An 83,246-nucleotide genomic window follows, 5' to 3' on the forward strand; every position below is an offset into this window, starting at 1 on the left:
TTTAACTGTGTTAGGAACGCGCTGGCATCGTTATAGCCGATCTTTTCCTGACGCTGATAAAACGCGTCGGTGCGATAGCGCAGCACCGCGTTCCAGACAAACCGCACGCACCCAAACGTCCGCGCCAGCAAGGCTGCTTGCTCAGGCGTGGGATAGAAGCGGTATTGGTAGGCGCGTTCGGCTTTCATTCTTTACACTTTAGACGAAATATTGTAAGGATGCAAAACACAAGGCGTCCTGGCGGACGCCGCGCTATCCATCCTCGCACTAAAAGTACGAGGTTTTCCGCGCTAACTGATAACCTCGTCACGCTACTCGCCATGGATGTGACCCATGCGTTGGCAGCACTCACCGCCCCTCATCACGAGGTAACGGTCCATATTCATATGGAGCCATCGGACGCGGTGATTCGCGGCGTGATGGATGGTCATCTACACGTAGGCGTCGTGCCCGCCGTGAACCTGCCCACCAGCCTGGAAACACGCTTGCTCTACGAGGAGCCCTCTTACCTATACTGCTCCGCTGGCCACCCGCTGTTCAGCGTACCCGACGACGCCGAGAGCGCCGCCCAGCTTGCTCGATACCCGGCCATTCGACCCCGCTACCCGCTTCCAGAGAGCGCACGTCAGGCCCACGAAGCGCTCAACCTGCAAGCCTCCGCTTCCGACCGGGAGGGCGCGGCGTTCCTGATCCTCTCCGGCCGATTCATCGGCTTTCTACCCGAACATGTCGCCGAGCAATGGGTGGCAGCTGGCAAGCTGCGCGCGCTTCACACCGCTACTCAGCACTACCGCATCCCGTTTGTACTGATTACCCGCCATGACCGCCGCCCCAATCGCGTGGTGGATGCGTTTTTGGGGTTTATCAGTGGGACGTAGGCTAACCACGCGCTGGCAAGTTAGATTAGCGATTCCACTTATCCAAGGAGCACATCATGAGCATCGAGACCGTTCGCCAATTTTTTGCCGAGCACGCGCCAGAGCTGGCCATTGAAGAGCTAGACACCAGCACCGCCACCGTACAGCTCGCCGCCGAGGCTCACGGTGTCGCCCCTGGGCAGATTGCTAAAACATTGGCGTTTAAAGTGGGTGAGAAACCGCTGCTGATTGTGGCCAGTGGCGATGCACGGATCGATAACCGCAAAATTCGCGATACCTTCGGTGGCAAAGCCAAAATGCTCGATGCTGACACCGTGATGGAACTGACCAGCCATCCGGTGGGCGGAGTATGCCCGTTTGGGCTGACGACGGATCTCCCCGTCTATTGCGACGAATCCCTACACGCGTTCGATGAAGTACTACCCGCTGCGGGCTCACCGAACAGCGCGGTGCGTTTAAGTCCCAATCATTTGGCCGAGCTGGCCGGTGCTCAGTGGGTGGATGTGTGTAAGTTGCCGGAAAGCACCCACTAAGGCAGGGCGGCAGGGCGAACATGGGTCATGCGCTATCTCCCTAGTGGGTGCATTAACTCACCGTGGCAATGGAGTGAAGAGGCACTCAGCGGATACGCCGCGTATTTCCTGACGGCTTTCTTATAGTAGTGTATCGTCTTTTGAACGTTTATTAATCAATCCAACAGCAAGGGGACGACGCGTTCCCACTGGGGTTACCGTGGTCCAATCACTCTCTACTCAAACTGAATCCCGAGCACCGATTTACAAAGCTTGGAGTGTCCATGTCTTCACCGCCAGCGGCGTGCTGCTTGGCACGATGGCGCTGCTGGCGCTGGTTGATAACAACCCGGTGGCCTGCCTGCTTTGGCTGGGGGCGGCGATGATGATCGATGGTATTGATGGCACTCTGGCGCGCAAATATGAGGTGAAGTCCGTACTCCCCCACTTCGATGGTTCCACGCTGGATATGGTGATTGATTACCTCACCTGGGCCTTTATCCCCGCGCTGTTCATTTACTACTTCATTGAATTGCCGCCCTATTTAGGGCTGATCTCGGTCTTTATCATTTTGCTATCGTCGATGTTCTGCTTCTGCAACGTCGATATGAAAAGCCAAGATAATTACTTCGTAGGCTTTCCAGCCGCCTGGAACATTGCCGCCGCCTATTTTTACATTCTTGATTTACCGCCACTGCTGACGTTTGGCGCAATACTCGTCCTGGCGATGCTGACCGTGACGAAAATGAAGTTTCTGCATCCGTTTCGCGTGCGCCTATTTATGCCGCTCAATATCGCTGTGACGCTGCTTTGGTGTGGCTGCGCGACCGCGTTAATCCTTTCAGCCCCTGATCAAGCTACCTGGGCACTATGGGGCTTAGGATTGACCTCTGCTTACTTCGCCGGCATGTGCCTTTGGCGCACGGCCCAGGAGTGGTTCGACGGGCAGGAGGCGCGCTAATGGCCAACGCCTTTATCGCTCCCGACGGCCACCCACGCTGCCAGTGGTGTGGCGGAGCAGCGGAGTTTCTGCCCTATCACGATCACGAGTGGGGCTTTCCCGTTGACGATGACCAGCGGCTGTTTGAAAAGCTCTGCTTGGAGAGTTTTCAATCAGGCTTGAGCTGGCGAACGATTTTGAACAAGCGTGAGAATTTCCGCGCGGCTTTCCACCACTTCGATTTCAATAAAGTCGCCGGTTTTGACGAAGAGGACGTGCAGCGCTTGCTGCAAGATGCGGGCATTATTCGTCACCGCGGTAAGATCGAAGCCACCATCAATAACGCGCGTTGTGCGCAGGAAATGGTGGTTCAAGAAGGCTCGCTAGCGGCGTTTTTCTGGCGCTATGAACCGGATAGCGCTTCTCTGCCTGCCCCACAAACGCAAACCACATCGCCGGAATCTATCGCGTTAGCAAAAGATCTTAAAAAGCGCGGCTGGAAGTTTTTCGGCCCCACCACCGCGTTTGCGTTTATGCAGGCCATGGGGCTGATCAATGATCACTCGTTAAATTGCATTACTCGCGAACGCGTTGAACAGGCGCGCGCAGCGTTTCAGCGGCCTTCTTGAATGAACACCTCGTTGCTCTTACTTCATCGCCAGTGAGGACTCGCGTACCTCGCTGAGCATCTCACTCGCTAACTCGCCCACCGTGCGCACCGCTTTTTCCATCGCAGGCGTTAGGTGTTTGGTCCCGCAAACAGCTGCTCCGCCGCCTGAAGGATCTTTTTGACGTTCGTTTGCCGAATTTCGTCCTGTGTTCTCGCCACGCTGGTATCCCTTTGCAACCCTGACCGCTCATAATACGCACCAAAAAATACACCACCGCCCAACAATGATGCAGGCGGTGGTGCAGTGAAGATGGCGCAGTTAGCGCATCGCGTCAACGCTGGTTAGTAGGAAACGAGAACTCCGCCCGTGTGGCTTCGCTGACGGAAGGCCAGCGCTGGGAAACCGCTTTGCGGCGAGTGTAGAAGCGCACCGAGTCTGGGCCATAGGCGTGAAGGTCACCAAACAGCGAGCGCTTCCAGCCACCAAAGCTGTGATACGCCACCGGCACGGGCAGCGGTACGTTCACCCCCACCATGCCCACTTCGATACCGTCGGTGAAGCGGCGAGCGGCTTCGCCATCGCGGGTAAACAGGCAGGTGCCGTTGCCGTATTCGTGGTCGTTAATCAGCTGCATGGCATCGTCCAGGCTGCCAACCCGCACCACGCAGAGCACCGGCCCGAAGATCTCTTCCTGATAAAGGTATTACCGCAGGCAATCGCCATGGGGTACATCCACAGCGGCACCATGGCGGGGAAGTTAAACGGCGTAATGCTCGCCACCACGCCCAACGGCTGGAAGTTGGACCAGGCATCGATTCCCGGCCCCACATTGTGGGAGTACTCGCCTTTCAGCAGCTCCGGCACGCCGCAGGCGTACTCGACGTTCTCGATGCCACGTTTCAGCTCGCCCATGGCGTCTTCCACCGTCTTGCCATGCTCTTCGCTGACCAGCTGCACCAGGCGGTCGGCGTGCTCTTCCAGCAGCTGCTTGAAGCGGTACATCACCTGGGCACGCTTGGCGGGCGGCGTATCACGCCAGGCAGGAAACGCCGCCTGAGCCGCAGCAATGGCTCGCTCCACATCTGCTGCGCTGGCATCCACCACCTGGCGAACCACCTTGCCCGTGGAGGGGTTGGTCACGTCCAGCGTACGCTGGCTTTCCACCAGCTCACCATTAATCAGGTGGGAAACAACACTCATCATGAAACTCCGAAACAGGGTGGGCCAGGGTTATGCCAGGGAATCCAGGGTACTGGCGACGGCATCGAACAAACGCTCAAGCTCGGCTTCCGTGGTGCCAAAGGGAGGGCCGAACTGCAGGGTGTCACCGCCGTAGCGCACGTAAAAACCGGCTTCCCACAACGCCATATGGGCATCGCGGGGGCGAATCGTCGGGTCGCCGTTACGCGGCGCAAGCTGCAGGGCACCGGCCAGGCCGTAGTTGCGAATATCGACGATATGGTGACGGCCTTTCAGGGCGTGCAGCTTCTGCTCGAACACTGGGGCAATCGCACTGACCTGCGCGGGGAAGTCCTCACGCTCGAACAGTTCCAGCGCCGCCAGGCCAGCGGCACAGGCCACGGGGTGAGCGCTGTAGGTGTAACCATGGGAAAACTCGATGGCATGCTGCGGGCCACCGGCGTGCATGAAGGTGTCGAAAATCTCCGGGGAGGCAATCACGGCCCCCATGGGCACCGCCCCATTGGTGATCTGTTTAGCCACGTTCATGATATCCGGCGTGACGCCAAACGCTTCGGCCCCGGTGGTCGCCCCACTGCGGCCAAAGGCGGTAATGACTTCATCAAAAATCAGCAGAATATCGTGGGCGGTGCAGATCTCCCGCAGCCGATCCAAATAGCCTTTTGGCGGCACAATCACCCCCGCCGAGCCCGACATGGGCTCCACGATTACGGCGGCAATGGTCGACGCATCGTGCAGGGCAATTTGATCCAGCAACGCATCGGCCAGCTCAGCGCCGGTTTCCGCTTGGCCACGAGTATAGGCATGGCCCGCTTGCAGCGTATGGGCAGGTGCGTCACGTCCATCAACTGGCCGTAGTGCTTGCGGTTACCGCCAATGCCCCCCAGGCTGGTGCCGCCGATATTCACCCCGTGGTAGCCCTTGGCGCGGCCAATCATGCGGGTTTTTTCCGGCTTGCCCTTCAACCGCCAATACGCCTTGGCCATCTTGACCGAGGTATCGGCGGCTTCTGAGCCGGAATTGGTGAAAAACACATGATCCAGCCCAGCAGGCGTTAAGCTGGCGACCTTTTCCGCTAATTTGAACGCCAGCGGATGGCCTATCTGAAAGCCGGGGGCAAAATCCAGCGTGCCTAACTGCGCCGCTACTGCTTTTTGAATCTCTTCCCGGTTATGGCCCGCCCCGCAGGTCCATAGGCCAGAGAGCGAATCAAACAGCTTGCGCCCCTGGTCATCAATGTAATAACGCCCTTCCGCCCCGGCAATCATGCGCGGGTTGGCGCGGAAATCGCGGTTCGCGCTGAACGGCATCCAGAAGTGCTGGTTGAGGGCGGTGCCCTGCTCATCGGCTGGGTACGCACGGGAAGTAGTGCGGTCTTTTAATCCGCTTTTTAATTCAAACATAGTGGCCAAGCTCCATCGCTAGAAGGCATGGGTTCAGCATGGGCCAGCCACCACGTTTGTAAAATCCAGTATTTCTTGAGTTCACGTTAAACGTTATTAACGTGAACCAACGTCTGCTACCGCACCGGCAACGGTGCGGTGCTCATAAATGACTTACAACACCACCTCAAACCCTTCAAACTTAGGCGGGCCAAGGTAGATGCCTTCCGGCGCTTTGGCGTTGGCGTGGGCTTTGCGGAAGGCCTCCGACTTCGTCCAGGCGCGGAAGGCCTCTTCGGATTCCCACACGCTGTGGGAGATAAACACGGTGTGGTCTTCCTGGCTTTCGCCCTGCAGCATTTGGAACTGCTTGAAGCCCGGCACTTCGTCCAAGTGGGAATCGCGGTTGCGCCATACCTCTAGAAAATCCTCTTCGCGGCCTGGGGCAATCCGAAAACGGTTCATGGCGATATACATAGTGGTTCTCCTGTGAGCGAGTGTGACTCAGTTAGTTACGCAAACAATCGCTTGATGGTAACGTCATCACTGCATCACGAATAGATAAGTGACGAACAGGCGTTACGGCTAATGGCTCAGGCACCCCTTCAGGTCGTTTGGTTCAAACGCGATTTACGTATTCACGATCACGCACCGCTGGCCAACGCCGCAGCGGCGGGCCCGGTGCTGCCGCTATTTGCCATCGAGCCTGGGCAGTGGCAAGCACCCGACAGCGCCCTACGCCACTGGCAGTTTGCCGCCGATTCACTGGTTGACCTTGCCCAAGCGCTCAACACCCTGGGCCGTAAGCGCTCCACCAACCTTGCAGTTACCCACAAAAAACCCACCCATCGCCAACAGCTTACGCTACCTGACGATGGGCGGGCTTAGTGCCGCTTAGAAGATTACTAGCTCAGCGCTTCCAACGACTCCTCAATAATACTCAACCCTTCCTCCAGCACCGCAGAAGAAACCGTCAGCGGCACCAGAATGCGGATGCTGTTGCCGTAGAAGCCACAGGAGAGCAGGATCAGGCCTTTCTCACGGGCTTTGGCGCAGAGCGCGCCAGTGAGTTGCGGGTCGGGCTTGCCGTCGCTGTTGAGCAGTTCGAACGCGGCCATGGCGCCGAGCTGACGGCCGTGGGCGACGGCGGGGAAGCGCTCTTCCCAGACGGCGAAACGTTCGGCCAGCATTTTGCCCATCTGCTCGCTGCGGGCCAGGATGTTCTCTTCTTCGATGGCGTCGATCACCGCCAGGGCTGCCGCGCAAGAAAGCGGGTTGCCGCTGTAGGTGCCGCCTAGAGAGTTGGGGCCGGAGGCGTCCATCACCTTGGCGGTGCCGACCACGGCAGAAAGCGGCATGCCGTTGGCAAGGCTCTTGGCGGTGGTGAGAATGTCCGCTTCGATGCCACTGTGTTCCAGCGCAAACAGCTTGCCGGTACGGGCAAAGCCGGACTGCACTTCGTCGGCGATCAGCAGAATGCCGTGCTCGTCGCACAGGGCGCGCAGCGCTTTCAGGTAATCCGGCGAGGCGATGTAAAAGCCGCCTTCGCCCTGTACCGGCTCGATCACGATGGCCGCCGTGCGGTGCGGGGCAATATCGGTTTTGAACAGCGTGCGAATGGCGTTCAGCGAGGCTTCTTCGCTGATGCCGTGCAGCGGGTTGGGGAACGGGGCGCGGAAGACGTCGCCCGGCATGGGGCCGAAGTCGTTCTTGTAGGGCAGTACCTTGCCGGTCATCGCCAGGGTCATCATGGTGCGGCCGTGGAAGGCACCGTCAAACGTGATGATGCCGGTGCGGCCAGTGGCGGCGCGGGCAATCTTCACGGCGTTTTCCAGCGCTTCGGCACCGGTATTCACCAGCATGGCCTTACGCTCGGGGCCGCGCACAGGGGTGAGTTCGCAGAGCTTTTGGCACAGCTGCACGTAGGGCGCGTAGGAGATGACCGCCGCGCTGGTGTGCATGACTTTCTTGAGCTGCGCTTCGACCGCCGCGACGATTTTCGGGTGGCGGTGGCCCAGGTTGAGCACGCCAATGCCGCCCGCGAAGTCAATCCAGCGTTTGCCGTCGGCGTCCCACAGTTCGGCGTTTTCAGCGCGCTCGGCAAACTGGGTGGTCGGCGTGGCGGCACCATTGGCCACGAAGCGGTTTTTCAGGTCGTTCAGTTCTTGGTTAGTCATCATCGTTCTCTTTATAAACCGCCAACGCAGACGTATTTCAGTTCAGTAAATTCATCCAATCCGTGGTGGGAACCTTCGCGGCCCAGCCCGGACTCTTTCACGCCGCCAAACGGCGCAAGCTCGGTGGAGATCAAGCCTTCGTTGACGCCCACCATGCCGTACTCCAACTGCTCCATGGTGCGCCAGATGCGGCGGTAATCCGTGGCGTAGAAGTAGGCGGCCAGGCCAAACGGAGTGTCGTTGGCCATGGCGATGGCTTCTTCATCGCGCTGGAAGCGGAACACCGGGGCCACCGGGCCAAACGTCTCTTCATCGGCCACGGCCATTTGAGTGGTCACATCCGCCAGCACCGTGGGAGTAAAGAAGCGATCACCCGCCGCGTGGGGCTGGCCGCCGCACAGTAGGCGCGCGCCTTTGTTCACCGCGTCGTCGACGTGGCGCTGCACTTTATCCACGGCGGCTTGGTTGATCAGCGGGCCGATGATGCTGCCTTCTGCCAGGCCGTCACCCACGTTGAGCGCGTTCACACGCTCGGTGAGCTTGGCGACGAAGGCATCGTAAATACCGTCCTGTACCAGGAAGCGGTTGGTGCACACGCAGGTTTGCCCGGCGTTGCGGAACTTGGAGGCGATGGCTCCGTTCACGGCGGCGTCCACATCGGCGTCGTCAAACACGATGAACGGCGCGTTGCCGCCCAGCTCCATGGCGGTTTTCTTCACCGTGCTGGCACACTGAGCCAGCAGGTGTTTGCCCACCGGGGTAGAACCGGTAAACGACACCTTGCGCACCCGAGCGTCGGTGGTAAGCACCTCGCCCACGGCGGCGGGTTTGGAAGCGGTAACCACGTTGATGGTGCCTGCGGGCAGGCCCGCTTCCAGCGCTAAATAAGCGGCGGCCAGCGCGGTCAGCGGCGTGGCTTCTGCTGGCTTGATGACCACGGTGCAGCCAGCGGCCAGGGCCGGGGCGCACTTGCGGGTAATCATCGCCAGCGGGAAGTTCCACGGGGTAATCGCCGCGACCACGCCCACCGGCTCGCGCAGTACCAGCAGGCGCTTATCCGCGCCGTGGCTAGGTAGAGTTTCCCCGGCCATACGCTTGGCTTCTTCAGCGAAGAACTCGATGAACGAGGCGCCGTAGGTCACTTCGCCTTTGGCTTCCGCCAGCGGCTTGCCCTGCTCTAGGGTCATCAGACGGGCTAGGTCGTCGGCGTGCTCATTGATCAGCTCAAACCAGCGGCGCAGTAGCGCGGAGCGCTGTTTCACCGGGGTGGCGCGCCACTCGGCACCGGCTTCGTAAGCGGCGGCCACGGCGTCGCGGGTGTCGTCGGCGCTTAAATCCGCCACGTGGGCGATGGTTTCGCCGGTGGCGGGGTTATCGACGGCAAAGGTCTGCTGGCCTTTGCGCCACTGCCCACCCACCAGGGCCGGTACGGCATCGTGCAACCACTGTTCGATAAAGCTCATAGCGTGCTCCTTTAAAGTGTTGGAACGGCTTACAGGTCAGCCATCATGTGTTGGTCGCTGTAGGCCCGGCCGTAGGTGCGCAGGGCATGGATGTAAAGCCCCACCCCCAGCAGCGACCAGCCCGCGAAGATCGACCACTCTGCGCCGCTCAGTGCCGCCGGGCTACCGGGCAGGTAGAGGCACGCCATGCCGAAAGAGAGGACGACCGCCAGGGTGCCGCACAGCTTGCCGTGGCGAATGCGGAACGGGCGCGGCATATCCGGCTCACGAACCCGCAGCACTACAAAGGAGACGGCCACGAACAGGTAGGCAATCACGATGCCCAGGCCACCGGCGTTGACGATCCACACCAGCGCGGGGCGGCCGAAGAACGGGGCGATACAGGAGAGGAAGCCCATCAGGAAGATGGCGTTAGTGGGCGTTTTATAGCTCGGGTGCAGCTTGGCAAACGGTGCAGGCAGCATGCCCGCACGAGCCAGGGCGTAAATGGCCCGTGAACCGCCGATGTAGAAGGCGTTCCAGCTGGTGATGATGCCCGCAATACCGGCCAGTATCATTAAGTTGCTGGCCCAGGGGGCGTTGAACAGGCTGCCCATGGCATCCGGCACGCTCAGGGAACTCGCGGCCAGCTCGGTGCTGTTCAGGGCAAGGCTGGTGGCCAGAATAATTAGCGCGTACCACACCACCGCCAGGATCACCGACATCATCAGCACTTTGCCGATGGCTTTATAGGGCAGGTTAATCTCTTCGGCGGCTTGGGGAATGACGTCAAAGCCCACGAACAGGAACGGCACCATGACCAGCACCGCGACAATGCCCGCCACCACGCCGGTATCGGCCTGGGTGAACAGCGGCATCATGTTGATGGTTTCGCCTTCAAACAGCGCGCCCGTGACAAACAGCACGCCAACCAGCAAAATCATGGCGGTCACGACTTTTTGGATCAGCGCGGCGGTAGTCACACCGAAGTAGTTGATAATCATCATGGCGAGCGAGCCGCCAACACCGACAGCAACCCACGTCGCTTTGACTTCCCAGCCCGCGATGGTCCATAAGTGGCCAACCGCATAGTTTGGCGCTAGGTGCTCAATCACGGTGGGCAGCGCCACGGCTTCAAAGGCCACCACGCTTAAATAGCCTAAAATAATCGCCCAGGTGCATAAGAAAGAGGGCAAGTGACCTAAAGCGCGGTAGCTGTAAACATGCTCGCCGCCTACTTTGGGCATGGCGGAAGCCAGCTCAGCGTAGGTCAGGCCCACCATGATGATCGCTAAACCGCCGATAATAAACGCTAAAATAGCGCCTACGCTGCCAGCGGATTGAATCGCGGTGCCGGTTAATACAATCCAGCCCCAGCCAATCATCGCGCCGAAGGCGAGGGCTAATACGTCGCCGCGGGCCAGTACCCGGACGAGCTTATCCTGTTCAGAAGAGGGAGTGGTCATCGCACAGTGTCCTGCAGGTTATTGGATGTTGTCATAGGCGCTCTGAGGCGCAGTATCCTGATTCCGGTGACGGAATAGTTACACGCTAGCAGGCGGCGGTCAGAACGCGAATGCACCACTTTGGCGTTCGACTAGACCACTTTTTCAACGCACCAAATAAGTGCATAGCTGACATAATGCTTTCGTCTAAACGCCTGATGGCAGCGGGCTTCACGCGGAAAAGGGGGCGTTGATATGGATCGCCAGCAGGTCTTGCACCAATTTATGCAACTTTATGCACTCCAACCGGAGCGGCTGAGTAAGCAGGTGCGCATTGAGCAGGCGCTGCGCCAAGCCATTACGCAGCAGTGGCCCAGCGGGCTGCGTTTGCCTTCTCATCGGGTGTTGGCGGATGCCATTCAGGTGGCGCGCCAAACCCTGGCCCTGGCGATTGGCACGCTGTTGGAAGAGCAGCTGCTGACAACCGCCCACGGCCAAGGCACCTGGACCTGCAAGCCGGCAACGCCACCGCCCGATGCCCCCGCCAATGTGCAGTTATCTCAGCGCGCCCAGCGGGTGCTGCAAGGCCCTGGGGCCAGCATGATTCAGAGCGGGGCTTTCGTGCCCGGCATTCCGGATATCGCCCAATTCCCCATGCGCAAATGGCGGCAGCTCTACGCCAGCGTGACGGTGCCGCAAAATGCGCTGCTGCTCTCCTACTCCACCGGCGGCTACGGCCCGCTGAAACGGGCGATTCGTGATTTTCTGGCCCGCTGGCGGGATATTCATTGCGATACCGAGCAGATCATCATTACTGATGGCACCCACAACGGCATCGAGCTGTGCGCCGTTGCCCTGGCGGATGTGGGCGATACGGTGGCCATGGAGTCGCCCTGCTATTGGGGTGCGCGCAACGTGTTTACCGCCGCCGGGCTGAACATCGAAATGCTGCCGTGGCGGCCTGAAGCGGGTCATGCCTTACCGGCTACTCCCGGCCCCGTGGCGCTGGCTTACCTCACCGGCTCGCACCACTATCCGCTCAGCGTGCCGACCAGCGCCGAGCATAAACAGCGGCTGTGTGAGGCGTTATCGCCCACCTACGTGGTGGAAGATGACTATGAATTTAACCGCGACGACCACCCCAACCTGCTGTTTGATGCCCACTCTGAGCGCCATTTGCTGGTAGGCTCTTTCTCTAAGATGATGTTTCCCGGCCTGCGGCTGGGCTACTTGGTGGTGCCGCGGCATTTGGCAGGTCCCATGAACCGTCTGCGCAGCGAGCTGTTTCGCGAGGGCCGTATGCTGGACCAAGCCGTACTGGCCCAGTTTATTTTTGATGGTGATTTGGATGCCTGGTGTCGGCGCATTCAGCGGGACTATTTAGGCCGCCAACAGGTGCTGCACGACCAGCTGCGCTCGCTGCCCCAGGTGCGCTCGGTGTCGGCTCCCAGCAGTGCCATCAGCCTGTGCGTGGAGTTCGAGCCGGGCATTAACGATGTGGCCATCGCGCAATCGTTGCTGAAAGAGCACTTGATCGTGCGGCCGTTAAGCCCGGTGTGTGCTTCCTCGGACCCCCGCGTTGGTTTGGTGATGGGGGTGGGCATGCTCTCTGGTGAAACGTTGGTGCGCGAGGCACAGCGCCTGCGCCGCTGCCTGGAGCCGCTGCTGCGCTAAGCGGCCCAGGTACTTTATCCGTCAGTACACTAAACAACACGAAACTAACATGACTTATCCACAAGGACCGTCCTATGCATCGCCCTGTTGATAGCGTTTGGGTCTCTACTTTCTCTGCTGCTTCTACCGCTTCGCTCCGCGGATGGCTGACCGTCGCTGCCCTACTGCTGCTCTCTGGGTGCGCGACCTTTGCGCCCAGCCCGCCGGAGGATCAGACCAATATCTGCGAGATTTTCCGCGAACAGCCTAGCTGGTACGACTACGCGCAAGAGTCTGAAGAGAAGTGGGGAACGCCCATCGCGACCCAAATGGCGTTTATTCAGCGGGAGTCCTCGTTTCGCAGCCACGTGCGCCCAGACCGCAAATACTACCTTGGCTTTATTCCCGGCCCGCGCCCCTCTTCCGCCAAAGGCTACGCCCAAGCCCAAGACCCGGTGTGGGGTGAGTACGAAGACCAAGCGGGCAGCCTATTTGCCCGGCGCACGCATATGAAACACGCCACCGATTTCATTGGCTGGTACAACGCCCGCACTCGCGCGCAAACGGGCATTTCGCTCAACAATCCTGAGCACCTCTATTACGCCTACCACGAGGGTGCAGGCGGCTATCAGCGAGGCACTTATCGCAGTAAACCCCAGGTGCTCAACGCAGGCCGCCAAGTGGCGAGCCTCTCCAGCCGCTACCAGGCCCAGCTCAACAGTTGCCAGGCAGAGTTCCAGTGCCGCAAGTTCTATCAGGTGTGGCCATTCTGTCGTAGCTGAGGGCGTCTTTCATGACACTGTTAATGGGATTCGCCTTTGTCGGCGTGGTGTTTTTCACTTCCATGCTCTCCGGCGTATTTGGTATGGCGGGCGGGCTGGTGTTGCTGTGGTTCCTGCTGGTGATATTCCCCGCCAGTACTGCCATGGCCGTGCATGGCGTTATCCAGTTAACGTCCAATGCCTCTCGGGCGTGGCTTTCGCGGCGCTTTATTGTTTGGCGCATTGTGGCGCTCATGGCGCTGGGCGTGCTCAGCGCGGCTGGGCTTCTGCTGCTGTTTAACTACACGCCCAATGCGGCCACTGTTTCTTTATTGATCGGGCTGCTGCCTATTTTGGTATGGACGCCCAAGCACTGGTTCCAGCTAGACGCTCATCGCGCCAGCCACGCGTTTTGCTGCGGCATCGCCTCTGGCGGCCTCACGATTGCCGCCGGGGTCTCCGGCCCGCTGATCGATATCTTCTTTGTGCGCTCGCAGATGGACCGCCGCCAAGTCGTCGCTACCAAGGCCATGATTCAAGTGGTCGCCCACTCCATCAAAATCCTCTTCTACTTAGGTGCCGCCCTTGCGCTCAGCGTGGGTGAGTGGAGCATCGTGCTACTGGCCGCCCCGTTTGCCATGCTGGGCACCCAAACCGGCACACGGATTCTGCACCGCCTGACCGACGCCAACTTCCGCACCTGGACCCGCTGGATCGTCACCGGCATTGGGGTGTTCTACTTCCTGCAGGGGGTGTACCTGCTCAGCCGCTAAGCGTTGGCGGTACCACCACTCCTCATTCGTTCATAGCCTGTAATTGACACCGCGATTGAGTAAGGCTATCTTCTCCAAAAGATGCAAATGAGAAACACTCTCTTTTTAGCCAGCACATTGGTAGATAAAGAGCCGTTGAGGTAAAGGGACGTCACATGACCAGTGAACAGCGCCAGCTTCGTCAAACCCTGCTGTTTTTACGCACATCGTTTGAAGCCGTTCAGCACTCGATTGCCGGACGGCTAGAAGATCCGCTGCCCTGCTGGCTAGACACCAGCATGCTCTCAATGCTCTCCCGAGAGCTGACCCGCTGCTGCCAGCAGGCCAAGCCGCTGTTCGCGCCTGCGGTCGTGGAGCAGCTATTCATCGCCTCCCAACAGTGCGACCTGCTGCTCAAACAGTGTCCCGGCGTACTCAGCAGCGCCGTCTGCCACCGCCAACTCAGCGCGATCATGCTGCCGCTCACCAGCGCCATTAGCCAAATCGATACGCCGGTTAAGCGTCGCTGGCCTTGGGCGAAATGGAAGTAACTCACCTCTGACCAGTTACCTTCTATTCGTTCACAGTTTCGAAGCTTGCCAACGCTGAGCGCAGGTTTTCCATAATCTCCTCTGCTAATACCTCAGGCTCTGGCAAATTTTCCAGATCCGTCATTGAGGCATCGCGAAGCCAGAAGATATCAAGGCTCGCTTTATCTCTCGCCAATAACTCTTCTCGATCAAAAGCGCGCCACCGTCCAGCTGACGTTTCTTCGCTCCAGGTGGGCGTTCGTTCATGGCGATTGCTGGTGTGGTAACAGGCAATAAAATCTTCTAAATGAGTGTAGGTAAGAGGCTTCTGCTTCAGCGTGTGATGCACATTGGTTCGGTAATCGTAATACCAGACCTTGGAAGTTTGCGGGTCAGGGCTAGCAGGACGGTTATCGAAGAAAAGAACGTTCGCCTTAACCCCCTGCGCGTAGAAAATACCGGTCGGTAACCGCAAAATGGTGTGCAGATCTGTGGTTTGAAGTAGCTTGCGGCGAATCGTTTCGCCTGCACCGCCTTCAAACAGCACGTTATCAGGCACCACAACGGCTGCTCTACCCGTCGTTTTTAGCATCGTACGAATGTGCTGAACAAAATTAAGCTGCTTGTTCGAGGTGGACGCCCAGAAATCCTGACGATTGTAGTTGAGCTCCTCAGATGTCTGCTCGCCTTCGGCATTGGTGAAACTCATTGAGCTTTTCTTGCCGAATGGTGGGTTCGCCAATACGTAATCAAAGGTTTCATCAGATGGTGATACTAGTGCATCGGCGGGAGATACCAGCGATTCGCCGGTAATTTCACCGATCCCATGCAAGAACATGTTCATCAGGCAGAGCCTACGAGTGCCCGCAACAATTTCGTTACCAAAAAAGGTCGAGTGTTTGAGAAAGCTCTTCTGATCCTTGTCCAGGGCATAATTTTCAGAGTTAGTCAGGAAGTCATGAGCTGCCAGAAAAAAGCCACCGGTGCCACATGCGGGATCGGCGATTGTTTTGCCAGGCTCAGGGCGAACGCATTCCACTATCGCGCGAATCAAAGCACGAGGAGTGAAATATTGGCCCGCTCCAGACTTGGTATCTTCGGCATTGCGTTCCAGCAGGCCTTCATAGATATCGCCCTTCACATCAGCGCCTAACATCACCCACTTCGTGCCGTCTACCATATCGATCAGACGGTACAGCTTGGCTGGGTCAGTGATCTTATTTTGCGCCTTGGTAAATATCTGACCCAGCATGCCTTTCTGTTCGCCCAACTTGCGCAGCAGAGTGACGTAATGCACTTCTAGTTCCGCGCCGCGCAAGCGTGTCAGGCTCGCCCAGTCGTATCCTTCGGGAATGCCCACATGGCGATTGTAAGGCGGCTTGGCGTATTCATCCGCCATCTTGAGGAAGATGAGATAAGTCAGCTGTTCCAAATAATCGCCATAGCCCACACCGTCGTCGCGCAGCGTGGTGCAAAAACTCCAGACCTTGGAAATAATGGGGGCAGTGTTCATTAGTGCGTATCCTTGGGTGCAAGCACTTGCTTGCCTAGATCGGTTAATCGATATTTTTGTGTGGGGCTACGTGGCGAGTCAGGTTGTGTCATTTCAATCAATCCCGAATCAAGCAGTGGATTCAGCGCAGCCGCGTGGGGTTTTGAACGGTTGATATGCCCCATGGTGTGCATCAAATACATGGTAGGGTCACACAATATAAGAGCATATCTACTTGATCCTTACTTAGCCCCTGCTTAGTCCCTGCTTGTTCAGTAGCTTCAACACCGCTTATTCAATAACAACTGTCATACCAATTTGGCTTGCCACCGGAGTGTACAAGTCGATATCAACCCCAGGGGCACTTATCGAAACAATAAGCGAATATCGCACTCGTTGGTCGTATCGTTCGAGTACAGGCCTTGTTTTCCACCACCCCAATGAAGGATAAACCGCAATAGCACCTCGGCTGGCCAAATCGGCCGCACTGCCTTTCCAGATATCAGAATGCATTGAGCCTTTATGCCGATTCTTTTTACCGATTACCCAAGAAGGATCGTTATCGCTTTTTGTAATGCGCGCCTCATCGTCTCTAGCCGCTGCGTTGATGCGCGCCCTGAAATCATCTTCACTCTCCAGGGGGCGTTTTACATCAAAACGAAGGCCGTGAGATTCATATCGATAACGCGAGGTAACACCGCGCGCAGAGGGGTTAGGCTCAATGAAATATGAAAGCGTCACTCTCATTTCAACTAGCGTTTCGCCCAGTGCTTCAAGCTCATCCAATGGCCAGGGAAGACGATGAAGGTTCATGTCCCTTAGCTTTGGTTCTTTTCCATCTTCGCGCTTGAATGGGCGAAGCGATTCTTCACAAATCATTGTTAGTGAGTTGTTTGCGCTCCAAAGCGCTCGTTCCACATTCGGTTCGCCGAAACCACAGTGTCTTACCAACTGGGTCATTTGTGCCTTGGAAGGAACGCCCCGAGCGGGTAAGAACATGCGTTTCATTGCGTCGGTCCATTGTGCTGAATGCACAATGAGGCCACGCACGGTTTCCGGCCAAAGCTCAGGATAACGGGCCATTAACTGGGCCGCCATCCTTGCACAAAGTGCAGAGGCAGCACTGGTCGCATTCGCTGAAGTGAATAAGCGCTCATTCGGATGAGCATGAGTGGTCAGCAAGCTTAAGCTTGTCATCCATGCGGCACCTAAGCCATCTTTTGCAGCATTTCCTCCTTCGAACACCACATCTGGCTTTAGGGGCCAATGTGGCTGCCAAGTTTGAGAAGTGGTGCTGAAAGGGCTTAATCCCCCCTCTTCGGCAATGGGCGTGTAATGTTCAGTATCCGGCTCTGTAATTCTGACCAATTGGGTCATAGCACCCACTGTCAAAACATTCCACGCTTGCGCAGGATCATGTATCGCATCAGAAGAATTGCTATCTGGGTATTCCATCCAGGCATTCGGGTCTTTAATGTTTCCGGCCGAAACGACAAACAATCTAGGCGTTTCGCCCTGTTCGTCAACATCATAAGCAAGTCTATCTAGCGCAGCTGACCATGCAGACGGGCGACCTCGGTCGCGATTATCTTTAGCCGTAATGGCCATACTAAAAACGCGCTTCCGGTGTGGTGCTGTCACAGCGGGGCGACCCACTGCTTCCGCCGTCAGGTAACCGTGGTGTTGGGCATCGCCGCCGTTATAACCATCGTGCGGAATCAATTTCACCGATTCGAGACGATGGGAAATCGAGACCGGATGTTGAGCAGATAAGACATCGGCTAAATTACCTAAAACGGCAATACCCGCCATACCTGTGCCATGCCCATCAGCATCATCAATGCCCCAGACTGGCTCCACACTATGTTGATCAGCATCAGAAACAAAGTACCGGAGCAACGGATGACCATTATTAACGCCGGTATCTAACAGGCATACATAAGGCACATCTCTATGTTCAGCTGGCACTGTAAGCCTAGCAACTAGATCATCAGCCCACTCTGGTTGCTCACCAGGAGGAATAGAATCAAAGAATTCTGCCGTTTCTTTGGCACGCCGCAATTCAGCGATGCTGTTCAACGTCAGCATCGATCGTTTCATCTGTCCTACTGAGCCATACATAAGTAACACTGACCGTTCGGGGAAATATAACTCCCCCGGTGCCAAGCGGAAGTTCAGGCCAACGGCCGTCTGCCTGAATTGATTGATAACCGCCTGCCTATCATCACCCCTTGTTGGCAGCCAAACTTCCCACCAAAGCTCCTCAGCATCGGCTTTTGGCATGGCATCCGGGGTATCTGTCCATAAGGCATGCAGGGTTGCAGCACGAATTTCGGAAATTGCATTAATCAACTTACTATGCGCTGGGCCACTCTTATTATCTTTGCTTTGATCAAGATAAGCGCTGATACGCTTTTCAAAAAAATCGAGTTTTCCATCGGGCACAAATACAGTGGCAAACGTCTTGCTGCCATCTTGTCTGACGTTGCGAAGCTCAATGCCCGAAGACTCGCGCGCAAGGGATTCAAAGGCCAGCTCAACATCGGGAAAGCTTTCAAATTCAATTTGAAGACCCACCCCCTCATCAATACCGGCTTGATGCTGCTGCTCTACGGCGCCTTCCAAGACCGGTGTTAATTGCTGAAGCTTGTGTAACAGCGCACTGCCATGCGTTTGTCGATCTCTGGGTGGAGTGTCGCTACCACCGCCACCTGAAGGGGGCGATACAAAGCGTTCTGTTTGACCATTATTCTGAAAAATGAAGTGTGGGCGGTTCTTCCTCTCGTTATCCGGCATGCGATGTCCTTAACTTCAGCTTATTTTATTCAACCGATTGGAAAGTTGCCGACGCTCTTCCAACGCATGGGATATATCTTTTTCATGAATTTTTTCAGCACGTTCAATCAAGGCCGTTTTCAAGACTTCATCCGCCGCTCGGGCCAATTCGGCATAACTAAGGCCCAGCGCTTTCGATGCCAAGCGCTTCCATGAAGTATTTTTTACCGCCAAACGGTGTAAGCGCGATTTTAATATGCTGGCGATGTGCACTTCGTCGGGAAGCTCGTAATGCAGCAGATCATCAAACCGACGAAACAGCGCGTTATCTAAAATATCTGGATGGTTAGTGGCACCAATGATGAGGCTGTGCGAGTCATCTTGTTCGATCATTTGCAAAAAGCTATTCAATATCCGCCGAACTTCACCAACATCATTTGCTAAGCCTCGCTGGGAACCAATAGCATCAAACTCATCAAAAAAATACACGCCTCGGGTCTGATGGGTCGATTCAAAGATTTGTCTCAGCTTGGCTGCTGTTTCACCCATGAACTTGGTGATCAGGCCATCAAGCCTAACTTGAAAAAGAGGAAGGCCAAGCTCACCCGCCAGAACCGAAGCAGTCATCGTTTTGCCGGTTCCAGGCGGCCCAACCAGCAGTATTTTTCGTCTTGGCTGCAAACCATGCGAGAGGATTTCGGCCGCATGCTTCTGCTCGCGAATAATGCGATGTAACTGCTGTTCCAAGTCCTCATCTAACACCATATCGACTAGGCGCGATTTGGGATAGCTCACGCTGAGCAGGTTAGCTAATTCTCCCCGTGGCTTGCTGATGGGAACGGTTTTGCCTTCAGAGGCTATATGTCGACGAGATTTGGCCTGGTCGACAAGGGAGCGAATTTCTTCAGCCAGTTTCCCATGGCCCAGCTTTGCTTCGTGCGCTGCCACCTGCATTGCCACAGAATAAAAGCGCGAGTCATTGCCCTCCAGATGCGACTGAAGTAACGCTTTTAATTGATTTGCACTGGCCATGAGATTGCCCTCCTTGATACAGCATGAGTGTACCTTGAAAGCACTAGGTTCTCGACGACTTCGATCATGCAGATGCCTTTTGGGCAGCGTTACGTCTACGCTTCGAGCTTGGCTTACGTGCACCCTGGTCTGCAGCTTTCTCCGCCTTAATACGTGCCAGCAACTCGCTAGCCGGCTCATCCTTGGGGTCTTGTGGCACTAACTGGCCAGAAAACGCTTTTTTCAGAATAGATTGGCGCAGAACGCTAGAACGGATGAGCGCTGCGTCTATATCGGCTTCCAGAGCATCGGCCGCATCAAGCTTTTCGTCCAGGAGGCAGATGATTTCGGCTTGTTCGGCATGATTGAGCGGGAAAGAAATGCCCACCGACTTGATCTTTCCATGATTTAAAGAGATGCCACTATCTGAAATCCCCGATTTCAGCGCGTCGATCTCGCGCAAAGTGTCTGGGGAGTTGAGCGCATATTCAAGCAAATGCGGAGCAATTACTGTTTCATCGCAGCGAAACCTATACACGGTATCGCATAGCATTATGCGATACCGTGTTTTTCTGACGAGGCAGACGACACCCGTACGAACCCTTGGTCCTTTTCTGGTCATCAGAAAATCGCCAACTTGAATCTCAATTTCCGGCCTTGGTTTGAAGTGATCAGGAAGGCGTTTAAGCTCAGTGTCACTGTATTTAAGATGTTGAACTGCGGTGGTCTTCACAACTGACCAGTCGTCTTCCCCAACCGCTTGATTGCCATCACATTTTGGGCTCCAGCCCTGCTGAACCCCTCCGATCAAACTACCTAAAGGTATCACCACCCAAGCTTTTTCATCAATTTGAATAGTCTTGGTGTCGATTTCCTGTAACCGCTTCGGCTTCGCAGGCTTCTTGCCGAATTCGCAACCAGCGCGCCAGTCGGCGAGAGCCTCTTGCCAGTCGTCCAACGCAGCTTTATAACGAGTTTCACGCTCAGCCTGAATGCGGGCAAGCAACGTTTCAGTATCTTCCAGCTTGTCGGCATTTTTTTCACGCCAGTCAGCGGTGAGGCGGCCTTCAAAGGCGGATTTCAGCAATGACTGACGATAGAGGCCGAGGGTGTTTTTTGCTGCTTGCAGACTCTCGACGCCCTTGTCGATCTCGTCAAAAAGCGTTTCGATTTTTTCTACGATGCGTTGTTGCTCGTGGACTGGAGGGACTACGACTGGGAGTTGCCCGAAGCGCGAGTGTGTCAAATTCAAGCCGCTATCATTAATTCCCGTCTTCATCGCATCAATGCGGAGCTGAGTATCGTGCCGCCGAATGAAGTAAGACAGATACCTTGCGTCTAAAATCTCTGGGTGAGGTCGGAAACGATACATCTTCCCTGACATCATGAGCCGAGGCCTAGTGTTTTCGACAAGGCAGGCCACGCCGCATCGATTACGCGGCCCCGCGCACGTCATAAGTATATCCCCGGGCTTTATCTCGATCTGAGGGCGCGGATCCAGCTTCTTGGGTAGCGCCTTATTTTCATCGGCCCGAAACTCCCCGTGCTGAATAGCGGTGGTTTTGACAACACCCCATTCGCTGTCATCTGCAGGGCGGCTCTCGCACTGTGGACTCCAACCTTGTTGGAATGGATTTCCATTATCTTGTGGCACTACTAGCTCAGCGATTGCTGCGGTAATCCAGGTGGCTGGTAAACCTCTCATGCCGAGAGCGCCTTATTAATTTCAGTCATCATATCGTCCATATTATCGCCAAAGAGGGCGTACATTTGCCCCAGGCCACCCCGGCTGTCAAACGGGGCCATATCGAGATCGTCGCGTTCGATGGTAAATGAGGTGGCGAGGTGGTCGCGGATCATACGTAGCCACTCCATCTGTTCTTCAGTGAATTTTTCGCCGTGACCTGCATGGCGGTTCAACACCCAGTTCTGGAAGTTGCGCCGCACCCGCTCAGTGTGTGGCGTCAGCGTCGCGTCCAGCCCCGTTACTCGGCGAATGAGTGCCACGAGCGCGGTAAGATCGCTGGCAGGGTTGCTGCCTTTATACTCATCCAAGTGTGCATAGGCCTGCCACACGGTCAGTGGTGCCAGTCGCGGGCGATCATTGGTAAGCTTCTGCAGCACGTCCTTGATCATCGCGTAGGTGACTTCTGAGCGGCGAGCGGGGGTGTTGAAATAGATGGTCAGCGCCTCTATCTGGTCGCGGTTTTCATCAAGATACGCCTCGAACTCCCGGGTAATCTGTTGTGCGTTTTCCGCCACACTGCCAGCCCATTCGGTGCGCAGTAGTGTATCAAGATTTTCGTGGTCGATGGTCTGTTCGTTATCGCGACGGACGGTATCCATCAAGTTAATCAGCGGGCCAGTGAATATGTTGGCCGCCTGTTTGATGCGCACTTCCCGAGCTGTTTGCATGGCAGCATCATCAGGCTCTGGGTGGCCAGCGGCTTTGGCATCAGCCTCTACTTTGTCGGGGTCGATGGCATTGAATAAGTCACTCACAATGGCGGCAAGCGAAGTGCCTGCTTCCGCAGTAATTTTCTGATGGTCGTCAGCGCTTAACTTGTGATCGAGCCGTGCCAGTCGAGCTGCTAGCGAACTCACCGTCTCTTCGGAACGGTCGCCCATCATCAGCCCCATGGCGAGATCTTTAAACGGGATAGAGGGCTTGGAATCTAAAGGCTGACTGGCGGTTTTAAGTGATTTGGTCACACCTACCGCATCCACAATCACATAGTGGGTTTTGGCTTGAGCGGAAGGCGACACCTTTTGAAGATCATCGGCTTTCATCACACGGGTGCCACGCCCTTTCATCTGCTCGAAGTAGTTTTTCGATTTTACGTCGCGCATGAACATCAAGCATTCAAGTGGCTTCACATCGGTGCCGGTGGCGATCATATCTACGGTCACCGCGATGCGCGGGTAGTAGTCATTACGGAAGGCCGAGAGCGAAGATTTCGGATTCTTTGCGCCGTTGGTGATCTTGCGACAGAAGTCGTTGCCTTCGTTAAACTCCTGGCGGACGGTTTGGATGATATCGTCGGCATGGCTATCCGTTTTGGCAAAGATCAGCGTTTTAGGCAGTTCCTTGCGGCCAGGGAATATCTCGGGCCACTTATCGTGGAAAGCACGAATTACGGTGCGGATCTGATCAGGGTTAACGACAGAACGGTCGAGCTGGGTCGCTGCGTAGGCTAGCTCGTCGTCCTGGGTTTCCCAGCGTTTAGCGCGGGTATCGCGTTGGCGTTTTTCGATCAATTGTTCCGGCTTGAGCGTTTCACCCTTCTGAGTGATTTCCGTCTCGATCAGATAGACGTCGTTGCCCACGTTAACCTTGTCAGCAACGGCATTTTCATGGGTGTATTCGCTAACTACATTTTTCTGAAAGAAGCCGTAAGTGCGGTTATCCGGCGTCGCGGTGAGGCCAATCAGGTAGGAATCAAAATACTCAATCACCTGACGCCATAAGTTGTAGATAGAGCGGTGGCATTCGTCGATGACGACAACATCGAAGTATTCCGGTGGCAGCTTAGGGTTGTAAACAACCGGCACCGGCTCCTTGGGTCGCCATGTGTGTTCAGCGGGATGCTCTTCTTCCGCCCCTTCGCTTAATTCTTCACCCTTGAGTGTGGCGTACATGCGCTGGATCGTCGAGATTACAACCTGGTTATCGCTTGCGATAGAAGGCGAGTTGAGCCGTTGAACGTTATAAAGCTCAGTGAATTTGCGGTTGTCATCGTTGGGGATGAACGCCATAAATTCTTGCTCGGCCTGTTCGCCCAGGTTCTTGGTATCAACCAGAAATAGAATGCGGCGCGCTCCCGCATGTTTTAGCAGTCGGTACGCCTGAGTGATGGCGGTGAATGTTTTGCCTGACCCTGTCGCCATCTGTACAAGTGCACGGGGTTTGTCTGCCTTGAGTGAAGCTTCTAGGTTGGTAATGGCCGTAATCTGACAGTCGCGCAAACCTTCATGATTGAGCGAAGGAAGCGAGGCAAGGCCAGAGCGAAAAGAGTGTGGAGCTTGTAACCATACGCTCAGCGTTTCTGGCCGATGAAAGCTAAACACTTCTCGTGAACGAGGTACCGGGTCTTGAGTACTGGTAAAGCGTGTCACCTGCCCCGTGCACTCGTAGATAAAAGGAAGTGACTCATTGAGCGTCACCCATTTTAACTTGGCATTGGCATAACCTGCCGACTGCTCTTCCACCGAGGTTAGCCACGCACCCCAGCTATCGGGCTTGGCTTCGATAATGCCAACCGCTTGCCGATCAACAAACAGTACATAGTCGGCTGGGCCAATCGACGTCTGATACTCGCGTACGGCGATGCCCAAACCCGCATTAAAATCGAGTGTATCCTTATCTTGAACGTGCCAACCGCATGCCCGCAAGCGCTTATCTATCTTGTCCCGAGCCGCTTGCTCGGGCGTTTGGTTGCCGTCATAGCGCACGCGTTAGCCCCTATCATGTTTAAGTTAACCTCATGATGTAGAACGGTGCTGGCAAATGCAATTCTGCGATGAAAGACCTCACCAGAGTCACTCTCCACCGCCTTGCCCCCTCCTCAACCCCGCCTCATTTACTCGGCGGGGTTTTGTTTTGCTCGTCCGTCCCCATTAACTAGGGCATAGCATCGTTGTTGGCGCTCACTAGTAAACTGGTCTATTCTGTTTGCCACGATGATACCCACTGCTGCAAAGGAGTTTTTCCCTATGGCGTACGAGACGCTGTTTACCCCCACCACGCTAGGTAGTTTGACCATTCCTAACCGCGTCATCATGGCGCCGCTGACCCGTTCGCGCACGCCGGATAGCGTGCCGGGTAAAATGCAGGAAGCCTATTACGGCCAGCGTGCCGGTGCGGGCCTGATCATTAGCGAAGCCACCAACATTTCTCCCACTGCCCGTGGTTATGTGTACACGCCCGGCATTTGGACCGACGAGCAGGAAGCAGGCTGGAAAGGCGTCGTGAATGCGGTTCACGCCAAGGGTGGCCGTATTGCGCTGCAGCTGTGGCATGTGGGCCGCGTTTCCCATGAGATGGTGCAGCCGAACGGCCAGCAGCCGGTAGCTCCCAGCGCGCTGAAAGGTGAAGGCGCTCAGTGCTTTGTTGAATTCGAAGACGGCACCGCTGGTCAGCACCCCACCAGCACGCCGCGTGCGCTGGAAACCAACGAGATTCCTGGCATCGTGGATGATTACCGCCAAGCGGCCATCCGTGCCAAGCGCGCCGGGTTCGATATGGTCGAAGTCCACGCTGCCAACGCTTACCTGTTGAACCAGTTCCTGGCCACCGGCACCAATAAGCGCACCGACCAGTACGGCGGTTCGCTGGAAAACCGTGCCCGATTCCCGCTGGAAGTGGTCGATGCGGTCGTGGAAGTGTTTGGTGCTGAGCGTGTCGGCATCCGTATGACGCCGTTCATCGAGCTGTTCGGCTTGACCGACGACGAACCGGAAGCGATGGCGTTCTACATGGCCGAAGAGCTTTCCAAGCGCGGCCTGGCCTACCTGCACCTGAACGAGCCCAACTGGGCAGGTGGCGATATCACTTTTCCCGATGGTTTCCGCGAGCAGATGCGCGAGCGCTTCAGCGGCAGCCTGATCTACTGCGGCAACTACGACGCCGAGCGTGCCGAAGCGCGCATCAAGGAAAACACCGCCGATGCCGTGGCCTTTGGCCGCCCCTACATCGCCAACCCCGATTTGCCGGAACGCTTCCGTGTGAACGCCCCGCTCACCGAGCCGAACCATGAAACGTTCTATGGCGGCGATGAGAAGGGCTACACCGATTATCCTTTCCTGAATAACGGTTACGACCGTATCGGCTAAACGTTTCAGGCCAACGCGTGCTCAGGGTTTCCCCACTTGGGGGAACCCTGAAGCATGAAAAGCATCACTCAGGTGGTGCTTTTTTATGCCTTGAGCGCGTGAAACACTGTTAATCTGTTGATTCTATCGTTTTAACGCGATATCCCTACTGCTGGATAGGTCGCTCATGTTCGGCTCTTTGCTGGCGCTGCTCGTCTCGCTACTGCTGGTGGGAGCCGCCGCCATGACAGGGCACGCTTTCGCCCCCGACGGCTGGCGGGTCTACATGACCGAAGATGCGCCTCTGCGCGGTGCCAGCCTGGCCGTCTATGGCGCTCAATGCTTCCATCTGGCGGTTGAATAGCGCCTAGGCGTTAACGGACAACAGGGATTCACTCCATGGATATGACTTCTCTTCCCGTACTGCTGGCTTTCGCCTCCTTGTTACTGGGCGTGGTGGCCGCGTTGATCTTCATCTACGTCGTCATGCCCAAGCGGCGGCGTGCCAGGGAAAAAGCCGTAGAGCCCAACCCCGCCGTGGCCAAGGACACCACGCCCCCGCCCGCTGAAGAGCCTCCGCCGCCGCCGTCAACCAAACGAACCGGCAAGGTAAAACAGCATTCGCTATTCGTCATCTTCAATCAGCCGGATGCCTCGACCGATGCCCGACTGACCGAGTGGCTGAGGGAAAAAGGCGCCCATTACGATGCCATCAAGAAAGTCTTTCTGATCGACGGCCAGCAGCCCTCCAACCCCGTCACCGTGGCCAATGCTTTTCCGCCGGGGGAAATGCCCGACCTGCTGAGGGGCGAAACCCACGAGCCGATCCGTGGAGTGAGCCTGCTGGTGAAGCCGCCGCTGCATAAACGCCGCAATCAGCAGATGCACGTGTATGTAGAGTTCGCCAAGGAGATGAACGAGACCTTCAGCGGCGACATGCTGGACGCTGACCGAGAACCGGCCAGCGAATCCACTTACGCGCAGATCATCGGCTGACTCAGATCACGCCCTGGCTGCGCAGGTAGTCGTCGTAGCTGCCGCTGAAGTCGACGATGCCCTCCGGCTGCATGTCGATGATGCGCGTGGCCAGGCTGGAGACGAACTCGCGGTCGTGGCTGACGAACAGCAGCGTGCCGGGGTAGTTCTCCAGCGCCAGGTTGAGCGCTTCGATGGACTCCATGTCCAGGTGGTTGGTGGGCTCGTCCATCAGCAGCACGTTGGGATTGGTGAGCGTTAACTTACCGAACAGCATCCGCCCTTGCTCGCCGCCGGAAATCACCTTCACCGATTTGCCGATATCGTCGCTGGAAAACAGCATGCGGCCCAGCGCGCCGCGCACCACCTGTTCGCCGCCTTTGGTCCACTGGCCCATCCACTCAAACAGCGTGGCGTCATTGGCGAAGTCATCGGCGTGGTCCTGGGCGAAGATGCCCAGCTCAGCGGCATCAGTCCACTTCACTTCACCGGCGTCTGGGCGTAGATCCCCGCCCAGGGTTTTCAGCAGCGTGGTTTTACCAATGCCGTTGGGGCCGATAATGGCAATCCGCTCGCCCGCTTCCACGGTCATGGAAAAACGCTTGAACAGCGGTTCGCCGTCGTAGCCCTTGGTAATCGCATCGACGTTCACCGCGTTACGGTGGATCTTCTTGTTCTGATCAAAGCGGATAAACGGGCTCACCCGGCTAGAGGGTTTGATGTCTTCCAGTTTGATCTTGTCGATCTGGCGCGCCCGCGAGGTGGCCTGCTTCGCTTTGGAGGCGTTGGCCGAGAAGCGGCTGACGAACTGCTGCAGCTCGGCAATTTGCGCCTTCTTCTTGGCGTTGTCCGCATGCTGACGTTCACGGGCAGCGGTGGCGGCCGTCATGTAGTCATCGTAGTTGCCGGGGAACAGGGTGATTTCGCCGTAATCCAGATCCGCCATGTGGGTACACACGCTGTTCAGGAAGTGACGGTCGTGGGAAATAATCACCATGGTGCTGCTGCGCGCTTTTAGAATCTCTTCCAGCCAGCGGATGGTGTTGATATCCAGGTGGTTGGTGGGTTCGTCCAGCAGCAGCACGTCCGGGTCGGAGAACAGCGCCTGGGCCAGCAGCACGCGCAGCTTCCAGCCGGGGGCGACTTCGCTCATGGGGCCGGTGTGCTGTTCGATAGGAATGCCCAGGCCCAGCAGCAGCTCGCCCGCGCGGGACTCGGCGGTGTAGCCACCCAGCTCAGCAAAGCGCACTTCTAAATCCGCTACGGCCATGCCGTCTTCTTCGCTCATTTCGGGCAGCGAGTAGATGCGCTCACGCTCGGCGGCCACTTTCCATAGCTCGGCATTGCCCATGATAACGGTGTCGATGACCCGCTCGTTTTCGTAGGCAAACTGGTCCTGGCGCAGCTTACCCAGCCGGGTGCTGCTATCCAGCATCACCTGGCCAGACGAGGGTTCCAGCTCGCCACCGAGAATTTTCATGAAGGTGGACTTACCGCAACCATTCGCGCCAATCAAACCGTAGCGATTGCCGTTATTAAATTTGACGGAAACATTTTCGAACAGGGGCTTGGCCCCAAACTGCATGGTGATATTGGCGGTTGCGATCAAGATAGAGGCCCTGGTTAACGAGGAAGCGCTGTTTGAGAAACGAGCACGCTTGCAAAAGCTCGCGATTCTACGCGCCTTTGGACAACGTTACATCTCCCCTTGCGCGCTTCCCTTAACCGGGCACTTTACTGCTGAGCAGGCATTTCAAGCAGAAAACGTTCACCGTCAAGCGCTTGGCGTAGGCGCGAATGTAGAATTTCAACACTTCCCTGGTGCTCGCCTACCAGGGCGGTGGTCGTTACCTTCAACCCGCTGTGGCGCTGTTCGGCGGCGGCGCAGATCTCGGCGATATCGCCACCCTCACCGGCATGACGGCCTGGGGAGAGAAACAGCATCGCCAGCACCACGTGGCCGCTGCTGAATTCGGGAGTATCCAGCAGGTGCTCCAATAGCGGCTCGTTAAAGCGGTACTCGTCGCCGTCACGTCGCTCCATGGAAGCCGCCGCCACGCAGCGCACGTCGTCGCCCAGCAGCACGCTCAATTGCCCGGCCAAGCGGTTACGCACGGCGGTAACGTCGGGGATGGGGCTGCCGTGGTCCACCAGCGCGACCTTGGCAGCGCCTTGTTCAGGCAGCTGCGCACGCACGTTATCAGCCAACAGCTGTGCCAAGCGCAGGTCGTTACTCCCCAGCTCATCCACCAGCGGCTGAGCAACCCGCACCGACACGTTAGGAAAGCGTGCCTGCAACGCAGCCATACGCTCCGGCAAATACCCCGTTAGCGCTTTGCTGGGGCCGAAGAAAAACGGCAGCACGATAATCTCGGTGGCGCCTGCCTCGGCGCTGCGTTCGGCAGCGGGGCCTAACGTAATGGCCGGAATGCCATCGACCTCTTCAGCGGGGATTTTATTGGAGTGCAACAGCGAGGCCGCCTGAACGGTCTCCCCTAGCGTCTCGCTCAACGCGGCCGCCACGCGGCGCAAATTATGGGTCGCCTGAGGCCGCAGAGAGCCGTTATCGACCAGAAAAATAGCGCGCATCGCGTTCATCCTTTTCAATCGGAGCGTTAATGAGCCGCCAGTACGTCTGCCGCCGCCACGGGAATGGCCGCGTGGCGGCGCAGGTCGAGCACATAGCGGTCGCGGGCGTAGAGGCCGTCGCTGCTCAGTGAGAGGTAGCCTAGACGGTCGTCGTGATGCACATCCACGCCCGCGTCATAGAGCACTACGTCTGGCTGGTAAATCAATCGTATAACCCGGATGATGAACCACCGTTAACGCCATGCGCGTGCAGCCACTTTGGTCACAAATGTAGATCGCTTATGTTGCTTGATACCACGACGTTAAACCAGCAAAGAAACTTCTTCGACGGCCATGAGGATATCTGGCTTTTTGGCTACGGCTCGCTGATTTGGAAGGCCGATTTTGACTATTTAGAGCGCCGACCTGCAGCGATTACCGGCTGGGCGCGGCGCTTCTGGCAGGGTTCCCACGACCACCGCGGCACGCCGGAAGCACCGGGGCGAGTGGCGACGCTGATTCGTGCCGAAGGCGCGGTATGTCATGGCATGGCCTACCGCATCACCCCAGAGGTGCTCGCACCGTTGGATGTGCGGGAGAAGAACGGCTACCTGCGGGAAAAAGTCACGCTGACGTTTTTGGATGAGGCGGGTAACCCTGACGCCGACCAAGCGCCTAGCGAGGGGCTGATTTATCTGGCCAGCGAGGACAACCCGGCGTTTTTAGGCGATGCCCCGCTGGCCGACATCGCCCAGCAAATTGCCCAAGCCCACGGCCCTAGCGGCCCCAACAGTGCTTACTTGCTGAACCTAGCCCAAGCGCTGCGCGAGTTGGGCACCGAAGATGCGCATATTTTTGCCCTAGAAGCGCAGCTACAGCGTTACCAGTAGCGCGGATAGCGGCGGTGGCGCGCCAGGTTATTGACCAGAATCGCCACCACCAGCATGACGATGCAGCCTGCGCCAATGGGGATCAGCGGATACCACCAGCCCAACTGATGCACGCTGGCACCGCCTGCCACGGCAATCAGCGCAGCGGCAGCCCCTGGCGGGTGAACGGTATGGGTAAGCTGCATGACCAAAATGGAGAGCGACACCGCCAACGCCATCGACAGCGGCGTGGCCCCCAGCAGTTGATAGCAGCCCACGCCCACACAGGCAGAGAGCACGCTGCCAAACAGCACATGACTGGGCTGGGCAAAAGGGCTTTCCGGGGCGGCGTAAATCAGCACCGAGGTTGCTCCGAACGAGCCCACGATCAACAGCTGCTGGGAGAGCCACTCGGCGCTTAGCCAGCAAATCAGCGCCATGCCAGTAAAGGCACCCAGCCACGACCAGCAGGCATCCTGCCAGCCTACCCGGGGGCGCGGCGTTCGTTCTCCGCGCATCTTGCCAAGATACGTTTTCATCGCACTCGCCTTTGCACTAAAAGAGCGCAGATGATGACAAAATGCACCAAAGAAGCAAATGACAATGCGTCATATGCTCATGAAACTCGCTCAAGGACGACCAGCATGCCACTACCGACTCCCTCGCTCACCGTTGCTCCCTCCAGCCTATTGCTAGCGGTAGTGGCTGCCGTGGGCATGGCCACCATCGGCGTGATCTCGCGCATCACCGGGCTGAATGCAGAGAGCATTACCTTCTACCGGTTGGGGTTAGGGGCGCTGTTTTTGCTCGGCTATTTACTGCTGACAAAACGCCATGCAGGACTCACCACACTGCCAGGGCGGCAGGTGGTGATTAGCGGTAGTTTGCTGGCGGCGTTCATCCTGTTTTACGTGCAGGCGATGAACTACACCCAAATGGCCAACGCCATTTTGATGGTGTATCTCGCGCCGATTGTGGCGGCTATCGCGGCCCATGCGCTGTTTAACGAACGGCTTGCAGCGGCGCAGGTTTTGCTCATTGGCTTGGCGCTGTTTGGGTTCGCGATGATGCAGGAGTTTCGACTCAACCTGGACGATCAGCAGGACGTGATTGGCATGAGTTTTGGCTTAGCGGCCATGCTAGCTTACAGCGGTTTTATCCTGACGAACCGCCGCTTGCCGCGCCACCTGGATGACCGCACCTGCGCCTTCTGGCAGTTGGCGGTCGGGGCGCTGGTGATCTTGCCGTTTGCGCTATGGCAGCAAACAGGGCTAACCGCCAGCGTATGGCAAGTGCCGTGGTTGTTGGCTGCAGGCCTGGTGCCCGGTTTTTTGGCGCTACTGTGCGCGGTGATGGCGATTAATCGCCTGCCCACCGCGCTATACGGCACGCTGGCTTACTGTGAACCGGTGGCGGTGGTGATTTTTGGCTGGAGCCTGTTTGGCGAAGCGCTTTCGCCGCTGCAGTTAAGCGGCTGTGGGCTAGTGATCGCCTGCGGCATCGCGCAGGCGTGGGTCGGAGGCCGGGGCGCTACATCATCAGCCACGACAGGATAAACAGCCCAATCAGCGTGCGGAAAATGCCGCCAATAATGGAGCCACGCAAAAACGCACGCAGCCCACCCCATAGCACCAGCAGGCCAATCAGCAGTATCGCTAGGCTTAAAAACGAGTCGTTAATCCCCAGCGAACGCGTCAGCCCGCCGATAAAGTCATCAAAGGCACCAAAGAAGTTGGTGAAGAGCCCCACCAAAAACTCCACCACGACTCGGATGGCGTCGCCTATCGCCTCGCCGATGCCCTCAAAAAATCCGTTTGCCTGCATGCGCGTTGTCCATTGCTTGAAGATAATTGATCGAAAATAGCGAGTTGAAGATAGCTCGTTGAAGATAGCTCGTTGAAGATAGCGGGCATTGTGTGTGAAAACACGCAAACTGGCAAAGCCACGCGATTGAGCGGCTTCCACTTTTCGCCTATTTCCTTTTTAGCACTACCGCGTTACAACGTTAAGTACGCATTTGCGGGAGAGACTGGTGCACGACACCAGCGCCGAAGGAGCAACGACCCCGGAAACTCTCAGGCCAACGGACCGCAACGGCTAACGTTTTTACCAATACGTTCCGAAGAGCGGTTGATGACTGCGTCACTCAGCCCACCGAAGGAGCAAGCGCCACATCATCGGCGTGAATCTCTCAGGTTCCATGACGGAAGGGGTACGCCTAGCAAACACGTTTGCTGGGGGTATCGCCCGACGCTCATACAATCTGTGGAGAGACTCATGCAACGCATTGCAATTATTGGCGGTGGTATTACCGGTATTACCAGCGCCTACGCCCTCGTGAAACGCGGCTTTGACGTCACTGTGTTTGAAAAGCATCGCTACGCCGCGATGGAAACCTCGTTTGCCAACGGTGGCCAGCTTTCCGCTTCAAACGCTGAGGTATGGAACCACTGGCCTACGGTCATCAAAGGCCTGCGCTGGATGCTGAAAAACGACGCCCCGCTGCTCGTCAATCCTCGCCCTACCTGGCACAAGCTGAGCTGGTTTGCGGAATTTATCGCCGCCATTCCCCGCTATGCCGACAACACCACCGAAACAACGCGCCTCGCCATTGCCGCCAGGGAGCACCTGTTTCAGTGGGCGCGAGACGAGCAGATCGATTTCGACCTGAAACAGAAAGGCATTCTGCATATCTACCGCGATAAAGCGGGCTACGAGCATGCCGCTAAGGTCTCACAGCTTCTGCACCAAGGCGGGCTTGAGCGCCGTGCCGTGACCCCGGAGGAAATGCGCGCCATCGAACCCACGCTGGCGGGTAGCTACTACGGTGGCTTCTTTACCGAAAGCGACGCCACCGGGGATATCCATAAGTACACCAATGGATTGGCGAACGCAGCCGCCAAACGGGGTGTGCATCTTAACTACGGCCATCAAGTCACCGACCTCGGTGCGGATGAAAACAGTGCCTGGGTCAGCGCTTCAATCGACGGTGAAGAGGTACGCCAAAGCTTTGATAGCGTGGTGGTGTGTGCTGGTATTGGCAGTCGTGCCATCGCCGCCAAGTTGGGCGACCGCGTTAACATCTACCCGGTCAAAGGCTACTCCATCACCGTGCAGCTGGACGACGAAGCCTCACAGCAGGCCGCACCGACGGTGAGCTTGCTGGATGACGAAACCAAACTGGTGACCAGCCGCCTGGGCAACGACCGCTTCCGCGTGGCCGGTACCGCTGAGTTTAACGGCGCGAACCGCGATATTCGTAACGACCGCATTCAGCCGCTGGTGCGCTGGGTAGAGCAGTGCTTCCCCGGCGTGAGTACTCAACGAGTGGTGCCTTGGGCGGGCCTGCGCCCGATGATGCCGAATATGCTGCCCAAAGTCGGCCCCGGCAAATTGCCGACGGTGTTCTACAACACGGGCCACGGCCACCTGGGCTGGACACTCTCGGCCATCACCGCCGAGATGCTGGCGGATGCGGTGGATACTACCGTGGCCACACCGCTGGCGGCCTCGCGGTAAGGCTGGCACCTGCGCTCCCTGCCAAACGCCGATCAGGCGCCTGGCAGGCTACGCCCTTTTGAGCTGCTGCACCGACGCCACCAGGTCATTGAAGCGCTCCCCCTGAATCATCACATGGTCGCGCAGTAGGGTTTCCGCCTGCTGGGCCTCCCCTGCCGCTATCGCCGCCACAATGGCGTCGTGCTCGGCAAACGAGCTTTCCAGACGCATGCGCACCTGTAGCTGCATTCTGCGATAAGGCTGCAGGGCCGCATGCAGCCGCGCGGCCTCCTGCGCCAGGAACTGGTTATGGCTGGCTTCGTAGATGCGCTGGTGAAACAGGCTGTTCTCGTAGTAGTAACCATTGCTGTCGCCCGCCTCCACCTTGGCCTGGCAGGCTAGGTGAACGTCCTGCAGCAGTGCCAGCTCGTCGGCAGTAATGCGCCGCGCCGCCAATCGGCCACACAGCCCCTCCAACTGGGCCATCACCTCAAACCGCTCTACCAGCTCTGAAATGCTCAGCTCGGTGACGAAAGTGCCGCGCTTGGCGACCACCTGCACCATGCCCGACATGGCCAGCTGCTGAATGGCTTCCCGGATGGGCGTTCTGGAACATTGATACTCCAGCGCGAGCGCATCAGGGTCCAGGCGATCACCGGGTAGAAAGCGCCCTTCCACGATGGCGTCTTCCAGTAGATCGCGCAGTCGATGTGCCTGTGACACCTTAGCCATAAGTCGCCTCTGTTTTACTTGACTGAAATATTTTAAAAGTCTATTTGTTATATATAACACATCGCATCGAAACATCCTTGCAACCACAATCTCATAACAATCATGCGCGGAGCCAGATGTATGCAGATGAACATGACGTTTCTACAGGGCTTGCTCACGAACATCAGTGAACGCACCCGCACCAAATACCGCTCGGTGACCTCCTACTCGCCCGAGGTGCACCTCAAGGGGCTGTTCGACGCTTGTGAAAAGCTGATGCTGCCAGGTGGCGAAGCCACACAAATACTGACCGCTCAAGCAGCCCTTAGCCACTATAGCCAATTGACCGAGCAGGAACAGGACGCGTTTTTCTCGCTGCTGGCCAATGCCTACTCGGCTGACCCCGAACAGATCCACGCGGCCTACCAAGTGTACCGCGAGCGCCAGGACAACGAAGCCCTGGCGCGGCTTTTCAGCGCCTGCGAGCCCCGGCGGCAAGACCTGCTGCGCCGCCTCAACCTCTGCCCGGGAGGCACCTACGAGCTGGTCAAGATGCGCGCCAACCTGCTGAAACGGCTCAGCGCCTCACCCTCCTTTGCGGCCCTGGATGCCGACTTTTCGCATCTTTTCAATTCGTGGTTCAACCGCGGCTTTCTGGTGCTGGAGAGCATCGACTGGAACACCCCGGCGGCCGTGCTGGAAAAACTGATCCGTTACGAGGCGGTGCATGAGATCAGCGACTGGACCGCGCTGCGCCGCCGCCTGGACCCGGAAGACCGCCGCTGCTACGCCTTTTTCCACCCTGCCACGGGCGATGAGCCGCTGATTTTCGTGGAAGTCGCGCTGTGCAAGGGAATTCCCGACAACGTCCAGGCCATTCTGGAGAACGAAGAAGAGCTGCCGCTGGCCGATGCCGATACCGCCGTGTTTTACAGCATCAGCAACTGTCAGGCGGGGCTCAAGGGCGTCTCCTTCGGCAACTTCCTGATCAAGCAGGTCGTGCAGGAGCTGAGCCGTGAACTGCCCCAGTTGAAGAACTTCGTCACCCTTTCCCCGGTACCCGGCTTTGCGGAGTGGCTGGCCACCCAGCGCCGCTCGAGGGCGGTCACGCTGCCCGAAGCGCTGGAACAGCAGTTGGAAGAAGGCACGCTGACCCAGCACGACACGCCTTCCGCGCACCAGAAAGCGCTGCTGCGCCTGGTGGCTTACTACCTCACCGAGGTCAAACACAAGAGCGGCCAGCCGCTCAACCCGGTGGCCCGCTTCCACCTGGGGAATGGCGCCAGCCTGCACCGCCTCAACTGGCCCGCCGACACGTCCCCCAAAGGGTGGCAGCAGGCCCATGGGGTGATGGTCAATTACCTCTACCAGCTCAATCGCATCGAGCAGAACCACGAAGCCTTCAGCCAACAGCAGAGCGTGGTATGCACCAGCGACATTCGCCGCCTGGCAAGCCAGGCACAGCACTACATGACCGTCGAGGCCTAGGCATGACCCTGACTTCACTACAACAACAAGGACCCACCATGAACCATAATCTTTTCAGCCTGTTCTACCCACACTTCGAACGCCAGCCTGACAAGGTATTGATGGATACCGACGATGGCCGCCAGTATCGCTACCGGGATGTGCTCTCGACCAGCCGCCGCCTGGCCAGCCGATTACGCGCCTGGGGTCTTCAGCCCGGCGACCGCATAGCCGTGCAGATCGACAAAAGCCCCGAGATGCTGATGCTCTATCTGGCCAGCCTGCAAGTGGGGGCGGTGTACCTGCCGCTCAATACGGCATATACGGGCAAGGAGATCGCTTACTTTCTGTCCGATGCCGAGCCGCATATTTATGTCTGCCGTCCCGACGACCTCGACAGTGCCACCCAGCACGGCGAGGCCAGCGGCGTCACGCATATCGTCAGCCTAGGCACCCAGGCTGACGGTAGCTTGATGCACGACCTGGCACAGGTGGAGGAAACCAGCGACGTCTGCCAAGTCGGGCCGGACGATCTGGCCGCCATCCTTTACACCTCCGGCACCACGGGGCGCTCCAAGGGCGCCATGTTGACCCACCGCAACCTGGCGTCCAACTGCCAGGCGCTGACCGAAGCGTGGCACTACAGCGAGCACGATCACTTGCTGCATGCCCTGCCCATCTTCCATACCCACGGCCTGTTCGTGGCCTGTAACATCACGCTGGTGAATGGCGCCTCCATGACCTTCTTGCCCAAGCTGGAGGTGGAAGATCTGATTACGCGCATGTCGAAGGCAACGGTGTTGATGGGTGTGCCCACGTTCTACACCCGCCTGCTGCAATCACCCCGACTCGATCGGCAGGCCACCGCCCACATGCGGCTGTTCATCTCCGGTTCGGCACCCTTGCTGGCCGACACCCATGAAGCCTTCGAAGCCCGCACCGGCCATGCGATTCTCGAGCGCTACGGCATGACCGAAAGCAACATGAACACCTCCAACCCCTATGACGGCCAGCGTCGGCCAGGAACCGTGGGCATGCCGCTGCCCGGCGTGGAAGTGCGTATTACCGACCGTGAATCGGGCAAACCCTTGGCCGATGGCGAGACCGGCATGGTGGAGCTGCGCGGCCCCAACGTCTTCAAGGGGTACTGGCGGATGCCCGAAAAGACGGCCGCCGAGTTTCGCTCAGACGGTTTCTTCATTACCGGTGACCTGGGAAAAATCGATGAGCACGGCTACCTGAACATTGTTGGCCGCGACAAGGACCTGGTCATTTCAGGCGGTTACAACGTTTATCCCAAGGAAATCGAAGCCATTATCGATGACCTTCCCGGGGTTCTGGAGTCGGCGGTGGTTGGTGTCCCCCATGCCGACCTGGGCGAGGGCGTGGTCGCCGTGGTGGTCCCGGCGGCCCCTGATCAGGTGGATGAACAGCCGATTCGCGCCGCCTTGGCAAACGAGCTGGCCAGGTACAAGCAACCCAAGCACATCGTGTTCGTGGAAGCGCTGCCGAGGAACGTCATGGGCAAAGTGCAGAAAAACCAGCTGCGCGAGCGTTACGCCGACACCTTCGAGCGCCACGCAAGCCACGCGGCCCTGTCTTAGTCATTGAACTTAGTCCTGGAACCTAGCCATAGAACTTAGCAATAGAACACGCACGAATTCCCCGCTGACGGGAAAGATGGCGCCGCCGCGACCGAGGAAACCAGACACGGCGGCCCATCGAACACGCACTACCTAACAACAATGACAATAGAGGAAAATGACCATGGTGATTTACGGTGTTGCCCTGCTGGCAGGGTGCATGCTGGTGGGCCTTTGGGCCGGTGACGTGCTGGGCATGATGCTCGGCGTTACATCCAATGTTGGCGGTGTGGGTATCGCCATGTTGCTGCTGATCTTTCTGGGCGGCTATCTCATGGACAAGAAGAAAATGCCGGCCAGTACCGAGAGCGGGATCACGTTCTGGAACGGTATGTACATTCCTATCGTGGTGGCCATGGCCGCCAGTCAGGATGTCGCGGCAGCGCTGGATGGCGGCATGATCGCCATTCTGGCGGGCTTCGTGGCCGTCATGGCCAGCTTTTTGGTCATCCCCCTGTTTGGGCGGCGCGAGCCAGCCGTCGATGACGGCGACGAAGCCACAAGCCCTGCTGCCGATGCCCAACCTCACTCCCGCCCAGCGCCCAGCCAAGCGCGCTAACCCGAGGCTTTGACGATGATCGAATCACTGTTTACGCAACTGGAACGACAGCATCTGGTGGCGGCCTTTGCCCTGGTGGGCGGCGCCATGTACCTCTCCTACGTGCTGAGCGACAAACTCACCAAAGGCCGCGTGCATGGCTCTGCCATTGCCATCATGGTCGGCCTGGCGCTTGCCTATGTGGGCGGGATCACCACGGGCGGCAGCAAGGGGCTGGCCGACATCAGCCTGTTCGCCGGGCTGGGCCTGATGGGCGGCGGCATGCTGCGCGACCTGGCCATCATCGCCACCGCCTATGGCGTTCGCTTTCAGGAGATTCGCACGGCGGGCATGAGCGGCGTCGTGGCGCTGTTTCTTGGCGTGGTGCTCTCGTTCGTGGCCGGGGTCGCCGTGGCCTTCGCCTTCGGTTACCGGGACCCGGTGTCCCTGACCACCATCGGCGCAGGCACGGTGACCTATATCGTCGGCCCCATTGCCGGGGCTTCGATCGGGGCGTCCTCGGACATCATTGCGCTGTCGATTGCCGCCGGTCTGGTGAAGTCCATCCTGGTGATGATCATGACGCCCGCCATGGCCCGGCACATTGGGCTCGACAACCCCCGCTCGGCGATGATCTTCGGTGGCCTGATGGGCACCACCAGCGGGGTCGCGGCAGGCCTTGCCGCCACCAACCCGCGGCTGGTGCCCTACGGCGCCATGACGGCGACCTTCTACACCGGGCTGGGTGCCCTGCTGGCACCGTCGGTGCTCTACCTGGCAGTGCGAGCCATTTTCTAACCGCGAGCAACAGCCCTCCTCGCCACCCACAAGCGATACAGCGCGGGCGTGAAGAAGAACGACACCAGGGTGGCGAGCAGCAGCCCAAACCCGACGGTTTGCGCGAAGGGGGGCCATAGCCCCCCAGCCGCCAACATGAGCGGGATCAACCCGGCAAAGGTGGTGATGGTGGTCGATACGATGTGCCGACTGGTCGGCCCACTGATCACCGCCAACATGGCCGACAGATCACCCTGGCGAGCGGCCGGGTCGTCATCCAGGGCAGCCATCAGGATGATGGCCGCGTTGATAGCCACCCCCACCAACCCCATAATGCCGACGATAATCACGAAGCCAAACGCATGGCCACTCAGCAGCAGCGCCACAATCCCCATGCCCATGGCCTGTGCTCCAGCGATAAAGACAATGGCGGCGCGGCGGAAGGAGTTGAACGCCAGCACCACGGTGGCCACCATGGCGATCACCAGCAAGACCACCGAGGCCAGCAGTTGGCCCACCGCCTCGTCACGCTCGGCGGCCTCTCCCCCTGTTTCAATACGGTATCCAGCAGGCAACGTCAGCTCACCGTTCTCAAGCGCTGCCTGAAGCTTGGCATCTAACTGCGCCATGGATACGGCCGGTAGCGCATCCGCCACTAAATAGCCTTGCACCAGCTGCACTCGCTCGGCATTTCGTCGGGTAATCACACTCCATGAAGGGGCAAGATAGCTTTCAGCAACAGCCGCTAACGGTAAGCCTTCAGCCACTTGGTCACTCACCAAACGCAGTGCAGCTAGCTGCTCGGCATCAGTACGCCACCCATCGGCATAACGCACACGTACCGGTAGTTGTTGTGTATCTTCCAACAACATACCGGCAGGCTGGCCGGAGAGGGCAGCACCTACCTGTTCCGCCAGGCTCTGCGTCGTCAGCCCTGCATCGCTCAATGCGGTGTGGTCGACATCAAGCACTAGCCGAGGCAAATCACGCTGCATCCCTGCGCGTACGTGGGTTACCTGGGGAAGCTGGTGCATCAGGCCCGCTAGCTCCAGGCCCAGGGAGGAGAGCACCTCCAGATCATCGCCATACACGCGAAGCTCAATGGGCGCTTTAAAAGGCGAGCCTTGCTCGTATTTGCGCACAACGCCTTGGGCTTGAGGAAAGCGCTTATCCAGAGATTGCTGCAGCCCCGGCACCTGTTGATTGGTGGCCTCTAACGATACCGTATCGACGATCAGATGAAGGAAGGCGGGGTTGTTATCTTCATTAGTTAACACGTTGTAATACATCATCGGCGCACTTTCGCCGATAAACGACGAGACACGCACTACACCCGGCAGCTCGCGCACCATGCTCTCTACTTCGTGGGCCAGCGCTTCTGTCTTGGCGATACTACTGGCGGCGGGCAAGCGCACTTCAATATGGAACTGGTCGCGGTCGGCGAGAGGGAAGAACGCCACGTCTAGCGTTGGCATCAGCGCTATTCCACCTACCGGCACACAGAGGGTGATCACCATCGCCGCCACGGGGTGGCGCAGTGTACTGCGAATCGTGCCGCGAAACGCCCGCTTCATTATATTATCTCGCGGGACAGGCGGTTTAGCGGCTACCTTGGCCAGCAGCATGGGCGAAAGCGCAGGCACCAGCAGCAGCGAAATCAGATAAGAGCTGACCAGCGCCACCATGACCGCCATGGCAAGCGGCCCGACGAACTCCCCACCAGTACCAGGCCCATCAGTAGGCTAATCGCTACATCACTGAGACGCTGGTTGGTATAGCTGGCCTGCTCAAAGACTTCTTCTACCGCCAGCCCTATCGGCAGTTCATCGGCAAACGCCGCCAGTTGCGCCTGGGCACGCTCAACCCACGCATCGATACGCTGTCCCGGCACCATACGGGCACCTACAAATACGGCCCGCTCACCGTTTAGCAGCGCCACCGCGCTGGGTGGGTCTTGAACGCCACGGCGCAGCTCGGCAATTTCTCCTAGCTTGACGCTCTGGCCCTGCTGGGTGGTGACGTTGATCTCTCGCAGCCGGTCAAGCGCATCAAACTCGCCGCTCAAGCCCACCGTTAGCCGATGCCCTTGCGTGACCACCTCGCCAGCCGTGCGGCGGCCGTCGCTCGCCTCAATGGCCCCGGCAAGCTGACCAACCGAGAGTCCTAACGCATTCAGTTCCAGCGGGTCTACCATCACCTCGACCTGCTCCCCGGCGACGCCAAAACGGTTGGTATATTCGGTGCCCGCTACCTGCCGTAACTGATCTTCTAGGCGTTCGGCATAGCGCTCCATCAGCTGTGGATTGGGAGGGGTATCCAACGTCCAGCGCAGAGCGGCCACGATACTGAACGCATAGCCACGGTCATCCAACAACTCCGGCGTTTGCACGCCTTCCGGTAGCGAGGGCGCTACATCGCTGAGCTTATCGCGCACGCGGCTCCACACCGGCGTGACATTGGTCACCGCGTCGCTCAGTTCCAGGCTGAGCACGGCAATGCCTTGCCGCGAGGTAGATTCCAGCACATCAATCTCAGCAATGGTGCGTAGCTCCTGTTCGATAGGACGCGCGACCAAGGCTTCGATTTGTTCGGGAGTCGCCCCTGGGTACGGTGCCAGCACGGTGGCAATCCGCGCGACAAGGTGTGGGTCTTCCGCCCTGGGAAGGGTTTGGATAGCCGATAGCCCCGCGACAATGAGCAAGCCAAGCGACAGCGCCAGCAGGCGGCGATTAAACAACCACTCAATGCGCTGCATGGGCCACTTCCTCGCTGAGTGTGACCTGCTGCCCAGGCGTGATGCGGTGAGTGCCGCTGCTAATTAATCGCATACCGGGGGCCAACGTGCCACGCACAAAGGCGTCATCGCCTTCGGTATGCAGCAGCTCTACGCTCGCCTGTGCCACACGGTAGCGCTCATTTTCCTGAGGTTCGGCAACCAGTACGTTCCACAACCCGCGGTCGGCGGCACGTAGTGCAGATAGTGGTACCCAGTAACCGCTAGCGTGCTCGGTAATTGAGTAGTTCAACTCGGCCAGATCGCCAGGCACCGCGCGGCTGTTACTTGTCAGCGCCACCACCAGTGTTTGCGTGCGGCTGTCGCTATCCACCTGGGGCAGGCGAGCAAGCACCTCACCCGTAATAGGCTGGCCGTTTACGTGCAGCGTCACAGACTCCCCCATGGTGAACGTCGCCGCTAGCCGGGCTGGCAAGCCAAGGTGTGCTTCTAAGTGGCGGGTATTCACGATATCGAAAGCCGCCGTGCCACTGCTCACCAAGCTGCCCACATCAATATGGCGCTCTACCACCCGCCCAGCGAAGGGGGCTTTTAGGGTGCTGTCTTCTAAGTCAGCCGTGAGACTATCGCGCTCGGCCGCTAGGGCAGCGAGTCGCGCTTGCAGGGTTAAGCGGTCGGTGCGGGCTTGGTCCAGCGCCGTGCGGCTAGCAAAGTTGCTTTGATTGAGCTGCGCTTCGCGCTCTTCCTGGCGCTGGGCAAGGGCCAAGCTGGCACTGGCTTCTTCGCTGCGCGCCGCCACTTCGGCTAAACGGCTCTCCAAGCGGCGGGTATCCAGACGGGCGAGCACCTCCCCTTGTTCAACCGCATCTCCGCGCTCGGCCAGTACGGCTTCCACCCGCCCCGCTGGCTCAAAAGCCAACGACACCGACTGGCGCGCCACCACCCGACCGGTTAAGCGCACTTCCCGCCTCAACGCATCTGCCTCGGCAAGCGGAATCGTTGCCACCTGTAATAAAGCGTTATCTACCCCCTGCTGGCGTGCCTGCTGGGCACTACTGTGCTGGCTGGTTAGCAGGAGTATTACCACAACGGTAGCGCCTATCATCAGCAGTGCCGCCAGCATGCCGCGCAGCCGATGCCCCCAGGAAGTGTTTAACGTGCCCATGTTGGCCTCAAATGGTTTATTCTTGAACGATAACGTTCACTATAATATGTGTACGCCACCGTTCAATAACTATTGATGCATGGGCAGAGGTTAATTGCATGACAGACGCTCAACCGCCGTCATCTGACCAAAAACGCAGCGCGGGCCGCCCTAAAGATATGGCCAAACGTAATGCGATGATGGACGCTGCAGCGTGCCTGTTTTTCCGCAATGGTTTGGAAGCCGTCACCATGGAGGCCGTTGCTCGAGAGGCGGGCGTTTCCAAAGTGACGGTGTATGGGCACTTTACGTCTAAGGAAGCGCTGTTTGGCAGCGTGATACGGCGGGAAACCGCGACAATTCGGCAAGGGTTAGAGCAGCTCCCTGACACCCACGACGCGGTACGCCAATCGCTCATTGAGGTAGGCATCGGCATGGTGCGCTTTTTACTGGAGCCCCATGTATTGGCGGTCGAACGGGTGATGAGTCAGCAGGGCGAGCAGCACCCCAAGCTGTTACAGGCTTTTTTTGAGGCAGGCCCCTGGGCTATTAGCCAGTGGCTGCGGGAAAAACTGGAAGGACTGGCCAGCGCAGGCCACCTTACCCTGCCCGCCCCCGCACTAGCTGCCGATCAACTCTGCAGCATGTGGCAGGGAATGCTGACCAAAGAAGTTCGTATGGGCGTACGCCCACCGCCCACGGATGACGAGCTAAAGCGCCAGATCACCAGCGCTGTAGACGTGTTTTTAATGGCGTATGGGCGGCGCTGATGCTCAGGCTATCGGCGTTCTAATACGCCGATTAGCTCAGGTATTGATAGTTGCTGATCTTCCACCGATTGGTATAAATCTCGAACGACTTTGGCAATACCACCTTCCACAGCTAAGTCGTGGGTCATTGTGTGGTAGTAACCGAGATCCTTGCTTGCATTGGCAATCGTAAACCTGAATCCAGAAGGGTCATTGTCAGCGATATAAGGGCGCAACCGCTCAAGCACGACCCCCCCACCGCCGCCTGCACCAAGCACATCAAGCAAAGCATTATCACTGATGCCTGCTTTACGTGAAGCGGCAGTGGCTTCCGCCAATACCGCAGAAAAGCCAAGCGAAACAAAATTGTGCAACAGCTTAAGAGTGTGTCCCGCACCAACTTCGCCTGCATAGGCAATATTTTCGGCAAAACCCTGCAGCAGGGGCAGCATTTCATCGAACAGCGCCTTTGGCGCGCCAACAATCAAGTTAAGCCGCCCTTCTGCTGCTTCTTTAGGCGTGCGTGTCATGGCGGCATCCATAAAGCGTCCGCCTGCCTCCGTGACTCTGACAGCGACTTTTTCTGTCGAACTAGGTAGAGCAGTGGAGCAATCTACGATAACACTGCCAGGGACTAGCCCTTCTAATACGCCATTGGGTTCAAACAACACGGCTTCTACTTGAGGCGAGCCAGTAACGCACAGAATCACCACCTCTGCGCTCTGTGCCACCTCCCGACCAGAACTCAGCGCACTGGCGCCAGCGGCCACTAGATCATCCACTGGCTGATTACCTGGGTGTTCAAGAAAACATACCTGATAGCCAGCACGTAGCAGGCTGCTGGCGATCCCGTGGCCCATCAGGCCTACGCCGACGACGCCTATTTGGCGAGATGTTGTCATTATAATAACTCCTTTTACGTAGATGTCCGTGCTAGCCGTGCTTGATAGCGATAGTCTTGATACGTGTATAGCTTCTCAGCCCTTCAAAGCCCTTTTCCCGACCATGTCCTGAACGTCCAACACCACCAAAGGGAAGCTCTACGCCACCGGCAGCTCCGTAGTTATTGATGAACACTTGGCCACTGCGGATACCTTTTGCCAAGCGTAGCTGACGTCCGCCGTCGCGAGTCCAAATACCGGCACACAGGCCAAAATCGGTGGCATTAGCGAGTGCAAGCGCTTCGGCTTCATCCTCGAACACCTGCACCACCAGCACGGGGCCAAACAGCTCCTCCCGAAGCACTTCATGCCCATCCGGAATATCGGTCAACAGTTGAGGCAGCACGAAATGGCCTCCGGATGGTACGCTCGACGTTAGTTTTCCTATAGCCGCGACGCGAATGCCATCGGCTTTGGCCGCCGACAAACGTTCTTCCAGCTTAGCTTTTTGGCGCGCGTTGATTAATGGACCACAGTCGGCATCGGCTTCACCGGTATCACAGCGCAGGGCGTTAAAGCGCTTGCATAGATTATCAATTACGTTATCAGCGATTTCACGCTGTACTAGCAGACGGCTACCTGCGGAACAGGTCTGACCAGCATTCTGGATAATCCCACGTACCACCGCAGACAGCGCTTCCTCCAAATCTGCATCGGCAAACACGAGTTGAGGCGATTTCCCACCTAGCTCCAACGTGACCGGCACATGGTGCTGCGCGGCCGCTTGGGCAACATGTGTGCCGGTTTCAGGTGAGCCAGTAAAGGAGAGGTGGTCAATCTGAGGATGGGCAGCCAGCGCCGCGCCCGCTTCAAACCCTAGCCCCGGCACTACATTGAGTGCACCAGGGGGCAACCCATGCTGTACCGCCAGTTCCGACATGCGCAGCACGCTCAGGCAGGCATCTTCGGCGGGCTTAAGCACGATAGTGTTACCTGCGGCGAGTCCAGCCGCCACGCAGCGCCCGAAAATTTGAGAGGGATAGTTCCAAGGAATAATTTGGGCACACACACCGTAAGGCTCGCGCAGTGTCATTACCGCGAAGTCGGTTTCAAAGGGAATGGTCTCACCGTGAATCTTGTCCGCCGCCCCACCATAAAAGCGAAAATAGCGTGCACAGGCGGATATATCCCCTTTGGCTTGGGTCATGGGCTTACCGGTATCGGCGCACTCGAGCTGTGCTAGCTGTTCATGATGTGCCTCGATCACATCGGCAAAGCGCAACAGCCATTCGCTGCGCTTACGAGCAGACCAATGAGCCCACTCGCCTAACTGTCCGGAAAAGGCCAGCCGTGCTGCTTTTACTGCTGCATTTACCTCCTCCACTTGGCTACGTGCAATGCGCGCCAATGGCTCTCCAGTGGCAGGGGCCTCTACCTGTAACGTAGCCGTCGTCTTTATCCACTCTCCACCAATCAGTGCCTGCTGCGGTGGAAAGGTCATTAAATGTGACATTTATCACTCCTTTATTATCTTTATTAAATGTAATGTCTTTTCTATCCGTAGAAGATATTCACTAATCCCATTGAAATCCAAGGCATATAAGTAATCGCCATCAAACACGCCAGCACTACTAGCACAAAGCGCACCAGCCACGGCAGCATTTGATCAATGGAGATTTTGGCAACAGCGCAAGCCGCAAAAAGATTCACCCCAAGAGGCGGCGTAATCATGCCCAGCGCTAAGTTGACCACCATTACCAAGCCAAAATGGACAGGATGGATACCAAACTGAATCGCGATCGGCGTGAGTATCGGGGCCAGAACTAAAATCGCGGCCGATGTTTCAATGAACATGCCGACAATTAGCAGCAGTGCGTTCACAACCAGCAAAAACATCATCGGGCTTTCAATGGTGTTGGTGACCAACGTGGCAATTTGTGCCGGTAATCCTGTGCGGCTTAACAAAAAGCTAAACAGCGCGGCCGATGCAATAATCAACATCACCGCCGCCGTTGAGATCACGCTTTGGCGCAAGATAGGCCCTAGGTCAGCAAGCTTTAATTCGCGGTAATAGAACGCGCCCACAATGAGTGCGAAAAACACCGCCACGGCCGACGCTTCAGTGGGGGTAAAAATCCCTCCGTAAATACCGCCGATCACCACCACCGGCATCAGCAGCGCCACCCAGGCACGCTTAAGCGAAACCATAAAACCGGTGCTGTCTTTGTAATCATCTTTACCGTAGCCACGCACTTTACAGAACAGGTAAAGAAAGATGATAAGCGCCATACCAATCAAAATGCCGGGCCCAATACCGGCCAGAAACAGCTGCCCAATGGAGGTATCGGTACTCACGCCATACAGAATCAGCGGAATAGAAGGGGGAATCAGCACGCCCAGTTCCGCCGATGACGCCTGAATAGAGGCCGCTAGCGGTTTGGGATAGCCGTGCTTCACCATGGCTGGAATCAGAATGGCACCAATGGCAAAGGTTGTGGCCACGCTGGAGCCGGACACCGCGGCAAACATCATGCACGTTAAGACGCAGGACATGGCAAGGCCGCCTTGCACGCGCCCAACGATGGATTTTGCAAGGTCCACCAAACGTTGTGAAATGCCCCCGGCAGCCATTAAATTACCCGCCAGAATAAAGAACGGTATCGCCATCAGCGGAAACTTATCGATACCAATAAACATCTGCTGTGGAACAAGTAATAACGGCAGGCGCGTAAAGAACTCGATGCCAATAATAGAAGCGAGCACGATAGAGATCGCAATCGGCACGCCAAAGGTAAAGAGCACGATCAGCGATAGTCCAATCACCATATTCATGAGGACGCTCCTTCTTTGGAACGCGACGCATGGGTGGACGTTGGCTCATCGGTCAGCACTTCGCTGTTTTCTGGCCCTACTTTCTCGCGGCCACTGAGCTGCGCGGCTAAACGGGCGATCACTGACACCATCGCAAAGCTAGCACCCATGGGAATCGCGGCATAGGCCCAGGACATGGAAATGTTCATGCCCGACATCACCTGGCTATTCACTCGCAGCGTCATTTGAATGCCGTAGTGCACTAACACGCCCAATACCAATAGGCAGCACAGCACAATCGCCATTTCCAGCATCATGAGCAGACGCGCAGGCATCCATTTATAGATGACCTCAACCGCCATCATATAGCCACCACGAAACGTAGCGGCAGCGGCCATAAACACACACCAAATCATGGACGTTCTAGATGCCACCTCGGTCCAGGTAGAGGGCGCATTAAACAAAAATCGCGTAAGCACCTGATAGAAGCTGAGCGTGACCGATATGACCAACATCAACATAGCAATCATCAGGGCAATACGGGTTAACTGATGCTCTAAACGAAGCAATACCGCTAGCATAAAAGGTCACCGTGCCTAGGCGGTCTCTGGCATCGCCAGAGACCGCAGTGAAGGAAGTGCTTAACAGTTGCCCGCTTTTTCACGGATGCGTTCTAGCATGTCGCTACCATACTGTGAGGTGAAAATTTCGTAGGCGGGTTCTACTGCCTGCTGGAAAGGAGCAGGGTCGATCTCTGTTCTTACTGTCATCCCATTGGCTTCCAACAGCGCAACCCCTTCCCGCTCAAGGCGCGATACTTCTTCGCGAGTGGCGTCTACCGAAGCTGCTGCGGCCTGCATAAACCAGTCACGCTCCTCTTCGCTGAGGCCATCTAGCAAGATCGGTGAGCCCAGTACGATGGCCGGTGAGTAAACGTGCCCGGTCAGGGAAAGGTAGTCCTGCACTTCCCAGAAGTTGGTGGCTACAATGACCGTAATCGGGTTTTCCTGGCCATCGACCGTGCCTTGTTGAAGCGCGGTGAATAGCTCCGGGAACGCCATCGGTGTTGGTCGTGCGCCCATTTGGCGGAACGCTTCTTGGTGTACTGCGTTCTCCATGGTGCGGACCCGTAACCCTTCCGCATCCGCTGGGCTAGCAATTTCACGCTGACTGTTAGTGAGGTGACGGAAACCGTTTTCTGACCACGCCATACCGACCAAGCCATGATCGCTCATCTTCGCCAGCAGCTCGTCACCGATCTCGCTGTCCAGCACACAGCGGGCTTGGTCGTAGTTTTCAAACAGGAACGGCAAATCCAGCACGTAGGTTTCCGGCACAAAGTTACCCAGTGGGCCGCTAGAGGTAATCACCACATCCACGGTGCCAATCTGCAGGCCTTCGATCATTTCTCGCTCGCCACCGAGAGAGCCGGAGGCGTGCTCAGTGACCGTAAAGGCTCCGTCGGATAGACGTTCTAGTGTCTCTTTAAACGCCTCGGCACCTACCGAGTAGTGAGAGGTGGAAGAGAGCGTGTGCCCCAAACTGATATCCGTGGCTGCCTGAGCGTGCAGTGCAATGCTGGCCGTCGCCAGGGCGCTGATAGCAGTCACGAGTGCATGTCGAGTGAAGCGCTTGGTCATGATAAATCCCTCTTTATGTTGTTGTGAGGGTGAGTAGTGAAGGAGGCGTTGGCGTCTCCTTGTGGCGTTCTGCCCTATCGGCAGTGGGGTGAATCAGATGGGCAATAGCCGTTCATGGGTGCTGCTCAGCCATAAAGCTATCGATGATTTGGGTAAAGTCATCGTCGCCGACAAAGCCAAGCTGACTCGCTTTTGCAGTTTCAAAGCGGGCGGGCCAACTGGCGACAATGGCTTCGATACGCGGGTCGGGTGCATGTTTAACGAGCGCTAGGGCCTGCTCCCCGGCCGCCGTGCGAAGCGCTTCAAGCATAGCGGCGACGCTCACCGTAATGCCCGGCAGCATAAACGCGCGAAACGGTGCGAGTGCTTCACGAGGTACCTGGGCACCATGCTCCAGCGCATCGACCACTTTGCCCGGCGACATCACAAACATTTCAAGGGTGGTGGGCACAGGGCAGATGGCCTCTTCACCATTGAGCGGCTCACGCAAAATGCTGGAGGCAAAGCTGGAGGCCGCGGCATTTGGACGGCCGGGGCGGATCACGATGGTGGGCAAGCGAAGCACCAAGCCATCAATCTCGCCACGACGGCTGTAATCATTGATGAGCAGTTCGCACATGGCCTTTTGGGCACCGTAAGAGTTCTGCGGATGCAGGGCGGTCATGTCGTCAAGCACATCAGGCAGTGCGCCGCCATAGGCCGCCACGGAGCTAGCCATAATGAAGCGCGTGTCGTGCATGCCACGGGCACGACAGCCTTCTAGCAATGACCGCGTAGCATCAAAATTGACACGCATACCGAGTTCTAAATCGGCTTCTGCGGCAGAGCTGACCACGGCCGCCAAGTGATAAATCACGTCAGGGCGCTGATCTAACACCTCGTCTAATGCGTGCGGCTGAGTAATATCCACTGCTCGCGACACCACAGTAATCGTGCCTGCTGAGGGCGACGGCGCTTCTACTTGGTCAATCAGCGTTAGCTGCGTGATCGATTGCTGACGCAGCTCACCACGCTGGATCAACTGCTGCGCGAGGCGCTGGCCCAAAAAGCCAGCGGCACCGGTAATGGCAATGTGCATGATGCGATTCCTAATGTTGCGTTGTTTTTGTATTAGTGAACGTATGTGCGACTGGCGCTGGCCAGAACAAGCTGCTTAATGCGTGATTAATCCCCACGGCGCTCCCCATCCTAGCCCCGCTCGTGTAGCCGTTTTGGGGTGGTATTCACACCCTACCCAACCGCGATACCCCAGCGCGCTTAAGCGTTCAAAAATAGCGGGGTAATGCACTTCGCCCACATTAGGCTCGTTACGATCAGGCACGCCGGCGATTTGAATATGGCCAATAGCGTTAAACTGACGCTCTAGGTGACGAATTAAGTCACCATCCATGATTTGGCAGTGGTACAGGTCAAACTGAAGTTTGAGGTTTTTGGCGCCCACCTCGTCAAGCACAGCCATGGCCTGCGTTTGGCGGGAAAGAAAAAAGCCGGGCATATCACGGGTATTTATCGGCTCAATCAGGACATCTTTGCCTACTTTTGCCGCCTCGTTCGCCGCAAAACGTAGGTTACTAATATAGGTGGTGTGATGCTCTGCTTGGATCGCGGCATCCGCGTTGTCAGGCAAAAGCCCTGCCATGGCATGAACCCGCGGGCAGTTAAGGGCCTCGGCATAGCTCAGCGCTGCGGTGACCGAATCACGAAACTCCGATTCCCGCCCTGGTAGGCTGGCAAGACCACGCTCCCCGGCTTCCCAATCCCCCGGCGGCAGATTAAACAGTACCTGCTCCAACTGGGCCTCTTTCAACGCGTGCTGCAAGTCACTCGCAGCAAACGCATAGGGGAATAGATACTCCACCCCTTTAAAGCCGGCCTCTGCAGCAGCGGCAAAGCGGTCGATAAAGGCGTGTTCGTTAAACAGCATGCTGAGGTTGGCGGCTAATCGAATCATGGGGCGCTCTTGTCGTTATGGGCGTTATTAAGTGCTTTGTTCAGTGCGTCGCTAGTCGCGTGGAAAACGCGCTTCCAGTTCGGCGACCTGCTCTGGCGTCAGCCCTCGCGGGTTCTCGCCCCGCAGCAGCAGGTAAAGCTTGGCGGTCTCTTCCAGCTCTTCGGTGGCATACACCGCCGCTTCTAGATTTTTGCCTGCTACCACTGGGCCGTGGTTGGCCAGCAGTACCGCGCTATGCTTGCCCGCCAGGCCCCGCACTGCTTCACCCAGCTGGGGGTCGCCAGGAATGTGATAAGGCACCAGCGGTAACTTGCCCACCCGCATGACGTAGTAGGCAGTGAGTGGCGGAATACAGTCGCAGGGGTCTACCCCCGGCAAACACGACACCGCCACCGAATGAGTGGAGTGAAGATGCACAATGGCACCGGACTGCGGGCGCTCGGCGTACATAGCCATGTGTAAAAACTGCTCTTTGGTAGGTTTATCGCCACTGAGCAGTTGGCCGTGCGGGTCCAGATGGGCAATACGCGCGGGGTCCAGCCGCCCTAGGCAGGCGTTGGTGGGCGTCATCAGCCAGCCGCCATCGTCTAACCGCACGCTGATGTTGCCGCTGGAGCCCATGGTCAGGCCACGGTCGAACAGCGATTTGCCGAGCGTACTGATCTGCTCACGAAGACTGTTATGGTCATGGTGACGCAGGTGCACGCTCATGCCAGCACCTCAAACGCACGGGTAAAGAAATCCACGCCGCCAAAGTTGCCGGACTTGAGCGCCAGCGACAACGGCGCATCATGCCCAGGCAGAGGAGCTTGGGTCCAGGGCACGCCGGGGTCGATCTGCTCACCGATGCGCAGGGTCGTCACGCCTAACGCGGAGACCACTGCACCGGAGGTTTCGCCGCCCGCTACCAATAACCGGCCCACGCCTTCCTGCACTAACGTTACCGCCAACTGGCTTAATGCCTCTTCAACAAGGTGCCCTGCTCGCTCCACGCCGAGCGAGGCTTGCGCGTTTTTCACTTTTTCTGGATCGGCGGAGGCGTAAATTAATACCGGCGCGTTGTCGGATAGCCGCTGCCGCGCAAACGCAAGCGCCTGCTGGTGTTGCTGCTCGCCCTCTGCCAGCGCCAGCGGGTCAAGCGCGAAACCGCCGTCAGGATGCTTGGCCACGAAATCCGCCACTTGCGCTAGCGTGGCCCGTGAACAGCTACCTGACAGCACCAAAGCCCCGCCAGTAGCAGGCGCTAAACGCCCTGGTTCTGCAATGTCTTCCAGCCAACCCAGTGCGCGGTACTGAGCGGGCAGCGCTTGCCCCAGGCCAGAGCCGCCGGTGACAAGCGCCATTGTCGCCGTGGCCTCGGACAGCACGTCCAAATCCTGCTCATCCAAGCTATCGCAGATCACATGGCGTACGCCTTGCTCGGCGAGCGTCGACAGATGAGAGCGGGTTGCCTCTGTCCCTTTGGCGAGTACGGCCCGGTTGGCCAAGCCCACCGGGTGTGGCGTTTGGCGGGAGAGCACACGGACCAAATCAGCATCCTGCATGGGGTTGAGCGGGTGGTGCTGCATGCCGCTGTCGTTCAGCAAACGGTCACCAACAAACAGGTGGCCTTGGTACACCGTGCGGCCATTAATGGGAAACGCAGGTACCATCACCGTTTGATGGGCATGAAGCCGTTCCAGCAAGGCATCGGCCACGGGGCCAATGTTGCCTTCGTCAGTGGAATCAAAGGTGGAACAGTACTTAAAGAACAGCTGGAGAGCGCCCTGCTCGCGTAGCCACTCAAGTGCTGCCAGAGAATCGGTCACGGCGTCTTGCACTGGGCAGGAGCGGGACTTGAGCGCGACAACGACCGCATCGACATCGTGCAAGTCCACCGCTTCTTGCGGCACGCCAATCACCTGTAGGCAGCGCATGCCGCCACGCACCAAGTTATTGGCGAGATCAGTGGCTCCGGTAAAGTCGTCGGCGATAGCGCCCAACACGATTCCCTGATGGCTCATTACTTCACTCCCTCGGCATCGTTGGCCGCTTCTGGCAACGCAATGCCCGATAAGCGCTGATAAACCTTAATCACCGCTGAGTCATCTTCCCGCCCAAAGCCTGCGCCGCTGGCCGCAGTAAATTGCTGCAACGCGCTGGCAGCCACCGGTGTTGCGAGTGAAAGCTCGCGACCTGTTTGATGAACAATATTGAGGTCTTTGACGAAGATATCGACCGCTGACAGCGGCGTGTAATCACCGCTCAAGATATGCGGCACGCGATTCTCAAACATCCAGGAGTTACCCGCCGAATGGGTAATCACCTCATAAATCACCTCGGGGTCGAGTCCCATACGAATACCCAGCGCCATCGCCTCGGCCGCAGTGGCAATATGCACGCCCGCCAGCAGTTGATTCACCAGCTTCATACTGGAACCTACCCCTGGTGTATCGCCTAAGCGATACACTTTGGCCGCCATGGCATCTAATACCCGCTGCGCTTTGTTGAACACTTCCGGCTGACCAGAGGCCATTACCGATAAATCACCGCTTTTAGCCTTGGCAGCGCCACCGCTAATGGGCGCATCCAGCATCCACAACCCCGCCGCAGAAAGGCGCTCGCCTAGCTGCTTAGCTTGGCTGGGTGCCACGGTGGCGCATTGCAAGATCACGCTACCCGGCGCTAGGTGGGCAACCACGCCCTGTGCCCCGAAAAGCACCTCTTCAGCCTGTTGGCCATTCACAACAATCACCAACACAACGTCACAGTGGGCGAGCTCGGCGGGCGTTGCGACACTATTACCGCCAGCAGCGCTGAATACTTCGCGTGCACCGCTGGCAATGTCACAGCCGGTGACCTGAAAACCTTTGCTCAGTAGCGCAGTGGCAGTGCCCATACCCATGGCGCCTAAGCCAATCACGCCGACTTGCTGGGATTGCTGTTGATCTTGACTCACCTGCCGCTACCTCACTGTTGTTTTTAGCAGCCACGTTTAGCAAAGCTGCTCGAAGCTTTTATCATTGAATGGTAGCGCTGCCATGATAGCGCTACCATTCCTTTTAGATTATTCTTTTCGTCATCACAAGCTGAACAATAGGGGCGTTCGACCAATGTCTAGAGACTTTTCGCATGCTGCTAAGCAGCGTCGTCGCTCAGATCAAGTGACGCTCAGCCAAGTGGCTGAAGCTGCGGGCGTCTCACCGATCACTGCTTCTCGAGCGCTTAATCATCCTGAAAAAGTCAGCGAGCGCACGCGTAATAGCGTACTGAAAGCGGTTGAGCAGCTAGGCTATGTGCCCAACCTCGTGGCGGGCAGCCTCGCCTCTTCGCGCTCTAAACTGATTGCCGTCATCGTGCCTTCTCTGATCAACACGGTATTTGTTGAAGTTATCAAAGGCCTTCAAGAGACCTTAGAGGCAGAGGGGTATCAAATACTGCTGGGCAACACCGACTACGATCTAGACCGCGAATATCAGTTAGTGCGCACGTTCTTAGGCTGGTCATGCTCGGCGCTGATTACCGCTGGGCTACGCCATAATCAAGCTTGCCAGACGCTTCTGAACAATTGGGAGCATCCCATTATGGAAGTGATGGAGCTGGGCCAAGGTATGGACTTGAATGTTGGGCTAGACCACGTCGCAGCGGGACGCTGCATGGCGAAACACTTAGTCGATAAAGGCTATCGCCACATCGTTTATGTCGGGGCAAGAATGGCTCAAGACTACCGCGCTGGCATGCGCTATGAAGGTCATCAAGAGATGCTTCAATCAAACAAAATAGAGACACCTTTAATAGAACTCGACACGCTGGGCAGTCTACAAGCAGGTGCGGATAGCTTGACACAGGTGTTGACTCACTACCCCCATACACAGGCCATTCATTTTGCCAACGATGACCTCGCAGCGGGAGCCCTACTAGCCGCGCAACGACAAGGCCTTAGTGTGCCGAATGACATTGCAATTGCAGGATTCAATGGACTGCCACTAGGCCAGCATGTCACTCCTCAGCTCACCACCATTCTCTCACCTAGAGAAGAGATGGGCCGCTTAGCCGCCAAAGAACTTATACGGCGCCTAAGCGGCAAAAACGTCTACCGCCGCCAGCACGACGTGGGGTTTACGCTACAAGTGGGGGGGAGCACTTAAGCATGCAAGGCTTAAGCGGGCAGTGTCTAACAACACTGCCCCTAATCAGTCTTACACCCCCACCGGCCCACCATCACGCTTCTGAATCACCACGGTAGCCGCACGCGGGCGTACTTGACCACTCGCCGCCGCAGTGGCGTCTTGCACCAACGCACTAGCATCAGCTGGCCAATTGCCGGGGTGCTGAATATTAATGAACAACGCGGTTTTATCCGGCGTGGCAAAGATACCAGTAACTTCGCAGCCGTTCGGGCCGACCGCAAAGCGTTTGAGCTGCTGCTGGTTGCTGCTGTTGATCACCGGCCCCGTACCGCGAATATCCTCTAACCCTTGGGGCACCACGGCCAATAGCTGGTCGTTGGTGTGCTCGGTAACGCCTTCATAGCCGTTGTCGGTCTGAATCCAGAGAATGCCTTGGCCGTCTTCACGATCGTCGAACCACAGGCCATCGGGGCTGGCAAACTGGTTCATCTCGTTTAGCCCGGAGTGGTTATCGGCGTCATCGGCAGCTGCGCCAAACACAAACACCTCCCAGGTGAAGGCGTTGGGCAAGCGGCTCTCCCGCCAACGAATCACGTGCCCGGCCTCGTTATTGGCGCGGGGGTTCGCGGCGTTCGCAGGGGCGGTAGCGAAGCCAACGCCCGGCTGGGCAAGCTCGCTTCCGTCGTTGGTGAAGGTGGCATCGCTGCCCTCTTCACTGCGCTGGGTGTTATTGGTGAGCGTTAGATACACCTCACCCGAGGCCGGGTCTACCGTGGCCCACTCGGGGCGGTCCATTGGCGTGGCGCCCAGCAGGTCGGCGGCATCGCAGGTGTTGATGATGATGCCTGCCAAGTCGTTCTCGGCCAGGCTAAGTGCGGCGGCCAGCGTGCGGCCATCCTGGGTCTTGGCGCTCGGTGTGAGTGGCAGCCACTCGCCACTGCCATCAGCATGGAAGCGCGCCACGTAGAGCGTGCCGTTATCCATATATTTACTGCCAATGGCGAGGCGGTCGTACTCTGCGCCGGGGCGGTTGGCATCGGCGGGATCCCAGGCGGCATCAGAGACGTACTTATAGACATACTCGTTACGGGCATCGTGGCCTGAATAGAACACAATGGGCTTGCCTGCTTCCAGTTTACCCAGCCAGCACCCCTCATGGCGAAAACGCCCCAGCGCCGTGCGCTTCACCGCTCGGGCGCCGCTGTAGGGGTCGACTTCTACTTGGTAGCCGAAGGTACGTGCCTCGTTGCGGTAGTCATCTTCGGCACGCTCACCGCGTGGAGTGATGTCAAAGCGCGCAAACTCACCGTTCTGCTCGGTGGCGTCGCCCGCTGAGGTATCCCAGCCATAGCGGCTTTTATCCGTAGGAATACCGATGCGCGCATCGTCTTGGAAGCGCTCGCCACGGTTGACGAAGATATCGGGCCAGTTCTCTTCACAGGCGATATAGGTGCCCCAGGGCGTCACGCCGTTACCGCAGTTGTTGTTGGTGCCGCGGGTTTGCGTGCCGTCAGGGGAGAACTGGGTTTTTACGTAGTCGCTACCCGCCACGGGGCCGGCGAGATCCATCACCGTGGCGCTGGTGAGGCGGCGGTTATAGGGCGAGTTGGCAACATGAGACCACTGGCCGCTGGCGTCTTTCTCTACTTCGACGATCGTCACGCCATGGGCGTTGATTTCAGTGCGTGACTCGTCCGCTGGGCGCGCGCCCGCTTCGGCATTGGTCGGCCCACCTTGGGGTGCCCATAGCGCTGCTTGGTCGATGTACTCGTTATTTAGCGCCAGCACAAAACGGCGCGAGGCGTTATCCGCATCCAGGGCAAAACCGGCCATGCCGTCGTGGTGCATGCCTACGCTCATCGCTTGGCGCTCGGGCGTCATGGGCTGGTCGGCCTGCCACTCCTGGCCTGCCTGCAGCGGCGTGCCCCAGGGCACTAACACTTGAGCCACGTATCCTTCCGGCACAACGATGGCGTCGGTACGAGAACCACGCACCGCTTCAAACGCGAGGGTTAGTGGCGTCTTCGCCTGTTCGCCTGCGAGTGCTTGAGCCGCACCGCCAAACCCCAGCATAGAAGCCGCCGCCAACCCCAGGCCGCCCCGCATTACGTCGCGCCGGGAGACGTGCTGAGCCAGTACCTCGGCAAATGGCTGGTTATGGCTGTGGTTAAACAAGCGGTGATCTTCGATTTCCTTGCTCATGGAGCCCCTCGTAGTCATGGACATGGTCATAACGGTTTTTTGAAGAGGCTAGTAGCGCAAAATGAAATATGTATGACGGGTAAGCGACTTTTTAATGACGGTTCGATGGCAGGCGCTATATGAATAATGCTGCGGATAAGCTCATCAGCCACCATGCGTCACTACGCTCTCCTTAATTATGCCGATCAATAAGCCTGCATGGCTTTCAACCCAGGCTATCGCTAAGATTCATAGTGAGCCATCAAGCGCTTTCAAGTAGTTGTGTTAAAAATTAATTCCCCAAAGGATGGACTCTATGCGCGATGAAGAGAAATACACCAACACCGAGGAGCAGCTGCTCTATCTTCAAAAGTTACTAGACGAAGAAGATACAGCCGCCTTAAACGAGCTGTTTAATGAGCTCGATATTTTGGCGATTGCGCGCACCCTTGAGTCTTTTCCCGCCAAAACCCGTGATCGATTGTGGGAGTATATTCCGGAGGCACTGCTTGGCGAGGTGCTGGCCGAAGTCGATGAGGACATCCGTGCCGATTACATCGAAGACCTGACCGCCAGCGACGTTGAGCAGATCGTGAAGGGCCTAGACGCCCAGGAAGTCGCCGAAGTTCTCGATGTTGCTGACGAAGAGATCAAAACCACCGTCTACGCCAGTCTAGACCAGGAGATCCGCGCCCAGGTCGAGAACCTCTATACCTATGAAGAGGACATGGTCGGCCGCTACATGGACCCGGAAACGGTCAATGTGAAGCAGGGCGTGTCGCTGGAAGCCGTGCAGCGTTACATCCGTATTCACCACCTGCTGGACGATGACTCTCAGCAGATCATGATCACCGACAAGGACAAGCGCCTGCTGGGCACCCTGACGCTGATCGACTTGGTCAAACAGCCCCAGGAGAGCACCGTGGACGAGTTCATGGACGATGCTCCCTACACGCTCAACGACCAGATGAAAGTCAGCGAAGCCGCCGCCCTGCTGCGCTCCAAGGAGCTGCCCTTCGTGCCGGTGTGTAACAGCGACGGGCTACTGGTAGGCCAGCTGAACGCCGCCGACGTACTGGAAATTACCCAAGACGATGCCGACATGACCTTGAAACACATGTCCGGCGTGAGCGACGAAGAGGAAGTGTTCACCCCGATTTTGCGCAGTGCCAAGAGCCGCGGCATTTGGCTTGGTATCAACCTATTAACCGCCTTTCTAGCCGCCTTTGTGATCGGTCAGTTTGAAGCGGTGCTGGATCAAATTGTAGCGCTCGCTATCCTCATGCCGGTGGTCGCTAGCATGGGCGGGATTGCTGGCAGCCAGACGCTAACGGTGGTCATTCGCGGCTTAGCGCTTGGGCAAATCGCCGGTAACAACAAGCAGTGGCTCTACAACAAAGAGCTGTGGGTGGGCATGCTGAACGGCTTGGTATGGGCGCTGGTGGTCGGCGGTATTTCCTACCTGTGGTTTAGCGACCCGCTCATTACTCTGGTCATCACGCTGGCGATTTTTATCAACATGAGCCTCGCCAATATGTCTGGTGTACTGATCCCCTTGGTACTCAAAAGGCTGCAAATTGACCCTGCTCTATCCGGCGCGGTGATCCTGACCACCGTTACGGATGTCGTTGGCTTTCTATCGTTCTTGGGGCTGGCGACGCTGATTATTTTGTGATCAACGTGATGACAAGGCGCGGCTGCCTTTCTATTCGCCCGCTAACTTTTATCTAATGCTATGCTGTTGTGCCCCGCCACTGCGGGGCTTTTTTATGTCGGTCGCTTTTGAACACTTTGAGAGGCTCCCATGCTCCCCGATTACTCCCTTATCGCCTGGCTGTTGATTATCTTTTCTGTCTACCTCACCGGCGTCTCTAAAGGGGGCTTTGCAGGCGGCTTTGGCACGCTCTCGGTGCCGTTGATGGCGCTGGCGATTAGCCCGACCCAGGCAGCCGGGCTGCTGCTGCCGCTATTGCTGGTGATGGATGCATTTGCCGTCAAAGCGTGGTGGGGTAAGCACGATAGCGCGGAGGTATGGCGCTTTGTGCCGGGGCTGTTTATTGGAGTGACGGTGGGCACTTTGCTGTTTGGCAGCCTGAGCGAGCAGGGCGTGCGGCTGGTGCTGGGCATTCTCTCGGTCGTGTTTGCGGCCTATATGCTGCTCAAGCCCGTGGCGAAAAAACCCATTTCCACCTACTGGGCACTGCCCGCCTCTAGTGTGTGCGGCTTTACCAGCTTCATTGCCCACGCGGGCGCGCCACCGATGAACATGTACCTGATGCCGCGCAAGCTCACGAAAGAGACCTTTATTGCCACCTGTACGGTGACCTACGCGGTGGTAAACACTATCAAACTAGGCCCGTATATGTGGCTAGGCGAAGTCAACATGACCAGCGCCTGGGCCTCGCTGCTGCTTGTGCCCGTTGCTTGGATCGGGGTGCGTAACGGCCTCTGGCTACAGAGTCGCGTCAATGAAAAGCTGTTTTACCGCTTAGTCATTCTGGCCATGTTCTTAGTGGGGATTAACTTGGTGTGGCAGGCCGTGAGTTAGCCCCCTATTACTGACGTTTTCCACAAGTAGGCGCCCTCCTCCTCTTATCTACGCCCCTTAACAGGCTCGCGAGGAGGATTTGAGTCACCCTGCATACCGTCATGTTATGAGCAACAATGACAACAAAGGTGATCTTATGTTTGCGAAATACTCCGTTGCCCTGGCTACCAGCGCGACACTGAGCATAGGGCTTTCCGCGCAACCTGCTAGCGCCGACACGTTCGTACACTTATTTGAGTGGCAGTGGGAGGATGTTGCCCAGGAGTGCGAAAATTGGCTAGGCCCAAAAGGATTTAAAGCCGTACAGGTCTCGCCCCCACAAGAGCACATTCAGGGTGATGCTTGGTGGACTCGCTACCAGCCGGTCAGCTATCAGCTGGAAAGCCGCAGCGGCTCCAGCGACGCCTTTGCCGATATGGTACAGCGCTGCAATGCAGCGGGGGTCGATGTGTACGCGGATGCGGTGATTAACCATGTGGCCCACGGCAAGGGCCAGGGCATTGCAGGCTCCTCTTATGACAATGAAGCACTGAACTATCCCCATTATCAGCGCGATGACTTCCACGAACCCTGCGGCATCGAACAGAGCGACTATACGCAAAATGCCGAAAGCGTTCGACAATGTCAGTTAGTTGGCTTGCCCGATCTGAACACGAGCGACCCCACTGTGCAGAGCCGTATTGCGGATTACTTGGATACCTTGGCAGCACTGGGTGTGAGAGGTATTCGGATCGATGCAGCCAAGCATATGGCACCCAGCGATATTGAGGAAATTCTGGCGCAGGTAGACGCTCCGCTTTATGCCTTTCAGGAAGTCATTGACCTAGGCGGCGAAGCGATCAGTGCCACGGAGTATCAAGGCACGGCGGATATCACCGAGTTTCGCTACGGCGCGTCTCTTGGTGATATTTTCAACAATCAAGCCCTTGCCAACCTTCAGCAGTTTGGCGAATCGCCTGCCCTGCTGCCGAGCGAACAAGCCGTCGTATTTACCGACAACCACGATAACCAGCGTGGCCACGGTGCGGGCGGCAGCAATATTTTGACGCATCGAGATGACGCGCTTTATCGCTTAGCCAACATGTTTATGCTGGCATGGCCTTATGGTTACCCGAAAGTCATGTCAAGCTACGCTTTTTCTAATAGCGACCAAGGCCCACCGCAAGCCCCCGTCTATCAGCAGGGCGAGGCCCAATGTGGGGAAGCCTGGGTATGCGAACACCGCTGGCCCGAGATTGCCAATATGGTCGCGTTTCGCCAACAAGCCGACGGCGCAGAGGTCACCCACTGGTGGGATAATGGCCATAATCAAATCGCCTTCAGCCGCGAAGCCCAGGGCTTTATTGCGATTAACCGGGAGCAGCAAGCGCTCACCCACACTTTTCAAACCGATATGGCAGATGGCCGCTATCAAAACGTGACGGCTGAAGAGCAATGTATCACGGTGGAGAATGGTCAGCTCACGCTGAATATCCCCGCCATGTCTGCGGCGGCTCTGCACGTCGGTGCTCCTTGCCCAGCCTCATAACTTAGCATATAGCGGGCTCTGCCAGCAGAGCCCTTCAAGGAGACGCTATGGCCCGACTGGCAAACCTGACCATGCAGTTAAATCACCTTAGTAACAGAGGTAGTTGCGGCTGCCCGCCAATCTAAACGCCGCGCTAGCCGTTTAGCCAAGTGCGGGCAAACTCATCGGCGGGCAGCGGTCTTCCAAACCAGTAGCCCTGGGCCTGATTGCAGCCCATCTCAGCCAGCAGCGCCGCTTGCTCGGCACTTTCAACCCCTTCGGCGAGGGTTTTCATTTCTAATGTGTTCGCCATGGCAATAATCGTTTGCACAATCGCTCGGTCGTGATGGTTATCGAGCATATCGCGCACGAAGGAGATATCGATTTTCAGCGCGTCGGCGGCAAAGCGGCGCAGATACGAGAGCGATGAGTAGCCGGTGCCAAAATCATCGATAAACAGTGCGTACCCAGCTTTGCGCATGGCATGAGTAATGATGATGGCTTGATCCGGGTCGCGCATAAAATCGCTTTCCGTCAGTTCCAAGCCAATCGCACTGGGTGAAACGCTGGAGGTAAGCGTCGCAATATGCGCCGTCAGCCGGGGGTCGGCAAACTGCTGCGCGGAGATATTAATCGAAAGCCGTCCCGGCAGCGGCGTGCTCGCCGACTGCCAAGCGCTAAGCTGGCGAGCAGACTCTTCCAGCACCCAGTCGCCGAGTAAACGAATCAGCCCGCGCTCCTCCGCTAGGGGAATAAACTCACCGGGGCTAACCCAGCCCCATTCGGGGTCGTGCCAGCGGCATAGCGCTTCTGCCCCGGTCAGCGTTTGGGTATGTAGATCTACCTGAGGCTGAAAATAGAGCTCAAGCCGCCCTTCTAAAATTGCCCGATGCAGCCGCTCGGTCATCCATTGGCGGCGCTCCAGCGTATGGCGCATGGCCTGGGTGTAGGGGGAGATATTCGTATCACGCTTTTTGGCGTGATGCAGTGCGATGCTAGCCGCGTTGAACAGTTCGCTGACTTTGGCTACATTGCTCGGATAGCGCGCGAAGCCAATGCTGACATCCAGGTTAAGCACGCGGCGATCCAGACGAATAGGCCGCTTCACCAACGCACATAGCTGCTTCACCACCTCATCAAGGCTGGCACGTTCAGTATGGGGGAAAAGGAGCGCGAACTCATCGCCAGAAAGCCGCGCACAGTGCACGCCCGGCAACTCTAAATGGCGTAGCCTTCCTGCCACAGTGGCCAGCAGCTGATCGCCAATTTGATGGCCGTACAGGTCATTAATTTCTTTAAAACGACGCAAATCGAGCAGCAGTAATGCCAGTGGCGACTGCTGCTTTTGGGCCTGCTGGCCCATCTCACGCAGGTGTTCCATAAACTGCACCCGGTTTGGCAAACCGGTAGTGCTGTCGGTATAGGCCAGCTGGTGCATATGGCGGTGGTCGCGGCGTCGCTCTAGCTCCGCCGCAGCACCGTTGGAGAGAATTTGTAGCACCGATGTCGCAAAGGCATTTGTCGTGAGGGGCGCTTGATAAAACACCATCATCACTCCGATGGCTTCGCCTTTTGCGTTATCTAAGCGTCGACCAATCCATGCCTGCGCACTCAGCGTCGCTCCCGGCAGCGTAAACCGCTGGCCGTGATGCACGACGCTCTCTTGCTCTAACACCACCCGTTCGACGGGGGTGTCACGCAAAAGAAAGGTGTGATTTTTACGGATTTGGCCGTCGACCACTAAGCTTACGGTATGGCCTGTGGTCGCAGGTAATAGGCTATTGGGGTGAGTGTGCTCGCTCTGTTGAGACGGCATAGGTTGGTCTAAGAGGGCAATAAAGCCCGCATCGGCTTCTAACAGCGTGGTGAGCGTAGAAATAAGCTGCTGAAAGTAGTCATCCCCTACCCGCGAGGTGACGGTTGAGGCAACTTGCACCACCGCCTGCTGCACCCGTTGTGCCTCTTGCTGGTCGGTCACGTCGGTAATAAAACCTTCCAGGCAGAGCACCTCCCCTGACTCCTTAAAAACGGCTTGCCCTTGCTCCCACATCCAGCGTTCGCTGCCATCTCGGTGTCGAATCCGATAAATCACACGGTAGGGGCGTCGCTGGCAAATGGCCTCCTGTATGTCCAGAAATATCCGTTCCTGATCATCTTTATGGACTAAGCTGGCAAAGCTGGTCACACGGTTCGCTTCCAGCTCATCAGGCCGATAGCCAGTCAGCGCTTCAGCGCCCTTGCTCACTAGCTGCATGGTCCAGTCGTTATCATTCAGGCAGCGGTAAGCCATCCCCGGTAGGTGATTGAGCAAGGTGTTCAGCCGGCGCTCGCTCTCTTTGGCAGCGGCCTCGCTTTTGCGTAGCGCATTTTCCGCTTGGCGACGCCCTAATTCAGCGCCAGCTTGGGCGGCCGCAATACGCAGAATTTCATTTTCCAATCCATCAAACTGTATTGGCTGATTGTGGAGCACTGCCAGCAGACCAATGGCGGTGCCATCTGGGGCGAATAGCGGCAACCCCATATAGCTATCGGCACCGAGCTGGCTTAGGAGATCGTCTTCTGGAAAGCGGGATTGCACATCGCAGGCGTACAGACAGGGCTCATGGCCCACCACGGTTTCGCAGGGCGTGCCCGCAAGAGGGTAGGTAATATTGGCCTGCAAGGCACCGCTTGACCAAACGGCCAAGGTTTCGGCTATATTAGCTTCAGTGACCACGGCGACCAGTGCGTGGTCGACATTGAGTAGACGAGCCAGCTGTTCCACCAGCGTAGCAAAGAAGTTGGGATGGCCACTGCGCCCAAAACCTTCCGCTAGCTGACGAAAAATCTCTGCTTCTTCTTTGCTTGTGTGCATCGTCGCACTCGCTTATGTCGTTGTAGAGCAGGCTAAGCTTTGCCACTGTTTTAACAAAGCACAGCGACGTTTGCACCATAAACAGCTATCTTATGGAAGAACACTGGGGCCATAAACGATATCGGCCACCCCTAACATTATGTTAGAAACATCTATCGATATTATGTTGACTGCCCGCTTCGCTGCACGGCATTTGAGGAGACACTATGACGGGGCCTAATGCCGTCAGCGAAACACTCTACACCTCGCTGACTGACCAGCTGCCCAGCTTTCTTAGCAGCGCGCTGCTTCAGTGTAAGCGGCTGCCTACTCTACCGGCGGTCGCCCTGAACATCTTGGATATCTCTCAGGGCGCTGAGGCTACCTTGAGCGACTATGCCAGTGCCATCGAATATGACCCCGCGTTAACAGCACGGATCATGAGCGTAGCCAATAGCGTCCACTACCTGCGCGCGGCTCAGCCCCCACACACGTGTTTTGATGCCACACAGCGCATAGGGCTAGATGTCACCCTGGCTACCGTATTGAACTTTTGCCTGTTTGAAAACGATCATGGCGCACGCGGTCGCTTACCGTTTTGGCAGCGATCTATCACGGCGGCCGTCGCCGCCAGCTATCTCGCACAGCAGCTTTGTCCTCACCAATCAGGCAGCGTATTCACTACGGCGCTGCTGCAAGATATTGGTATTTTAGCGTTACAAACCGCTTACCCCGGCGACGCAGAGCTACTCTACGGCATCGAGAACACCTCCCATCAACACATCATGCAGGTGGAAAAGCGCCATTTTGGCTGCCACCACGCCCTTGTGGGCGCTTGGTTGCTGGCGAAATGGGGTGCCCATGACAGCTTGATTCACGCCATTCAACACAGTCACGATGGCCTGGATACGGAAGATAACGCGGCACTTTGCCTACGCGTCTCCGGCGCCATCGCGGATGCTTGGTTATCGGCGAACCCTGCCGACGCTTTAGCCGGCGTGATGCGCCAGCTCAACGCGTTAACCCCATCAAGCGAGTGGGCCATATCGGGGCTGTTGGCCCATTTGCAGCAAACGCTTCCACCGCTGATGGAGACACTCGGGCTGGGCATGCCGGTCACCGTTGATAGCGTCGCCCTGCTAAAAGAGGCCCAGCAGCGGCTTTTTGAACACACCTTATCGTTGAGCGCACGCTTAGATGCTCAGCAAAAAGCGCGGGAAACGCTGCTCAACGATTATGCCGAGCTGCAACAGCGCAGCCGGCTCGACCCGCTAACCCAATTAGCGAATCGCGCTTGGCTAGAGGAGCAGTTACGGGAACGCTTCCGCCTTTGCCTCACAACCGAACGAACCATGTCGGTGGTGTTTATCGACCTGGATCATTTTAAGGTGCTGAACGACCGATATGGTCATCAGGCGGGTGATCAGGTGCTGGCTCACTTCGGCAGGATGCTCGCCTCGTTAATTCGCGTGGGCGATCTTGCAGGCCGCTATGGTGGAGAAGAGTTTCTGGTGATTCTTCCCGATGAAGATGCCGAGGGTGCTCGGCGCTTTGCTGAGCGTATTACCCGGCGGCTGCAGGAGCGGCCCATGGCCCGAGTAGACCAAGAGCCGCTTTACGTGTCCGTATCGATTGGCGTGGCCTGCCTCACCGACGGCGGGTTTGGAGATGAACGGGAGCTTATCGACGCCGCCGATCAAAGCATGTACTTCATCAAGCGCTCTGGCCGGGGCGGTGTATCGGTTTATGGCCACTAACCCCGCCGCTTGTCGGCGGGGCGGTGGAGTAAAGGTTTAGCTCGTCATTGCGTAGGGAAGATAGAGCGCAATGCTGGGGAAGATATGCATAAGCGCAATAGCCAGCATCATCAGCAGGAAGAAGGGCAGCGTGGCCTTGGTAATGGTCAGAATATCTTTGCCGGTTAACCCCTGAATCACAAACAGGTTAAATCCAACCGGCGGTGTGATTTGCGACATCTCCACCACAATCACCAAGTAGATACCGAACCAAATCAGGTCAAAGCCTGCCGCGCTGACCACCGGCATGATAATCGCCGTCACCAGTAGGATGAGCGAAATACCATCCAGAAAGCAGCCCATGATGAGTAGCAGCAACGTGAGCGCAATCAGCAGCATGGTGGGCGACAGCCCCATTTCACCAATCGCCTGAGCGAGCTTCATGGGTACCTGGGTAAAGCCCATGGCTGAGGTTAAAAACGACGCCCCGGCAATAATAAAGGCGATCATGCAGGCCGTGCGTACCGCAGCAAACAGCGAATCGGTAAAAATCGCCCGATTAAAGTGGCCGTTGAACCGAGCAATGATCATCGACAGCACCACGCCAACCGCTGCCGCTTCCGTCGGCGATGCCAGCCCGCCGTAAATCGACACGATAATCCCACCGATCAGCAGCAAAATAGGCACTAACGCCCAGGTATTGCGCAGCTTTTCAGCAAAGCTCATATCGGATTCATCAGCGCCGGTCAGGCCGTCACGGTTGCCTTTCAGTAGCGCCCAGAGCACCAAATAGGCCATGAACAGCGCCAAGATCATCAAGCCTGGGCCAATGCCCGCCATAAACAGCCGCGAGATGGATTGCTCAGTAACCACCCCGTAGACGATCAGCACGATCGAGGGTGGAATCAGCAGGCCCAGGGTAGAGGCACTGGCCAGCGTCCCGATAGCCATATTGCTGTCGTAGCCCCGGCGCTCCAGTTCCGGCAGGGTCATTTTGCCCACCGTGGCACAGGTAGCCGCCGACGAACCGCACACCGCCGCAAACATGCCACTGCCAATGATATTGGTATGCAGCAAGCGGCCCGGCAGACGGTTCAACCAGGGTGAAAGTCCACGGAACATATTGTCCGCCAGCCCCGAGCGAAACAGAATCTCGCCCATCCAGATAAACATCGGCAGCGCGGTTAAATCCCAGCCGTAGCTTGCGCCCCAAAAATCGGAGGCCAGAATCGGGCCAGGGTCAAAAGGGCTGAAAAATTGCAGCGCAATCCACGCTGTGCCTATCAAGGCAAAGGCAATCCACACCCCGCTGCCCAGCAGCAGCACCAGGGTAAAAATAGTCGCTAAACTTAGTAGTAGCACGAGGGTATCTCCCGAGTAGCCGCTTAATGCGCTTCGTTATCGTCGATGGAAGTGGCTTCGCGGAAGCTTGACGGGTCGCGTATGGCAATGCGCCCGGCCATCCATAGCGCTTCTAACAGCGCCAAGGCCAGAAGCCCTACCCCAACGGACAGCACCACCTGGGGGATCCACAGGGGAATCGACAAAAAGCCCGACGAAACATCGTTGTACTCTAGGCTTTCCCTCGCCAAACCAATCAGGCCATAGGCCAGTAGTACGCTGATAACCAGCGCAATAATCAGCCCAAACACCTCAAACCACACGCGCACCGCAGAAGGCAGGCGTGAAATCAGTAAGGTCACACGGATATGGGCATGATGAACAAAGGTGTAGGCCAGCCCCAGAAACGTGGCGCCCACTAATAAATAAGATGCCATTTCCGACACGCCAGTAATACTGACACCAAGTCGGCTAAGGCCTACCAGCACTAACAGTGCATCTACTAAACGGAAAGTGACCTGAAGCGCGATCAGCGCACAAATCGCCACCATGCACGCTGCTGCGCCCCAGGCACCGAGGCGGTAGAGTTTGTCGAATTTAAACGTCATGTTCGCAGTCTCACAGAGCGCGTAGGGAAAGGGGCAGCCCTCGGGCTGCCCCAGGCGTTACCGTAGCAACGAAGGGTTAGTTGCCACGCTGGGCGCGGTAGGCTTCCAGTGCCGCTTTGGCTTCGTCATCGGCGCGGGACTGCCAATCGGTGAACAGCTCGTCACCCGCCGCTTGCAGCGCAGCAGCTACCTCAGCGTTGGGTTCGGACACGCTGATGCCGTTCTCTTGCAGCGCCGCGAGGCTCTCGTCATTGTTCTCACGGCTCATCTGCCAGCCTCGCTCTTCGGCACGGGCCGCCGCTTCCATCAGCGCTTCTTGAGTCGCTTCGTCAAGACGATCGAAGCTGCGCTGGCTGATGAAAACGATGTTCTTCGGCAGCCACAGGTTGGCGTCGGTGTAGTCGGTGACGTAGTCCCACGCGGCCATTGAGTTACCGGTGGAGCTTGAAGTAATCATGGCATCTACTCGGCCAGTGCTGAAGGCAGTGGGGATATCCGACTCTTCGGTTTCGGTCGGGCTGCCGCCTAGGTTATCAACGAAGCGCTGGGTGTTGATGTTTGGTGCGCGTACGCGCAGCCCATCAAACTGGGCTGGGTCAGTCAGCGGCTCGGCAGTATAAATGCCCTGAGCAGGCCATGCGACGGCGTAGAGCGGAATCAGCCCCTCATAGGCGAATAGCTCAGTAATCATCGGCTTAGTGGCTTCCCACAGCGCATAGGCATCATCGTAGCTACCGGCCACACCGGGCAGCGTATCGACTTCAAAAATCGGGTCGTCGTTAGAGAGGATCGAGAGGAACACTTCACCGGCATCAATCGTGCCACGACGCACAGACGGTTTGATTTCGCCGTGAGACACCAGCGAACCACCGCTATGGACAGTAATGGTGAGTTCGCCGTCAGTGGCTTCTGCCACATCTTCCGCGAACTGCTTGGTGTTTTGGGTGTGGAAGCTGGCATCCCCGTAGGGCGTGGCCATGGTCCACTCGGCGGCCTGAGCCGTGGCGGCGGCAAGGCTGCACGCCGTGGCAAGAAGCAGGGGGGTCGCAATGCGAGTACGCATAGGTAAAGTCCTCTTATTCATAGGGATGGAGGTGCTGCACAGGGGTGGAGGAGGCGGCGCTAGGGGTCACCCAACGCCCGGTAAAACACGTGTTAGTAATCTCGGTATGCTTTTCAGCGGCATACTCTAGCGCGCACTCCTGCGCCAGGCGGCCAACGCCACGGCAGAAGCGTGGATGATTTGCACTGCGCCAAATAACATCATAGTGCATGGCCGGTAACGGCGTGGGGAGCGCTAAACGATACAACTCCCCACGCCGCCACTCATCCAGCACGGTGGCTACTGGTAGCGCGCCGATACCCAGCCCTTCCGTGGTTAAACGCACAATCGTCATCAGCGTGCTCACACTATGAATACGCGGCTGTTGAACACCTTGGTCGGCTAAATAACGCACTAACTCTTCATACGGACGCGCTAGCTTGCCAAAGGAGATAAACGGCAGCGTTGAATGCCAAGCATCGGGGCGTTTGCTTAACATCTGGGCGTGTCGAGGTGAAACAAACATCCCCATTTCATAGGGGCTGAGCGTCTCATGGTCAATTTGCTCTGAAGGCAGGTAGCCGTTCATGGCTAGCAGAATATCCAGCTCATTGCTGTTCAGCCGCTCGTTCAGCGCCGGGGAGTAATCCACGGTGAGCTCAATAATCAACCGCGGGTAGCGCTCGGTGAGCCGCTGCATAAACGTGGGGAACCAACTGTGAGCAATGGTTTCAATCGTGCCCAGGCGCAGCGGGGCGGAAAAGTCTTCTTCACTATCGAAAAGTTTAAGGGCTTCATCGCGCTGGGCCAGCATACGTTCGGCATGCAGGAAGAACTCCCTACCACGCATAGTAGGCTGAATAGGCCGCGCCGAGCGCTCAAGCAGTAGCTCGCCCACCGTGCTCTCTAAACGCGAGATACGCTCAGATATCGACGGTTGCGTAATGTGTAAACGCACCGCCGCTTTACGAAAAGAGCCAAGTTTCACCGCCCAAACAAAGGCGTCGAGTTCCTTAAAATCCAGCATCGTGCTTAACCAGCCTGTAATGAAGCATTCACGGGAAGCACAGCGTCAAGCGCCTCCACCACGCCACACACCATGGTCTCCCATCGTGAGGCATTGATATGCAAATGTAAGTGAAACATGTCGTGTTGGGCACGGACATGCTGTCGCGGGGCTGGCAACCGCATGTGGTACTCCTCGAAATCACCCTTTCATTGCCATTTTTATTGGTGGCGCAACGGCGCTACATCAGGCGGATAAGGGCATCTCTTTTGTAATCTTTTTTGAGTCGCTTTATTTAGTTGATAATCGTATAGCGCCCTAGCGTCAACTATTTTTCCACTAAATAACAGCATGATAGGAAGCACCGATACTTAATATCGCTAAAAACGATTGGCACTTGTGACGCAGGCTCCATATATTATTTTTGCGCTAACAACACCATAAATAGGCTCATTAATACGTCATCACTATGAGCAAATAGACTGTCTCATTTGGCTAATGAATAGCGATATCAATTACTAACAACACACAACCCGGCAGGAGACGTTATGGCGATTCCGCTGCTTAACTGCGATATGGGCGAAAGTTTCGGCAACTGGTCGATTGGTTTAGACGCTGAGGTCATGCCCCACGTTGACTGTGCCAACATTGCCTGCGGCTACCACGCCTCAGACCCCCATGTGATGCGTAAAACGGTGGCGCTTGCCGTCCAGCACGGCGTCAAGATCGGCGCGCACCCCGGCTACCCGGATTTAATGGGCTTTGGCCGCCGCTCCATGGCCTGCTCTCCGGCCGAAGTAGAAGACATGATGCTCTACCAAATCGGCGCGCTGGCAGGCATTTGCCAAGCGGAAGGCACCGCGCTGAGCTACGTCAAACCCCACGGGGCGATGTACAACGACATGGCTGCCAATCTGGAATTGCTGGAAGGTGCCATGCGGGCCGTGAAGGCATTCGATGCCCGCCTGCCGCTCATGGTGATGGCCACCGCCAACCCAGAGCCGCATCGTCAATTAGCGGAAAAAATGGGCGTGACGCTGTGGTTTGAAACCTTCGCTGACCGCGCTTATGAGACCACTGGGCATCTCGCCTCTCGCCGCCTGCCGGGGGCTGTGCATCACGACCAAGCCACTATCGTCGCCCAAGCCGTCGCCCTGGCAAAAGGTGAAACTCTCACCGCCCGGGATGGCAGCGCCTTACAGCTCCCCTGCGACACGCTCTGTGTGCATGGCGATAACCCCGAATCCGTGGCTGCCGTGCGCGCCATTCGTGAGGCCTTTACGGCGCTGGAGTCCGCGTGAAACTGCGCTTAGAAACGGCGGCGATGGACGCCCTGACGGTGCGCCTGTTCGATGCCATTGATGAAAGCAATATGGCGTGGATCATGGCCGCTGACGAGGTGCTGCGGCGCGCCTTTGATCACGCGCTGATTGATCTCATCCCGTCATACACCACCCTGCTGGTGCATTACGACTGCCAGAAGCTCACTTTTGCCCAGGCCACGACGCTGGTGCGTAGCGCACTGCGCAATCTCACGCCCGCCGATGCCCAAAAGGGCCAGCTCCACGAAATCCCCGTATGGTACGACGAGAGCGTTGGACCGGAGCTGCCCACCGTTGCCAAGCGCGCCGGGCTCAGCGTCGAGGCGTTGATTGAGCGCCACTGCAGTCACGACTACTGCGTGTTTGCACTGGGGTTTGCGCCTGGCTACGGCTTTATGGGCCTGGTGGATGAGGCCATTGCCACGCCGCGTTTAAAAACGCCCCGCCGCCGCGTGGCGGCAGGAAGCGTCGGCATTGCCGACCGGCAAACCGCCATTTACCCCCTGCTTTCGCCGGGCGGCTGGAACATTCTTGGCAGAACAGCCGTGCCGCTTTTCGAGCACGCCAAACGGGGCGAGCCGCTGCTGCGCCCGGGCGATAAAGTGCGCTTTAAGGCGATATCCCAATCAGAATTTGAAGCGGCTGGGGGCGATACGACCCCGCTGGAGGAGCGGTCATGAGCCAACCCATGTTGACCGTTAAGCAAGCCGGACCGCTGGCGATGATTCAAGATGCGGGCCGCTTCGGCGTCGGCCACTTAGGCGTGACTCAGGGCGGCGCCGCCGACTGGATCGCCTTCCGCTGGGCCAACTGGCTGCTGGGCAACCCGCTGGGGAGCGCCGCGCTGGAAATCGTCATGGGCGGCAACCTGACGCTGGTGGCCAATAGCGACGTGCGCCTTGCCCTCACCGGAGCCGACCTTGCCGCCACGCTGGATGGCCAGCCGCTTGCGCCCAACGACAGCTTTATGATGCAAGCGGGCCAAACGCTGGTCTTTCGCCAGCCGAAAAAGGGCCTGCGCGCGTACCTCGCCTTTCCTGGCGGGCTGGATGCGCCCGAGGTGCTAGGCAGCCAAGCCTGCACGGCAAGAGAGCACATCGGCGGCCTGCACGAAGATGGCAAACCGCTTAAAACCGGCGACCAACTCACCTGGAAAGGCAGCAGCGCCACGCCGCGTCAGTTGCCCCAAGGCACTCAGCTTCCTCTGCCTGATGCAGTAGACACCGTGCTGGACATGGTGCTGGGCTCCCAGGCCGCGCACTTTGCCGGGCGCAGCCTGTTTGACGCCTTCAACCAGCCATGGACCGTGGACCAACGCGCCGACCGCATGGGCATTCGACTGACCGGCAAAGCGCTGAACAGCCGCCTGGGCGGTATCGTCTCCGAGGGCATTCCGTTAGGGGCTGTGCAGATTCCTCCCGATGGCCAACCGATCATCCTGATGAACGACCGCCAAACCATCGGTGGCTACCCGCGTTTGGGTGCTTTAACCCCCATGGCCTGCGCCCGCCTCGCCCAGTGCCTGCCGGGCACCAAGGTGCGTTTGCAGCCCATCAGTGCGACGCAGGCGCAGGCGGCCTACAGAGCGCAGTTATTGAAGTGGCAGTAAGGCTAAAAAGCCCCTCATCAGGGGCTTTTATCGCTAGGGTGCCTAATGAGCCGCTTGCTTGGTCGCCGGGTCATTGGCAGTGCGACGCTGCTGTGTACCCAACTCTTCCGCGATGGCGGCAAAGAAAGCATCGGTAGAGTCTTGATGAGGCTTGGTCACAAGACTAACGCCAACAAACAGCACACTCGCGACCACAATGCCCCATACACCGGCAGGCAGGCCCAACAGTGAATTGCCGGTGGCATACATCAGCAGCACAAAGGCGCTGGTACCCACCACGCTGGTCAGTGCACCGGCAGCCGTGCCGCGCTTCCAATAGAAAGCACCGATCAGCGCAGGCACCATAGCCACCAAGCCCGATGAGGCGGCCACCGACAGCACCGCAATCAGGTCAAGCTGCAGCTCTGCGAAGGCCAGCGCCATCAGTGCAATCACCGGCACTACACACTTACCCACCAGCAGTTGTCGCTTTTCACTGACGTTCAGCTTGAGGTTGGCATAGACGTCGCGGGAGACCATGGACGCCAGAGTCAGCATGATCGAGTCGATCGTGGAAACAGCGGCGGCCATAATGCCGATCATCACAATCACGCCTAATACGGGCGGCACAAACTCTGAGGCCAGTAGCGTGGGCGTGGCTAAATCGGCGCGCTCTAGGCTAGGGAAAGCGGCCAGCGCCGAGAAGCCCCACAGCACGGAGACCAGAGTGTAAATAAACCCGAACACCAAAAAGCCAATCAGCATGTGGCGCATCGAGCGCAGCGACGAGGGCATGAAAAGACGCTGGCTGACCTGCGGATTTGAAAGGCTAAAGAAGAACCAGGGAATGGTGAGCCCCAAGAAGGTGACAAAGCTGAATAGTCCTGGGCCAGGTACCGTCAGGGACTGCGGGTGCTCCGTTGCCAGCGTATCGAAGAGCGCACCAAAACCGCCCAGATTTTGAATCACCAGAAAGGCTACCAGGGTAGAGGCCACAATCATCATGATGGCCTGGAGCGAGTCGGTCCACATGACCGAACGAATCCCCGCGATATAGGAGAAGAAAATGGCGATCCCCGTGGCTAGCACGACCCCGGTGGTAAAGGTAATGGCGCCATCAGTAATACCCTGCAACAGGTAGCCGACACCAGCGAGCTGAACGGCGGAATAAGGGATCAGGAAGATACAGCTGGCAATCGACACGGCCATGGCCACCTGCTTGCTATGGTAGCGGTGGCTCAGCATCTCGCTGGGCGTCACGTAGCCAAACTTTTTGCCAACTGCCCAGAATTTAGGGCCGAACACCGCCACCAGCGAGACACCGGCAAAATAGATGATTTCAAAACCGAAGGCACCCACGCCGCCCGCATAAGTCAGGCCAGCCAGGCCCACCATCATAAAGGCGCTATACGTCGTGGCACTGTAGCTCAGCGCCGAGACAAACCCGTTCATTTGGCGGTTACCCAAAAAGTAGCCGGACATGCTTTCTGAACCGCCTTTCGCCGGGCGTTGGCGCGACAGAATAGCAATGCCTATGGCCACTAATAAGTAGATAGCAATGGACCACCAAATGAGCGACTCAGTCATCGCTATGCTCCTTAAAGTCTGTCGTAATAAACACGTTCAGAGCAATGATGGCCACCCCGGCCACGGCCCAAAACAAAAAGCTGCCGTACCATCGCGACACGTCGCTTAACAGCGTGTAAGGCACTAAATAACTTAACAAGACAACGGCCCATACTAGCCATATCCATTTACTGCGTTTCATCGTCGATCTCGTGTTGTTATATCAAAGGGAAAGCATGCGCTACTGTAGCAAAGCTGACGAACCAGCAGTGCCTAGGCACGCTTTCGCCAGCATACGGCTTAACTATGCTGCTTGCCGATGCAGAAATACAAAAAAGGCACCCAAAATAGGGTGCCTTAGATAGTGCGACTTGCGGTTGCTGATTTACGACGCGACGTCGAAACGGTCGGCGTTCATCACTTTGGTCCAGGCGGCGACGAAGTCTCTGACGAACTTCTCGCCGTTATCGTCCTGGGCGTACACTTCTGCGTAAGAGCGCAGCAGCGAGTTGGAACCAAATACCAGATCCACCCGCGAGGCGGTCCACTTCACGGCACCGGTCTTACGGTCGCGGATTTCGTAGGCGTTGCTACCTACCGGCTTCCAGCTGTTCCCCATATCGGTCAGGTTCACAAAGAAGTCGTTGGTCAACTGGCCTTCACGATCGGTGAATACGCCGTGTTTGGTGCCACCATAGTTGGTGCCCAGTACGCGCATACCGCCCAGCAGCACGGTCATTTCCGGGCCGGTTAAGCCCATCAGCTGCGCACGATCCAGCAGCATCTCTTCCGGCTTCACCACATACTCTTTCTTCTGCCAGTTGCGGAAGCCATCGGCCAGCGGCTCCAGCGGTGCGAAGGAGTCTGCGTCGGTCATCTCGGCGGTCGCATCGCCACGGCCTTTCAGGAAGGGTACGCGTACCTCGTAACCTGCTGCTTTCGCGGCTTTCTCGATGCCTACGCTACCGGCCAGAACGATCACGTCCGCGACGCTAGCGCCGGTGTCAGCAGAAATCTGCTCGTAAACGCTCAGCACTTTCGCCAGGCGCTCAGGCTCGTTGCCCTGCCACTCGTTCTGTGGGGCCAAGCGAATGCGGGCACCGTTAGCACCGCCGCGCATATCGGAACCGCGATAAGTACGGGCACTGTCCCAAGCGGTGGAGACCATCTCACTAATGCTCAGGCCACTTTGTGCAATTTTCTGCTTGACCACTTCTTCGCAGTAGTCGGTGTTACCTGCCGGAATCGGGTCTTGCCAAATCAGGTCTTCTGCCGGCACTTCCGGGCCGATGTAACGTGATTTCGGGCCCAGGTCACGGTGCGTCAGCTTGAACCAAGCTTTCGCGAAAGTCTTCTTGAAGTACTCCGGATCGGCCATGAATTTTTCGCAGATAGCGCGATAGGTCGGATCTACCTTCATCGCCATATCCGCATCGGTCATGATCGGGTTGTGGCGAATAGAGGGGTCGCTGGCGTCAACCGGCTTGTCTTCCTCTTTGATGTCAATCGGTTCCCACTGGTGGGCACCGGCAGGACTCTTTCTCAGTTCCCACTCGTAGCCGAACAGCAGGTCGAAATAGCCCATATCGAATTTCGTGGGGTTGGTGGTCCACGCACCTTCGATACCCGAGGTCACGGCGTTGCTCGCCTTGCCCTGCATGTTGGGGTTGCCCCAGCCTAAGCCCTGGTTTTCAACGTCAGAGGCTTCTGGCTCAGCGCCCAACGCAGAGGCATCGCCATTACCATGGCATTTACCGACGGTGTGGCCGCCAGCTGTGAGGGCTGCGGTCTCTTCGTCGTTCATCGCCATACGGGCGAAGGTTTCACGTACCTGCTGCGCGGTTCTCAGCGGATCAGGCTGGCCGTTAACACCTTCCGGGTTCACATAGATCAGACCCATCTGGACAGCCGCCAGCGGGTTTTCCATGGTCTCTGGCTTGTTCACGTCGCCGTAGCGTTCGTCAGAAGGTGCCAGCCACTCTTTTTCGTCACCCCAGTAGATATCTTTTTCGGGTTCCCAAATATCGACGCGGCCGAAAGAGAAGCCGTAAGCAGGTAAGCCCATGGACTCATAAGCCACGGTGCCAGCCAGAATCATCAGGTCTGCCCAGCTGATTTTGTTGCCGTACTTCTTCTTGATCGGCCACAGCAGACGGCGCGCTTTATCCAGGCTGACGTTGTCCGGCCAGGAGTTGAGCGGTGCAAAGCGCTGGCTTCCGGTACCACCGCCCCCACGGCCATCAGCAATACGGTAGGTGCCAGCGGAGTGCCAAGCCATACGGATCATCAAACCGCCGTAGTGCCCCCAGTCAGCGGGCCACCACTCTTGGCTATCGGTCATCAACGCGTGGACATCTTTCTTCAGCGCGTCGAAATCGAGCTTGCGTACTTCTTCACGGTAGTTGAAATCCGGATCCATCGGGTCTGATTTGCGATCTTGCTGATGCAAAATATCCAGATTCAACCCTTCCGGCCACCAATCTTTGTTGGAAGTACCGGTCGAGGTGTTACCACCGTGCATGACAGGACATTTACCGCTCATAGCTCTCTCCCTTATTGCTCTATGCCTTGGCGATACCAAGGGAACAAATGCTCTGCATCTTTGCTGCAAGCTACTGTGTAGATCGTCAGCGGATGCGTTATTCATGTTTTACAGTTTTAAAGCACCTACTCAATAGTCACAATTTGCATTTAACCAACAAGCTGATAGTCATTAACAATCAAACGTGAAGCGGGGCGCTGAGCGCCCCGTTCCTTGTCAGTCTACTGCTTTACTTGATTACTCCACCAGCGGTAGCAGGGCGTTTAAGCTATCGCGAGCATCGCCGTAGAACATTCGCGTGTTCTCCTTGAAGAATAGCGGGTTCTCAATACCCGAGTAGCCAGTGCCCTGGCCACGCTTGCTGACGAACACCTGCTTCGCTTCCCATACTTTGAGAACCGGCATCCCCGCAATGGGGCTGTTGGGGTCCTCTTCGGCCGCGGGGTTCACGATATCGTTGGAGCCGATAACGATAACCACGTCGGTACTGGCAAAATCGTCGTTAATCTCATCCATCTCCAGCACGATATCGTAAGGCACCTTGGCTTCCGCCAGCAGGACGTTCATATGGCCTGGCAAGCGCCCAGCCACGGGGTGAATGCCGAAGCGGACGGTTTTGCCAGCGGCGCGCAGCTTGCGGACTAAATCGCTGACCGCCGTTTGCGCCTGCGCCACCGCCATGCCGTAACCCGGCACGATGATGATGCTGTCGGCGTCGTTCAGTGCGGTAGCGACGCCATTGGCGTCGATGGAGACCTGCTCGCCTTCGATTTCCGCGGCAGGCCCTTGAGCCCCCCCAAAACCACCTAGAATCACGCTGACAAAGTTACGGTTCATCGCCTTACACATAATGTAAGAGAGAATCGCACCGGAAGAGCCCACCAGCGCACCGGTCACGATCAGCAGGTCGTTGGAGAGCGTGAAACCAATCGCCGCCGCCGCCCAGCCGGAGTAGCTGTTCAGCATCGAGACCACCACCGGCATATCCGCCCCGCCAATGCCCATGATCAGGTGGTAGCCGATAAAGAACGCCAGCGCTGCAATCACTAGCAGCGTCCAGAAGCCTGCGCCGTTGAGGTAGAGAATCGCCAGCAGTAGCGACACTACCGCGGCACCCGCATTCAGTAGATGGCCGCCGGGCAGCTGCTTGGGCTTACCGTCCACCTTGCCCGCCAGCTTACCGAAGGCAATCACCGAGCCGGTGAATGTTACCGCGCCGATAAAGATACCCAGCACCACCTCTATTTGCAGGAACATCAGCTCGTCGGGGGCCTTGGTGGCCACCAGCGCCGCAAAGGCAGAGAACTGGTCCAGCGACGCCTCAGCGGCACGGGCCGCCATCACCCGGCGACGCTCCAGGTCTGCGCTCCAGGCCACGAACACCGCCGCCAAGCCTACGAAACTGTGCAGCGCGGCCACGAGCTGGGGCATTTCGGTCATCTCAACCTTGCCCGCTACGTAAGCGCCAATGGCTGCGCCAATCAGCATCATCGGAATCAGCCACCAGTAGCCGCCGATACCGGGGCCAAACGCAGTGAAAAACACCGCGACCGCCATACCCACGATGCCGTACCACACGGCGCGCTTGGCCTTTTCCTGATTACTCAAGCCGCCCAGCGACAAAATAAACAGCACGCTTGCCGCAATAGCTGCGGCAGATACGAATCCTTGCTCTAACATATCGTCTCTCCGCCGCTTAGGATTTTTGGAACATGGCCAGCATCCGGCGTGTTACCAGGAAGCCACCCACGATATTGATTGATGCGATTAACACCGAAATAGCCGCCAGCACGCTAACCACCGCGCTGCCCGAGCCAATCTGCAGGATCGCTCCCAAAATAATGATACCGGAAATGGCGTTAGTGACCGCCATGAGCGGTGTATGCAGCGAGTGGCTCACTTTCCAAATCACCTGGAAGCCGATAAAGCAGGCCAGCACAAACACAATAAAGTGCTGCATAAACGAGGCAGGAGCGACTAACCCCAGTAGCAGCATCAGCGCGCCGCCCACTGCCAACATGGTCACTTGGCTCTTCGTTTGCGCTTTGAAGGTGGCAAGCTCAGCGGCTTTCTTCTCTTCTGGAGTCGGCTCTTTCTCTTTTTTCTTCGGCTTGGCCGCGCCGATGGCTTTTACCTTCGGCGGCGGCGGTGGGAAGGTGACTTCCCCTTGGTGAGTCACCGTCGCGCCGCGAATCACATCGTCATCCATGTTGTGATGGATCACGCCATCTTTCTCAGGAGTAAGGTCGGTGAGCATGTGACGAATATTGGTGGCGTAAAGCAGTGACGCTTGTGTCGCCATGCGCGAGGGGAAGTCGGTATAGCCGACCACCACCACGCCGTTATCACTTACTACACGCTCACCGGGCTGGGTCAGGTCGCAGTTACCACCCTTCTCGGCGGCCAAATCGACGATCACCGAACCGGGTTTCATGGCGGCGACCATGTCTTCCAGCCAGAGCTTGGGCGCGGGCTTGCCGGGAATCAGTGCCGTGGTAATCACGATATCCACGTCCGGCGCCTGTTCGCGGAAGCACGCCAGCTGCTTTTCGCGGAACTCAGGGCTTGAGGGGGCCGCGTAGCCACCGCTCTCGGAGCCGTCCTGGCTATCCTCAAAATCGAGAAACAGGAATTCAGCGCCCATGGATTCGATCTGCTCAGAAACTTCAGGGCGCACGTCAAAGGCGCGCACTACCGCCCCTAAGCTGGTCGCGGTGCCTATCGCCGCTAAACCTGCCACCCCAGCCCCGATGACCAATACCTTGGCAGGCGGTACTTTGCCTGCGGCGGTCACCTGGCCGGTAAAGAAACGGCCGAAGTTATTGCCCGCTTCAATGACTGCGCGGTAGCCCGCAATGTTCGCCATGGAGGAGAGCGCATCCATCTTCTGCGCCCGGGAAATACGCGGCACCATGTCCATCGCGATGACGGTGGCACCCTGGGCTTTGCAGGTTTCCAGCAGCGCTTCGTTTTGAGCTGGCCAGAAAAAGGCGATCAGCGTTTGGCCTTTCCGCAGCTGTTTAGCTTCGGCCTCAGTCGGCTCGCGGACTTTAATGACCACCTCAGCGTCGCGCCAAAGCGCGTCGGCACTCTCCGCCACGGTCACGCCAGCGTCGCGATAAGTGTCGTCATTAAAACCCGCGGCCAGGCCGGCACCTGTTTCGATGAGGCATTCATGGCCCAGCTTCTGCAGGTGCTTTGCGCTCTCGGGGGTCAACGCGACTCGCGCTTCTCCCCGAGCAATCTCTTTCGGTGCGCCTATTTTCACACGCCTTCTCCCTTGTTTTATCCGCGTTCAGCGCCCAATCCCTTGCAGCCGGGTGGTTGCCCCAACGTCTTTGGGCGCTGTCTACTCACTATGATCTACTCACTATTGCCTATTCACTATTGCGCGAAAAAATGCGCCAGATAGCAGTTTAGGATCTAATGCCGAGCCCGCCAGTGACCATTCAACCTTTGATTCAACTATGTTGTTTATCTACAACACAATGACATACACGTCATTTTTCTACCGGCTAGCACTCTGTGCAAACGCGGTCAGCTCGTCATAGAGCCACACGTTTTCAGGGGCATTGGCGTAGAGACTATGCTGGATCAGTGTCATGGTTAAGGCGGGTAGTTCTTCAGGTGGGGCAACCATGCGAACAGGCAGCATCGCGACAAAGCGCTCGGCCATTTGCCGAGGTAAGGTAATAATGGCGTCGGTGAGCGCCACCACCCGCGCGGCGGCGATGTAGTTGAGGTTTTTCGAGATCACCCGGCGGCTCAGTCCATGCTGGGCTAGGCAGCTCTCAATGCGGCTGGGCAGCAGGCCGCTGATATCGGCAAGCTCCACATGGGGCTGGTGGGCAAACTCCTCTAGCGCCAAGGCATCGCCTACATGAGGGTTCTGCTGGGCGGCTAGGCACACCAGCTCTTCATGCATCCAGGGCGTTTGCAACACGCCGCTGGGTAGCGATGATTGGCTATCCAACCCCACCACCATATCCACTTGGCGTTGCTCTAGGGCTTCGCTTAGCACTTCTGGGGTAATCAACTCAATGGAGAAACTAATGCCCGGCGCATAGCCCAGCAGTTGGCTAAGAAACGCTGGGTACATGACCTCTTCAAAGTAATCCGTGGTGGCCAGGGTAAAACGGCGGGTACTGGTGGCTGGGGCAAAGATGGCAGGCGGCGCGAGGCCTTCCTGAAGCGCGGCTAAGGCTTGCTGCACCACTGGCAGCAGTGCGAGCGCTCTGGGCGTTGGCTGCAGGCCCTGCTCGGTGCGTACCAATAGCGGGTCACCCAACGCTTCACGCAGGCGCTTGAGGGCATGGCTTAGCGCTGGCTGGCTTAAATGCAGTTTTTCGGCAGCGCGGGTGACATGGCGCTCGCGCATCAGCACTTCAAATACCAGCAACAAATTTAGGTCAAAGTGGCGTAGCGAACGCATAGCGCCTCACTATTTATATCATGAATGATTTCATTCTAAACATTCATTTCATTCATCGCGAAAAATTTCTTATCGTCGCGCTTCCTTGAGCATCCCCGCCCGCGCTTGCCACCCTTTTCTTACTGTTGCACACCATAGGAGTACACGTTAGGTGACCCCATCTCAGATCATGCCCAGCCTGTTTGGTGACGTTATCTCCACGTTTATGGGCGTGCCCAAAGCGACTGATCCCAACGCCACCGATGCTGAAGTCGTGGTTAGCGGCGTACCATTTGATCTAGCGTGCTCTGGCCGTTCTGGCACGCGTATGGGGCCGAACACGATTCGCCAAAGCACCGCTAACCTGATTTGGGAAGGCAAGCGCTGGCCGTGGGATTTTGCTCTGGAAGATCGCCTGCGGGTGTGCGATGCCGGCAACCTGGATTACGCCTACGGCGAGCCGGAAAGCCTGGTAGACAACCTGGAAACCCACGCTATGCGCTGGTTGAATGCAGGCAAAAAGATGCTGACGCTGGGCGGCGACCACTACATCAGCCTGCCGCTGCTACGCGCTCACGCCCGTGAACATGGCCCGCTGGCACTGATTCACTTTGATGCCCATACCGATACCTATGAGCAAGGCACACGCTTTGACCACGGCACGATTTTCCACCACGCCTTGCAGGAAGGCTTGGTCGTGCCGGAGCATTCGCTGCAAATCGGCATTCGTACCAGCTATGACCGCAACAACCACCCTTACGAAGTGCTCGATGCCGACTGGGTGAACGACCATGGCCCTGCGGCGGTACTGGAGAGGATTCGTGCTCGGGTGGGCCATCACCCAGCCTACGTGACGCTGGATATCGACGGCCTGGACCCCGCCTTTGCGCCGGGCACCGGCACGCCGGTATGCGGCGGTATGTCCACCGATCTGATGCTGAAAGTAATGCGCGGCATGGTGGGTATGGAGCTGGTGGGTATGGACCTAGTGGAAGTGAACCCCGCCTACGACCACGGCGACATTACATCACTTGCTGCAGCTACGCTGGGGTTGGAGTTTTTATATGTGCTGGCAGCGTCTAAGCGCGGTTAAACGCGTAAGGCAAGGAAGTTCACCTTGGCGATGATGCCAAGGCGGATCAGCTTATGCAGTAGGCGGAGGAGTACGGGAATGTTCATAGCCGCTAACCTACGACGTCGTTTAGCGGAGACGGGGATGAGTGGGAATAGGTATTTTTTAGCTGGAAGCTAAAATCTGTCGATATTTATTCGCTGAAAGCTATAGCAGAAATAATGAAAACGATCACTTACCGGAAAAGCGCGTTGAAGGTATTGCAGCGAATGCCACGGCCAGAGTCGAAGCATACAAGGCAAGATCAAGGCCTACGCGGAAGACCCAGAAAGCCAGCGCAATAATATGAAGGCGTTGAAAGGGAGCAAGTATATTCGTCTGCGGGTAGGCGACTGGCGGGTGATCATCGACGAGCGCGGCGGTGTTTCTCAATAGCGCACTCATAACCGCCCATCACAGTCAATGAACAGGAGGCGGCATGAGCGTCCCTCAAATTATTCAAACGCCCACCGGCGAGCGGTTGGTGGTACTGCCTGAGCAGGAGTACTACGCCTTGCTTGCTCGACTGGAAGACCAGGACGATATCAACGCTGCAAACGCGGTAGTGGCTCGCGGTGAAGAGTCGTTTCCAGAAGCGGTTGTGAATACGCTGCTGGACGGTGTGGTACCCGTGAAAGTGTACCGTGAATACCGTGGCCTGCGTGCGGGAGAACTAGCGGAAAAAGCAGGGATTAGCCAGGGATATCTTTCCGAAATAGAGGCAGGCAAAAAGAGCGGCTCGCTGAGCGTGCTAACCCGTATTGCGGCTGCTTTAGATGTGGAGTTAAGCGACCTCATCTAGCTGCCATACAGCCACTCCAACAGCACCCAGCCAGATACGCTAACGCAAAAGGTGCGAGATAGGCACTTCTACCTCCTGCGTGCGATTTAGCCATTGCAGCAAGATAATCGCCCGCTCTTCACCATTGCGGGCTCGGCTTAGCTGCTGCTGAAAGGTGGCCGAATGTCCTGCAAAGGGGCCATTCTCCACCGTGACCTCCTGCCCAGCTTCAAAGCTAGACGGCAAAGCGTCTTGGTCTTCACGTGCCTTTAGCAAGGCGATTAATTCATGAGATATGACAGCAGGACGATCACCAAACGTCACAATACGACTAACCCCCCGGGTAGAACGGATGGGCCGCCAATTGCTTTGCAGCTGGTCAAGATAGATAAATAAGTAGTAAGGAAACAGCGGCTCGCTCACCCACTCAACTTTACCTCTGCGCTTTTTACGGCATAAGAGTGTGGGGTGAAAGATATCAAACCCCTGATTCAAAAGATTTTCTTCAGCCCTAAAGGACTCACCACCTTTGCACTGAATCCTGAATCCGTGAGACCGGCCCCCGGAAGCACTTCTAACCCACTGACCTGCATGGCAATATAGCCATTATCGCCATTCACCCAGACAGTGCCATGCCCAACATAAAGTTCCGCGCCAGTCGCCGCACCCTCACCAGCCACGCCGGG

Annotated in this window: 74 protein-coding genes, 2 pseudogenes and 2 riboswitches; of the genes and pseudogenes, 30 read left to right on the plus strand and 46 right to left on the minus strand. The window is 57.3% G+C overall.

Going from position 1 to position 83,246, the window contains the following annotated elements:
- On the minus strand, positions 1-188 hold a 188-nt coding region (locus NH344_RS08195), incomplete at its 3' end, for a helix-turn-helix domain-containing protein (RefSeq protein ID WP_253027742.1).
- A gap of 132 nt (positions 189-320) precedes the next feature.
- Between NH344_RS08195 and NH344_RS08200 the strand changes: the two genes are divergently transcribed.
- The 4 genes from NH344_RS08200 (at position 321) to NH344_RS08215 (ending at position 2,959) form a co-directional block, all read left to right on the plus strand.
- Entirely contained in the window at positions 321-878 is a 558-nt protein-coding gene (locus NH344_RS08200) for a substrate-binding domain-containing protein (RefSeq protein WP_252860496.1), read from the plus strand.
- Between the two features lie 56 nt (positions 879-934).
- Positions 935-1,411: a YbaK/EbsC family protein gene (locus NH344_RS08205; protein WP_062375667.1), complete on the plus strand. Its 477-nt coding sequence runs from the start codon at positions 935-937 to the stop codon at positions 1,409-1,411.
- A gap of 199 nt (positions 1,412-1,610) precedes the next feature.
- Positions 1,611-2,351, plus strand: a complete 741-nt coding sequence (gene pcsA, locus NH344_RS08210) for a phosphatidylcholine synthase (RefSeq protein WP_228219364.1) — start codon at positions 1,611-1,613, stop codon at positions 2,349-2,351.
- A complete protein-coding gene (locus NH344_RS08215) occupies positions 2,351-2,959 on the plus strand; it encodes a DNA-3-methyladenine glycosylase I (RefSeq protein ID WP_058578131.1) in 609 nt (202 codons plus the stop codon). Before pcsA ends, NH344_RS08215 begins: the two co-directional genes overlap by 1 nt.
- 313 nt (positions 2,960-3,272) lie before the next feature.
- Here NH344_RS08215 and NH344_RS08220 read toward each other — a convergent pair.
- From NH344_RS08220 to NH344_RS08230, 3 genes and pseudogenes are all read right to left on the minus strand, one after another.
- Positions 3,273-4,141 (minus strand): annotated as a pseudogene (locus NH344_RS08220) (aldehyde dehydrogenase family protein).
- Positions 4,142-4,171: 30 nt separating this feature from the next.
- Positions 4,172-5,451: pseudogene (locus NH344_RS08225) on the minus strand (aspartate aminotransferase family protein).
- A 246-nt stretch (positions 5,452-5,697) separates the two neighbouring features.
- Positions 5,698-6,000, minus strand: coding sequence for an antibiotic biosynthesis monooxygenase (locus NH344_RS08230; protein WP_044630196.1), 303 nt, complete (start codon positions 5,998-6,000; stop codon positions 5,698-5,700).
- 111 nt (positions 6,001-6,111) lie between these two features.
- Between NH344_RS08230 and NH344_RS08235 the strand changes: the two genes are divergently transcribed.
- A complete protein-coding gene (locus NH344_RS08235; RefSeq protein ID WP_062375662.1) occupies positions 6,112-6,411 on the plus strand; it encodes a deoxyribodipyrimidine photo-lyase in 300 nt (99 codons plus the stop codon).
- Between the two features lie 17 nt (positions 6,412-6,428).
- On the opposite strand, the gene gabT is transcribed toward NH344_RS08235, so the two are convergent.
- Genes gabT through NH344_RS08250 form a run of 3 tightly spaced genes read right to left on the minus strand, consistent with a single transcriptional unit; the run spans position 6,429 to position 10,608 of the window.
- Positions 6,429-7,700, minus strand: coding sequence for a 4-aminobutyrate--2-oxoglutarate transaminase (gabT, locus tag NH344_RS08240; protein ID WP_253027743.1), 1,272 nt, complete (start codon positions 7,698-7,700; stop codon positions 6,429-6,431).
- Positions 7,701-7,711: 11 nt separating this feature from the next.
- The gene (locus NH344_RS08245) at positions 7,712-9,163 is read right to left on the minus strand and encodes an NAD-dependent succinate-semialdehyde dehydrogenase (protein ID WP_253027744.1); all 1,452 of its coding nucleotides are present in this window, start codon (positions 9,161-9,163) and stop codon (positions 7,712-7,714) included.
- Between the two features lie 29 nt (positions 9,164-9,192).
- The gene (locus NH344_RS08250) at positions 9,193-10,608 is read right to left on the minus strand and encodes an APC family permease (protein WP_253027745.1); all 1,416 of its coding nucleotides are present in this window, start codon (positions 10,606-10,608) and stop codon (positions 9,193-9,195) included.
- A 234-nt stretch (positions 10,609-10,842) separates the two neighbouring features.
- Between NH344_RS08250 and NH344_RS08255 the strand changes: the two genes are divergently transcribed.
- The 4 genes from NH344_RS08255 to NH344_RS08270 all read left to right on the plus strand — a co-directional run bounded on the left by NH344_RS08255 (position 10,843) and on the right by NH344_RS08270 (position 14,304).
- The gene (locus NH344_RS08255; protein WP_044630191.1) at positions 10,843-12,261 is read left to right on the plus strand and encodes a PLP-dependent aminotransferase family protein; all 1,419 of its coding nucleotides are present in this window, start codon (positions 10,843-10,845) and stop codon (positions 12,259-12,261) included.
- 74 nt (positions 12,262-12,335) lie between these two features.
- On the plus strand, positions 12,336-13,022 hold the full coding sequence (locus tag NH344_RS08260) for a lysozyme-like domain containing protein (RefSeq protein ID WP_253027746.1): 687 nt from the start codon (positions 12,336-12,338) through the stop codon (positions 13,020-13,022).
- Positions 13,023-13,033: 11 nt separating this feature from the next.
- The gene (locus tag NH344_RS08265; RefSeq protein ID WP_159343353.1) at positions 13,034-13,774 is read left to right on the plus strand and encodes a sulfite exporter TauE/SafE family protein; all 741 of its coding nucleotides are present in this window, start codon (positions 13,034-13,036) and stop codon (positions 13,772-13,774) included.
- 155 nt (positions 13,775-13,929) lie between these two features.
- Positions 13,930-14,304, plus strand: coding sequence for a hypothetical protein (locus NH344_RS08270; protein WP_062375653.1), 375 nt, complete (start codon positions 13,930-13,932; stop codon positions 14,302-14,304).
- 22 nt (positions 14,305-14,326) lie between these two features.
- Here NH344_RS08270 and NH344_RS08275 read toward each other — a convergent pair whose 3' ends face one another.
- The 6 genes from NH344_RS08275 to NH344_RS08295 all read right to left on the minus strand — a co-directional run bounded on the left by NH344_RS08275 (position 14,327) and on the right by NH344_RS08295 (position 24,013).
- Complete coding sequence (locus tag NH344_RS08275; RefSeq protein WP_044630188.1) at positions 14,327-15,796, minus strand: class I SAM-dependent DNA methyltransferase; 1,470 nt, start codon at positions 15,794-15,796, stop codon at positions 14,327-14,329.
- A complete protein-coding gene (locus NH344_RS18355) occupies positions 15,796-15,978 on the minus strand; it encodes a Fic family protein (RefSeq protein WP_084812794.1) in 183 nt (60 codons plus the stop codon). The genes NH344_RS08275 and NH344_RS18355 overlap by 1 nt, the downstream gene beginning before the upstream one ends.
- A gap of 88 nt (positions 15,979-16,066) precedes the next feature.
- Complete coding sequence (locus NH344_RS08280; RefSeq protein WP_062375650.1) at positions 16,067-18,571, minus strand: S8 family peptidase; 2,505 nt, start codon at positions 18,569-18,571, stop codon at positions 16,067-16,069.
- A gap of 15 nt (positions 18,572-18,586) precedes the next feature.
- The gene (locus tag NH344_RS08285) at positions 18,587-19,582 is read right to left on the minus strand and encodes an ATP-binding protein (RefSeq protein ID WP_062375646.1); all 996 of its coding nucleotides are present in this window, start codon (positions 19,580-19,582) and stop codon (positions 18,587-18,589) included.
- 64 nt (positions 19,583-19,646) lie between these two features.
- On the minus strand, positions 19,647-21,266 hold the full coding sequence (locus NH344_RS08290; RefSeq protein ID WP_062375643.1) for a restriction endonuclease subunit S: 1,620 nt from the start codon (positions 21,264-21,266) through the stop codon (positions 19,647-19,649).
- A complete protein-coding gene (locus tag NH344_RS08295) occupies positions 21,263-24,013 on the minus strand; it encodes a DEAD/DEAH box helicase family protein (protein WP_253027747.1) in 2,751 nt (916 codons plus the stop codon). The genes NH344_RS08290 and NH344_RS08295 overlap by 4 nt, the downstream gene beginning before the upstream one ends.
- A 261-nt stretch (positions 24,014-24,274) precedes the next feature.
- Here NH344_RS08295 and NH344_RS08300 point away from each other — a divergent pair, with 261 nt between their 5' ends.
- The 3 genes from NH344_RS08300 to NH344_RS08310 all read left to right on the plus strand — a co-directional run bounded on the left by NH344_RS08300 (position 24,275) and on the right by NH344_RS08310 (position 26,368).
- Positions 24,275-25,393 (plus strand): alkene reductase, encoded by a 1,119-nt coding sequence (locus NH344_RS08300; RefSeq protein WP_044630182.1) that lies wholly within the window; start codon positions 24,275-24,277, stop codon positions 25,391-25,393.
- A gap of 166 nt (positions 25,394-25,559) precedes the next feature.
- The gene (locus tag NH344_RS08305) at positions 25,560-25,736 is read left to right on the plus strand and encodes a hypothetical protein (protein ID WP_197746064.1); all 177 of its coding nucleotides are present in this window, start codon (positions 25,560-25,562) and stop codon (positions 25,734-25,736) included.
- A 35-nt stretch (positions 25,737-25,771) separates the two neighbouring features.
- Entirely contained in the window at positions 25,772-26,368 is a 597-nt protein-coding gene (locus tag NH344_RS08310) for a cell division protein ZipA C-terminal FtsZ-binding domain-containing protein (RefSeq protein ID WP_253027748.1), read from the plus strand.
- Between the two features lies 1 nt (position 26,369).
- On the opposite strand, the gene NH344_RS08315 is transcribed toward NH344_RS08310, so the two are convergent.
- The 3 genes from NH344_RS08315 to NH344_RS08325 all read right to left on the minus strand — a co-directional run bounded on the left by NH344_RS08315 (position 26,370) and on the right by NH344_RS08325 (position 29,142).
- Positions 26,370-27,956, minus strand: coding sequence for an ABC-F family ATPase (locus NH344_RS08315; RefSeq protein ID WP_253027749.1), 1,587 nt, complete (start codon positions 27,954-27,956; stop codon positions 26,370-26,372).
- Positions 27,957-28,081: 125 nt separating this feature from the next.
- On the minus strand, positions 28,082-28,936 hold the full coding sequence (locus NH344_RS08320; RefSeq protein WP_228219406.1) for a CbiX/SirB N-terminal domain-containing protein: 855 nt from the start codon (positions 28,934-28,936) through the stop codon (positions 28,082-28,084).
- Between the two features lie 26 nt (positions 28,937-28,962).
- On the minus strand, positions 28,963-29,142 hold the full coding sequence (locus tag NH344_RS08325) for a hypothetical protein (protein WP_253027750.1): 180 nt from the start codon (positions 29,140-29,142) through the stop codon (positions 28,963-28,965).
- Between the two features lie 75 nt (positions 29,143-29,217).
- Between NH344_RS08325 and NH344_RS08330 the strand changes: the two genes are divergently transcribed.
- Positions 29,218-29,805, plus strand: coding sequence for a gamma-glutamylcyclotransferase (locus NH344_RS08330; protein ID WP_253027751.1), 588 nt, complete (start codon positions 29,218-29,220; stop codon positions 29,803-29,805).
- Here NH344_RS08330 and NH344_RS08335 read toward each other — a convergent pair.
- Positions 29,796-30,323, minus strand: a complete 528-nt coding sequence (locus NH344_RS08335) for an HPP family protein (protein WP_016915214.1) — start codon at positions 30,321-30,323, stop codon at positions 29,796-29,798. The genes NH344_RS08330 and NH344_RS08335 overlap by 10 nt on opposite strands.
- 105 nt (positions 30,324-30,428) lie before the next feature.
- Here NH344_RS08335 and NH344_RS08340 point away from each other — a divergent pair, with 105 nt between their 5' ends.
- Positions 30,429-31,340: a DMT family transporter gene (locus NH344_RS08340; RefSeq protein ID WP_253027752.1), complete on the plus strand. Its 912-nt coding sequence runs from the start codon at positions 30,429-30,431 to the stop codon at positions 31,338-31,340.
- Here NH344_RS08340 and NH344_RS08345 read toward each other — a convergent pair.
- The gene (locus tag NH344_RS08345; protein ID WP_044630200.1) at positions 31,315-31,608 is read right to left on the minus strand and encodes a hypothetical protein; all 294 of its coding nucleotides are present in this window, start codon (positions 31,606-31,608) and stop codon (positions 31,315-31,317) included. The two genes, NH344_RS08340 and NH344_RS08345, sit on opposite strands and share 26 nt — an antisense overlap.
- A gap of 186 nt (positions 31,609-31,794) precedes the next feature.
- Positions 31,795-31,885: riboswitch (glycine riboswitch) on the plus strand.
- An 8-nt stretch (positions 31,886-31,893) separates the two neighbouring features.
- Positions 31,894-32,001: riboswitch (glycine riboswitch) on the plus strand.
- Positions 32,002-32,061: 60 nt separating this feature from the next.
- On the opposite strand from NH344_RS08345, the gene NH344_RS08350 reads away from it, so the two are divergent.
- Positions 32,062-33,303, plus strand: a complete 1,242-nt coding sequence (locus NH344_RS08350; protein ID WP_253027753.1) for a D-amino acid dehydrogenase — start codon at positions 32,062-32,064, stop codon at positions 33,301-33,303.
- A gap of 48 nt (positions 33,304-33,351) precedes the next feature.
- Here the strand turns inward: NH344_RS08350 and NH344_RS08355 are convergent, their stop codons facing one another.
- Positions 33,352-34,014 carry a GntR family transcriptional regulator gene (locus tag NH344_RS08355; protein WP_253027754.1) on the minus strand — a complete coding sequence of 221 codons (663 nt, stop codon included), beginning with the start codon at positions 34,012-34,014 and terminating at the stop codon, positions 33,352-33,354.
- A gap of 126 nt (positions 34,015-34,140) precedes the next feature.
- Between NH344_RS08355 and NH344_RS08360 the strand changes: the two genes are divergently transcribed.
- The 4 genes from NH344_RS08360 (at position 34,141) to madM (ending at position 38,439) form a co-directional block, all read left to right on the plus strand.
- Positions 34,141-35,481, plus strand: coding sequence for a malonyl-CoA decarboxylase (locus NH344_RS08360; protein WP_253027775.1), 1,341 nt, complete (start codon positions 34,141-34,143; stop codon positions 35,479-35,481).
- Between the two features lie 38 nt (positions 35,482-35,519).
- On the plus strand, positions 35,520-37,064 hold the full coding sequence (locus tag NH344_RS08365) for a malonyl-CoA synthase (RefSeq protein WP_253027755.1): 1,545 nt from the start codon (positions 35,520-35,522) through the stop codon (positions 37,062-37,064).
- A gap of 163 nt (positions 37,065-37,227) precedes the next feature.
- Complete coding sequence (gene madL, locus NH344_RS08370) at positions 37,228-37,662, plus strand: malonate transporter subunit MadL (protein WP_039175078.1); 435 nt, start codon at positions 37,228-37,230, stop codon at positions 37,660-37,662.
- Between the two features lie 15 nt (positions 37,663-37,677).
- Entirely contained in the window at positions 37,678-38,439 is a 762-nt protein-coding gene (gene madM, locus NH344_RS08375) for a malonate transporter subunit MadM (RefSeq protein WP_039175076.1), read from the plus strand.
- On the opposite strand, the gene NH344_RS08380 is transcribed toward madM, so the two are convergent.
- Genes NH344_RS08380 through NH344_RS08390 form a run of 3 tightly spaced genes read right to left on the minus strand, consistent with a single transcriptional unit; the run spans position 38,436 to position 42,317 of the window.
- The gene (locus tag NH344_RS08380) at positions 38,436-40,112 is read right to left on the minus strand and encodes an efflux RND transporter permease subunit (protein WP_253027756.1); all 1,677 of its coding nucleotides are present in this window, start codon (positions 40,110-40,112) and stop codon (positions 38,436-38,438) included. The genes madM and NH344_RS08380 overlap by 4 nt on opposite strands.
- Positions 40,076-41,173 carry an efflux RND transporter permease subunit gene (locus NH344_RS08385; RefSeq protein ID WP_253027757.1) on the minus strand — a complete coding sequence of 366 codons (1,098 nt, stop codon included), beginning with the start codon at positions 41,171-41,173 and terminating at the stop codon, positions 40,076-40,078. The genes NH344_RS08380 and NH344_RS08385 overlap by 37 nt, the downstream gene beginning before the upstream one ends.
- Positions 41,160-42,317: an efflux RND transporter periplasmic adaptor subunit gene (locus tag NH344_RS08390; protein WP_253027758.1), complete on the minus strand. Its 1,158-nt coding sequence runs from the start codon at positions 42,315-42,317 to the stop codon at positions 41,160-41,162. Before NH344_RS08390 ends, NH344_RS08385 begins: the two co-directional genes overlap by 14 nt.
- Positions 42,318-42,415: 98 nt before the next feature.
- Here NH344_RS08390 and NH344_RS08395 point away from each other — a divergent pair, with 98 nt between their 5' ends.
- Positions 42,416-43,066 carry a TetR/AcrR family transcriptional regulator gene (locus tag NH344_RS08395; protein WP_054645052.1) on the plus strand — a complete coding sequence of 217 codons (651 nt, stop codon included), beginning with the start codon at positions 42,416-42,418 and terminating at the stop codon, positions 43,064-43,066.
- Positions 43,067-43,074: 8 nt separating this feature from the next.
- Here NH344_RS08395 and NH344_RS08400 read toward each other — a convergent pair whose 3' ends face one another.
- The 10 genes from NH344_RS08400 to ltnD all read right to left on the minus strand — a co-directional run bounded on the left by NH344_RS08400 (position 43,075) and on the right by ltnD (position 53,266).
- Complete coding sequence (locus tag NH344_RS08400; RefSeq protein ID WP_089675942.1) at positions 43,075-43,947, minus strand: NAD(P)-dependent oxidoreductase; 873 nt, start codon at positions 43,945-43,947, stop codon at positions 43,075-43,077.
- Between the two features lie 31 nt (positions 43,948-43,978).
- Complete coding sequence (locus NH344_RS08405) at positions 43,979-45,439, minus strand: aldehyde dehydrogenase family protein (protein WP_074211418.1); 1,461 nt, start codon at positions 45,437-45,439, stop codon at positions 43,979-43,981.
- 41 nt (positions 45,440-45,480) lie between these two features.
- Entirely contained in the window at positions 45,481-46,758 is a 1,278-nt protein-coding gene (locus tag NH344_RS08410; RefSeq protein WP_228219402.1) for a TRAP transporter large permease, read from the minus strand.
- Positions 46,755-47,318, minus strand: coding sequence for a TRAP transporter small permease subunit (locus NH344_RS08415; RefSeq protein ID WP_054645051.1), 564 nt, complete (start codon positions 47,316-47,318; stop codon positions 46,755-46,757). The genes NH344_RS08410 and NH344_RS08415 overlap by 4 nt, the downstream gene beginning before the upstream one ends.
- Before the next feature lie 60 nt (positions 47,319-47,378).
- Entirely contained in the window at positions 47,379-48,377 is a 999-nt protein-coding gene (locus NH344_RS08420) for a TRAP transporter substrate-binding protein (RefSeq protein WP_074211417.1), read from the minus strand.
- Between the two features lie 112 nt (positions 48,378-48,489).
- Positions 48,490-49,455 (minus strand): D-erythronate dehydrogenase, encoded by a 966-nt coding sequence (gene denD, locus NH344_RS08425; protein WP_062360794.1) that lies wholly within the window; start codon positions 49,453-49,455, stop codon positions 48,490-48,492.
- A gap of 75 nt (positions 49,456-49,530) precedes the next feature.
- Entirely contained in the window at positions 49,531-50,328 is a 798-nt protein-coding gene (gene otnI / locus NH344_RS08430) for a 2-oxo-tetronate isomerase (protein WP_054645050.1), read from the minus strand.
- Positions 50,329-50,379: 51 nt separating this feature from the next.
- Positions 50,380-51,039 (minus strand): 3-oxo-tetronate 4-phosphate decarboxylase, encoded by a 660-nt coding sequence (otnC, locus tag NH344_RS08435; RefSeq protein ID WP_253027759.1) that lies wholly within the window; start codon positions 51,037-51,039, stop codon positions 50,380-50,382.
- Positions 51,036-52,331, minus strand: a complete 1,296-nt coding sequence (gene otnK, locus NH344_RS08440; protein ID WP_253027760.1) for a 3-oxo-tetronate kinase — start codon at positions 52,329-52,331, stop codon at positions 51,036-51,038. Before otnK ends, otnC begins: the two co-directional genes overlap by 4 nt.
- Positions 52,331-53,266, minus strand: a complete 936-nt coding sequence (gene ltnD, locus NH344_RS08445) for an L-threonate dehydrogenase (RefSeq protein ID WP_287836980.1) — start codon at positions 53,264-53,266, stop codon at positions 52,331-52,333. The genes otnK and ltnD overlap by 1 nt, the downstream gene beginning before the upstream one ends.
- A 154-nt stretch (positions 53,267-53,420) precedes the next feature.
- On the opposite strand from ltnD, the gene NH344_RS08450 reads away from it, so the two are divergent.
- Positions 53,421-54,455 carry a LacI family DNA-binding transcriptional regulator gene (locus NH344_RS08450; protein ID WP_054641031.1) on the plus strand — a complete coding sequence of 345 codons (1,035 nt, stop codon included), beginning with the start codon at positions 53,421-53,423 and terminating at the stop codon, positions 54,453-54,455.
- A gap of 51 nt (positions 54,456-54,506) precedes the next feature.
- Here the strand turns inward: NH344_RS08450 and NH344_RS08455 are convergent, their stop codons facing one another.
- On the minus strand, positions 54,507-56,639 hold the full coding sequence (locus NH344_RS08455; RefSeq protein WP_253027761.1) for a PhoX family phosphatase: 2,133 nt from the start codon (positions 56,637-56,639) through the stop codon (positions 54,507-54,509).
- A 295-nt stretch (positions 56,640-56,934) separates the two neighbouring features.
- Between NH344_RS08455 and mgtE the strand changes: the two genes are divergently transcribed.
- The 3 genes from mgtE (at position 56,935) to NH344_RS08470 (ending at position 60,694) form a co-directional block, all read left to right on the plus strand.
- A complete protein-coding gene (gene mgtE, locus NH344_RS08460) occupies positions 56,935-58,293 on the plus strand; it encodes a magnesium transporter (protein ID WP_062360799.1) in 1,359 nt (452 codons plus the stop codon).
- A 129-nt stretch (positions 58,294-58,422) separates the two neighbouring features.
- A complete protein-coding gene (locus NH344_RS08465; protein WP_054641033.1) occupies positions 58,423-59,166 on the plus strand; it encodes a sulfite exporter TauE/SafE family protein in 744 nt (247 codons plus the stop codon).
- Positions 59,167-59,302: 136 nt separating this feature from the next.
- Entirely contained in the window at positions 59,303-60,694 is a 1,392-nt protein-coding gene (locus NH344_RS08470) for an alpha-amylase family protein (protein WP_253027762.1), read from the plus strand.
- Between the two features lie 133 nt (positions 60,695-60,827).
- Here NH344_RS08470 and NH344_RS08475 read toward each other — a convergent pair whose 3' ends face one another.
- A complete protein-coding gene (locus tag NH344_RS08475) occupies positions 60,828-63,527 on the minus strand; it encodes an EAL domain-containing protein (RefSeq protein ID WP_253027763.1) in 2,700 nt (899 codons plus the stop codon).
- A gap of 206 nt (positions 63,528-63,733) precedes the next feature.
- Between NH344_RS08475 and NH344_RS08480 the strand changes: the two genes are divergently transcribed.
- Positions 63,734-65,263, plus strand: a complete 1,530-nt coding sequence (locus NH344_RS08480; RefSeq protein ID WP_253027764.1) for a GGDEF domain-containing protein — start codon at positions 63,734-63,736, stop codon at positions 65,261-65,263.
- Positions 65,264-65,299: 36 nt separating this feature from the next.
- Here NH344_RS08480 and NH344_RS08485 read toward each other — a convergent pair whose 3' ends face one another.
- The 4 genes from NH344_RS08485 to NH344_RS08500 all read right to left on the minus strand — a co-directional run bounded on the left by NH344_RS08485 (position 65,300) and on the right by NH344_RS08500 (position 69,260).
- The gene (locus NH344_RS08485; protein ID WP_054645047.1) at positions 65,300-66,604 is read right to left on the minus strand and encodes a TRAP transporter large permease subunit; all 1,305 of its coding nucleotides are present in this window, start codon (positions 66,602-66,604) and stop codon (positions 65,300-65,302) included.
- Positions 66,605-66,627: 23 nt separating this feature from the next.
- Complete coding sequence (locus tag NH344_RS08490; protein ID WP_253027765.1) at positions 66,628-67,191, minus strand: TRAP transporter small permease; 564 nt, start codon at positions 67,189-67,191, stop codon at positions 66,628-66,630.
- A gap of 76 nt (positions 67,192-67,267) precedes the next feature.
- A complete protein-coding gene (locus tag NH344_RS08495) occupies positions 67,268-68,254 on the minus strand; it encodes a TRAP transporter substrate-binding protein (RefSeq protein ID WP_253027766.1) in 987 nt (328 codons plus the stop codon).
- Positions 68,255-68,267: 13 nt separating this feature from the next.
- Entirely contained in the window at positions 68,268-69,260 is a 993-nt protein-coding gene (locus NH344_RS08500; protein ID WP_062374181.1) for a LysR family transcriptional regulator, read from the minus strand.
- A gap of 527 nt (positions 69,261-69,787) precedes the next feature.
- On the opposite strand from NH344_RS08500, the gene NH344_RS08505 reads away from it, so the two are divergent.
- Genes NH344_RS08505 through NH344_RS08515 form a run of 3 tightly spaced genes read left to right on the plus strand, consistent with a single transcriptional unit; the run spans position 69,788 to position 72,170 of the window.
- Positions 69,788-70,540, plus strand: coding sequence for a 5-oxoprolinase subunit PxpA (locus NH344_RS08505; protein ID WP_074211408.1), 753 nt, complete (start codon positions 69,788-69,790; stop codon positions 70,538-70,540).
- On the plus strand, positions 70,537-71,241 hold the full coding sequence (gene pxpB / locus NH344_RS08510; protein ID WP_253027767.1) for a 5-oxoprolinase subunit PxpB: 705 nt from the start codon (positions 70,537-70,539) through the stop codon (positions 71,239-71,241). The genes NH344_RS08505 and pxpB overlap by 4 nt, the downstream gene beginning before the upstream one ends.
- Positions 71,238-72,170, plus strand: a complete 933-nt coding sequence (locus NH344_RS08515; protein ID WP_253027768.1) for a biotin-dependent carboxyltransferase family protein — start codon at positions 71,238-71,240, stop codon at positions 72,168-72,170. The genes pxpB and NH344_RS08515 overlap by 4 nt, the downstream gene beginning before the upstream one ends.
- 42 nt (positions 72,171-72,212) lie before the next feature.
- On the opposite strand, the gene NH344_RS08520 is transcribed toward NH344_RS08515, so the two are convergent.
- The 6 genes from NH344_RS08520 to NH344_RS08545 form a co-directional block, all read right to left on the minus strand.
- Positions 72,213-73,736 (minus strand): sodium:solute symporter family protein, encoded by a 1,524-nt coding sequence (locus tag NH344_RS08520; protein WP_253027769.1) that lies wholly within the window; start codon positions 73,734-73,736, stop codon positions 72,213-72,215.
- Positions 73,729-73,917: a hypothetical protein gene (locus NH344_RS08525; RefSeq protein WP_054641039.1), complete on the minus strand. Its 189-nt coding sequence runs from the start codon at positions 73,915-73,917 to the stop codon at positions 73,729-73,731. The genes NH344_RS08520 and NH344_RS08525 overlap by 8 nt, the downstream gene beginning before the upstream one ends.
- Positions 73,918-74,100: 183 nt before the next feature.
- Positions 74,101-76,257 (minus strand): catalase/peroxidase HPI, encoded by a 2,157-nt coding sequence (gene katG, locus NH344_RS08530; RefSeq protein WP_253027770.1) that lies wholly within the window; start codon positions 76,255-76,257, stop codon positions 74,101-74,103.
- Between the two features lie 237 nt (positions 76,258-76,494).
- Positions 76,495-77,937: an NAD(P)(+) transhydrogenase (Re/Si-specific) subunit beta gene (locus tag NH344_RS08535; protein ID WP_074211404.1), complete on the minus strand. Its 1,443-nt coding sequence runs from the start codon at positions 77,935-77,937 to the stop codon at positions 76,495-76,497.
- A 16-nt stretch (positions 77,938-77,953) separates the two neighbouring features.
- Positions 77,954-79,525, minus strand: coding sequence for a Re/Si-specific NAD(P)(+) transhydrogenase subunit alpha (locus NH344_RS08540; protein WP_253027771.1), 1,572 nt, complete (start codon positions 79,523-79,525; stop codon positions 77,954-77,956).
- Between the two features lie 240 nt (positions 79,526-79,765).
- Positions 79,766-80,689, minus strand: a complete 924-nt coding sequence (locus tag NH344_RS08545; RefSeq protein ID WP_253027772.1) for a LysR family transcriptional regulator — start codon at positions 80,687-80,689, stop codon at positions 79,766-79,768.
- Positions 80,690-80,858: 169 nt separating this feature from the next.
- Here NH344_RS08545 and speB point away from each other — a divergent pair, with 169 nt between their 5' ends.
- Entirely contained in the window at positions 80,859-81,761 is a 903-nt protein-coding gene (speB, locus tag NH344_RS08550) for an agmatinase (protein WP_253027777.1), read from the plus strand.
- 457 nt (positions 81,762-82,218) lie between these two features.
- Entirely contained in the window at positions 82,219-82,581 is a 363-nt protein-coding gene (locus NH344_RS08555) for a helix-turn-helix transcriptional regulator (RefSeq protein WP_074211399.1), read from the plus strand.
- 39 nt (positions 82,582-82,620) lie between these two features.
- Here the strand turns inward: NH344_RS08555 and NH344_RS08560 are convergent, their stop codons facing one another.
- Together NH344_RS08560 and NH344_RS08565 are read right to left on the minus strand one after the other, a co-directional pair.
- On the minus strand, positions 82,621-83,055 hold the full coding sequence (locus tag NH344_RS08560) for a transcription termination/antitermination NusG family protein (RefSeq protein WP_253027773.1): 435 nt from the start codon (positions 83,053-83,055) through the stop codon (positions 82,621-82,623).
- A partial coding sequence (locus NH344_RS08565) for a hypothetical protein (RefSeq protein ID WP_253027774.1) occupies positions 83,052-83,246 on the minus strand: 195 nt, incomplete at its 5' end. The genes NH344_RS08565 and NH344_RS08560, both read right to left, overlap by 4 nt.

The sequence above is a fragment of the Halomonas sp. Ps84H-12 genome, assembly GCF_024124725.1.
In the GTDB taxonomy this organism is placed as follows: Bacteria; Pseudomonadota; Gammaproteobacteria; order Pseudomonadales; family Halomonadaceae; genus Vreelandella; species Vreelandella aquamarina.

Bases quoted from the DNA above. Each gene is read 5' to 3' on its own strand.
- NH344_RS08200 (WP_252860496.1), top strand. From the start codon at position 321: ATGGATGTGACCCATGCGTTGGCAGCACTCACCGCCCCTCATCACGAG.
- NH344_RS08205 (WP_062375667.1), top strand. From the start codon at position 935: ATGAGCATCGAGACCGTTCGCCAATTTTTTGCCGAGCACGCGCCAGAG.
- NH344_RS08215 (WP_058578131.1), top strand. From the start codon at position 2,351: ATGGCCAACGCCTTTATCGCTCCCGACGGCCACCCACGCTGCCAGTGG.
- NH344_RS08230 (WP_044630196.1), bottom strand. From the start codon at position 6,000: ATGTATATCGCCATGAACCGTTTTCGGATTGCCCCAGGCCGCGAAGAG.
- NH344_RS08235 (WP_062375662.1), top strand. From the start codon at position 6,112: ATGGCTCAGGCACCCCTTCAGGTCGTTTGGTTCAAACGCGATTTACGT.
- gabT (WP_253027743.1), bottom strand. From the start codon at position 7,700: ATGACTAACCAAGAACTGAACGACCTGAAAAACCGCTTCGTGGCCAAT.
- NH344_RS08245 (WP_253027744.1), bottom strand. From the start codon at position 9,163: ATGAGCTTTATCGAACAGTGGTTGCACGATGCCGTACCGGCCCTGGTG.
- NH344_RS08250 (WP_253027745.1), bottom strand. From the start codon at position 10,608: ATGACCACTCCCTCTTCTGAACAGGATAAGCTCGTCCGGGTACTGGCC.
- NH344_RS08255 (WP_044630191.1), top strand. From the start codon at position 10,843: ATGGATCGCCAGCAGGTCTTGCACCAATTTATGCAACTTTATGCACTC.
- NH344_RS08260 (WP_253027746.1), top strand. From the start codon at position 12,336: ATGCATCGCCCTGTTGATAGCGTTTGGGTCTCTACTTTCTCTGCTGCT.
- NH344_RS08265 (WP_159343353.1), top strand. From the start codon at position 13,034: ATGACACTGTTAATGGGATTCGCCTTTGTCGGCGTGGTGTTTTTCACT.
- NH344_RS08270 (WP_062375653.1), top strand. From the start codon at position 13,930: ATGACCAGTGAACAGCGCCAGCTTCGTCAAACCCTGCTGTTTTTACGC.
- NH344_RS08275 (WP_044630188.1), bottom strand. From the start codon at position 15,796: ATGAACACTGCCCCCATTATTTCCAAGGTCTGGAGTTTTTGCACCACG.
- NH344_RS18355 (WP_084812794.1), bottom strand. From the start codon at position 15,978: ATGTATTTGATGCACACCATGGGGCATATCAACCGTTCAAAACCCCAC.
- NH344_RS08280 (WP_062375650.1), bottom strand. From the start codon at position 18,571: ATGCCGGATAACGAGAGGAAGAACCGCCCACACTTCATTTTTCAGAAT.
- NH344_RS08285 (WP_062375646.1), bottom strand. From the start codon at position 19,582: ATGGCCAGTGCAAATCAATTAAAAGCGTTACTTCAGTCGCATCTGGAG.
- NH344_RS08290 (WP_062375643.1), bottom strand. From the start codon at position 21,266: ATGAGAGGTTTACCAGCCACCTGGATTACCGCAGCAATCGCTGAGCTA.
- NH344_RS08300 (WP_044630182.1), top strand. From the start codon at position 24,275: ATGGCGTACGAGACGCTGTTTACCCCCACCACGCTAGGTAGTTTGACC.
- NH344_RS08305 (WP_197746064.1), top strand. From the start codon at position 25,560: ATGTTCGGCTCTTTGCTGGCGCTGCTCGTCTCGCTACTGCTGGTGGGA.
- NH344_RS08310 (WP_253027748.1), top strand. From the start codon at position 25,772: ATGGATATGACTTCTCTTCCCGTACTGCTGGCTTTCGCCTCCTTGTTA.
- NH344_RS08320 (WP_228219406.1), bottom strand. From the start codon at position 28,936: ATGCGCGCTATTTTTCTGGTCGATAACGGCTCTCTGCGGCCTCAGGCG.
- NH344_RS08330 (WP_253027751.1), top strand. From the start codon at position 29,218: ATGTTGCTTGATACCACGACGTTAAACCAGCAAAGAAACTTCTTCGAC.
- NH344_RS08335 (WP_016915214.1), bottom strand. From the start codon at position 30,323: ATGAAAACGTATCTTGGCAAGATGCGCGGAGAACGAACGCCGCGCCCC.
- NH344_RS08340 (WP_253027752.1), top strand. From the start codon at position 30,429: ATGCCACTACCGACTCCCTCGCTCACCGTTGCTCCCTCCAGCCTATTG.
- NH344_RS08345 (WP_044630200.1), bottom strand. From the start codon at position 31,608: ATGCAGGCAAACGGATTTTTTGAGGGCATCGGCGAGGCGATAGGCGAC.
- NH344_RS08350 (WP_253027753.1), top strand. From the start codon at position 32,062: ATGCAACGCATTGCAATTATTGGCGGTGGTATTACCGGTATTACCAGC.
- NH344_RS08355 (WP_253027754.1), bottom strand. From the start codon at position 34,014: ATGGCTAAGGTGTCACAGGCACATCGACTGCGCGATCTACTGGAAGAC.
- NH344_RS08360 (WP_253027775.1), top strand. From the start codon at position 34,141: ATGAACATGACGTTTCTACAGGGCTTGCTCACGAACATCAGTGAACGC.
- NH344_RS08365 (WP_253027755.1), top strand. From the start codon at position 35,520: ATGAACCATAATCTTTTCAGCCTGTTCTACCCACACTTCGAACGCCAG.
- madL (WP_039175078.1), top strand. From the start codon at position 37,228: ATGGTGATTTACGGTGTTGCCCTGCTGGCAGGGTGCATGCTGGTGGGC.
- madM (WP_039175076.1), top strand. From the start codon at position 37,678: ATGATCGAATCACTGTTTACGCAACTGGAACGACAGCATCTGGTGGCG.
- NH344_RS08380 (WP_253027756.1), bottom strand. From the start codon at position 40,112: ATGGCGGTCATGGTGGCGCTGGTCAGCTCTTATCTGATTTCGCTGCTG.
- NH344_RS08385 (WP_253027757.1), bottom strand. From the start codon at position 41,173: ATGCAGCGCATTGAGTGGTTGTTTAATCGCCGCCTGCTGGCGCTGTCG.
- NH344_RS08390 (WP_253027758.1), bottom strand. From the start codon at position 42,317: ATGGGCACGTTAAACACTTCCTGGGGGCATCGGCTGCGCGGCATGCTG.
- NH344_RS08395 (WP_054645052.1), top strand. From the start codon at position 42,416: ATGACAGACGCTCAACCGCCGTCATCTGACCAAAAACGCAGCGCGGGC.
- NH344_RS08400 (WP_089675942.1), bottom strand. From the start codon at position 43,947: ATGACAACATCTCGCCAAATAGGCGTCGTCGGCGTAGGCCTGATGGGC.
- NH344_RS08405 (WP_074211418.1), bottom strand. From the start codon at position 45,439: ATGTCACATTTAATGACCTTTCCACCGCAGCAGGCACTGATTGGTGGA.
- NH344_RS08410 (WP_228219402.1), bottom strand. From the start codon at position 46,758: ATGAATATGGTGATTGGACTATCGCTGATCGTGCTCTTTACCTTTGGC.
- NH344_RS08415 (WP_054645051.1), bottom strand. From the start codon at position 47,318: ATGCTAGCGGTATTGCTTCGTTTAGAGCATCAGTTAACCCGTATTGCC.
- NH344_RS08420 (WP_074211417.1), bottom strand. From the start codon at position 48,377: ATGACCAAGCGCTTCACTCGACATGCACTCGTGACTGCTATCAGCGCC.
- denD (WP_062360794.1), bottom strand. From the start codon at position 49,455: ATGCACATTGCCATTACCGGTGCCGCTGGCTTTTTGGGCCAGCGCCTC.
- otnI (WP_054645050.1), bottom strand. From the start codon at position 50,328: ATGATTCGATTAGCCGCCAACCTCAGCATGCTGTTTAACGAACACGCC.
- otnC (WP_253027759.1), bottom strand. From the start codon at position 51,039: ATGAGCGTGCACCTGCGTCACCATGACCATAACAGTCTTCGTGAGCAG.
- otnK (WP_253027760.1), bottom strand. From the start codon at position 52,331: ATGAGCCATCAGGGAATCGTGTTGGGCGCTATCGCCGACGACTTTACC.
- NH344_RS08450 (WP_054641031.1), top strand. From the start codon at position 53,421: ATGTCTAGAGACTTTTCGCATGCTGCTAAGCAGCGTCGTCGCTCAGAT.
- NH344_RS08455 (WP_253027761.1), bottom strand. From the start codon at position 56,639: ATGAGCAAGGAAATCGAAGATCACCGCTTGTTTAACCACAGCCATAAC.
- mgtE (WP_062360799.1), top strand. From the start codon at position 56,935: ATGCGCGATGAAGAGAAATACACCAACACCGAGGAGCAGCTGCTCTAT.
- NH344_RS08465 (WP_054641033.1), top strand. From the start codon at position 58,423: ATGCTCCCCGATTACTCCCTTATCGCCTGGCTGTTGATTATCTTTTCT.
- NH344_RS08470 (WP_253027762.1), top strand. From the start codon at position 59,303: ATGTTTGCGAAATACTCCGTTGCCCTGGCTACCAGCGCGACACTGAGC.
- NH344_RS08475 (WP_253027763.1), bottom strand. From the start codon at position 63,527: ATGCACACAAGCAAAGAAGAAGCAGAGATTTTTCGTCAGCTAGCGGAA.
- NH344_RS08480 (WP_253027764.1), top strand. From the start codon at position 63,734: ATGACGGGGCCTAATGCCGTCAGCGAAACACTCTACACCTCGCTGACT.
- NH344_RS08490 (WP_253027765.1), bottom strand. From the start codon at position 67,191: ATGACGTTTAAATTCGACAAACTCTACCGCCTCGGTGCCTGGGGCGCA.
- NH344_RS08495 (WP_253027766.1), bottom strand. From the start codon at position 68,254: ATGCGTACTCGCATTGCGACCCCCCTGCTTCTTGCCACGGCGTGCAGC.
- NH344_RS08500 (WP_062374181.1), bottom strand. From the start codon at position 69,260: ATGCTGGATTTTAAGGAACTCGACGCCTTTGTTTGGGCGGTGAAACTT.
- NH344_RS08505 (WP_074211408.1), top strand. From the start codon at position 69,788: ATGGCGATTCCGCTGCTTAACTGCGATATGGGCGAAAGTTTCGGCAAC.
- NH344_RS08515 (WP_253027768.1), top strand. From the start codon at position 71,238: ATGAGCCAACCCATGTTGACCGTTAAGCAAGCCGGACCGCTGGCGATG.
- NH344_RS08520 (WP_253027769.1), bottom strand. From the start codon at position 73,736: ATGACTGAGTCGCTCATTTGGTGGTCCATTGCTATCTACTTATTAGTG.
- NH344_RS08525 (WP_054641039.1), bottom strand. From the start codon at position 73,917: ATGAAACGCAGTAAATGGATATGGCTAGTATGGGCCGTTGTCTTGTTA.
- katG (WP_253027770.1), bottom strand. From the start codon at position 76,257: ATGAGCGGTAAATGTCCTGTCATGCACGGTGGTAACACCTCGACCGGT.
- NH344_RS08535 (WP_074211404.1), bottom strand. From the start codon at position 77,937: ATGTTAGAGCAAGGATTCGTATCTGCCGCAGCTATTGCGGCAAGCGTG.
- NH344_RS08545 (WP_253027772.1), bottom strand. From the start codon at position 80,689: ATGCGTTCGCTACGCCACTTTGACCTAAATTTGTTGCTGGTATTTGAA.
- speB (WP_253027777.1), top strand. From the start codon at position 80,859: ATGCCCAGCCTGTTTGGTGACGTTATCTCCACGTTTATGGGCGTGCCC.
- NH344_RS08555 (WP_074211399.1), top strand. From the start codon at position 82,219: ATGAGCGTCCCTCAAATTATTCAAACGCCCACCGGCGAGCGGTTGGTG.